The sequence below is a fragment of the Fluviicola taffensis DSM 16823 genome (genome assembly GCF_943372375.1).
Lineage (GTDB): Bacteria > Bacteroidota > Bacteroidia > Flavobacteriales_D > Crocinitomicaceae > Fluviicola > Fluviicola taffensis_A.
Map to the genome: position 1 here is coordinate 233,187 of NZ_CALRYJ010000003.1, position 115,343 is coordinate 348,529.

Consider the following 115,343-nt stretch of genomic DNA (forward strand, 5'->3'; position numbering starts at 1 on the left):
GACGGAATGCACTTCAAATTCAGGTTGATGTATGTTTTGGAATGATGTTGCTGCACTTGCGTTTAATTGATTACACGTTGCTAGGACATTCTTGTGCCCTTTCAATTCAAAATTCGCGCGAACAATTAAATTTGATTTCTCACTGCTTTCTGAAGACGCTTCGACCATAAGTCCCGCAACATCCTTTTTATCACTAAAACTGGACAAAAAAGAACGTATACAAGAAAGACTCTGAACAATGTCCTTTCCAAGATTCTGATTAATGTACTTAGATTCACTCAGATTATAGACATTCCTGAAATTTAAGACGTCATTCACGGCAGTGTTACTTGATGCCGCCACGACCACCACAGTCACCCACACCCATGATTCTTTTGCATAAAGGACGTTGTTGTTTCCTGAACGAAGAATTTGTTTACACGAAACAGTCACAATATTGGGTGCAGGCTGACTGATGACGTCGATGACAATACCTAATTGTGATATCGCATTACCATTATGTGTTTTAAAATAGAAACCATTTATCCCAATAAAGTGCTCTCTAATAATGGGAACTATACCATTTGTTGTCTCAAATATAAAATCTTGCACATCCAAACCATCGGATTGCATCATTTTCTGGGTTTTCCATTTAATTTCCATGTCTATTATCTTGTTTTTTTTTACACTTAATCGCGATCTAAGCGATGCGGAGAGCAACTTAAATCCATCATTTCCATTTGCACTTCATTTGTTGCAGGAATTGGAAACGTGACACCACTGTTTTGCATTTTTCGTGGAGTATTTAGATCCAACGCTCCTGCCACAGCTCCGTCAATAACACCTTGAGCGACTTCAGAACCGAAATCTGTCCAATCCCACTTGTGATCCGGTGAAATTGCCCATCCAGCAATATACGATGCAGCACTTTTACCTACTCCTTTACAAATATCTGTAGCTACCAGTTTAGTTGCACCTTCAATCCCATAACCCAGGCTTTTTTGACTTTTAACGAGCATCTGAGATGATGTTTTTTTATGATTTCGGGACTCCCACGCCCCTGACGCTGCCCCTGATGCTGCCCCTTTCAATCCCGCTGAGCCGACACCAGAAAACGCGGATTTCCCACTCAGTCCATTTGATGCCATTTGACCTGCCATTGCACTAGCGCCACCACCAACGGCTGCTCCAGTTATCGTCACAGCAATTTTGCTCCCACCTTTCATAGCATTGCTCTCTATCACACTCGATGTAGCTGTCCCGATTCCCGCAGTTATGGCTCCAACAATTGCGCCCGTCACTTGATCTTTTCCAAAGTCGGACCAAGATTCAAGATGACCATGGATGTTTGCACTGACAATCCCCTGAGCACTCGTGGTTCCAGCGCCGATCAATGCACCACCTGCTGCTTCTGCCGCACCACCACTCGCAACGTCTATTGCAACTCCAGCGATAATTTCCCCTACCGCTATTTGAACCTGTACGATTTCAGTACAAATATCTCCCAAGGTACTCCAGAAAGACATTCCGGATGGATCCACAAAATTGATGGGGTTATTGCCACAGAATGCGTATGCACTGGAGTATTGATTCGCCGGGTCAGGAGAGTAGAAATGCTTGAATTGACTGTTGTAGAAGCGCGTTTTGAAGTTGTGGAGTCCGAGCTCCTCGTCCCATTCCTGTCCAGTGTATAAATAAGTCAAGAGGCCTTTCTCCTTTTCGTTTGATTCGATGCTACCAAAGGAGTCAAAAGCATAATTCGCCTGCACGTTGTTTGTCGCATCCAACACCATTCGATTTGAACTTTGATGATCTTGCAATACAAAATAGGTCTTCCCATTTTTTAGAAAAGCCACCAGTCCATTGGGTCCATATATGAAAGCAGTTGTAGATTCTACACTGATTTCTACTAGTGGAAGATCATGGTGACCATACACGTATATTTTTTGATTTTCAACCGTTTTACCATGGCGAGGTTGTTTTAACACGCGTTGACCGTCACCGGAATAAGCGAATAGAACCGAATCGTCCTGTTGAGAAAATGTGATCTGATCTACGATGCTTGTTCCTTTCCGGTAGGTGAAGTGAAGGGACTTATCACCTTGGTCTACATCAAGAACTTCCCCCGTTTTGTTATAACGAAGTCCAGTGATCACTGTATTCGCTGCGCGCACTTGATTAATTTGATCGGTGCCGGGATTATGCTCATAGACTAAATCCTGACCATCCGCACGGATTTTCAAAATGTTTCCGTTTGGATCAAAAGCCCCAATCACCATGTTTCTTTTTGGAAATGAGGTGTAGTCGGCCGTAACCATTTGGTTGAAGTCGTCATAGCCGAGTTGGCAGTGAAATTCTTCTTTCTGATCGATCGGTCCAAAGCGGTCTTTAAAGGACGTGATGTTACCTGAGGGAGAATACCCCTCAAAATCTTGACCGTATGTTTGACCATTATTAGCCGTTGCAGAATGATGAATCCATCCTCTTGACGTGTAGTCAAATGACGTTTTGATCGTTCCTTTATTCAGCAATTTCGTGTGGTGCTGACCATTTTCGTCGTAGACATAACGCGCGAATGAATCGGGTTCATCCGCTGATTTTCCAATCATTGTTACGCGGTCTTGATTATCGTAGGTATAAACGACCTGACTTAGTCCAGACTGATTTCCAACGGGGTAGAAGACAGTCTGCAATTTGCCGCTCTCTGAGTTTTGATAGACAATTTCCGATTCATTTAGCAAATTTCCGTTCTGCTCAATGCGTACTTTTCTGCTTGCGAGTGCGCCCAACGCGTCATAGCTAAACGATTCGTATGTTGTTGTGATATCGTCATTGTGGGTGAAATAAGTACACATGGTTTTTACCTGATCCATTCCTAAAAGCCCGTCTTTGTGGGTGAAATAAGTACATGTTTGTTGGATTTCCTGCTTTGCTTCGCTTGTAGGCCAGAATCTGTTGTCGGCGTGTGCTGACAAGGCAGCTTGGTCAAATTGGGCATGTAGAATTCCTTTTTCAACGGCTTTGCCCAGCTCATTGTATTTCACGTAGGAGAAGTAACCGGCGCTAGCACCCTCATCGTCTTGATAGAAACGGAGATGTGCATCTTGATCATACACAAATGCCTTTCTTCCTTTACCCGGATAACGATTTGCAATTAAATTTCCTTGCACATCATAGGTTTTGGTAATCACGAAGTCCTCATGTCCCTTTATGATCTCATCGAAGTAATTGGGTAAGTACAGTGTTTCAACTCTTCCCTTAGCACTATACTGCGTGTTCATTTTGGAAAGGTGCTCGCTGCTACTTTTGGGCTCGTTGAGTTGCTTTTGTCCTGTTTGGGTAGCTTTCAGCACGACCTCCCCATTCATATTTAATAGTCGATAAGACACCACTTGATTTTCATCGGTGATTTGCTGGAATCGGTATTTTTCTTGAGGAAAGTTCTTCGTTGATTGTCCGTTGGCGGAATAGGCGAACTTTACGGTATGTCTGGAATTGGCTTCCGTATGAAACGGGTTGATAATGGCGAACTCTTTTCCCGGTTTTCCAATTTCTTCCACCCGCTGCAGTGGATCGGCCGCAAAACGATAACGCGTGTATGGGTATTTTTGATCATTGGACGGATTGTTCACACCGTCGTAATAATTGGCAACTTCTCCTTTCATTTCACCTGTTGAATCGAGGTGACGCAAGAAGTCATCTACATCGATGAAATTGGGACGATAGACGAGGAGTGGGGTTTCTTTCCCAGATTTACCAAACCAAGCAGGTGCCGACTTTGTTGACACACTATTGTTCCCCATGTCATCATAAATTCGCCCGTTTACTAAGCAGTTGTCGTCTAGCAAGGTTTGATTTTGGATCGTATTTCCGATAGCATCCTCGAACGTGACGGCCAACTGTGGTTTGTTTGCAACCATTAAATTTCGGAAGCCAATTTTGTTTTTGCCTGTGAGTAAACTGAGGGTTAAACCTTCTGTGGCTTTAATTCCACCACTATAGATCAGTTGTCCGTTTACATAAAAGAACAGATTTTTTGCTCTTAACACGACGATCCACGTTTGAATTTCATCGTTTCCAGACGCCCGCGGAGTGATTTTTTGTTTGTCGATGGTGATGTCCCATCTGTTCTGAAACAGCTTGAACTGGGTGTCATTTCCAATTTGAATTCCGATCGCATCGCTCAACTTTAATTGCCGAGTTCCCTCAGCTGAACGAATTTCTCCTGAAAAAGCAAGACCGCTCGATGTAATTTTGTCGACCAATTCTAAGCTATCGCTTACCTGCTCATTTGTGTGTTTTAGGATTCCATTTTCGCGTTTCCAATTCGTGTTCAAATGGGTGACTTTCCACTTCTTTTGCCAGCTATCACCATCACTAAAGGATTGCCAGTGCCCCCCCTCAAGTGCTCTAACTTGGATCAGTTGATTTGGATCCGATTTTGAGAATTTTCCCTGATTCCCGTGACGCGAGAGGTATTTTTCAGTAAGTGTGGTTAGCATCTCGCGGTAAGGTCCGACGGAAGCGGTATGCGTTTTGAAATTGTCGTAGATTTTCCGAGCAATCCCGTCTCCTTTTGATAGCATGGCTATCTCAAGATCGAAGAGTTGATCGTATACGGTCGCCGTAAAATTTGCCTGATCTGGACAGAACCGGATGTTATCAATACAAATCGCTTGTTCTCCCGTATTACTGGCCCTTACAGAAAGCGTGACCGTGCCAGGGTCGCTTTTAAAATTCGCCAAAAGAAAATCGAATCTCCATTCGTTGTGCGTGTTTTCAAATGGTTTGAAGATCGGATCAGCACCGAGATTCGCCGTCCAACCATTGCTATCGTTTGCCTTGTAGTCATCACTTGTTTTATACCAATAGCCAAAAACATACAAACACTGCTGATTAATCGGTCTATAACTTTTTGAGAATTCTGCCCCTTTACCGAGTTGAAGACTTTTGAAACCTGTAAGAACAGGATCTTCAACACGCGTGCACTTCGAATTCAACATCCAACCATTTCCCGTTTCATAATCCTCAAAGCCATAATAGTCCACTTCGTGATTTTCCGAGCTCGCATTCTCAATATTGGCTAACGGATAATGTTCGTTTTTGTCATAAATCATACTGGATTTAACACCCGCACTGTTTTCAGATTCTACCGTTAATCCCTTTTCACTCAGTAAATTGATTTGCTTCGTTTTTAGCCATCCTTTTGGTGTACTTTGATCGATTGGGAAACTGAAATTACTGCTCATTTCTCCAAGCCAGCTAAAGTTTTGATAAATTGCCCAGCGGTTGTTTCCAAAATCTTTCAATGTAGTTGCCGTTGCTCCCACAGTAGTGGTTACGGGATTTCCTTCCACAGTTAAGGTCATAGTGTTTTGGACAATTGCTGTCAACGCGTTGAATGGAAGGATTTTACTGTATTTATCATACGCGTATGTTAGCTGCGTACAATAAGTTTCCAGCTTGCCGTTCCCGTTGTAGCTGGTGTTTTTGTTTAGGATAACTTGACCCGAGAACGGAGCTTGGAGGGATTCTGGGATGTACTGATTTTCTTCAGTGGTGGAAATTCCATCAAGGGTGGTTGTCGTTTTTTTAGGGACAACGAAATTCCCGTATAAATGCTCAAGTGTACTGTCACTTTTGTTTGGATGACTGCTTTTTTGGGTAAACACCTCCCATTCATATTCAACTTTCTTGATCTCTTGCTGATCGTTGTTATAGTCGATGGTGCTCAGTTGCAAGCCGTCAATTTGCGGGTAAGATAAATTCCCTTTTCTACTTTCTCCGTTTAAGTGATATTGGATTTCCTTTCGGTTATTAAATCCGTTCAAGTAGACATTTTCAGTATATCCAAAACCGGCTACTTCTTTATTTTTGGAACCGTGATAAATCACCGATTTGTAATATTTCACATGTGCTCCATTCGCATCGCATGCAGCAGAATCTGCGTCAAACGCGTAGGTTGCATGATAGCTTCGTCCGAATCCATCCTCGACGGAAATTTGCTCCACGGGATAATGGATTAGTTCACCTTGTAATGAATCCCCCACGAAGCGATAAAGTGTAAATTCCTTTGTGGATTCAAATTTGTTAACCGTGTCGCTCAACGGAAAAGACAACAACGTGTTTGATCCAAAAGCCTGCTGTGTAGTGTTTCCACTAGGATAAGCATGACCGAAAATAATTTCTTCGGATCCAACTTTACCATTCCTAATATTCAGTATTTTGAGTGTCGAATTTTTGATGACCAGTTCACGTTTTTGATAGGCAATAAACGAAGGCGCCATGTTGAGAATTGTTTGGGCATCAAAGGAGTCATTGATCGTGTAGATCCCACTCTCATCGACTATAGGCCAAGATGTGGATGCACCTCGATAAAACAGCGTTCTACCCACCATAAAGTAATCTTCACCACCTGATGAAATGGGATATTTTTCGTTCGCATCCTTTGCCTGTTCCAATTTTAGGTTAACCAAAGGTGAATTCCATCGATTGATCTGATTTAACTCATTAGCATTATAGGATATTGCTCCCACATTTGTTCCTAGGGAATACGATTCACTCAACAGCTTGTAGTCATGGTCTTGAACAAAAGACTGAGTGCTGTCATTCTTCGTATATACTGGTTTTAGGTTGTCATTAATTAGCCAATTTCGTCCATTGTAGCGCAAGCAATAATATCCTGCTGAGATGGTACAGTTGTTTTGAATTGTAGCTATGACTGTACTCTTCGGAGGATAATTGTTCTTCTTGTTTTGAGTGAAAGATTGATGGAAAGTTTGGCCTTCTTTATCGATTAAATTAGGCAATGAAAATTGGTAATCTCCATCCCATAACAACGGTGTGACGGAAAAATTCGTTGTAGCGTTGTCATCAAATTTAATCACCGTCATGACTGCCATCGACTCACTTGAGCGAAGATAGATGTCATGATGATCGGATTTCGGGTTTACATTAAGTGATAGTTTCCCACCACTACTTTGCAACCACTTTTGATTGCCATTTTCATCTCGTCCTAAGGCATTTAACTCAAGTAGCACGGTTTTCTCCTGCTGCGAGTTGTATTGAAGCGTAATATAATATTCACCACCTCCCGTTATTTTCAGGGGTAATTTAGACTTTTGAATGGTTGAAAAAGTCGTCCATTTAAGTGTACGCCAATCCCAAGTAGTCCGCACGAGGTTGAATTCCGCTTCCCCTTTGACAGTTGTGTATTTGTATTGCACCACCACAAAGGCATGACCTACCGTTAAATGGATGTCATCTCCGGTCGCGTTCACCTCAATAAAATTGGTTTTCACATTGGACGATGTGTTTTCATAGGAAATCCATTCACCAGCTTTATTCTGATCCTTGGTATAACCGTAGATTCTGGTCGAATTGCCCACCTCAAAATGCAAGGCGAAACTTTTCTCACTCAAAATAACGTTAAAGTTTGCGAAGTCAATCAGTGAATTATCCGTTGTGTGAAGCACTTTTGAGATGCTCGTTTGTTCCTTCCAATATCCTAACCAATTATAAATGGTCATCCATGCGATCGAACCGCCGTTCACAGTGAAACCGTGCCAAACAACCACTGCATAATCGGAACCGAACCACACATACGGTTTGGTTCTTTTATACCCCGCTACTTCTGCAGGGAGCTTACAGATCAAATCGCGTTTACAATTTGTGAGTTTTTGTTCCTTATATGTATAAGTCGTTGTGCTTCCTTCAGGGTAGACGATCGTTCTGAGTGCTCCTGAATTGGCAATAGATTGATCATTTGCCCGGTCCCAATAATAGTCAAAAACAATATTGGGTGATACCATCATCTCGTGATTAACCTTTGTCACCGACTTTAGGAAACGCTTGAAGGTTTGACTTGCCAGCATTGGATCTTTTGCTGCGCTAGTGTCTGTTAGATTAATGAGGTCGTGATACTCAAAGTTTAATTGTGACGCGATGCTTTTATCGGTACGAACAATTTTTATATTTTCAAGGTATTTGGTTTCATAGAAATCTTGGTAGCCGTTCAGCTGTTCAGCGCCAGAGGTATTTTGGTCATGCGCTCGCTGATATTCTTTTTTCGACGAATCATACACTTTGTCTGAGTACGTGAATGTCAATTGACGTCCAAAAACATCTGTAATCGAAGTCAGATAGCTCGCCTTTGTATAGGGTAGCCCATTTGCATCGCCGACAAATTGCTCAACATCTTTCAAAAGCCCCTGTTCCGTTCGTTTAAACTCGTTGTAGCCATAACGTACTGAGTCACCCCAATTGTCTTTAATTTCAACAAGGTGCCATGATTTCGCATATTGCTGCTGCGCAGTGTTTTTTTTATCAGTTAGGCTGCTGTTTCCAATCCAATTGTCATATTTTACTCCCCAAGTAATGCTGTTGCCTTTACTCTCTTTGTAGCCTTTGTCTGTTTCGGTAACCTGACCACCAAAGGTCCAACGCACCCCATTTTCTTTGGTGATTTCCCATTCTTCCTTCTCTGGATCGTAAATAATCACCCAAAACTTATAGTTTTCAGTTTGGTAATATTCTTTCTTCCCTTGGGTTTTTGTTAGTACCAAGAGACCTCCACCGTCACTTGCATTCAATGTATAACTTCTGTCCCATTTTGAAAGGTGTTTGGTGTTGTTGAGAACAATGCTCTGAGATGGCATGGACCAACCTGTACCCAAAATTCCCGTAGGATGATGAGTGTTGGTTCGTGTTACCATATCTATTGTATTACTTTGATAGGAAATCGAAAGATTAACGTCCAAATAATTGCGTCCTATTCTGCCCGGTAACCGAATTAAATCAAGTGAAATTTGGACATCGCCTTTGAACAAATTCACGTTCTTTTCTAGATTCCCAATTGTGGTCTGATCAAACTGAAATACTCGAGCCGATGGAATAGTGGATTGAGAGGCACTCATATATGTAGATTTAATAGTTAAAGTACTTATTTGGAAGGTTCACGCAAGTATCGCCTAAAGCCTGTTAAATAGGTGGACATAAATGACTGAATAGCAATCAAACGAAAAATTGATATTCTTGCCAATCCAAATTCTAAAAGAAACTAAACTACTACATTTTATTATATCTAGGGTGTTAAAAATTGAAATTCAACGAAAATCAGGTAATAACACGGGTGAAATAACACTTTCATGTAAACTATTTGTAAATAAATTGATCGTACACTTGCTGAATGGCAGGCTTCACCAAGTGTCAAAATGAATTAATCGAAAACCCTTCGAGATATTCAGGTTTGGATTCGACTTTTTGGATGCATCTGAACTGTTAGAATATTCATTAGAATCGTTGTTTCACTATAAATAAGCTAAAAGCGTTAAGTCAAGAAATGGAAAAATCAATGTCATGATGGATAATCTGACTTGTATTGAACCTGTGGAGATTATCAAACCCCGCTGTGACGGATCGAGCCTTGGATCGATAACAATCTCTCCTCCTGTGGCATTATCCGGATCTCCTTTCACATACAGTTGGAGTACCGGACTTGTCACTTCCAGCAACACCATTACAGGTCTTTCAGCGGGAACTTACACGGTAATTATCTCCGATACAGGTGGAAAAACGATTAGTTACACACTTGTATTAAAATGCGACTAATTTTTATTGTCAATTCAAACAATTGTAACACCCTCATCTTCAATGAAAATTAGTTACAAAATCGATTTACTTGCGGAAAACCACATTTTCACTTTCAGTATTTATACTCTTGTGAGAACCCTTTCAACTAATTACTTTTGTCTTAACACTATTCGCAAGGAGTCAGAAATGAAGCTAAGCAGGCAAACCGTTTGTCAAGGAAACAGGTAAACTGTCTGACAGGTATCAGATGACTTAACAAAACTGAATACGGCTGGGGAATTAATTTCTCAGTCGATTCAACAAAACGAATGAAACGTTAAAAAGATATAGAGCAACATGTGATTGGTTCAAATCAAGATAGCATGTCTCAAAGACACTCTTACGCAAGAGTTAGTTAGGTTAAGTTGTAGTAGAAAAGCCCTTTGAATGTGTGTTCAAGGGGCTTTTTCCTTATCTAATTTTCCATGTCTTCAAATGGGAGTTATTCGTTGTCACTCGAAAAACTTATTCCAAAAATCGGGTAACGGCTCTTCCAATTCAATGAGTTGATTTGTAACTGGTTGTTTGAACTTCAAACTGTGCGCGTGTAAAAACAACTCCTCAATTCCCAATTCATTCTGAAAATAATGATTGTGGTGCCGATTTCCGTATTTCGGATCATTGATGATGGGATGAGCTATTTTATTCGCATGAATCCGCAACTGATGCATTCTCCCGGTAATCGGAGTCATTTCAACCAAGCTATATCGCTGTTTTTCATAGGGAGGAATGTGATAATCCCGCTCAAATTGCTTCAAACATCTGAAAATGGTCTTTGCTTCCTTGTAATTTCCCCGGTCATTCTTCACAGGAGAATCAATGACACCTTCCTCCTCAAGATGACCACGCAAGAGCGCCAAATACCTTTTTTCAATGGTTCCGCTTTCAAATAACTGTTGAAAATCTGCAACCCATTCAGCCTTCTTGGCAAACAGGATCAGACCCGATGTTTTCCGATCCAGGCGATGAACCGGACAGGCCTCTTCCCAACCCTGTTCACGGATCAAATCAGTTAATGAGGCCTCTTCAATGTTGCGGGCATAGTAAGAATGATGTACAATGAGATTGTTCGGTTTGGAAACCACCAAACAATGTTCGTCTTCAAAAACCACTTTCACTTGCATCCGACAAAAGTATTGGAAAATATTCTCTTAACTTTGCACTTAAATAAAGAAGTCATGATTATCAAGGAAGCCAAGTTCATCATCAGTAACACAGACATCAACCTTTGTCCAACAGACGGAAAGCCGGAATATGCTTTTATCGGTCGGTCGAACGTTGGTAAATCTTCCTTGATCAATATGTTGGTGGACAAGAAGGACATGGCAAAAACTTCCGGAAGACCCGGGAAAACACAATTAATCAATCACTTTTTGATCAATGATGAGTGGTATCTGGTCGATTTACCCGGATATGGATATGCCAAAGCCTCCAAATCAAGCAGACATCAGTGGGAAAAATTCATTTCCCAGTTCCTTACAAAAAGAGAAACATTGATCAATACCTTTGTCCTGATTGATTCCCGCCTGGAACCGCAGAAAATTGATCTGGAGTTTATGACCTGGTGTGCAGAAGAGCAACTTCCGTTCTCGATGGTATTCACCAAAATCGACAAGCTTTCCAGCTCTGCCTTACAGAAAAATCTGGCTGCTTACAAAAAGGAAATGTTGAAATTTTGGGAAGCACTGCCACCTGTTTTCACCACTTCCAGTGAATCTCATTTCGGTCGTGAAAAAATCCTGAATTATATTGACCAGATCAATGTGGATTATATTCAGAGCAAGAAGGGATAATTGAAAAGGCACTTCGACTGCGCTCAGTGACCTTTATCGAATCTTAGAATCCATTCTCCCTTTGATTGTAATATCAATGGTATCTTCCAATTGGGTGAATTCAAAATCCGGAAAGTCTCTTAGCAATTTTTCATTGGAGAACTTGGATTCACTTTGCGAGCTACGGGCACTTTCCTTGGTGATAGTCGGTCTCTTATTTTGAAGTCGACCTAAAATCCCCGACAAACGCCATGCAAAGTTGGTCAAAACCGGTCCTGCCAATTTCGTAGGAGCCTTCACATTCATCTGTTTGCAGATTTGATCAAATAACTCCTTGAAACTTAGATTTGAACCGGTCACCAGGTAGCGCTCCCCTGTTTTCTGAGTTTCGATCAGTTTCAAAATCAATTTGGTAACGTCTCTCACATCCACAAATGCGTTCGAACCTTTGGTATAGAATTTCAACCCTTTGTGAAGTGTTCTGAAAATCTTTAAAGAGCTTTCATCCCAGGAACCCGGACCGAACATGAGACTTGGATTGACAATTGAAACATTCAATCCTTCTTCATTAGCTCTCCAAACCTCTTTTTCTGCACTGAATTTGGAAAGCGAGTAACCACTCACCTCATCATTGGGATTCCACAAGTTGGATTCGCGCTTCAGACCATCCGTGAACTGGGAATCACTCCCTATCGCTGCCGTGGAAGAAACATGAATAAATTGATCCACCTCCGAATCCAATGCGAAATTGACAAAGTTGGCGGTTCCTCTTCGATTGACCTTGAAAAGCCGATTGAAATCTCTTCGATGAAATGAGACAAGTGCTGCACAATGAACCACTTTTGAAACCCCTTTCAAGGAATCTTCCACATCCGCTAAATCCAGCACATCCCCCTTGAACCAACTTAATTTTTTCAATAAAAAATCTTGTTCTTCAGGATAATAAAATGTTAATAAACGATGAACCGTTTTTTTTCGTGATTCGTCCCGATACATGGCTCTTACCTCATAACCTTTATGAAGTAATTCAACCACCACGTGCGATCCGAGAAGTCCAGTCGAGCCTGTTACCAAAATCATATACACAAATGTAATCAGTAATCTCAAGCGGAAAATAGAATGACCGGATTATTAATTTGAATATTCTAACCCAGAAAATGAATATTTAACGATTCTGGAAAAACAACCAATTTTTTTAATACAACTATTTGTTTGTACCTTTGTTTTATGAAATGGAAAAATCTACTACAAGTCCTTTCTATTCTTGCGTTATTGAGTTCATGTCAATCAGAATATGAGCGACAGGTTGAGTATTCAAAAAAATTAGTTGAGAAGGAAAGAAGTTTATTAAATCAAATGGAAGAAATGGAAACCGTTTCTTACAGTTATACAACTTTGGAAGCAATTCAAAAAGAACTTTCTTTCCGGGCGCATCTCTCCGGTAATGAAGAGCTATTCAATGCTCAGATTGCGAACTACAGAACAAATTGTGAAATCAAGTCAACTAAAGACCAGCAATTGATCTCCAAATTCCCTTAATTAATCGATTTGTAATTCGACCATCGGATCCCAAAACACTTCCTTCCAGTTTACAATTTTGTCGTCCTTCACTTCAATTCCATCCAATTGGAGTAATTCCTCCATTTTGGTTGGAGTTTCAAAATGCATTTTCCCGGTCAGCATTCCATTTCGATTAACAACCCGCTGCGCTGGAATATCTTTGAGGTTATGAGCAGCATTCATAGCCCATCCGACCATCCGACTCCCGCTTTTCGCTCCCAGGTAGTTTGCTATCGATCCATAAGAAGTAGCTCTTCCCTTCGGGATTAACTGAACCACCTGATACACGCGATCAAAAAAATCGGCATTTGCTTCAGAAAGTTTAATTGGCTTTACCATTCTTTAAAAGTAGAAAAATGTTCAACGAGTTTAAAAGGTTCAAAAAACTTAATCCAAAATACTTTTGAACGAAACAACTAATTATTACAGATGAAGTTGTAACGTTTCCAAAATAGGAAGGTTATAGAAGCAAATCCAAAAAGCCATGAAAACCGCAATTTTATTAGGTGGGCTACTCCTTATTTCCAGCTCATTATTAGCACAAAGTGCAGACCCTCCGGAAGAAACTAATTTACCTAGTTGGGAATTGAAAGTTTATCCAAATCCAACAAGTGACCTGTTAATGATCTCTTCTTCCCTGGAAATCAAAGATGTGACATTGATTGACCTGAATGGTCAGGTATTGAAAAACCACGCCATGCCAAACTGGTGCTATTCCCTGCATGACTTACCGGCAGGATGGATCTTTGTTTACATCGAAAGTGTGGATGGACGAGTCGAAAAGAAAAACGTTTATAAGAATTAAATATATTCAGTAGGGACGCGATGTATCGCGTCCCTACTTTTTTAATCGGAATTCATAAGCATGTTTTTACATTTGTAAAAACATATTCATGAGAATTCTTGGCACCATTGCATTATTGATCGTTTCCAATTCATTTATGACTTATGCTTGGTATGGGCATTTGAAAGAGCATACGGAAGACCGAAAAACTGGAGTCTGGGTTTTCGCCAGTACCATTCTGATCAGTTGGGGAATTGCCTTTTTTGAATACATCTTCATGGTTCCGGCAAATAAAATCGGTTATCAGGGGAACGGTGGTCCATTCTCATTGATTCAATTAAAGATCATCCAGGAAGTGACCTCCATTGTTGTTTTCATGATATTCTCATTGATCTTCTTCAAGGGAGAAGTGTTCAAATGGAATCACGCTGTTGCATTCTTGTTGATCCTGATTGCAGTGTATCTTGTTTTTAAGAAATGACAAAATGCAATCCTGATAGCTATCGGGAGCAAAATGCAAAACTTAAAAAATCAATTGGTCTTCCAACTTTTTGAATTCTGATTTTTGAATTTTGAATTATTTAACCATTTTCAAAAAGGTCAGCCACATGATTTTGATATCCTGTCCCAAGGTTGGATTAGCGATATACTTCTTGTTCAATTCGATCTTTGCAGGCATGATTTCGTGAATGTAGGTTTCCCTCGGATTTTCAGATTGACCCAACAGTTCGTTTTCCTTGAAATACTCCAACGAAGCATAATCTGTGATTCCGGGTTTTACTGAAAGAACTACCCGCTGTTCGGGTGTGTACAGATCAACATACTCCTGCACTTCCGGTCGTGGACCAACAACGCTCATTTCGCCGACAAACACATTGATAAACTGCGGAAATTCATCCAATTTCGATTTCCGGATAAAATACCCGACGCGCGTAATCCTCGGATCTCTCATTCCCACGGTAAGCTTTCCAAACTTATCTGCGTCGACACGCATGGTACGGAATTTCCACAATCGAAAAGGGTTTTCATTTTTTCCAACGCGCACCTGTCTGTAGAACACTCCGCCTCTGCTTTCGCAAAGGATAGCGATTGAAATGAGTATCCCGAATGGTAGAAACAGAACCAGAACAAGGAACGAAACAAGTATGTCAAAAAGACGTTTCATTATCCCAGGATTTGCTTCACGGCTGTTTTAACAGCATGAATGACTATTTTAACCTGTTCGTCTGTCAAATCAAAATAAACAGGCAGAGTGATCTCATTGGAATACTTATCCCAGGCCTCCGGATAATCTTCCATCTTGTAACCTCTCTTTTTGTAGGCTGTAAGTATCGGAAGTGGTTGAAAATGCACATTCACGGAAACATCCTGGTCAAAAATGGCCTGCATGATCGCATCACGCTGCGCTTCTGTGGCACCTGCTATTCTCAATTGATATAAATGATAACAAGTTTCCCGTTTTTCGTCCTTCATTTTAGGAAGAAGTGCCCACGGTTCATTTTTCAATCCTTCATTATACGCCAGGCAGATCGCTTTTCTCCGATCCAGATTTTCCTGAAAACGCTCCAGCTCCACCAATCCGATTGCAGCTAAAACATCTGTCATATTGCATTTGAAACCAGGTTCTTCTACATCATAACGCCAATTTCCTTTCTGGGCTTTCGCCATTGCATCTTTGCTTTGACCGTGAAGAATTTTCACACACAATTCCTTGTAGATTGCATCATGATCAAATGAATCGGGTAAGTTGATTGACATCGTCCCTCCTTCAGCGGTCGTCAAATTTTTCACCGCATGGAATGAGAAGCAACTCACATCAGCAATTGCTCCTGAACGTTTCCCCCCATAAGTGGCGCCAAAAGAATGTGCTGCATCTGAAGCGACCAGAATTCTCCCCAATTTTTTCTGGTAATCTGAATTTGCCTGAAAGAGGTTTTTTATTGCGGGATCATTAACTAGTTCAAAGATCCCATCATAATCACATGGAAAACCTGCTATATCCACCGGCATGATCACTTTCGTTCGCGGTGTAATTGCTTTCCGGATTGCCTCAACAGAAATATTAAAATCATCCGGATTAATATCGACCATCACCGGTTTTGCGCCTGTATGAATCACCACATTTGCCGAAGCGCAATACGTTATCGCAGGAATAATTACCTCATCTCCCGGACCAACTCCCCACCAACGCAATAGAACTTCCATCCCTGCTGTCCAGGAAGAAACTGCTACCGTACATTTGTTCCCACAGTATTCAGTCAACTGCTTTTCAAACAACTTGGTTCGCGGACCTGTTGTAATCCAACCGGAAGTTAATGCTTTGGTAACTTCATCAATTACTCGTTGATCAATACGTGGAGGTGAAAATGGAATCATTTTGGAAATTTATAACCAAAGGTAAAAAATATACTGTAAGGCCGTGTTCATAGTGTCAACGAATTCAGTTCGGAGTAAATTAAAAAACAAAGGGACACTTTACAGCATCCCTTTGTTTTTTAATTTTGATTTTTCTATTCGTAACCGGCTGAGATAAACGCCAAACGAGCAGCAGGATTTGGTTCTGCCCAGGAAGCTCCCCCATCCGTTGTATGAAACACTCGATTAGAACTAATTCCCCAAGCATCAAAGTAATCGTAAGAACTTACCATAGCAAGTCCTGCAGCGCTATTGGGCTGAAAAAAAGAAATACTTCCTCCTCCTTTGTATATACTTCCGGAACCAGTTACGTTAGTGATATACCAACAGACATCAGTACTAAATGTTTGATCTACCCATTTAGGCACCGTTGGAGTAGAAACAGTTGTCCACGTATTTGTCACAAGATCATATTTTACGAGTCTCTGGCTTACACTTCCGCTACTTGGAGAATATTGCTGTATTCCCCATGCAAAGGTATTATTGGGATCACCGGCATTCAACCGATTCAGAGAACTCATTGTTCCAAGATAATACCAAGAAAGTCCGCCATCAAGGGTAATAAACGGAATACCACTTCCTCCGATACCAATAGCAGTACTGCCGGAGATTGCAGAAATTGAGTATAAACCAGCAGCAGGATTAGGCTCAGACCAAGAAGTCCCGTTCCATTTGTAGATGTGTGTATTACTAATTCCCCAAACACCACCACCTTGAGTAGAAACATCTATCCAATCCAATCCGGCTGCAGAATTTGGCATAAACCAAGAACTTCCATTCCACTTCCAAACCTGTCTGTTAGATGTAATTCCCCAAACAGCGGCAGCTTTATTATGACCGTTTGTTTCTCCGTTCAAATGTTTTTTCACTTCCTCAGGATCGGCCTGTGGTCGGGAACTCATGTAATCGATTGCAGCCTGACTCATTTTCTGCTTAAAGGCTCTGTCCAAAAACTGTTCTGTTGTTAAATCTGATTGCGGAACATCTGATTTTTTGTTCAACGCACGGTCTTCTACTTTATGGCAGGAAGCCATCAAAAGGAGGAGAAGACAAAATTCAATTTTTCTTTTCATAATCCAAATAAATAGTGTTTAAATGCAGATGAAAATAATTATTCCGTTCATCCTTTCCTATTAAAAGAATAAGAAATAACAAAAAAAAAGAAATACGTTATTTTGAAAATAAAAGCCAACTGATATTCTACTATCGGGACATTTTTTTGTACCTGTCGCCCGGTTTCCGGTTCGCAACTAAAAAGGTCATTATTCCCTTTAAATATCCCCAACCATAACTGATATGTAATATTGGAAAGATGATGAAAATCCGATTGAATTCAGTGATACTTTCTGCAATTTTGCCCGTCACCAAAAGCCCCAATAAAATGTAAATTCCCAAGAAAGACAAGCCAATGAATCCAATCAAGGAGTTTATCAAAAACAAGAATGGGATCAGCATCAAAAACAACACGAATAATGGCGGAACCAATTGCCGAAGTGTCGTAACAGCTTTGTGTTTCTTATTCACGTACACTTTCCAATACCCGTATTGCATGAATTGTTTCCACAATTGTGAAATGCTTCCTCTCACATAATATTTCAAAGCGATGTCATTGTTGTAGAGAATCTTTCCACCTGCTTTGATAACGCGGAAATTGAAATCATCGTCCTGATTACGGATCAGCTCTTCATCGAAATAACCGATCTTTTCAAAGACCCAAGCAGGATACATTGGAGTTCCAACCGTATCGACGAACCCGGATTCATGGAGTGTCCTGAAATTACCCAGACCCATACCAAATGAAGTACCCATTGCCTGAGCAATCATTTTGCTTTCCTTGTTCAGGTAAACATTCGTCACTTTTCCACCGACACACCAGATATTGCTGTCGTTCTGAAGACTTTCAATGGCTTTTTTCAGGTAATTTGGACTCACAATTTGTCGGGCTCCGATAATCTGGTAAAAATCCGCGTCCTTTGTAGCGTAAATTCCCAAATTAAAGGCATAAGGCGTCAGTTGCTTTTCATTCCGAATAATCTGTAATTCCGAATATTTTTTCTGAAGCGATTCAAGCAGTTCAAGTGTACCATCATTGCTTATTCCATCCACTACATTGACGATCAATCTGCTGTCAACCGGTAAATCCGATGCGTAGATTGCGTCTATGCACTCCTCAATATTCCGGATTTCATTTCTACAGGGAATAACAACTGCGATTTTCATTTTTTCTCAAACGGTTTAGCCGGATTCCCTGCAACAACGCTATTGGCGCTTACATTCTTAACAACCACACTTCCCAGTCCAACCAAGGCGTTATCTTCAATACTTAATTTCTGTCTTATTGAAGCGGATGGGGAAATCCATACATTCTCTCCTATCTCCACACTTCCTGCTATCATTGCATTGGCAATAATCAGACTATTCTTACCAATTTTCACTCCATGAGCGATATGAACCAGGTTGTCCACTTTCACATTCTCTTCCAACAAGGTAGAACCCATCACTGCGCGATCAATGCATACATTGTTTCCAATCTCCACATGATCCTTTAAAACCACATTTCCAATATGCGGCATTAATTCGTATTCATTCTCATCATTCAGTTCATATCCAAAACCCACTCCGCCAATTGTGTTATTGGATCCGATCTGGCAATTATCCCCGATGATGGTCCCGGATTTTATAACCGTATTTGCACCTATCGAAACCTGATTTCCCAATACACACGATTTTTCAATCACCACATTCGCCGCAATATTCACTGAATTTTGATGAAAGCTGACAGAAGGATCAATAATTGCGGATGGATGAATGAAGCCATACGGTGGTTTTTCCGCGAAGAATTCACGCAACACTTTTAGGAATGCACTTCTTGGTTTTTCAACCGGAATCAGGTTGATCTGATTCAGCTGACTCTGAAATTCATTGTAAACAGCACTACTTACAATAACAGCACCTCCAGGCAAGGTCGCCAATAATTCAGCATTCTTGTCCGAGCACCAACCCAGCGATTTCTCATCAAAATCTGCATCCGTAATCGAACGGACATGTGCAATTTCCTGATTTGGATCTGAACTGGATCCGGAGCTATTCAGCAACTCGATCACCTGACTTAGAACTATCATATTCAATCAATTATCCAACGAACAATATTGAATGCTTCTGCATATTTTGTTCCGATTTGAACGCCTCTTGTACGAGCTACGGATCTTAAAAAATCTTCATCCGAATACGGTCTGTGCGCCTGAGATTGATATTCATTCAACGCATTTACTTTTGTTTGAACATGACCTTCTGTCAAATGAACAAAACTTGAAGTGGTAAAGGACAAATTATTCCAAGGCAACTCATACGACAAAATAGACGAGAATTTAAAAGCCCGCAATCCTTCCGTTGCAATCGTAGCGTGATCCTGGTGCACGTCTTGTAAATCGGGCATAAAGATCAATTCGGGCTTCACATCTTGTCTGATCTTGATCAAGTCGTCCAAAATATCTTGTCTTCTATAACCGAATGTGCGAACGTCGTAATCAAACAACAGCAAATTCTCCGGTTTGATACCCAATACTTTTGTTGCAGCTTTCACCTCCGTAATTAATATATCAGACGGGAACTGTGGAAGAACAGACTGCTGACATGCAGAAAAAGCTGCATAGGTTACCTCATGTCCTTCCTCAATAAATTTTGCGATTGTTCCTCCGCATCCAAATTCACCATCATCCGTATGAGGCGCCAATACTAAAACTCTCTTTTTATTCTTCATGCTATTCTGTCTTCCTGATCTAGTTAATCTATTATGAAGTTACTCTAATAATTTCAATTGTTTTCTTTTGAAAAGACTTAATGACCTGAACCATTTGTTCAACAGATGTTCCGTTTCCAAAATAATCGATTCGATTTTCAGTCGGATTAAAATTCAAGACAGCCTCCTGAATCTTCGCTGAATCTGCTCCAACTAATCTATTCCAGCCATTTTCAATCGTTTCCACCCATTCTGTTTCATCCCGCAAGGTAATGCATGGAATCCCCAAAAAGAATGCTTCTTTTTGAACTCCTCCACTGTCTGTCAGAATCTTTTTCGCGGAAGCTTCCAAACGCACCATATCCAGGTAACCAATCGGTTCAATGATGGATATATTCTCAGAAACTTCAATTCCATACTCCTTCACATATTTCAGTGTCCGCGGATGTAACGGAAGGACTATTTTCTGTCCGGAATCATTCAATCCGGCAAAAATTGCTTTCAACCGTTGGATATCATTCGTGTTTTCTGCACGGTGGATGGTACATAACATGAATTGTTTTTCCTCCAGGTTCAAATCCCTTAAAATGGTACTTTTCTCCTGTGCAATCTTAGCGAAATGAAGGATTCCATCATACATCACGTCGCCAACTAAATGAACTCCTTTTGTAATTCCTTCGTTTTTCAGGTTATCAACGGCAGTTTGGGTGGGAACGAACAATAATTCAGAAACATGATCCGTCAAGATCCGATTTTGTTCTTCCGGCATCACTTTGTTAAAGCTTCTCAATCCTGCTTCCACGTGAATGACGGGAATCAATAGTTTGGATGCCGCCAAGGCCCCAGCCAGTGTGGAATTCGTATCACCATATACCAGTACAAAATCAGGTTTTTCCTCCACCAAAATTGCTTCAATGGCAGTCAACATGGCACCCGTCATGGCACCATGAGATCCGGAACCTACGTTCAAATGGTATTTCGGTTTCGGAATATCCAATTCTTCAAAGAACACTTCCGACATATTCGAATCATAATGCTGTCCGGTATGAACTAAAATTTCATTCACGGAATTTTTGAAAACAGCAGAAACGGCTGCAGCTTTAATAAACTGAGGACGGGCACCTAGAATGGTAATTATTTTCTGCTTTTTATCCTGCACTATTTCTTCTCTTTGAAATCACGCTTGTTTAATGAATCGTTAAAGATAACCATTATTAAAAGTGGAATCCAAAATGAATAAAATACAACTCCCGATTGACGCTGAAGCATGGATTCGAATAACATGTTAAAAGCAAGACCTGAAATCAAAAGAAGCAACAAGAAATTGCGGTATTTTATTGCGATATAAATACATGAAATGATTAAAGCCAACAAAACAAGCAATCCAAAAACTCCAATTTCAAGAGTGGTTTGCAAATACTGATTATGGGGATTCAAATCATCCTTCACCAGTTGGTAAAACCCGTATTTCTCCAAACGAGCGTAGAGATACTCATCTACATTTCCGGTACCTACTCCAAAAGGATGCTCCAATATCAATTCCGAAGTCACGGTCCACATTACCAATCGTTTTTGATTCCCGGGGATTGCCTCGTCTGCTACCCGTTTATTCAAAAATGCCTGCGGACTTGAAAGATATTCTGAAAGACCCTTTTTTGTCACGGCTACATCGTCTTTAATTCCAGGGAGTTTACTGAGTACTAAAAACAGTAACACAGGGCCAAGAACAGTAATGGAAAGCGCAATCCATTTACCCCATTTCTTGTAAATGTAGTAAACGACCAAGACTATTAAAACCATCCCCAAAAACAACATTCCGGCTAAACTCAAGCACAGGAAATAAAAGAAGGATGTTATTACGGAGTAACCAACTACCGCATAAATAGAAAATCCTTTCCACGATTTGCGATAACCAACCCAGGCTGCTGCTGTTGCAAAGAGTAAAAACCCGGAAAAATAACTGGGATGGTGAACAGGTGATATATAACTGGATGAAAAACAATAGAGCAACCAGGCATGTTTACCATAACAATTGCAAGAACTAACGATTCCAATTCCAATAACCACAAGTGTTCCGAGAATAAGTCCCATTACCGGCCACTGCAGTTTGATAGCAAATTTCGTTTTTATCGATAATAGCAAGGGAAGAACCAACAAAGCTAATTTGTACTCCGCATACTTTAATCCATTGGATAGCTCATGAGCAAAAAAGATTCCGATAAGATAAATGAGATAAAGGCTTATCAGAAGGATTCCTGGTGTGTTGAATTTCCAGCTTACTTCTTTTTTTACGTAGGCTGTAATAACCAGTACCAACAGCAAAAGAACCATGATGGTTGTCATTTTCGGAAACGCTACCGTTACGAATGAAAACAATCCCAAGTAAATAGAGAAAATTTGTCCGAAGTTAATCTGCTTCATGTTACGAATTTAGGAAATAAAAAGTTGTTGACTTAGACGATAACCAATTGTGCAGAATAAAATAACACCACTCAAAATACGTTTCTTATTCTCACGATAGTTTTATCTTTGTACCAATCAATCTCTGACAAAACAAATATATGTACCGAATCATACTTATCTTTTTCCTTTTTCAAAACATAAGTGGATATAGCCAGCGAATTTTCTCAGCAAGCGGAGTAGCTATTTCATTTCTTGACCACAATATGTTGTCACCATCGTATGGCGGTATAATTGTGCGACCTTCCATAAATCTGGGATTTGAAACAAAACAATGGAAACGCCTTTCCCTAACAACTGTAGCATCAAACTTCACAAGCGGTGGTAAAGGATCGAACAAAGAAGTTAGTCCTTATTATGGCTATAATAAAATGTTGTTCGATAACTACTCAATTGGTGTAACGGGAAACTATTACATGGTTAACAAAAAGACCCAGTTCTACTTCGGGATTGGTCCACGATTAGACTATGTTCGTTTAGAGGGGGGAAGTTATTTCGGATCGTCTGGAAATTCTTATGATCCTCAGTTTTTGCGTAAATACATATTTGGTGTTTCCGGAAGTATCGGGGTAAACTTTCAACTGGAAAATTTTATTCTGGGTATCAAATCCAATTATTATTACCGTCCATACTTGTATAAGAAAGGCTCTGAAGATTATTCTGGCAAAGCATTTCATTACATCCGTGACAATGTTTTCGATCTGCAACTTGTTTTCGGGTATACACTCGGTAAAAAGAAAGCCGATTGAGCGATTTTCAATGACCAAAAACTTTCAGAACTTATTCTCACTAAAAAAAACTCAGATGTACCGACTTTTAATCCTTCTATTCCTTTTTCATGTATCCACGGCCAAGAGCCAACGTATCTTCTCCGCAACCGGAATTTTGGGTTCATTTCTAGATATGAAAGCAACCGCCCCCGACGGTGGTTCATCATCCCTTTTTCCGGGAGGAATTTTCAAGCCATCCATCAGCCTTGGATTTGAAACAAACCAATGGAAACGGCTTTCCATAACTGCGGTAGTATCCAATTTTAGCAGTGGTGGTAAAGGAACTAATCAAACATATCTTGGCTTCTCAGAAATATTATTTAACAACACATCCCTTGGCCTAATTGGAAATTATTATATCGTGAATAAAAAGACCCAGTTTTACATCGGATTGGGACCAAGATTAGACTATATCCGATCAGAGCGTGACGTTTATAAGGAACTAAATGGAGACTCCTATTACCATCAATCATTATCTGTGTTAAAAGTTGGGATCACCGGATCCATCGGGGTAAACTTTCAGATTGACAATTTAATCTTAGGTATCAAATCCAATTATTATTATCGTTCGGCTCTGCTAAACAAAGATTTCAATACTGGAACTAATTTTAGTGGTCTTTCCAATCCTTATAAAAACATTACTATACGGGATTGCATTTTTGACCTGCAATTTGTAATCGGATACCGATTTGGTAAAAAGGATAAAGAGAGCAAATAAATCTTCTATTTCTAAAAAAGGGCTTGTTTCATTTTATTTCCTGTTTCTTGAAAAAAGCTGTTTTAACTCGATCTGACCAGGATAACTAATCAGCACTGCGCGGTGTTTTCCATGAAATACGAACATACTACCAGCCGCCACAGCAGAAGCCCCGGCCTGATTAATAGCCTTATCAAAATCATCAATGGTTGCTGCTCCTCCACATGCAATTACCGGAACCTGAACGGCAGCACATATTTTCGTGATCAAATCCAGATCATACCCTTTCATGGTTCCATCGCGGTCAATGGAATGGATCATGATTTCGCCAATACCAATCTTCTCCAGCTCTTTTGCAAATTCAACCGGGTCTTTCCTGGTGTTTGTCTTTCCACCTTCCGAAAATAACTCGTATTTCCCCCAGAAGTTCTTTTTCACATCCAAAGAAACGGCAATGGTTGAACTTCCGAATTGGTTCACCGCTTCTCTTACAAAATCCAGGTCTTTATATAGCTGAGAATTGATGATTACTTTCTCAATTCCGATCTTCAAAATAGCACGGATATCTTCCAATGTTTTAATTCCACCACCGTAAGCCAAAGGCATAAAACATTCTTCCGCTACTTCTTTCAGGAATTCAAGTGGAATGGGTCTAAGCTCCGGTGTTGCCAGGATATCCAGGAAAATCAACTCATCAACTTCCTTTTCATTGAAGATTCTAACTGCATTTAAAGGATCGCCGATGTATTTTGGATCGTTGAATTGAACGGTTTTAACCAAACCTGCATTTTTCAGCAGTAAAACGGGGATAACTCTTGGGATTGCCATTAGAAATTGGTCATAAAATTGGTCAATAGCTTCATGCCGTATTTGTGGCTTTTCTCCGGATGAAATTGAACACCCAGAATATTTCCTTTCTGAAAACCCGAATCGAATTCGTGGATGTAATTACTGGTTAAAATTACGTCTTCTTGATTGTTGCATCGAACATAATAGGAATGTACGAAGTAAAATTTGGGTTCCTCGTACATCTCTTTCAATACCGGAGAATTTCCTTTCTCAGAAACATATTCCCAACCCATATGTGGAATAGGAAATCTTTTTTCTGTTTTAGTACTGTCGAACTTAATGACTTCTGCATCTACCCAGGAAAGCCCTTTCAATGTTCCTTCTTCGCTCTTATTGGTAAACAAATGCATTCCCAAACAGATTCCCAAAATCGGTGTTTTCTCTTCAAGCACCTTCCTATTCAGCAATGGGATCAAACCCCTTTCTTCCAGGTTTTTCATTCCCTGGTCGAATGCTCCCACTCCGGGAAGAATCAATTTGGTTGCCGATTGAATGAGTTGCTGATCAGAGGTAATGACTGAATCGAATCCAATATGCTTCAGCATATTCTTAACGGAGCCCAAATTTCCCAAACCATAATCAACAATAACGATCATTCCATTCATTTAAGTCAGGTGAAAATTACCAAATCATTTTGGCACATTTACCGTATCGGGTCACAAAGTCTTTTCATCCACATGCTTAATCATCTGAATTGCCACACCAATAACAAAAATATAAAACAGGAATCTGGCTATACTAAATCCCCACAGCGCCGATTCCATGTCGTCGGAAAAAGCACGACCAATGAAAAAACCAGCCAAAATGATCAGTAAATGCAATAGGTCGTAATACAACAAGACTTTCTGCTTTTGTAAACGAATAAAAATAAAAGATAAAGATGACGACACGAACCATGCTGCCAACCAAAACACCATAATACGTGCAATGGGCATTAGTTCCAGCCATTTTTCACCCAATAAATTTGCAACAAATGAACTCGGTATGAGATAAACAATGACAACCGGAACCAAAGCGAGCAAAGCCAGATTCTTCGCAAATCGTTTATACATGTGCAGCAATTCTTCCTTTTTCCTTGTTTCGGCCAATTTAGAATAAAACACTTGTGAAAAAGAAATGGCAACGACCCCGAATCCAGCTGATAAATAAGTCATTGAAACTCCAATTACACCAACCATTTGCTCGCCAAAATAGACCAAAAATAACTGGAGATAAACGACGTTGATCAAATTCCCCAGAAATACACTTGGAGTACTGAAAAGAATGAATTTTTTATTTTCGCGCACGGTCTCCCGACTTATTGTATTGTCCAATAATTTCAGTGCTCTGCTATCCCGTTTCAGAAAAGTACGAACATAGAAAAATACAGCTCCTATAAATCCGGACAGCCTACCGATAATCAAACCGAAGACTCCTAAATTCATTACTCCAGCCAGCAATTTTACAGATTCAGAGGTACCGGTTTGAACGAGTTTTGCCCATGAAATAGTTGCAAATCTCCTCTTCCGGTTATTCCAATAAGAGAACAAGTCTGTCATGGAAAAGAAAATGATATAAACAGGAACTAAAAAGAGGTAATTGCTCATGCGTGGTTCTTCCAGGTAATCTGCAATCGAATTTCTAAATATCAGGACCAAAACACAGCTGATCAATGTAACAATCAGAACTATTTTCAAAGCTCCGAAAAACAAGTTGATGGCATTTCGTTCCCGCGATTGAAGAACAATCCCGTATTCCAGTTTACCGGAGGCAACAGATGAGAAAAGTTCGGAAAACGAAACGAAAATAGCTAAAAACCCAAAATCTGCCGGCGAATAATAGTAGCGTTGTAAGATTGGAAGAACAAAAAAAGGAATTAACTGGGAAAGCAGTGAACCGCTAAAAAGCACCAGGATGTTCCTTATGAAGTCTGACTCTCTAATTCGCTGAATCATGTTCCCTTTTCTTGCATAGATTATCCTGCGAAGTTAGGATAAAATGAATAGGAGATCGCATAAATAAGCAGTGCTCTCATCTTACTAATTTTCAGAGCTCAGCATATAAATTGAAAAGCTTCTTTTTTTCGATTCCCCAATTGTATTTTTCAAGGATTGCCATTCTTCCATTCTTACCCATCTCTTTGGCTGCTTCCGGATTACTCAGTAAATTTTGGATGGACGATGCCATTGCCTCGGGATTTGTCGGATCCACACAGACACCGCATTTATTGGAACTCACTATTTCTTCCCACAAAGGAAAATTCGAGCAAATTACCGGAATTCCTGCACTCATGTATTCAAACATCTTGATTGGCAGTGATTCCATGTGATTCGGTGTTGGCAACAAGGTTACCATTCCAATTTTAGACCGTTGGAATATCGATAAGAGTTCTTTTCTTCCCACATAACCATAAAATTCAACACGATTCCATGCTTGTTTCGATTTAATCTGTTCTTCCAATTCCGTATTCGAAAAATTGCCTGCCAGATTTAATCTAAGATTAGAAAGCAAAAGCAAAGTATCCATTAATTCCTGGATTCCGCGCACAACGGAAATTCCGCCCACATAGCAAATCTCCTCCTGTTTGTCATCCCAACTGGTTGGCTCCATTAATTCATTCATCAACGGATAATTACAGACATCGATCGTTCCAGGATGGATCTGTATAAAACGTTCGCGAATATGTGGTGTGGAAACGACAACTGCACTTAATCTACGAGCTACATAATTCTCGTATTTTTCAAAACACACGGAAATGAGTTTTCTGAATACTTTTGGAATCCAAAATTTTGCCATGATCTGACGAGGAACATCTTCATGTGCATCGTAGATTACTTTTTTCCCCTGGCGCTTCAGTTTTAATCCGAATCGAAGTAATTCAGGGTCGTGAAAATGATATATCTCTGCGTCTATCGATTTCGCCTTTTTATAGACCTCTCTCGTTGTAAATAACATCCGACCAATTCTACCTCTGGATTTAGATCCTGTATGCACTACTTTTACCGGTCCGTTTAATGATTCAGCAGGATAAGCAGAAACTAAAAAAACATCATACCCCTCTTCTGCAAGTGAATTACACTCTTTGTGGTATATTCGGATATCATCGGGTTTATGTGCCGAAGTAAAATGACAGACTTTTGGTTTATTCATCTAGTTCTTTTAAAGCAAGTTTCTTATTAATCCATTTGAACGTTATACGCAGATTCCCATTTCGCCAGATTGTATATTCTCCATCGCATCCGTTTATCCAGTTGGCTCAAATCCAGTTGGCTCAAATCTGCAATGGCATTCAGAATCACTGATTCCCGAATAACCTTTTCCATTTCTACAGCGTGTTTCTCTAACCACAGATTCTCGGGTGCATTGAAGCCCAATTTATTCTTTCGCCAAACCACTTCTTTCGGCAATAACCCTGACATGCCTTTTCGCAAGACATATTTTGTCCAGCCATCGTGAATTTTAGCTTCCGTTTCCATATTCAACGCAAATTCTACCACACGGTAGTCGATAAAGGGCAATCGCGCTTCCACCGAATGTTTCATGGAGTTTTTATCTTCATAGCGCAACAAATGGGGCAACTGGCTTCTTGTCAACTCCATTTTTTGCATTTTGCGAATATCCGAATAGCTTTCGGATACTTTTTTCAACGCTTCAGACTTATAATTTTCCAAATAAACCGGGCGAATGAATTTTGCTCGACGCTTCACTCTATTTAAACGGCTTTTGTAATTCCCAAAATAGAGCATGTATTTAATCGCTTCCAACATACTCAAACGCGAATTCTTTTTCGAGTTCAACAAAGCCTTGGGCCGTTCAATCCAGGGCAAACTGCGAATCAATGCCGGGTAATAGCGCTCATAACCAAGTAAAGTCTCATCACCTCCCTGACCGTCAAGCATCACAATACAATTATTTTTCCGCGCTTCTTTAAAAACGAAATACTGCATAAAAACAGATGGACTTCCGAAAGGTTCTTCCTGAGTATAGACCACTTCGTTCATATTGCTCTCAAAATCCTGATATCCGGGAACAACAGTTTTTAAATTCAAGTTCAAATGATCCGACACCAAAGTAGCATAAGCACTTTCATCTGTTGCTGCCTCTTCAGACTTGGCATGAATGGCATAAAATTGCTCCTGATAGTTGTAGTTTTTGCTAGCCAATGCCGCAACTGTACTTGAATCAAGTCCTCCACTCAGACAAGTTCCTACGCGAACATCCGAGCGCATTCGCAACTGAACGCTCTGCTCCAAAAGAGAGATGTAGTTTCCGATCGAATCCGTCTCTTTTACTTCCCCGTTTTGATCAGGCAGGTTATAAAATGACTCAATTTGGTAAGTGTTTTCAGTTAGATCGAATAGTAAGTTATGACCCGGAGTAAGCTTCACAACTCCTTTAAAGAAGGTCTCATCCGTTGCTTCCTCGATACCGGAAATAATGAAATCCAATGCAACCGGAAGATTGATAACCGGTGCCTCTTCTACCAATTGTTTGATCTCTGAACCAAAGCGGAATTCCTCCTCTGAAAGCGTATAATAAAATGGTTTTATTCCAAAGCGGTCGCGACTGCAAAACAGCAGATTCTTTTTCTTATCCAATAAAGCAAAAGACCACATTCCATTGAAACGTGTGACACATTCTTTTCCCCAAAAATCATACGCCGCCAAAATCACTTCCGTATCAGACTCTGATTGAAAAACATATCCTTCCTTCAGTAATACTTCACGTATTTCAATATAATTATAGACCTCACCATTAAAAACAATGGTATATAGTTCTTTCCAATGCATCGGTTGTGCACCCAATTCGGAAAGATCTAAAATAGCAAGTCTCCGATGTCCGAGCGCTACATTCTGATGACAAAAAATTCCTTCACCATCCGGACCACGATGCTCAATTGCATCATTCATCTTTCGAATGTCCTGTTCGGAGCTAATCGTTGTTTTTCTACATACAATTCCACTTATTCCACACATCTTGAATCACACATTATATTTAGAAATGACTGATTGATACACCTGCATCAATTGATTGATTACGGTATCATTTGAAAACTGATCAATTACGTGTTTACGGATCAGTGCACTGTCATAATTTGATCGTTCCTGAATCATTTGCTCCATAGCAAAAGCCAGATCAGCCGCGTTTTGATTACAAAGAATCCCGATTTCCGGTGATGTAATAATTGATTCCGGACCAAAGCAATACGTAGATACTGCCGGTTTACCACAACTCAATGCTTCAATCAGAACCACTCCAAATGTTTCCACTTTGCTGGAAAGTACAAAAGCATCCATTTGTTGCATTTCTTTAACGATTTCCTTCCTTGGCAATAAGCCTAAAAAATCAACCTTCTGCTCTATCCGAAGTTCTTTCGCATACTGCTGCATATCAAGTTCCGCATACCCTTTCCCGGCCAGTCTTAATCGGGTATTCGGATAATTCTTTAAAACCATTGAAAAGGCTTCAAGAAGCATCGGATGATTTTTTTCGACCACAAATGCTGCCGCATTGAAAAAAGTAAACTCCGCGTTCTTTTGCACAGTTGGATTCAGTTCAAAAACATCTGTATCTACTACATTGGGAATGTACTGAAAAGTGCGTCCGTAGCGTTTAGTCATAATCTCGGCAAACGGCAAACTCACGGCAATGGCAGCGTCCGAATGCTCGAAAGTTGATTTAGCATACGATTCCAGATCCGGAGAAACGATATCATCAATAAACTGAGTCGAATGCTCCGTGATCACATAAGGTATTCCATACTTTTTTTTTGCTGCCTGAGCAAACAGACCGCCTTGGAATCCGTGCAAGTGAATAATATCCGGTTTTCCAAATTGCTGAATATACTCCTTGAGTAATTTCATTCCTCGCTTTCGACCCTTTAACACCCGGTATTTATGTACTTTGGGAATATTCAAAAAAGTATATACAAAGGTTCTGACATGATTACTCATGGTTGTTTTCAATCCGAACGACCAACGCATTTTATCCATCACCGCTTTTCCGGATATCGGAACAACTGCTATTACAGCAACTTGGTTTTCCCTGTCACGAGCCAAAGATTCTGCCTGATCACGAAAAAAAATTCCTTGATTTAAAGAGTATTCGGTGGGATAACCAGATGCAAGTATAAGGATGTGCATTTAAGCTTGTTTTGATTTTTTTATAAAATAAATAGCAATAAATATGGCAAATAAATAATATACCGACTGGCTAATTGAAAAGCCCCAAAGAGCACTATTTAACGAATGATTTATCAACCTTGCCGAGAAAAAACCTATTACTATCAATAACAAATGTAAGCAATCAAATAACAACATTTCCTTTTGACGCCCCAGGCGAATATAAATAAATGATAAGGATGAAGATACAAACCACACACTCAACCAAACAGCCATAATTCGTGCTACAGACAACAATTGATTCCATTCTTCGCCCAATAAATAGACTACCAGTTTTGTTGGAATCAGATAAATGACTCCTAATGGTATCAGAGCCATGATTGCCAATTGTTTGGCAAATCTTTTATACACCTGAAGCAGGTGATGTGAATCTTCAATTTCAGATACCTTGGAGAAAAACACTTGAGAAAAGGAAATCGAAATCACGCCAAAACCGGCAGATAAATAGGTCATTGAAACACCCAATAATCCAGCAATATCTTTTCCATAGTAGCTAATAAACATGTTCAAATAAATGAGATTAATCAAGCTGTTCACAAACACTCCGGGGGTAGTAAAAAACAAGTACTTTTTATTTTCCCTAACCAATTGGTTACTTTCGCTATGCCTAATTAATTTGAGTGCTCTTGTATCTTCCTTGAAAAAACGCCAGATCAAATAGCATCCTGAAAATAAGAATCCGAGTAATCTTCCGAGCAATAGCCCTAAATAATTAAACCCTAAATAACCAAGGATCAGTTTTATGGTTTCGGCAAATGATGTTTGAACTACTTTGGAGGATGAGATTGTCTTAAATTTTTTCTTGCGGTTAAACCAATAGGATAACACATCATTCGTGCCAACTAAAAAAACGTAAATCGGTAATAAAAATAAGTAATTGGCAAGTTTGGGCTCATTGTAATACTCGCTTAATTGATTCTTAAACAAAACAACGATCAGTAAGGAAAAAAGAGTCATAAAACCCACTATTTTAATTGCTGCAAACGCTGTGTTTATGGCATTTCTAATAGTTCTTTGTACAACAATTGCAAATTCCATTTTCAGGCAGGCAATACTGGAAAAAATTTCGCACATGGAAATAAACACCGTGAGAATCCCAAAATCAGCGGGTTTGTAAAAATACTTTTGGAGTATTGGAAGCATCAAAAAAGGTAGGACTTGCGAAATTAATGATCCAGTTAATAAAATGAATACATTTTGCGCAAAGGGTGACTTCTTAAAGCTTATTCTCTTCATTACTAACCTTTTTCGGTTCCTTTAAGTCATTTGCAAATATCAGTAGAACTACCATCAAGAACCAATTGATTGGAAGCGATAAAAACGTGGAATTTGAATTCCCCATAAAGATAAGAGTAATAAAAAGCCATAAAACTAAAAAATGCTTTTCGCTCCATCGTTTCGTTCTCACTGCCCGGATGAATTCCAATCCAATCCAACTAAATATAGACAGAAGTAATAAAAAGACAATGATTCCGTACTGAGATAAAATTTCAATCACAAAATTATGCGCACCACCTACACCATCATCCGGATACTTATTCATTTTTTTCATATTGCAGACCTGAAAACCGCCTGCTCCCAATCCCATGTAATGAGAAGATTTCAAGTATTCCAATCCATTCAGCGCTAAATTCTTTCGAATAGTGTTACTACTGAGTTTTTCGTAAATAAAACTTCTTTCTTGTGGCAGATTTCTGTCGGAATAAAGAAAGGTTTCTGTTTCTCTCCCTTTCTCCAATAAGTTTCCTGTTAATGCAACTACAGATATAATACCAACACGATCTGAGGAGATTTGAAGTACATCAAAGCCAGGCTCTGTCAAAACAAGCTTCTTATAATGATCCGATGGGTACTTAAATGGATGCCATGGAACTAATGCAATCATAAATAATGCTATACAAGACAGTATCATCACGACATCTGTTTTTTTGAATTGAAAGGCTGCGAAATAGCATGTTGCCAATCCGATGAACAAAACCACAAACAATCCAATCAGTACTTTGTTTTTCCCTATAAATATGGATTGCTGCAAATTAGAATCAATCTCTTTGAGTTTTAGTCTGACTCTTTCTCCATCCAACAACTTGATGTAAGCACTTTCTTCAATAGCAAACATTCTATCCGGATTTGGCATGGCTTTGACTGCTTTCTCATTCGCATCACTCAACAACAAAATACGTCCATCTTCCAGTATCCGTTTATCTGATTTTTTGCGTATCATCAAACACTCTTCCGTATCCGTTTTTGAACCCAAAGATTGAAATTCTGTATTTGATTCCAATAACCTTAACTCATAATGAACGACCAAAAAATTCAAACCAATCAATACCGCAATCACAAATCCCTGTTTCTTATCAAATGATAAAGGCATTTGGGTTCGAACAGACTTGAAGAATAAAAGAACTAAACTTGCAACAACAATTGCACCGATACACATGATTCCCAAACGGGATTCGGTAAGAAGTAAGAAATCGATTGCGAAAAGAATAATGACGCTGTTCAGCAATTTATTCCTGTTCCGGATAAAATAGTAAACCGCCAACACGATTGAAATACACAAATAAATAGCCAGGACATTCTGATTAACAAAGGTAAATATGGGAATGAAATTCACTTTATGAAAGGCTCCCAATTCAGCCAATTTCTGAAGATATTCTCCTTCCAAATGGCGTTGTGTGAAGCATTCAAACAGCAAGAAACTGACCACAACGATGAAACTGACCGTCCAAATTTTCTCCAAAGCCAATTCAAAATTCTTCTCTGAGTTCAAGAAGGAAAAGAACACAATATAGGTTGTAAATCCAATCCACAAGTAGAATAATTCTTTCATTGCATACAACAGGGAAGGAGCCCAAATTAAAGAAGCTATTCCGTAAGCAAACCAAAACAAAAAGACGAAAAACACATACTTCGAAAATGAATTAGTGTAGCATTTCAATTGTCTGGTTATCAAAAGGTAAATCGCTGAAATTATCAGTCCAAAGCGATAAGCTGTAAACTCTACTCCACCGATATAACACACAACCATATAACTACCACCGATCAATGTGATAATCAATAGAAAGATCAATGCTATATTTAATTTAGGAGTAAAATGAGCCATTTTAATACCAGAAATCTGAATTAATTGAACTTATGCTTGTTGCAATACATGGCGAAGGTATTCATCGATTCCTTCTTCAAAGGTATATACAGGTTTATAATCCAAATAGTGCTCCATCTTGGCAGTAGATGCCAATGAATCTTTGATATCCCCCTTTCTTGGAGGACCGTATGTAATGGTATTTTTTGGAGTTGTTCCCAATGTTTTTAAGCCTTCTTCTAAACTATTGATGACATTATTCAATGTCAGACTTCGACCGCAAGCCACATTGTACACTTCTCCAAATGCCTGGTCATTTTCTGAAATCAATGAAAGCAAATTTGCGTGGATTGCATTTTTCACATAAGTAAAATCGCGGGATTGTTCCCCATCACCATTCACGACAATTTCACCTCCATCCAGCATTTTACCCAAGAATTTCGGGATAGCGGCTGCATACACCCCATCGGGATTCTGGAAAGGACCAAACACATTGAAATAACGCAATCCGATGGTTTCCATTCCGTGCAATTGATGATACACTTGTCCGTATTCTTCATTCAGCTGCTTCGTTGCGGCGTAAGGGGAAAGTACTTTTCCTTCTTGCCCTTCGTGTTTTGGTGACGCTATCGAATCGCCATAAACAGATGAAGAACTGGCAAACACAAAACGTTTCACATTGGCTTGTTTCGCTTCGTGCAAGATGGTAAGGAAACCGGTTGTATTTACCCGATGCGTATTCAATGGAAATTCAATGGACCTTGGAACTGAACCCAAAGCCGCCTGATTGGAAATGGCATCCACTTCCTTTAACAATTCCCGATAATCATCCGGATTGCAAATATCTCCTTTTACGAAGCGGTAATTCTCATAGTGAGCTAAGCGGTCAATGTTCGATTGAAGACCTGTTTCCAGGTTGTCCAAAACAATAACAGAGGCTCCTATTTTTAATAGGGCCTCTGTCAAATTGGAACCAATGAAACCAGCACCGCCAGTTACCAAAATGGTTTTATTTTTTAATCGATCAGTTATTTTATCAACTTCCGTCATATTACTTGGCGTAATTCACAGAGCGTTTTTCACGAATCACAGTAACTTTAACCTGACCCGGATAAGTCATTTCCGTTTGAATTTTTTGAGAAATTGCAAACGAAAGTTCGTCAGCACGTAAATCTGTCACTTTCTCACTTTCAACCAATACACGTAGTTCTCTACCTGCTTGAATTGCATAAGCGGAATTAACCCCATCGTAAGACAATGCCAGGTTCTCCAGATCCTTGATACGTTTGATATATGATTCAACCACCTCACGACGAGCACCTGGGCGCGCACCTGAGATCGAGTCACAAATCTGAACGATCGGTGAGATCAGGGTTGTCATTTCAATCTCGTCGTGGTGAGCTCCGATTGCATTCAGTACATCCGGTTTTTCACCGAATTTCTCTGCAATTTTCATCCCCAGGATAGCATGTGGCAATTCCGGTTCTTCATCCGGAACCTTACCGATATCGTGTAATAATCCTGCACGTTTTGCAACTTTCACATTCAATCCTAATTCAGCTGCCATGATCGCACACAAATTGGCTACCTCGCGGCTATGCTGCAATAAGTTTTGTCCGTAAGAAGAACGGTATTTCATACGTCCTACCATACGGATCAATTCCGGATGCAAGCCATGGATTCCCAAATCGATACAAGTTCTGCGTCCTGTCTCAGCAATTTCCTCTTCCAAAGACTTCTTCGTTTTTGCAACCACCTCTTCAATACGAGCCGGGTGAATACGACCATCGGAAACCAGTTGATGCAAAGCCAAACGGGCAATCTCTCTTCTTACCGGATCGAAACACGATAAGATAATTGCCTCCGGAGTATCGTCAACGATAATTTCAACTCCTGTTGCAGCTTCCAAAGCACGAATATTTCGACCTTCACGACCAATGATCCGACCTTTTACTTCATCTGAATCGATGTTGAATACGGAGACTGCATTTTCAACTGCTTGTTCGGAAGCAACACGCTGAATTGTTTGGATAACAATTCGTTTTGCCTCGCGGTTTGCATTCAATTTTGCTTCTTCTGTAATTTCCTTGATGTGAACCATTGCAGCTGTTCTCGCTTCGTCTTTTAACGATTCCATCAACAGGTTCTTCGCTTCATCAATCGACATTCCTGTGATTTTTGTCAGCTCAGCAACACGTTTTTGGTGCATTTTATCTAATTCCTGATGACGGATTTCATTCGCTTCAACTTTCGTTGCTAATTCTGATTGCAAACGCTCTGTTTCTTTTTCCTTTCTGGAAACTTCTTCGATTTTTTGAGTCAGTGATTTTTCCTTGCTTTTCACTCGGTCTTCATTCGACTGCATGCGTCTTTCGCGGTCCTTCACGTTTTCCTCATGCTCTTCTTTCAATTTCAAGAAGCGTTCCTTTGCTTGAAGAATCTTATCCTTTTTCATAGCTTCCCCTTCCAGATCCGCTTCCTTCAAGATTTGCTCTTTTCTTTTCTTGAGCATTGTCTGTTGGATAATGAAAGTAGCTACACCACCTCCTATCAATCCAATCAATGCTCCAATAATTACATTTACCATAGTTTCTTAAATAAAAAAATCCCACTGCTTACGGAGATCGTTACGTAAACAAGTGAGAAAAAGACCTGCGTATCCCGATAGCTATCGGAACAATTAATTCAATGCATCCAAATCATCAGAAAGTGCTTTCAATGCAGCAGTTGCTTCAGAGAAATCAGCTTGGGGAGCAGTACCTGTTGCAGGCGCCTTCCCTCCTCTAGTAGACAATTGTAAGGCGGTCATCGCCAATAAGTCTTGCATATCGCGAACGGCAAAATTATCTTGTAGTTGTTTGATTGCCTTGTTAATATCATCAGCAGCACGCTGTACCTTTTCAACTTCCGATTCTTGGACAGTTAAAGGATACGTGCGACCAGCAACCACTACTTTCAAAGATACCTTACTCATTCGCTATTTTTAATTGTTGAATGCAGAAATCAATCTCTTTCACAAGTACATCAATTTCAACTCCATTGGTTGAAACAGGCTGTACCTGAACTTGTTCACGCGCTTGGTTCAATTCTGACTGCAAGCTTTGGAGTTCTTCCTCCATGGCTTTTTTCTGGTTTTGATACTCAGAAATATCAGCATTAAGACGATTAATTTCATCCGTCATCGAACGGACACGTTCTCTCTCAGTCACCAAAGATTGGTGTAACTGACGCGATTTAGTGCCAATTTGTTCAATTAAAGATTTCAACTCAGACGTCATCCAATAAGCGTTTGTACAAAAATAGCAGGTAAAACCAATTCTACAACAATTTTATTGTAAGTTGTGAACAGTTTTTACCTGAAAAGAATTATCAAGGCTCAAAAAGTTCAAGGGTTAAAAGGGTTTAAATGTCTAATCACGTTTTGAACTCTTCAACTTTGAACTTTTCAATTTTTCGACCTTTTGAACTGTTTTTAAGCCTGATTCGTTGTTCCTCCAAAATTCATCGGTGGGAATGGCGGAGTATCCGTATCATTGATAACACCATTCACTTGCTCGTACTTTTGAACATTTTCCGCTAAAGCACGCATCAGACGTTTTGCATTTTGCGGCGACATGATCACTCGAGAACGCACTTTTGCTTTGGGCATTCCAGGCATCATCTGAACAAAATCGGCTACAAACTCCGCTTGAGAATGGGTGATGATTGCCAGATTGGAATAGACTCCTTCCGCCAATTCCTCGTTCAGTTCAATATTTATTTGATTGTCATTATTTTCCATAGAGCGAAAATACAAAAGCTTTCTCAAATTTCAGGTAAACATCTTTTGATAATGAGTAATTTTGCGGCATGAACGAAAAACAGTCTTCTCAATCCACACTGACAATTCTCATGATTCTCAGTATGATCACTTGGGGAGTCAGTTGGCCGGCGAATAAGGTTCTGACATCATTCGGGACACCGGTCGTTTTGGGATTTTTCCGTTACGGTTTTGTGGTCATCAGTTTGTTAATTCTACTCGTCTTAATCAGGACAAAACTGCTTGTTTCTAAAAAAGGGATTCCATTTATATTGATTTCGGGAGCTTTGATGGCAACCTATAATTACACCTTCCTGGCTGGACTTCAAAATGGAAGTCCGGGTGCGGGTGGAATTTTAGTCACCACCTTAAACCCGGTCATGGCTTATGGTCTTGGAATGTTGATCGATTGGAAAAGACCAACTAAAAATGAATCCATCGGTTTATTGATCGGTGTCATTGCGGGATTGACACTCTTGAAAATTTGGGGAAATGAAGCTGTTTTTGCCAAACCCGGAAACTTGTATTTTCTCCTAAGTGCTTTCATTTGGTCAGTTATGAGCAAATTTACATCGAAATCTGCGAAATACGGCTCTCCTTTTGCATTTACCTGGTGGATGTATCTCGTGACTCTCATCTGTATCATTCCATTCTGCAACGTGACTGCAATTGGTAAATTGATCCAATCGACGGACATCCATTTTTGGGGGAATATTCTTTTTTCAAGTATTATCGCAGTTACATTGGCAACTACCACTTACTTTTTTGCGACCTCCAAAATTGGTGCTGAAAAGGCCAGCAGTTTTATTTTCATTGTACCATTCAGTGCTGCTATCTTCTCATTCGCCATTCTTGGTGAGAATCTGGAAATCCATACTATAATCGGAGGACTTTTGGGGATTGCTGCTGTTTATATGATAAACAAAAAGTAACGTTCTTGTTTATAAACCGTTAGAAGTTTATATATCCTCCATATTTCCATACTTTAGCATTCGAAAACTTTAAAACATGAAAAAACTAACGTTTCTGTTCATCCTGCTTGCTGCAATTTCAGTAGGATGTAAGAAAAAAGGTTGTACCGACTCTACTGCGACCAACTACAACGACAAAGCAACTTCAGATGACGGAAGCTGTACTTACACTTCTGAAACGGAGACAGGTCCTTATCTGGTTGTTAAACTTCATTTCGATTCATTAGCTCCACGTTTGGATAATTTTGGAAACCCGGCTGTGATTCCTTCCGATCACTCAGCACAATCTCCCATTTTCCATGGCATGAGTGCTCATTATATTGAATTTGCTCAAAGCATGTATACACAATTGGGAGCTGGTGAAATTCTATATCATGGAGCTGAAACAACTGCCGGAGGTTCCAATGCTGTCAACTTCAACAAAGCAATTATTAAAGGGGATAACGAAGTATTTGTCAAAATTCCATTGAAGAACATTTCACCTGATACTTACAACTGGGTTCGTATGTCTTTGACCTACCAGAACTACGATTTGGATTATCGGTATAATGGTGCGGATTACACTGGTCGATTGGCTTCTTTTGTAGGATTCAATACCTACATTTCCACTTACAAAATCTGGAATCAAACACTCACTATCAATGCCAATAAATTGCAAGGTTACTGGGGATTTGAAAACCTGGGAATCGTAGTTGAAGGTCAAGCGCCTGGCACAACAGTCCCAAACCCATTATCTGCAACATCACCAGTTCCAGCCGGATCATGTGTTGTAACAGGAAGTTTTGACACCCCATTCACTATTACAGGGAACGAGACTCAGGATATCAATTGTACGATGAATCTTTCTACGAATAAAAGTTTTGAGTGGTATGATGCGAACCAAGACGGTAAGTACGAACCAGGAGCTGGAGATTATCCAACGGATATGGGATTACGTGGTTTGAAACCGGTTATCGTACCATAAATTAACGAGATTCTTAAAAAAATTGAAGGAGAGAACATGATTCTCTCTTTTTTTTTCATTTTCACAGCAGATTTCAGAAAATGTGGCTTGAATTTTGCTTAAAAGCCGAAGTCTATAAAACGCACTATTTATGAAAAAAACAATCTTACTTGCAACACTTATTACATCAGCGATTGCCTTCGGGCAAAAAGGATCGTGGTACCTCGGAGGAAGTACCGGAATCTCTTCCATTGTAACTCATCCCCGATCTATCATTTCAAAATCAGCTTCCTGGTCGTTCTCACCGGAGGTCGGTACTTTTGTAAGTGACCGGGTACAAATCGGCATGGGACTCACATTAAACGGTTACAGAAATTCATTCGTCCCTGCAAACATCCTTGACAACATGCAATTCGGAGGTAGAATATACGGTCGTTATATTTTCGGAGAAGCTCGATTTAAGCCATTTGCAGGAATCAGCACCAACTATTTGGGCAGGACATCCCCTATAAATTCCGGATTTGGAAGTAACGGCAGATTGAATACTTTTAATGTGAGTTTGAATGCAGGCTTTGCTTATTCTGTTTCTCCAAGATTTAGTATTTTCGGGTCTGTAGGCGTTTTGGGGTTCACACATTCAAGAGCAGGTTCTATCAAAAAACCAGATCAAATCTCCAGCAGCTTTGGCTTTAATGCAAATGCACCTGCCAATCGATTGACAATCGGGTTCTATTATACTTTTTGCACGGGAAAAGGAGTTGAGTAATTCCGATTTTTAAGACATTAAAAATCCCCGAACTACATACTAATTCGGGGATTCATTCTAATTTCATTCTTGTTTAATCAATCGCAATATCTTTGAATTTCCATTTAAAGCAAGCAAGTAAACACCGTTTTCCAATGCTTCCAGGGAGATTCTTGTATTTATTTCAGATTGAGGAATGTACTTTACCATTTTCCCATTTAAATCATAAATGGTCAACTCCTTTATCAAGGGAAGATCACTTCCTGACAATTCAATCGAATTTGTTGAGGGATTTGGATTTACAGTAACTTCCAGTGAAGGGATTTCTTGAATTCCCAGGTCACAAATTGTAATTGCGGGATTTATACCACCCGTGGAATCCAATTCACGATAACAAAATTGATTAACATGATACTCCAAACGGTCTACATTCAGTAATCCACGATAAGTATTATAAGTAAAAAAAGCAATTGGTTGATTTGGTTTTTCAAAATAATACGTGCTACTGTAAGTACCGTTGACTTCCAATATGCTATCGACCTGACCTACTACTAAGGTATCAAATGAATAACTATCCAAGGTTCCATCATCAAAATAGGTACGAAAAGCATTCAGGAAAACCGAGCTATCCGTTAAGATATCTCCTACTTGTAAGAAATGGCTGATCGTAATATTCTTTTCGATGTTGTTCAGATCCAAATAATAGCGCTGCTGATTCGCAACATCTTCACGAATCCCACCGGCATATTGTCCTCCGGATCGATAAATCCGGATATAGTTTTCACCACCAATCAGGGTATCACGACCCCAAACAGTTTTCGTACTGGAAGTGATAACCTCCATCCCATTCCAGGCCTGGGTTTGGTATCCATAATTGGTGTAATTTCCATGTAATGGTTGATAGGCAATTGTTTGAGCCTTTGCATAAACCCCAAAAAAGAGGCTTATAACTAAAAATGTAAAAAATTTCATACTAAATCGATTTAATGGTTTCTATACAAGTGATGTTTGAAAGTACAAAAGGTTGGAATAAAAAATCCCCGAACTACCAAGTAATTCGGGGACTTCTATTTATAGAATATTAATTCTTAGGAAATCGCATCCAATTCTTCCTTGTTTGCAACAAGTACTTTTTGGAAACGACGCACACCCGTACCAGCTGGAATCAAGTGACCAACAATTACGTTTTCTTTCAAACCTAATAAATGATCTTCTTTTCCAGAGATTGCAGCTTCATTCAATACTTTCGTTGTTTCCTGGAAGGAAGCAGCTGAGATGAATGATTGTGTCTGCAATGAAGCACGTGTAATACCTTGCAATAATGGCGTTGAAGTTGCAGGAACTGCATCACGGGATTCAACCGGTTGTTTGTCTGCACGTTTCAATTGTGAATTCTCATCACGTAATTTACGAGCAGAAACGATTTGACCAGCTTTCAATGTACTTGATTCACCAGCATCAACAACCACTTTCATACCGTAAATTCCATCGTTCTCTTCCATGAAATCTGCTTTGTGAACAGATTGTCCTTCCAAGAAACGTGTATCTCCAGCATCCACGATCTCCACTTTCAACATCATCTGACGAACGATTACTTCGAAATGCTTGTCGTTGATTTTTACCCCTTGTAGACGGTAAACCTCTTGGATTTCATTTACGATGTACTCTTGTACTTTCGTCGGACCTTGAATATTCAAGATATCATTCGGTGTAATTGCACCATCAGACAACGGTTGTCCCGCACGAGTGAAATCGTTCTCTTGTACCAAGATATGTTTAGAAAGTGGAACCAAATATTTGCGAACATCACCAACTTTAGAAGTTACCTGAATTTCACGGTTACCACGTTTAATTTTTCCAAATTCAACGATACCATCAATTTCAGAAACCACTGCAGGGTTTGAAGGGTTACGTGCTTCAAATAACTCTGTTACACGTGGAAGACCTCCTGTGATATCCCCTGTTTTACCAGCGATACGTGGAATCTTAACCAAAATCACACCTTCTTCTACCTTGTCGCCTTCACCTACGGAAATATGGGAATCAACTGGGATGTTGTACTCACGCAATACTTCTTTCGTTTTAGCGTCAATGATATGAATTGCAGGGTTTTTCTTCTTATCGCGGGATTCGATGATTACTTTTTCAGTAAATCCTGTTTGCTCATCGACTTCTTCACGGTAAGTAACACCATCAATAATGTTTTCAAATAACACCTTACCTGAAACCTCTGAAATGATTACCGCATTGTACGGGTCCCATTTACAGATGATGTCACCTTTCTTCACAGTAATGTTGTTTTCAAGCAACATTTCAGCACCGTAAGGAATATTTGATGTCATCAAGGCAACTCCAGTTTTAGGATCTGTAATTTTCAATTCAGCTGAACGACCTACAACAATCGTCTTATCAGTTCCATCCGGACCTTTACGAGTAATTGTACGCAATTCGTCAATCTCCAATCTACCGGAAGATTTCGCTTTCAAATCTGATTCGTTTGTACTGTTCGATGCTGTACCCCCAACGTGGAATGTACGAAGTGTCAACTGTGTTCCCGGCTCACCAATTGATTGAGCAGCAACCACACCAACAGCATCTCCATCTTGAGCAGGACGGTGAGTTGCCAAGTTACGACCGTAACATTTGGAACAAACTCCACGACGCATCTCACAAGTCAATACCGAACGGATCTCCACTTCTTCAATACCTGATTTTTCGATTTCATCAGCAACTGTTTCAGTAATCAACTCTCCAGCCTCAACGATTAATTGTTCAGTTTCCGGGTTGTAGATATCATGAACAGATGTTCTACCCAGGATACGATCGATCAATGGCTCAACGATCTCATCATTCTTCTTCAAAGATGTTGCAACCAAACCTCTCAAAGTTCCACAGTCCATTGCATTAATAACAACGTCTTGTGCAACGTCCACCAAACGACGAGTCAAGTAACCCGCATCCGCCGTTTTCAATGCTGTATCGGCCAAACCTTTACGCGCACCGTGAGTAGAGATAAAGTACTCCAAGATCGAAAGACCTTCTTTAAAGTTGGAAAGAATCGGATTCTCAATAATCTCCTGAGCAGAAGCTCCGGATTTTTGAGGTTTCGCCATCAAACCACGCATACCTGACAACTGACGAATCTGTTCTTTCGAACCACGAGCTCCGGAGTCAAACATCATATAGATGGAGTTGAAACCTTGATCGTCATTCTTCAATTGCTCCATCAACGTGTTTGTCAATCGAGAATTCGTATGCGTCCAAATATCAATAATTTGGTTGTAACGTTCGTTATTCGTGATAAGACCCATGTTGTAATTGGCCATTACCTCTTTCACTTCCGTTTCTGCTTTCGCAACCAAAATTTCTTTTTCTTTCGGGATAATGATATGATCCAAGTTGAACGAAAGTCCACCACGGAATGCCATTCCATAACCCAATTCTTTGATATCATCCAAGAACTTCGCTGTTTTAGCCGTTCCACATACTTTCAATACGTGTCCGATAATATCACGAAGTGCTTTTTTCGTCAATACATCATTGATGAAACCAACTTCTCTTGGAACAACTTCATTAAACAATACGCGACCACAAGTGGTATCGATCATCATTAAAGTTGGAACACCTTCAGCATTCAAGTCATAAGACTTCACTTTGATAGGTGCATGCATATCCAATTTACCTTCGTTATTCGCGATGATAACTTCTTCCGGAGAATAGAAAATACCGTTTTCACCATTCACTTTGTGTTCCGGGGTACTTGTACGCAACTTCGTAATATAGTAAAGACCCAAGACCATATCCTGAGAAGGTACCGCAATCGGTGCTCCATTCGCAGGATTCAGAATGTTGTGTGAAGCAAGCATCAACAATTGTGCTTCCAAGATTGCAGCGTTACCTAATGGTAAGTGAACCGCCATCTGGTCACCATCGAAATCGGCGTTGAATGCTGTTGTTACCAACGGGTGCAAACGAATCGCTTTTCCTTCGATCAATTTCGGTTGGAATGCCTGAATACCCAAACGGTGAAGCGTAGGAGCACGGTTTAATAAAACCGGATGTCCTTTCAATACGTTTTCTAAGATATCCCAAACAACTGGCTCTTTGCGATCAACGATTTTCTTTGCAGATTTAACCGTTTTCACAATACCACGTTCAATCATCTTGCGAATGATAAACGGTTTGTAAAGCTCTGCAGCCATGTCTTTTGGTAAACCACACTCGTGTAATTTCAAATCCGGACCAACGACAATTACTGAACGTGCAGAGTAGTCAACACGTTTACCTAATAAGTTTTGACGGAAACGTCCTTGTTTACCTTTCAATGAATCGGAAAGGGATTTCAACGGACGATTTGATTCTGTTTTAACAGCAGAAGCTTTACGCGAGTTATCGAATAATGAATCGACAGCCTCTTGTAACATACGCTTCTCATTACGCAAAATTACCTCCGGAGCTTTGATCTCAATCAAACGCTTCAAACGGTTGTTACGGATAATTACACGACGGTAAAGGTCGTTCAAATCCGATGTTGCGAAACGTCCACCATCCAATGGAACTAACGGACGCAATTCCGGTGGAATAACCGGAACCACTTTCACAATCATCCATTCCGGACGGTTGTCAATACGTTTTTGAGAATCACGCATTGCTTCAACAACCTGAAGTCTTTTCAGAGCTTCGTGTTTACGTTGAACTGAAGTTTCTGTATTCGCCTGGTGACGCAATCTGTAAGATAAATCTTCCAAATTCAATTTGCGCAACAAGTCGTACAAAGCCTCAGCACCCATCTTAGCGATGAATTTATTCGGATCTGTATCTTCCAAGTATTGGTTTTCTCTTGGTAAAGTATCCAAGATATCCAAGTACTCTTCTTCTGTCAAGAAATCCTTTTCAGTAAGGGAAGTTCCATCCAAATTATTCGCGATACCAGCTTGAATAACTACGTAACGTTCGTAATAGATAATTTGATCTAATTTTTTTGTCGGCAATCCCAATAAATAACCGATTTTATTCGGCAATGAACGGAAATACCAGATGTGTGCTACCGGAACTACCAAAGAGATATGTCCCATACGCTCACGACGCACTTTTTTCTCAGTAACCTCAACACCACAACGATCACAAACGATTCCTTTGTAACGGATACGTTTGTACTTACCACAATGACATTCGTAATCTTTTACTGGTCCGAAGATGCGTTCACAGAACAATCCATCTCTTTCCGGCTTGTATGTACGATAGTTAATTGTCTCAGGCTTGAGCACTTCTCCGCTTGACTGATCACGGATCACCTCAGGAGAAGCCAACGAGATCGTAATCTTGTTAAAGCTACTTTGTTTTTTCGGTGTTTCTTTTCTGTAAGCCATGTTATAACTTTCTTTAATTCAATTTGACAATTTGTTTCCTAATAACGTCTTGATCTTAGTCCATTGATATATTCAATCCAAGACCTCTCAATTCATGCAACAATACGTTGAATGATTCAGGAATACCTGGTTCTGGAATATTATCACCTTTAACGATTGCTTCGTATGCTTTCGCACGACCCATTACGTCATCGGATTTAACTGTCAAGATTTCTTGTAGGATATTTGCAGCTCCAAATGCTTCCAATGCCCAAACCTCCATCTCACCAAAACGCTGACCTCCGAATTGAGCTTTACCACCCAATGGTTGTTGCGTAATCAACGAGTATGGTCCGATTGAACGTGCATGCATTTTGTCGTCCACCATGTGAGATAATTTCAACATGTAAATAACCCCTACTGTTGCCGGCTGATGGAAACGGTCTCCTGTTCCACCATCAAACAAGTAAGTTTTACCTGAACGTGGCACTCCTGCTTTATCTGTCCATTCATTAATTTCTTCTGGTTTTGCACCGTCGAAGATTGGAGTTGCGAATTTCACACCCAATTTTTCTCCAGCCCAACCAAGAACTGTTTCATAGATCTGACCTAAGTTCATACGAGAAGGTACCCCTAGTGGATTCAATACGATATCTACCGGTGTTCCATCTTCTAAGAACGGCATGTCTTCAGCACGAACGATATTTGCAACGATACCTTTGTTACCATGACGACCTGCCATTTTATCCCCCACTTTCAACTTACGTTTTTGAGCAACATAGACTTTCGCCATTTTAACGATACCTGCAGGTAGTTCATCCCCAACTGAAATATGGAATTTCTTACGTTTGTAGATTCCCAATAAATCATTTGCCTTAATCGTAAAGTTGTGTAACAAACGACTAATCAAAGCATTCACATGAGCATCAGTTGTCCAATTTGTCGGGTTCACGATTGTGTAATCGATTACCAATAAATTTTTGTGTGTGAACTTCGTTCCTTTCTTAATGATTTCTTCTTTGAAATTGTTGAATACACCAGCTGATTTGTTCTCACCTAAAACGGTCATTAATTTATCAGCCAATTTTTCTTTCAACTCCACGTAATCTCTGTCGTATTCCGTATCCAAGACTTCCAAAACCGGTTTGTCCTGAGCTTTCGATTTACGATCTTTAATTGCGCGAGAGAACAATTTCTTCTCGATAACAACTCCGCGAAGAGATGGACCTGCTTTCAATGAAGCATCTTTCACATCACCTGCTTTATCTCCAAAGATTGCACGTAATAACTTCTCTTCCGGAGAAGGATCTGTTTCACCTTTAGGAGTAATTTTACCGATAAGGATATCACCTTCTTTGATCTCCGCACCAATGCGAATCAAACCGTTTTCATCCAAATCTTTTGTTGCTTCTTCAGAAACGTTTGGAATATCCGAAGTTAATTCCTCCATTCCACGTTTCGTATCACGAACCTCCAAAGAGTATTCGTCAATATGAATCGAAGTAAAGATATCGTCACGAACAACACGCTCAGAAATTACAATCGCATCCTCGAAGTTATACCCTTTCCAAGGCATGAAGGCAACTTTCAAGTTTTGACCCAATGCCAACTCTCCACCTTGTGTAGCATATCCTTCGCAAAGAACCTGTCCTTTCTCAATTCGGTCCCCTTTACGAACAATCGGCTTCAAGTTGATTGTTGTACTTTGGTTTGTTTTCTGGAATTTTGTTAATGAGTAACGAGTCACTTCACTATCAAAGCTTACTAATTTGTCATCAGCAGACCAATCGTAACGAATCACGATTTCGTTTGCATCAACATATTCTACTGTTCCCGGTCCTTCCGAATTAATCAACACGCGAGAATCACGTGCAACCAATTGTTCAATTCCAGTACCAACGATAGGCGAATTTGGCTTCAAAAGAGGCACCGCCTGACGTTGCATGTTGGATCCCATCAATGCGCGGTTGGCATCATCATGCTCCAAGAAAGGAATTGATGATGCAGCGATTGATGCAATTTGGTTCGCACCTACGTCCATCAAATGCAAATCTTTCGGTTGAACAACCGGGAAGTCACCTTCAAAACGAGCTTTCACCACATTCGAAAGGAAATTTCCTTTTTCATCCACCAAGGCATTTGCCTGAGCAATAATTTTACCATCTTCCTCTTCAGCCGACAAGTAAATTGGTTCAGTAGTATTATCTACTTTACCATTCACTACCGAACGATACGGAGTTTCGATGAAACCAAGTTTATTCACTTTCGCGAATACACAAAGTGATGAAATCAAACCAATATTTGGTCCCTCCGGAGTTTCGATTGTACACAAACGACCGTAGTGCGTATAGTGAACGTCACGAACCTCGAACCCTGCTCTTTCACGAGAAAGACCACCTGGTCCTAGTGCAGACAAACGACGCTTATTCGTAATTTCCGAAAGCGGGTTGGTCTGATCCATGAATTGAGACAACTGGTTGGTTCCAAAGAACGAGTTAATAACGGAAGACAAAGTCTTCGCGTTAATCAAGTCAATTGGAGTAAAGACTTCGTTATCACGAACGTTCATACGTTCACGAATAGTACGAGCCATACGAGCCAAACCAACACCGAATTGAGCATATAATTGCTCCCCTACTGTACGAACACGACGATTTGACAAGTGGTCAATATCATCCACATCCGCTTTCGAGTTGATCAATTCGATCAAATATTTGATAATCGATAGAATATCATTTTTAGTCAAAACACGCGATTCCTCCGAACGGTCGATATTCAACTTCTTATTCATTCTATAACGACCTACTTCACCTAAGTCATAACGTGCATCCGAGAAGAATAATTTCTCAAAAACACCTTTTGCTGTTTCATAATCAGGTGGTTCAGCGTTACGTAACTGACGGTAGATATGTTCAACAGCTTCTTTTTCAGAGTTTGAAGTATCTTTTTGAAGCGTGTTATAGATAATCGTATAATCAGCTGTATTCGCATCCTCTTTGTGGAAAATAACTGTTTTCACTCCAGCGTCGATTACTAAATCTACGTGGTGATCCTCCAATACTGTTTCACGGTCAAGGATAACTTCATTACGTTCGATAGATACTACTTCTCCTGTATCTTCATCTCCAAAGTCCTCAATCCAAGACTTCAATACACGAGCCGCTAGTCTTCTACCAACACATTTTTTCAAATTAGCTTTGTTAGCTTTCACTTCATCAGCTAATCCGAATATTTCTAGAATATCTTTATCTGTTTCATATCCGATCGCACGGAAAAGAGTTGTAACAGGCAATTTTTTCTTACGATCGATGTAAGCATACATTACGCTGTTGATATCCGTTGCGAATTCGATCCAAGATCCTTTGAAAGGAATCACACGAGCAGAGTACAATTTTGTACCATTCGCATGACGACTTTGACCGAAGAATACCCCTGGTGAACGGTGTAACTGAGAAACAATAACACGTTCAGCACCATTGATTATAAAAGAACCTTTTGGTGTCATGTACGGGATAGTTCCCAAGTATACATCCTGCACGATCGTTTCGAAATCCTCGTGTTCAGGGTCTGTACAATATAATTTTAGTTTAGCTTTTAGTGGAACACTATAAGTTAAACCTCTTTCGATACACTCATCAATAGTGTATCTAGGTGGGTCGATGAAATAATCAAGGAACTCCAACACGAATTGATTTCGTGTGTCAGTAATTGGGAAATTTTCCGCAAATACCTTGAACAATCCTTCGCTTTCACGATTTTCAGGTGTTGTTTCCAATTGGAAAAACTCCTGGAAGGATTTAAGCTGAATATCCAAAAAGTCTGGATAAGCGAACTGATTTTTGCTAGAAGCAAAATTAATTCTCGTTGATGTATTGCTTGTTGTTGCCAAGGCGAAATAAATTTAATTGAGAAAAGGACTTTAAAATTGGCTAAACGCCGAAAAACAGGTTAAGGCATCCGTCAAATGACGGACACCTTTCCTGCAAACTTTTGTAACTAGTTACTTAACCTCTACTTCAGCACCAGCCTCTTCAAGAGCTGCTTTCAAAGCGTTAGCTTCGTCTTTGGATACAGCTTCTTTCAAAGTTGTAGGAGCTCCATCAACTAAGTCTTTAGATTCTTTCAATCCATTACCAGTTAATTCTTTAACCAACTTAACTACAGCAAGTTTGTTAGCACCACCTGATTTCAAGATTACATCGAATTCAGTTTTTTCAGCAGCAGCTTCACCAGCTCCAGCACCACCACCAGCTACCATTACTGCAGCAGCAGCAGCAGGCTCGATACCGTACTCGTCTTTTAAGATTGTTGCTAACTCGTTAACTTCTTTTACTGTAAGGTTAACCAATGTTTCTGCGATTTGTTTTAAATCAGCCATTTTTATAAATTTTAAAAAAGGTTCTTAAATATTTTTTTTTACTTATGCTCTTTCTTCGAGCGTTTTAAGGATTCCAGCAATTTTGGAACCACCACTTGTAAGACCAGAGATAACATTTTTCGCTGGGCTTTGTAGTAATCCGATGATATCACCGATCAATTCTTCACGAGACTTGATTGCTTCTAGCGTATCCAATTGGTTATCACCAATGAAGATTGCTTCTTCAATATAAGCTCCTTTAAGAACAGGCTTATCATTTTTCTTACGGAAATCTTTAATCAATTTTGCAGGAGCGTTTCCTACTTCAGAGAACATGATAGAAGTCGGTCCACTTAACACGGATGCCAAGTTATCGTAATTTCTACCTTCAACGTTAGCCATTGCTTTAGCCAACAACGTATTCTTAACTACACGTAGTTCGATACCTTGTTGAAAACAACGACGGCGTAATTGGTTGATTGTTTCTACTGTAAGAGCCGATGTGTCTGCAAGATAGAAGATATTTGCTTTCGATAAATCTTGAGCAAGATCTTCAATGTACTGTGCTTTTTGATCTTTATTCATACTACAAGATTTTAAGCTACAACAGATTTAGCATCAATTTGGATACTTGGAGACATTGTAGAGCTGATGTAGATACTTTTAATGTAAGTACCTTTTGCAGCGGATGGTTTCAATTTGACTAATTGTTGGATCAATTCGAATGCATTCTCGCGAATTTTAACTCCTTCGAAGCTAGCTTTCCCTACAGACGAGTGAATATTACCAAATTTGTCAACTTTGAAATCAATCTTACCTGCTTTCACTTCTTCAACAGCTTTACCAACTTCCATTGTTACAGTACCCGTTTTTGGGTTTGGCATTAAGCCACGAGGTCCAAGGATACGTCCTAAAGCACCTACCTTACCCATCACTGAAGGCATTGTAATAATTACGTCGATGTCTGTCCAACCACCTTTGATTTTCTCAATGAATTCATCCAATCCAACGAATTCAGCACCTGCTGCTTTTGCTTCAGCTTCCTTGTCCGGAGTACAAAGTACTAATACTCGTACATCCTTACCAGTTCCGTGAGGCAATGCAACTGTACCACGAACCATTTGATTCGCTTTACGTGGATCTACTCCTAAACGCACAGAGATGTCAACAGAAGAATCAAACTTCGTTGTTGTAATGTTCTTAACCAAATCACAAGCTTCAGTCAATGTGTAGACTTTAGTTAAATCATATTTAGCTAAAACCTCTTTTCTTTTCTTTGAAATTCTACCCATGACGCTTGTTATTTAGTTGCCGGAGCTTCACCTCCTTTAACAGTTACACCCATACTACGCGCTGTTCCAGCGATCATTGACATTGCAGAATCAACTGTAAAACAGTTCATGTCCGGCATTTTGTCTTCAGCAATTACACGGATTTGATCCCATGACATTGATCCGACTTTGCTTTTATTAGGCTCAGAAGAACCTTTTTTAAGCTTAACGCTGTCAATAATTTGCACTGCTGCTGGAGGAGTTTTGATGACGAAATCAAATGATTTGTCACTGTACACAGTAATCACACATGGCAATACCTTTCCTGGCTTATCTTGCGTACGAGCATTATACTGCTTGCAAAATTCCATGATGTTAACCCCTTTTGCACCAAGTGCGGGACCAACTGGAGGAGCTGGATTGGCTTGACCACCTTTGATCTGTAATTTGATCAATGCTGCTACTTCTTTAGCCATTGTTTATTTAAATTATGCAGTCATAACGTGAGAATTAAAGGGAAGCTTTAATCAATAAACTCACTGCTGCGGTTAATACATGTTTACCCTTCTTTTTCCACTTGCATGTAGCTAAGCTCAAGAAGGTTCTTACGTCCGAAGATCTTAACCATTACTTTCAATTTCTTCTTGTCCTCATTGATTTCGTCAATAACTCCGGAGAAATTGTTGAATGGTCCGTCGATCACCTTAACTGACTCACCGATAACAAATGGGATTTTCAATTCCTCTTCTGTTTCGGATAATTCGTCAACTTTACCTAAAATTCGATTTACTTCGGATAAACGCATTGGTTGTGGGTCTCCCCCTTTTTCAGCTCCAAGAAATCCGATTACATTCGGAATCCCTTTGATCACGTGAGGAACCTCACCAACCAAAGCTGCTTCAATCAATACATATCCTGGTAAATATGCTTTTTCCTTTGAGATTTTCTTACCGTTGCGGATTTGAAAAACTTTCTCAGTCGGAATCAATACTTGTGACACGTAATCATCCAGTTTCAAACGTGAAATTTCAAGATCCAGGTATTCTTTCACCTTTTTCTCTTTTCCACTAACTGCGCGTACGACGTACCAACGTTTTTTAATATCTCCCATTTTTCTAATTAAAAGAAAGAATAGATAAATCCGACAACTCCCTTCCAGGTAGAAGTAGGAGTTCCAGTAATTCCAAAGACATTGTCCATTGCGAATACCAACAATGCAAAAATCACAGATGCAACTACCACAATAAGTGCGTTACTCTGCAATTCCTTCCACGTCGGCCACGTAACATTCTGAGTCATCTCAGTAATGGTTTCGCTAAAATAATTTCTAAACTTTGACATGGTCAATTTATTTTGTTTTGCACGGGCGGTAGGATTCGAACCCACGACCAATGGTTTTGGAGACCACTACTCTACCAGCTGAGCTACGCCCGTGTAAAAAGGGGAGTATAAGCTCCCCTTTCATTTTGATATGTTTATCGCGAATTAAGCGATGATTTCAGTAACCTGACCAGCACCTACTGTACGACCACCCTCACGGATAGCGAAACGTAGACCTTTGTCCATTGCTACAGGAACGATTAACTTAACAGTAATTGTTACGTTATCACCTGGCATAACCATCTCACGTCCGTCTGTCAAGAAAATCTCTCCAGTTACGTCAGTTGTACGGAAGTAGAACTGAGGACGGTATTTGTTATGGAATGGAGTGTGACGACCACCTTCTTCTTTTTTCAATACGTAGATTTCAGCTTTGAAATCAGCATGTGGTTTAACAGAACCTGGTTTACAGATTACCATTCCACGTTTGATTTGAGATTTCTCAATACCACGTAATAAAAGACCAACGTTGTCACCAGCTTCACCTCTATCCAAGATTTTGCGGAACATCTCAACCCCAGTTACAGTAGAAGTTAATTTCTCTTCACCCATTCCTAAGATCTCAACTGGCTCACCAGAGTTGATAACTCCTGTTTCGATACGACCTGTTGCAACTGTACCACGACCTGTAATCGTAAATACATCTTCAACCGGCATCAAGAAAGGCTTATCAACATCACGTGGAGGCAATTCGATATATGTATCTACTGCGTCCATCAATTCGTCGATTTTAGCAACCCACTCAGCTTCTCCGTTCAATGCACCAAGTGCAGAACCTTGAATAACTGGAGCATTGTCACCATCGTAATCGTAGAAAGACAACAATTCACGAACTTCCATTTCAACTAATTCCAACAACTCAGCGTCATCAACCATATCCACTTTATTCATGAATACAACTAAACGAGGAACACCAACTTGTTTTCCTAATAGGATATGCTCACGAGTTTGAGGCATTGGACCATCAGTCGCAGCAACAACCAAGATTGCACCGTCCATCTGAGCAGCACCTGTAACCATGTTCTTTACGTAATCCGCGTGACCTGGACAGTCAACGTGAGCGTAGTGACGATTCAAAGTTTCGTACTCGATGTGTGAAGTGTTAATAGTAATACCACGCTCTTTTTCTTCAGGAGCGTTGTCAATAGAAGAGAAATCACGAACCGCAGCCAATCCCTTAGAAGCTAACACACTTGAGATTGCAGCTGTTAACGTAGTCTTACCATGGTCAACGTGCCCGATAGTCCCGATGTTAACGTGCGGTTTGGAACGATTAAAATTTTCCTTAGCCATTTGTTTTTATTTGTTACGTAGTTAATAAACCTTTTTCTTACTAATACAAAATTTCACCCATAAATCTAATGAGTGAATCCCTGCAGAGCCAATGACGAGAATTGAACTCGTGACCTCTTCCTTACCAAGGAAGCGCTCTACCCCTGAGCTACACCGGCCTATCCTTTTTATATCGTAATTGAGCGGGAGACGAGATTCGAACTCGCGACCCTCAGCTTGGAAGGCTGACGCTCTACCAACTGAGCTACTCCCGCTTATTATATTATTTTACTTGTCGTGGGAGTGACTGGACTCGAACCAGTGATACCTTTCGGTGATAGATTTACAGTCTACTGCAATAGCCACTATGCGACACTCCCATCCTTTAATGCGAGCCGGTGGAGGGACTCGAACCCCCGACCTGCTGATTACAAATCAGCTGCTCTAGCCAGCTGAGCTACACCGGCATTAAAGTTTGGTAATAAATACGATTTAAAAGAACGATTCTTTAAAGTGTTTTTCCCATTTGGGTTTGCAAATGTACTAAAGAAATAAATACCTGCAAGCGTTTCGATGAAAAAAAATCAAAAAAAAATGGATGACCTAAGAAGCCATCCATCTAAATAATTCATTTCCAATTACTAATTCGCTAATTTACCTTTGTATTTTTTTACTTGTGTACGCAAGGCATCGACACACAAATCTGCCGCTTCTTCAAAAGATTTGCATTGTTTCTTTGCAAATAACTCTTTTCCGGGCATCAATATTTTCACTTCAGCTATCTTATTTTCCTTGTCCGAATTCTTATCCAATCTTAAAAAAACCTCTCCAACAATGATGTGATCAAAAAAAACTTGCAGCTTTTCAACTTTGTCATTAATAAAATCAACCAGCTTTTGATCCGCTTTAAAATGGATAGAATGCACTTTAACGTCCATGACTTTTACTTTTTGCGCCCACGTGGATGGGCATGTGAATAAATCGAATTTATTTGGGCGAACGAATTGTGTGTGTAAACTTGTGTGGCAGATAAATTAGCATGCCCCAAAAGTTCCTTTAAAGTTTCCAGCCCTGCACCATTATTCAACATGTGAGTTGCAAACGTATGACGCAAGACATGCGGGCTCTTTTTTTGCACATTCGTTACACTTCCAAGGTATGTATTTATTTTCCTATATACAAACTTTGAACTCATTTTTCTACCATCTTTTTTTACAAATAACAAAATTTGGCTATCGGGTCCGGCAGGCTTCAGTTTTTCATAAGACTGAATGATACCATAGAGATCCTGACCGATCGGAATGATCCGCTCCTTGTTTCGTTTCCCTAAAACTTTGATGCTGTTAGTGGTTACGTCCTTGTTTTTTAGTTCAATTAATTCACTTAAACGGATTCCTGTTTGATAAAACAATTCGAACATCAACCGGTCCCGAATTCCTTCAAAATCAGAAGCAAATAGCTGTTCAATCCGCGCTCCGTCAATTTCGGATTGTTTCACGAACTGTGGCAAACGCTTTTCAACTTTCGGTCCGCGGATCCGCAACATAGGATTTTGTTCCACCTTGCCGTTTGCAAGCAGCCACTTGAAAAAGGAACGCAAGCAAGATATTTTGCGAGACACCGTGCGATTACTTTGTCCACCCTCCAGCAAATCAACAACCCATGCGCGCACCAATTGATGATTCACCTCATTCCACTCTGCCGATTTTGATAGTTCTGAAAAAACGATGAATTGATTCAAATCCTCTTCGTAAGCCAATATGGTATGTTTCGAGTAACGTTTCTCGACCTGCAGATAATGGATAAAGGAATCTTTATAGGACATAACAGAACTACAAGATACAAAAAAGAGAACAGGACATCCTATACTTAGGCTGCAATTATTGAATTCAGCTTACTTTTTGATTTTTTCCTTTACCCATTCCTCCAATTCACCTTTTGTATCCAAATCAACCAATTCCTGCATGGCATCATCTGATTTCAACTTGCCCGTCTTGTAAATATGGATCATACTTCGAAGTCCGGCCAAATTGCCCTTTAACTCGTCTTTGGAATACTCATTCTCTAAGGCATACTTACCCCATCCTCCCATAAAAAAAGACAGCAATTCCTTGTTCACTTTTGTGTAATCAAGAAGGTAGCCATTTAAGGTAATTGTGATCGTAGGAGAATCACTCATCCAACCAACAATCATGGCATATTGATGCCTATGCATTTCAGGTTCTTCATCAAAGGGTGTGTTTTCAATCCAATTGACCGAAGCAATAAAATTCGGTTCACTGGCTTTGAATTCTTTCTTCTTAGGGAGCTTCATTAAGGGTTCGGCATTCTGAGCTGCCAGCTGTAATCCGGAAGCAAAAAACAGCATGAAAAGTAAAGTCTTTAGGTGATTCATTATTTTTTAGATTTTAATGTGGCTAAATTTAAACAAAAAAAGCCCTGACACAATGCCAGAGCTTTCAATTTCATTAATGCGAAGCAAGTCCGGATTAAATCTCTTGAGATTTCATTTTTTGAGCATAAGCTGCACGAATGTTTGCTTGACGATCAATAACAGATGGTTTCACGAATTCTTTACGACGACGTAATTCTTTCATGACATTTGTTTTGTCATATTTCTTCTTGTACTTCTTAAGCGCTCTTTCGATGTTCTCGCCTTCTTTAACTGGAATGATTAACATATCTATTTAATTCTATTGTTAGCTATTTAATACCTATACGCTTATAGGGAGCGCAAAGATAATTCTTTTTTCTTTTCAACAAAGCGTATTTCAAAAAATAATTTATCTCTGATCGCTTTTTTATCAACTTTACCAGTTCAAAGGGTTTAATAGGTTCAAAAAGTTTAAAGAAAAACACTTTTGATCTATTGAACTATTTAAGGATTTCTCTCGAAATTACCAATTTTTGAATCTCTGAAGTTCCTTCACCGATGGTCATCAACTTCGCATCTCTTAGGAATTTCTCAGCAGGATACTCCTTTGTAAATCCGTAACCACCCATGATCTGAACAGCTTCATTTCCACATCTTACAGAAACTTCGGAAGCGAAATATTTTGCAAATGCTCCCTGAGTTGTCATTTTCTGATTTCGGTTTTTGTAATCTGCTGCCTGGAAAGTCAACAATTCTGCTGCCTCCACTTCTGTAGCCATATCAGCCAATTTGAATCCGATTGCCTGGAACTTACCGATCGGTTGTCCGAATTGCTCACGCTCTTTCGCATACTTCACGGATGCTTCATAAGCTCCACGTGCAATTCCGCAAGAAAGTGCTGCAATTGAGATACGACCTCCATCCAGAATGTGCATTGCTTGTTTGAACCCTTGTCCTACTTCACCAATCACTTGTGACTCGTGCAGACGTACATTGTCAAAAATCAATTCTGCTGTTTCAGAAGCGCGAACCCCCAATTTGTCTTTGATTTTAACTGCCGAAAATCCAGGAGTTCCTTTTTCCACGATAAATGCCGTTATTCCATTTGAATCCAACAATTCACCTGTACGAACCAAAACAACAGCAACATCTCCGGATAAACCGTGAGTAATCCAGTTTTTCGCTCCGTTAATCACCCAATATTCTCCATCTTTAACAGCCGTAGTTTTCATACGCATGGCATCAGAACCTGTATTTGGTTCAGTCAAGCCCCATGCTCCGATAAATTCCCCTGAAGTTAATTTCGGTAAATATTTTTTCTTTTGTTCTTCGTTTCCGTGGTAATAGATGTGTCCGGTACACAACGAGTTATGCGCTGCAACACTTAGACCAATTCCTCCACACACTTTTCCTAACTCCATCAATGCTGTTGCATATTCCAGGTATGAAAAACCGCTTCCTCCGTATTGTTCCGGGATATAGATTCCTAGTAAACCCAGTTCTCCCATTTGTTTCATGACATCTACGGGAAAATACTCATCTGCATCCCATTGGTTCATGTTCGGACGGATTTCTCTTTCCGCAAAATCACGCACCATTTGCGTGATCATTTTTTGATTTTCGTTTAGTTCAAAATTCATGATTAACAGTTTGTTTGGGGTATCCGTTAATTTATTTTTCGATTAATAATTTCTAATATGCCACTAAATTAGTAATATTATTAGAGTAGTTTTTCAATTTTTCTTTACCATTTAGAAAATTTAACCCTACCAGGAAATTAAATCCTGCCACTTCACCTCCACATTTCTGAATGAGCTCCGCAGCGGCTGAAGCTGACCCACCGGTAGCCAATAAATCATCGTGTATCAATACACGCTCCCCTTCTTGAACGGCATCCACATGCATTTCAATGGTCGCAGAACCATACTCCAAATCGTATGAATGGTCTATTTTATGGTATGGTAATTTCCCTGATTTGCGGATCAGTACAAAAGGAAGACCCAATTCCATTGCCAAAGGATAACCGAATAAAAAACCACGGCTTTCAATTCCGGCAATCTTGTCCAATTTTTGGTCTTTGTAAATCGATACCAAATGATTGACGATTTCTTTGGATAATTGGGGATCCAACATGATCGGAGTGATGTCCTTGAAGACGATTCCCGGTTTAGGAAAGTCGATTACATCTCTAATTACGCCTTTAATTTTTTCTTCTATCATGATTCTACTATAAGGTCATCCATTTTGAGAGCGCAATTTTACGGGAGAATTTGACAAATTCCAAGAAATCATCCAAACTTACTTGGTTTATTACAACAACGCATTTTGTTTCGACTTAGTATCCTGTCGGGATAGAATCATTCCACTATCAGGTAATACTTCAGTTTTTCATACAGTTCATCTGTCATCAGAACCGATTTCTTTATTTCCCGGAGTTCTTTATAGAATCCGTTTTGGGACCGCAACTTCACCAGAGAATTTGCCAGATTCCATGAAATGTATGGATGAAGTGACAATTCCTTCGCACTTGCCGTGTTGATATTCATCGTTCGGATATTCTCCGGATCAATCCGAATGTATTTTTCCCACACCGCAATTTTCTCCGGAGTTGCCTGCCAAACCTCACTCAGTTGACTCAACGAATAGAATCCGCCGAAATTGTCCCTGGTCCGGATGATTTGTTTTGCATCGAATGCAGTTATTTCAGCAGCCTGAAGCACCTCATCCAGACTTGCCCGATTGATATCCACCTTGATCAATTTCTGTTCGAGCTTATATTCCGTGTATTTATCCAGATTCTTCGTTCTTTCAGGATAGTACGTTGAATCCTTTATGAGTTGGAACAGTTCATCGGAGATGACAAAGATCCGCTTCAACTCTTCATTGGAATAGATTTTCCGGGAGGTGAATTTGAGTACGATCGCACTTTGCTTTTCAGAAAGCCCCAAAGCCATCCATTCTTCCAATGAATACTGGTTCGGATCAAATTTGGATAAAGGTCTTGAAAAGCGTTTTTTCTTCCAGCCTTTGTGGTAATTAAACCCGGATTGACTTCTTAGTTTCTCTGTAACCTCCTTCTCAGGAGTCGACCATTGTTCCATCCTGATTTCCGGTTTCGGCCTGAAATATTGAATGAGGTCAGGTGCCACAAAAATGGCGAGTAGCAGTAGCGTGAACACAACGATTCCTCGTTTGGTAGATTTTGAATAGTGGGTCATTTTGTTTGTTCTTAGCGGTAGTGAATGAGTTCTTTTTGAAGCAGTGGGATGGTTTCTTGTATATCCATCGGATGATAATCCAATAATTTTTCAGCTTTTGAAAGGTCGAAACCCGTTCTTGGCGGTCTCTTAGCGGCTTGATTCAAAGTCGTGGAGGAGATTGTTTCAATTTTCAAATCCGTTAATTGAAGTGCTTTTCCCACTTCCTCCACAATCTGATTGATTGCTCTTGGCTTAGGACCCGAAAGATGGAAAATTCCGGTTTGATTCCGTTTAACAATTTCCACACAACCATAAGCCAGGTCATCTGCCCACGTCGGAGCGCGAAACTGATCATCCACCAGCTTCATCAATTCTCCTTTTGGAAGCGCTTCCATAGCCCAAAGAATCATATTGGAACGGGACAATCCGAAGCCTGTCCCATAAACGATGATTGTTCTGGCAATCGACCAGTTTTTATAATTTTCCGGATCGGTTAGGAGGAGATGTTCCGCATCCACTTTTGAGTGTGCGTAGACACTCAGCGGATTTACGGTATCTTCTTCTTTATAAGGACCATTTTCTCCATCAAAGACAAAATCGGTGGATACTAATTCAAAATGAGCTTGAATACTTTTCGCAGCTTCGTAAAGCACCTTGGTTGAAATGACATTCACCTGATGACATTCTTCCGGATGATCTTCGCAGTAATCCACATTGGTTAATGCAGCAGTATGGATAATCGCTGTCGGTTTTTGGTCAAGCACCAACTGATGCACCTCATCTGTCTGGAGCAAATCCAAGCTGATATAGTGGTCGTTTGGACATTCCGGATTCCGGTTTGCCCCTTTGGAAGTAGCAACGAACGGGATAGCATGCTTTAGGCAACGCTTGACAATTTTTTGCCCCAATAAACCATTTGAGCCAGTGATAAGGATTTTCATGAAAGTCAGCTATTATAATTCCCAAATAGATGCCCGTTTGGACCGTCTAAAACCAAAATAGTGTTTGTGCTCCAGAATCCAAGCCATAATCAAATAAGGAATCAATGGAGAACCTAAACCAATACACGTTGCATAGATAAAGCCCAAGCGCACTTTGTTGGTTTGAATCCCCAATTTGGTTGCCCACCATGAGCACACCCCGAAGGAGCGCATCTCAAAGAAAAAAGCTATTTTTTGTAAGGTCCGTTTCATAAATCGGTCACTTCTTGTTAAACAAAGACTTCTCCAGAGCCAAAAATGCTTCTTTATTTTTCGAAGCTTGAATTTGATCCCGTAAATTTTGAGTTGACTTAACGGCATCTACACCTCCGTCAAGTAATGAGATATCGCCAATTGAAAGTTGTTTATTCCCCTTCATTTCAAACTGATACAAATAGTATTTATTTTCTCCCTCCGGTTTTAAATACATCACATTCAATCCATCAATTTTAGTTTGATACATGATTAGATGATTCGTTTCCAATGCATACATTTCACCTTGTTCCAATACCTCAACAGCATAACTGTATTTATCTATTTTAGTGAATTTCACTTTTCTAACCTCGTGATCATCATGACTTTCATCAAGAACCCATGTTCCAGATAAATTATCATTTACCACCTCTGTTCCAGTTGCTCCGGGAGAATAATCCAAACCAACCGGGCATGCTGTTAAGAGAAACAACAAGGGAAGGGCGAAAAGTATTTTTTTCATCGAATGAAATTTGTTCTCACGAAGATAAGCATAATCTATTATTTAGGATTGACTTAAATTCAACAACTCTTTCCCAATCAAACATTTCAAACATTTCTTAGGGGCGCACCATTGATTATTGAGTTCCAAAACAGCTTGTCCAAAACGCGCATTGCTTGGGTATGAAACCAGGCTTTTCCATCGTTCCAACACCTTGTTTTTTTCTTGAGGAAGCAGTTCTAACAATTCGATTGCTTTATTCAGCAAAACAATATTCCCCTGTTTTTGTCCGTACCAAAAAAGAAAAGGGGCAACTGCATTTATAACAATCGTTAAGGACGCCTCTTTCGCCAGTTTACCGGAAGATGGTTTTTGCTTGGGCCTTCCTAAATGATAATGATTCTCCCAATAGCTAGTTGGTTCCTTCGTCAAAGCGTCCATAAAAATCTTCACAATCTCAGTGGGTTCAAGCGACCAGAAATCGCACGACCAATCAAAATGATTTGAGAATGCCGCAAATTGTACTAAACGCAAAGCTGGAAAACTAGCCGGGCGAGCCCCTTTGAATTTAAAGGACGATGAATCAACATTTGACAATTGCAAACGATGTTTTTGAAACGTCCAGTTACTTTTGAGTTCTTTTTCATACTGATGGTCAAAATCGTGGTCAAGAAATCCTGCCAATCCAAGTAATATAGCCTCTCGAACTTGCATTGAAGAACGAAGAAAACGATAAACCGGAATTTGATTTGCAAGTTCCAGAAAAGGCAATCCATTCAGTTTACCTCCAAAGGTTTTCAATAGAAAGCGAAATAAGAGTTCATGAATGCTCCACCTTAAATTTTCGGAAAGGTGTTCTATCTCATTGGCTTTTCGTTGCAATCTGTCATGTGTGTTTCGCTTCAACTGATCTGAAACAATCTTTGTTGGAACATCTTTTAATTGTTGATCGCAGGGAATTCGACTTTGAAATTCCAGTTTTTGTTTTGATTCATTGAAATGCTTCCAGTCGATTAAATATTTCAATTCCAAAGTTGGCAGGACGGAACCATTCACTACTATTTCCATATCGTGATTGTATACTACATGCAAAATCACATTGCTATAAGCCAAATCAAACTGATGTCCGTGTTTCATCCAATCTGAAGAATTAACATGCATCTCTATGTTTCCATAAAGTAGTAATCCTCCCAACAGAATGGAGCCGTTAAAAAAATCAGGACCAGAATCAAAATTGTAATCTCCAAAATTTTTAATCCTCACTGATTCACCTGTTGTAGTGGTCAACTCGGCACTCAATAAACGCTTGGATTTCCAGATAAAATGAAGGTATTTCTCGTTCATAATTCATTGTTTTCCTATTTAATTTAAGAAAAAAGTTGATTTCATAAAAGGGAAATCTCATCAGATTAATCAAAAATTCATACACTTCAGATTATTCTCATTCCCATCCTTCATTTATTGAATAACTTGCCCCAAATAACATTCCCGGTTAAATCTCTACTCTATGAAAAAAGGATTACTCTTTCTGGTGACAGTCATCTCTTTAACGTTCAACTCAAACGCCCAGTTCAAACGTACTTTTTTGAACAATTATAACGATCTGAACATCCTGAAATTAAAAATACTCGATTCGGATGTTGGAAATATGAAGCTCTTAAGTCTTCATCCGGATGGAAGCGCCACCACCTTTAAGCTCAAAGTTTCCGAGATCAACACCATTGGAGACTTGGTTTCCGCAACTGATTTTTCACTCAACATTCCTTCGGCAAGTGGAAAAATCGTTTACATTTCCAATGGATTCGAAACAGCTACGGACTATATTTTCAGTCTTTTGATCAAATCAACATCCAATCAGACCCTATCTTTTTTCAAGGTTAGTAAAACCACCGGTCAAGTAATTCAAAGTTTTGAAACTCCGGACACCTTTCTTCTTGGGTTTGTCGAAACACAGCGCATAAACAATGAATTGGTCACTTATATGGTAAAGACCGGCGGAGGTTTATATCGGACATCCATCTCCTTTTCAAATCTGAATACCTACTATACCGAACTGGTCGATGCTTCCGTCTCGATTTCCGTGGGAAATTCTTCTTTCGTCAACTGCAAACGATCTACCGAATTGGAGCTGATAGGCGGAAAGGAATTAAGCATCATGAGCTATCAGGGTGATTTTAAAATTTATGTGCGAAACAGCCTGAATAATTACACTCCTAATTTCATTGCAGGATCGAATGGTTCAGGAGTTCATATTCTTCCGCTTTCAAATGATACGCTGCTTGCTTGTGACGCTGTGAGCTGGTACAAAGTGAATTCCTCTGCTCAGGTATTGGCTTCCGGATCCTTCTCTACCGGATCCAATTTCGTTCAGCACCTGATTGTCAAAAAACCGAACGGATTCTATCGATTGGGAAAAACAGGTTCCATTCGATTTGAAAATCTGGATGATAATTTCAACGTATTGAGCAGCGATATCCATTCCGGAGTCAGTTTTATGAACGAATTTGTTTCACGGCAAGACCAACAGATCTTTTTAGGTACTTCTGCATTCCTTTTAGCTGATTATGATCTTTATGGAAACGATAAAGAAGCATATCAGGTCTTTCTCCAGTTAATCAAAAATGATTCTTTTGATTTCAACCGAACTCAGGAATACCAGACACAATTCAAGAAGGATAATATGGAAATGCGCTTCAGCGAGAATTCAAGAGTTGTCAATAATGGTGGGTCAGCCGCCGGGCAAGGAGTCTCATTCAATAAGAACAAACGACTTGCTTACGCCTTTTCACAAGTTTATACCGGTATCACTCAAACCGGAGATACCATTGGAAAGGCAAATGGGGGATTGTCTTCTTTTTCTCGGGTTGGTCCCTATACTCCAAACAATCTCTTCAATGATGTCATTGAAAGTAAATACAACCGTGGTTTCTATGTTACAAAAGCCATGATTGAAGCGCATATTGACTCCCTACAGTCCAATTCAACAACGTATGTTCCAGTTCACGGGATTCGTGAATGGCCCGGAAATGGCGATATCTCTTTAGGACAAAGCGATCAGATCGCATCTTACTTCGATTTGAACTCGAACGGAATTTACGAACCGATGCAGGGAGATTATCCCATCATTTACGGCGATGCCTGTTTCCTTCAAATCTGGCATGACCATCCGAATCTGGAACTACCTGGGGGAATCGAAACACACAACTATGCTTATACCTTAGATTGCGATACTTCTGACATCTACACCAACACGGTTTTCTTCAAAACGAAATACATTTCCCGTGTGAATGATTTCAACCGATTCAGCATCGGTAGTTTTCTGGACCTCGACAATGGATATCCATACGATGATTACGTCGGTACACATGTTGAATTGGGTATGGCATATTGTTACAACGGGGATTTATTTGATGAGCCATTCGGTTCGGAAGCAGGTTTTGCAGATACACTGCCTGCTCAGGGTTTCATGGTCTTAAAAGGAAATAAAAAAGATGCGGACGGACTGGATAATCCGGAAGATGCTTCCCCGATCGGGTGCACCAATGGAGTGGGTTTCAACGATGGAACGATTGATAACGAGTATTTCACTCTGGAACGGACATTGGCATCTTCAGCCTTCGGTGGTGTAACGATCCCCGACCCTCAAACATCAAATGAATGGGAACGAATTACAGAAGGCTACTGGCCCGATGGAACTCCCTTATTTTATGGTGGAAACGGCAATGTTTTTTCCAATACAACCACCTTTACAAAAGCCCGATTCATATTTCCCGGTGGAAGCGACACCTTGTTTTATGGAACAGACGGTATCAATCCGGGATTCGACTGGACACCGATTCAGACAGCCGCATCGTCCGGACCTGTTCTTCCTCCTACCGATTACCGCATTTACGCTTCTCATGGCTCACGTGCTTTCACTCTAACGGATACCATCGAGTTCGATTATGTGTACCTGGTATATTATGACTCTACACATGCATCAACAAGTTTTACAGAGCCACTGGCAGGATTATTTGCCAAAGCGGAGAAAATAAAACAGGCTTACAATCAGAATGCCGGACCTTGTGGAACGAATTTTAATCCGATTGAAGAGGACCTTTCCGTTAAGGAAGCTGATTTACTTCAGATCGGTGTTTATCCCAATCCGACAACCGGAATAATCCATTTCAGTGGAATCAATCAAGCGGCAACTGACGTAGTTGTCTATGACGGCAGCGGAAGAATCTTGAAAACAGCAACAATCAAATCCGAAACGGACTTCATTGACTTATCGGATTTACAGGGGAACTTGTTCTTTGTGAAAATTCAGCAAGGACAGAAAGTACTCACACAAAAAATTATCAAATACTAACATTTAGTATTTTCTATGTGTTCTATGTGTATTCTAAGGTGGTTAAATAATAAAACCACATAGTAACATAGGACACATAGTTTTCTTATATATACTCTGGAAATAATCCCAGCAAGCCAACTTCACTAGCTTCACAAACTCCACGTTCGGTAATCAATGCCGAAACCAAACGTGCCGGCGTCACATCAAAACCGTAATTGCTTGCTCCTGTTGTCTCCGGACAAATCAGGACCTCATCCAATTGACCAGAGGCTTTACTTTTTCCAACGATATAGCGCACTTCATTTTGGTCCCGCTGTTCGATTGGAATTTCTTTCAACCCGTCACGGATGGTCATATCCAAGGTAGTTGATGGAAGTGCCACATAAAACGGAATTTGATTATCGTGAGCTGCTAAAGCTTTCAGGTAAGTTCCTATCTTATTGGCAACATCACCTTGTCTTGTCGTACGATCCGTTCCTACGATACACATGTCCACCATTCCATGCTGCATCAAGTGTCCACCCTGATTATCAACGATTAATGTATGCGGAACATCGTGTCTTGTTAATTCGTAGCACGTCAGATTTGCACCTTGCAAGCGCGGACGAGTCTCATCCACCCAAACATGTACTTTGATTCCTTTCTGAAGTGCCTGATAAATCGGAGACGTAATTGTTCCCCATTCGATACAGCCCAACATCCCGGCATTACAATGCGTCAGAATATGAACCGTTTCTCCATTCTTCTTCTTTGAAATAGCTTCAATCAGGGGCAAACCGTGAACGCCAATCATCCGACAAGTTTCCACATCATCTTCCACAATTCGACCAGCTTCTTCCCAAGCAGTCTGAACCAAATCGGATGCATTCTCCAATTTTGCCTTCATGCGATCCAAAGCCCAGAATAAATTGACCGCTGTAGGTCGTGAAAGACGCAAATCAGCAAAAGCTTCATTCAGGTCCGCTCCTTCCCGCGCTGCCAGATAAATTCCATAAGCAGCAGTTGCGCCAATGAGTGGAGCACCGCGAACCACCATATCCTTGATTGCTCGTTCGGCATCTTTGTAAGAGATTAATTTTTCAACTACCCATTCGTGTGGTAATTTGCGTTGATCAATAACTTCCACATACTTGTCTTCCGTTGTCCAAATGGTTCTAAATGCACTCATAATCTGATTTTCTGCTGCAAAATTAATCTATTTGGCAGAAATCAAATGAACTCTCTGTTATTCTCTTATTCATTTCATATTGTATCTTTAAATCCAATCAATTGAATGGTTATGAAAAACGCACAAAGATTACCTGTGAAGATGGCATTGATTCTTTCTTTCATCTTTTCTGTCAATGGAAGTTGGTCCCAAACTGTAAAAGGCTTCTATGTTGACGGGTTTCATACCATTTTGGGGAATCCCGCTAAAGAAGACAGTTTATTGACTTTCGCCCAAAACAACGGATTCAATTACCTGACACTGTATAATTTGCATAATGTCAATCAGCAGCATTCCATGATCAACACTTCCAGTTCAGCACTTTTGGCAAATTTCATTTACAAGGCAAAAACGCAATTCGATATATTGGAGATTGGGGGTGGATCGGAAAACTTTGAATTCTTCCGGGATATCATTCATGTTTACAACACACAACATACCAATCCATTGGAAAAAATAGATGTTTACAATCTGGAATTTGAATGGTGGAATGCTCTTTCAGTGGATACCGGTGGATATTATTGCCAATATTACCTGGCCCCAAATGGCGATACTTGCAGCATTGATGGGGCATTCCAATATGCTTCAAATCTACTTTACAGCATTGACTCATTAGCAAATAGTGTAGGCTTGACATCCGAAGTCTATTTGGGATGGTTTAATGATCAACAAGCAGTTGGCTTGGTAGGAACAGGTGTCGACCGCATTTTTCTGCACATCTACATTCCATCCGTGACTTTCAACCAGACGCATCAATACAATTATGTTAACGATCGTCTTCGCTCTCTGGGCTTAACAAACCAACCGGTGAAAGTGTTTCCGCTTTATAGCAGTGAACCCGCCTTCATGCAAAGCTGGGTAACTGCAAATGACTATTACCTGCCTTTTGATTTACTTGAAACCAGCCTCCAAAATGAGACTGGTTCCTGGAAATCCACTATCCAACTGGAAGGGATCCAATGGTTCACGTATTCTTATATGCCCCGTAAAAACATGGATCTTTCAGTAGAAGAAAACACCATACAGTTTACCGTATTGCAAGACAGGTCGGCGAATTCCATCATCATTCAAAACACAACAGACTCTCCAATCAATTACCACTATCAGTTAGTTGATTTATCAGGTAATTTATTGTTAAGTGGTACTCAAAATGAATCCATTCTTAAACTAGACCCATTCGCAGCCGGAACTTACATTCTTCGAATCCGATCTGCCAATACCACTTCCAATTTTCGGTTTGTAAAATAGTCGGCTTATTCATGAGCTAACAAAAACTTCTTGACCGATGGACTCTTGATTTTCAACCGGTCTCACTTCCGAATAAGCAATCGGAGTACTGGAAAAGTGGAATTACTGACCTTTCCTCCCGATTCAACATCATTTTAATGGGATATAACCATTCGTTGGACAAAATTCCCTTTTGAATTGGAAATAGCGATCAGGTAAATACCGTTCCCCCAATTGGAACAATCAATTTCCCCTAATAAGTTTCGAGCAAATTCAACTTCATTTCCATTGAGGTCTGCAATTGAGATGGTAGCATCTTCAGCGCCCACAATTGAAAAATGATTATTCGCAGGATTAGGACTTAATTGAATTCCATCCAATTTGTTCGTCCCAACGGATAAATCCGCTTCATCAATAAAGGTGATTGAAACACAATGCTTGTTGTTCGTCAGTACAGGATCTGAAATTGGGTTCGCTGAATTCTTCGGTTTTCCATAAACACATACATCAGTGGTTATACCATTGAAACTGGCAGAGAATCCGATTGTATGGATCGTTTCAAAAGCTTGCCCCTGACCATAAGGAATACCGGTATAGATTTGCGCATTTCCAGCTGCAAATGACAAAGGGATGCTGTCATCATAAATGAGGATGTAATAATAAATGGAGTCCGAAGCTTCCAAGGTTGTTTGCCCGACATTTAAAATTTCCGCCTTGAAATCAATCGGTACTTCAGTCGCCATATAATCACCATCCTGGTGAGAGGTAATCATCAGGTTTAAATCGATTTCGCGCTGGGCATTGGAAAAAAAGCAAACGGAAAGGATGCTCAATGAAAGTAGTGTTCTCTTCATAGTTCTGTAGTTTAAATTCTATCCATCTGAATACCAAATGAACGAGACCAAACTACGGAAAATGAGATTTCCCCTTCTTAGAAAAATGTAAGCTGTGTTAAGAATTGATTCTTCTGTTATTATTCGAAAGTGATCTCATCAAACGAAGTGACAAAATGCTTCCAGGAAGGAGTCATTCCTTCTCTAGCCAATTGAATCGTTTGAAACCCGTTCGAATCTGCTGCCTCCAATTCTTCTACGATATCACTTAGAAAAAGAATTTCGGAAGCCTCTAATTGAAGGATTTCAGCAATTCTCGAATACGTTTCTGCGTCTCTCTTTCCGCCTGTATTGGTATCGAAGTAATTGGAGAAGTAAGGAGTCAGATCTCCTGAAATGCTATATCCGAAAATTAATTTTTGTGCAGGAACCGAGCCCGACGAAAAAACGCCCAAACCAATTCCTTTCTCTTTCCATTTTTTTAGATTCGAAGCCACTTCCGGGTAAACATGACCTTTCAGCTCTCCATCGCGATAACCTTTATCCCAAAGAACTCCTTGCAGGGTTTTCAATGGCGTAATTTTACGGTCTTCCACACTCCATTCATACAATTTATCGATGATCTCCTGTTCGGTGGAAATGGTTTCTCCGTCTTCCGATTTTGCCAGTTGAATCGTTTGTTCGAATGCTTCTTTCACAACCGGATTGTCCGTCATTTCTCCCAAATCCAGGATGTTATTTCGGAAATAAGGAAACAGTTTTTCAGCAACAAAGGAAATGGAAGAAGTGGTTCCTTCAATGTCGGTGAGAATGAATGAAATTTTACTTAAAATCATAGTACAAAATTAAGATTCTCCTGCAGTTCTGTATTCCTCTTGTGTCTTTTCTTTTGGAGGATGAAACGTATCGATATAGGCCCAAAGAAAATTGCAAAGAAACATCCATGCGAGTGAAATATAACCAAAATGGGTTTCATCATTTAGAATCCCATCGATGCAACCAATAATTATCGAACCTAACATGTAACTGACCAACTTGTATTTGGAATTTTTGCTAAAAGGTAAAAATGCACTCCAATCGGTTATTTTATAAGGGTTAAACTTTATAAATTGCCGCCGAAATCCAACATATTCAACTGCCAGCAATGATAATGAAATGCTAATGACAGTGGTCCATTCTCCATCCCATTTCATTAAAAACCCATCGAAATCCTTTACCTGAAGTACCTTATAAAAATAAACCGCTATCAATCCTCCTGCAATCATACAAACTACTCCAAGGGCAAAAGTGAAAAGAAACTGATTGAGAATGAAACTTATCCATTTTCCGATTACAACGAGCGATCTGGCCATATCCGGATTATCATGCTTACCAGCCAGAGCAGCAACAACACTATCCTTGTAAGAAAGTTCTGAAATGGTAAGGTAGTAATTGAAGAACAAGCTAAAGAAACCAATGTTGATGAAAACAGTTGTTTGACCGACATCCCACGACCAACAGAAATAACCTATAATGGAAAGGATTGCCCAAACAAAACTAAGAACAAGAGAAAACCACCGCTGCATCCGAATGATTACTTCTGAACTACAAAATCAGAAAACCGCTTTTCCAATTCTGATCCTGTATACTCCGGAACCCATCCGCTCATATCGATAAAAATGCGGATTGCTTTCACAAACGGATTGGTTTCACCGGCATCAAACCAGTGTTTTGTACCTGCCGGAACGGAAATCAAATCTCCCTGCTCGCAAAGCAAATTGAAAACCGGTTCCTTTTCCAAATTGAACCAGAACAAGCCTTCTCCATCCACAAAAAAGCGAATCTCATCTTCGGAATGTGTGTGCTCTGCTAAGAACTTGGCACGAATTGCTTCGTAATTTTCCGTCAGTTTATTGATCGTGATCACATCTGCAGTTTGATAACCTCCTGCATTCATAAACGGAGTCAGGCTCGATTCATATGCTTTCAGGATTTCTTCCTGGTTTGCAGTGTCCTCAAACACCACGTCTGCCTGCCACTGATCAAAAAAGATTCCGCGGGCATTCATGAATTCACGAATTTTCTTCGGATTACGCTCCGTAACATTCAAATCTGGAATAGATAATACTGCCATGAAACAAATTTAGCTAATTCCGAATTACGAATGCCAAATTGCCAATTGAAATCACATGGTTCAAATTCACAATTAACCCTAAACTCTCCTAAAAAACAATAATTATTCCCTGCTACTTTTCCGAATTCCCTATTTTGATTCTCAATTTAAAATACAAAGAGTTATGAAAGTGTTTAACAAATCTATTTTGATGGGCGTATTCGCCGTTGGAATGCTGGCAGTGTCCTCTTGTAAACCCATTTACACATGTGGTGACCCTGTTCCGGAGAAAAAGAAAGGTGGAAAACGACTCCAGGCAGTTGTGGCAGAGCGGGATTCGCTATGTACCTCCCTCGCTGACCAAAAATCGGTAAACGAGCGACTTACAGCCGACAACAAAAGTCTTCAAAACAGGCTTTCCGGACAAGTGAACATCAATGAAAATCAGTCGGCGGAGCTTAGCCAAAAGGAGCGCGATCTTCAAAACAAAGACAAGGATCTTGAGAACAAAGAACGCATGCTTCGCGAAATGCAGGCAATTATTGCCCGTCAGGATGAACTAACGAAAAAACTGAATCAGACTTTGCGTGACGCATTGGTAGGATTTAACTCAGATGAATTGACCATGGAAATCCGAGATGGCAAGGTGTATGTTTCCATGTCCGATAAACTGCTGTTCAAATCCGGATCTACAGCCGTGGAACCAAAAGGAGTCGATGCATTGAAAGTACTCGCTGACGTACTGAACAAAAATCCGGATATCCAGATTTTGGTGGAAGGTCACACGGATAACGTTCCGATTAAAACTGCGGTCTTCAAAGACAATTGGGATTTGAGTGTTGGTCGCGCAACCATGATCACACGCATGTTGAATGAGAAATATGGTGTTGCTGCAACGCGTATGACCGCTTCAGGTCGCGGAGAATATTATCCGAAAGCATCCAATGAAACTCCGGAAGGAAAAGCAAAAAACCGTCGAACAGAGATCATTCTTTCACCGAAATTGGATGAGATTATGAATTTGTTGAATAGTTCTGGGAAATAGACTTAGAAGAGGCAAGACTAATAGAGTCAAGACTAAAGAGCACTAATAACTTTTGTCTTGACTCTTTTGTTTTTTAGTCTTGTCTCCATCTGAAAATGCTACTTTTAAACCGAAATCCCCATCTTGAAATTCAGTATGAAAAACGTATTCCTGATCTTCACCCTCCTGCTCGGTTTTAATGGCTATTCCACCCTTTCTGCAGATTCTTTAAAACTGAGTGTTTTGAAACAATTGGGAATCAAGGAAACGGAATTAAAGGAAGAATTATGGGCAGAAAAGGTTCTTCCCTATGCAAAAACGCAAACAGTGATGGTCGTTCCTCATCTCATAGACGAAAATGAAATCGAAGGTATGTTCACACTTGATGCCGTAATCGTGGTGGTCAATAACCAAACCGGTAAGATTATTCAGCAATACAAGGAGGAGAATCTGATTTTTTCAGATGCTGTTTTTATTTCGGAATTTATTATTGATACAGCACCTTATATGTTGACAAAGCAGATCCGTGCATTTGGGATCCGCGCGCAATTTTACGGAAGCAGCCATGCTAATCCCTACTCAGAAGTGCAGCTTTCGCTCTTTGTCCAGGAAGGTAATTCTTTGCGACAAGTCCTGAAAGAAGAGGTTATTGAACAGTCTTCCGGTGAATGGAATACCGATTGCAATGGCAGATTCCACGATATGAAATCCATCATTTTATTTGAAACAGAAACAAGTAAGTCCTATTTCAACCTGGTCATTAAAAAACGAAGCTCTATCAAATTGAATGAAAAGATCAAAGGCGAATGCGAAGAAAGAATCACCGATAAACAAGAAAAAAAGAAAGTCTTGCATTACGATGGGAAATCTTATAAATAAACTGAATAGAGGCAAGATCAGAAGAGGAATTTCAGTTTTGTCCCTTTTATCTTTGGTCTGATTCCTCCATTGAATTCCCGTGAGTATTTCAAACTATTTTCGCCGATTAAGTTTGAATTTAATATCTTTGATATTATCTATCGCTAAATCAAACAACCTATGAAAAACTTTCTGTTTTCAATAAGCGCCGCACTTCTTCATTTATCTTCATTTGCACAATGGACAGAACAAACCAGTAATACCAACTTCAATCTGAATGATGTTTTTTTCACATCCGATAGTGTTGGTATGGCAGTTGGTGATAATGGAAGGTTGGTTAAAACAGTAGATGGAGGAACCAATTGGGTTGAATCAAATCCATTCTCCGGATGTAATTCATACGCTATACATTTCGCCACAGCGGATTCAGGATGGGTTGCCGGCACATGTGGTATTTACTTTACAAGTAATGGTGGTCTTAATTGGACACTTCAAACCTCAGGAAATGGAAAAGTTCTCAATGATATCTTCTTCTATAACTCACTAGAAGGTTGGGTCGTTGGAAATGAGATGACCATCTTATCAACCATTGACGGAGGAACTAATTGGTCCATTGATACCCTGACATCTAGTGTACCAGGTAATCCACTTCTTGCGGTATACTTCCGCGACGAACATAATGGCTGGATCGGTGGCGGTGAAAAACTCCATTTTACAACAGACGGTGGACTGAACTGGATTCCGGGAAGCAGTCTTTTAATTGATTGGATTTATTCAATGGATTTCGGGGACAATTACGCTGGAGTTGCAGCTGGAATGGCCGGATCCTCTACATACACATTTGACTGGGGTTCTAATTGGAATTTTGATGGGTCAATAACAGCTAACTATAAACCCATTTATGGTGTAGATTTTTCTTCTCCGGATTCCGTTTATTCAGTCGGGAAAGATGGGCTGATTTATTTTTCCAACAACTCAGGCACAAGTTGGACACCTCAGACTAGTGGGGTAACAACTAATCTCAATGCCGTTAATTTTCCGTCTTCCAATGTAGGATATGCTGTTGGTGATGCCGGAACGATCATTAAACGCGGAGGCAGTTATTCCGGATTATCGGAAGATTATACAGTATATCCGAATCCGGCAACTGACTTAGTAAATATACCGCTCCATACAATCGGGGAAGACGTAGGAATTGCTTTGCAGAATTCAATGGGAACACACATTCCAATGGATATCAAATCCAATGGCGATAACCTGGAAATTAATATAGAAACACTTCCAACAGGTGTTTATATCCTAAAAATAACAACTGATCAGGGCACCAAAATTAGCAGACGTTTGTTGAAATTATAGTAGCGAAGAAACCGTTTGAGATAACAAACACTTAACCGGTCTTGTTGTCTCTAATTAAATCTCTTTCAGCTCTTCCCTTCCATCTGCATGCAATGCAAAACGCGATTTCTCTCTGGCGTGCACCTGATCGTAACGTTCCCATGGCCAACCTCCGAATTGTGTTTCATGATAGTCATCAAAAGCCTGCTTGATCTCTTCTTTCGTATTCATCACAAACGGACCGTATTGCATCACTTGCTCATCGATTGGTTTTCCTTGCAAGAGGAACAAACTTGCCGGTTTATCGTGTGATGTCAGTTTTGTTTCCATCGACGGATCCAGGAAAAACCCGGAATACGATTCGAATGATTGCTCATTGATCGTCAAGGCATCTCCTTCATAGAAAAACAAGCTTCTATTCACCCCGACAGATGATTTCGGTAATGATATGGTTGAATGCGGTTCCATTTTGATGTTGACCACCAAGACTTCATTTTCTTTTGGAAAAGCCCAGGAATCCGGTGGTGGAAGGACAGCTTGTTGTTCGCCCCAACTTCCTGCTATCAATTCAACCAACACCTTGTCGTTATCAAATTTCAGATTCGGAATATCTTCACGCCACAACATTTTGAAATGCGGCTCCACCATTTTATCCTTTTTCGGAAGGTTCAGCCAAACCTGGAACAATTCCAACGGATTTTCTTCGGATTGCGACATCAAAGGGAACATTTCCGAATGCTGTACTCCTTTTCCGGCAGTCATCCATTGCACATCGCCATTTCCGTAGCGACCGGCTGCACCCAAGGAATCCGCATGATCCACCAATCCGTGACGCACCACTGTAATTGTTTCAAAACCTCGATGCGGATGCCCCGGAAAACCAGGAACTTTCTTTCCGTGATACATACGAAACCCATCCTTGATGATGAAATCATCTCCCATGTGCCGACCCTTGAAGTATTCCGCATCCGGTCCCATTTGTTCATTCCCTTTTGGAAATTGGTCTTCGTGATGCACACAAAACAAGAACGGATCTTGTGTTTCCCATTGAAAACCCAATGGAAAAAAACGTTTAACTGGATTCATATTTTTCTCTATTTCCGGTTCAGATTCTCCTTTTCCACTTGCCAACCAAGGCAAAGCAAAAATTCCTGCAGATGCTGCAGAAAGGCGCTGAACAAAATTTCTACGTGTGACTTCTTTACTCATGGATGAATTATTTACCCGGGTACTAATTTAAAGAAAAGCAACCTGAAAAAACAAATTTTGTTTGGTAAAAAGGGTTAAATGAAATTCGATGACTTTGTTTTTTCGCATCTTTATCACAAAAAAATAGCATAACCTAAATGAAACAAATTCTAATCTCAATCCTGCTGATTTTTGGTCACTCCTTATTATATGCTGGTTCAGCTAATCATTTGAAACATTTATTCACCCATAATTCCGCAGTAGGAACTGACAGTTTAATTCTGAAACTTGCCGAAATGAAAACTGACACATTGGATTGTTCGGCTGATACCTATTGGCAAATCATTGCAAAGGGTAAAGAATACATTCCGAAACTAATCGCTGCTTTAACGGATACAACACCAACAAGCATTTATAACATTTGTAAAGGTGGAAATCTCAATATCGGCGATTTGTGTTACTTTGCTTTAGAAGAAATTGGTGACTTTCCAGCATATATGGTCACCAGAATTCAATTTGACGTGATAGAGGTAAAAGATAATTGGAGTTGTTGGAGTTTTTATGAATACTTATTTGATAATCGGAATAAATTGGAGTATCAAGAAAAAGCAAAAACATTCTATGAAAAATCAACATTCAAATTTGTAAAATTCCCAAATTCAAAAATGACCGACTGCATGAAAATGTATAACATCACGGGGAGATATAAGTTTATAGAATATAAGGCATTAGATAGATGAACTACCACAATAAAAAATTCCGACCAGTCAGCAATACCGAGAACGGGGAAACTTCCGAAGAAACGCTTTTTCATTATCAGCAAGAAGGAAACATCCTGACTTGTTCTTATTCCGGCGGACAGATTGTTAGCGGACAACTCATTGGTTTGGTAGATTCCATTGGAAACATCGATATGCGCTATCATCAAGTCAACAGCAAAGGACAACTGATGACAGGAATTTGCAAATCGACCCCGGAAATTTTGAGCGACGGCAGAATCCGTTTGCACGAAATGTGGCAATGGACTTCGGGAGATCAATCAAAGGGAAATTCAGTGTTAGAGGAAATCAATTAACTTCATAGTATCAAATGATACTATCAACCAAATTTCAATGAAAAAAATATCCCCCCCTTTCTTATTATTCATTTCAACTTGTTTCTTTTCGTTTGTCATTTCTGCTTCTGCACAAGAACTCTCTTCTTCCGAGAAAAACACTTGGAAAACCGCTTTAAAAACCATGGAGAGATCAGATCAGTTGTATCGTGGAAAAATGATTAAGCAACCCGAATTGAATACTGATTCGATTTGGAAACTTCAATCTGCCATTGATTCTTCAAACAAACAACAGTTTGTGGACTTGACCAAACAATTAGGTTATCCTTCATTGAAAAGGGTCGGTAACGAAACATCTATGGGATTGATTCTGCATTTTACGTTGGAAAACGATTTCGCTGAATTGAAAGACTTGTTCAAAGTTGAATTGGATAAAGGAAACATGCCTCCAAAACACTACGCTTGGTGGTTTGACCGTTGTCAGAGAAACATGAATAAACCTATTTACTTCGGACAATACACTAACGAGAAATTTTGCGGGGAGCAACTGAAAACGTTCAATCAAAGAAGAAAGGAAATCGGTTTGGAAGCTTTGGAAGCGAATCCGGATTGTAAGTAGGTCACCTTTTTATCCTGTAATATTTCAGGATCAGGAGTATTAAAAGGATGATGCTCAGTAGGAAAAGAGTAAACGAAACCCCTGCTCCTCTTTCATAAATCAGAATCTGATTTTCCGGAACCATTCCTTCCTCCAGCGGGAATTCATACAAAAATCCAATCACAGCAGCCCAAAGAATACTGCACATGGAAACCAAATAAAACAGATTTGCCCCTCTTTTCACCTTGAAATAAAAGGTGAGGATGCTCAATAACATCAAGAGAAAACTGGTACTTAAAAGGAGAAGATCATACTTCATCGTATTACTCCTTCACCAACTTCCGCATGGCAGTCAACGAACCGGATTTAATCTCCGCGAAATAAACCCCTTTTGTACAAGCGCTTAGATCAATCGTGTTTCCATTCTCGATGGATGCAATTCGTTCCCCATTGACGGAAAACACTTCGATGGAGAATTTGGTGTTCAATTCAGAAGAAACTGTGAAAACTCCATTACTCGGGTTCGGACTGATCTGAATACTCCAATCATCAATAGATTCTTCTATTCCTGCGGTATTGGTAGCCAAACGCAAGATTGTTCCGTCCAATCCACAAGTATATCCTAATCCATTGGCAGGAAAACAGGTTCCCAATTGGCGCGATGAGGTAGTTGGCACGAGTACCCAACCAGCCCCCTGAGAAGTTGTTTTGTAGATCGTACTTGTATTTCCTGCGATGCTTCCTCCAACTGCAAAACCAGTGCTGTTATCCGGGAAAAAGCCCAATGAGTTCAAAGTCGTGCCTGAATAATCATCGGTTGTCCAAACCGATCCTCCATTGGTTGTCCGAAAGATAATCGATTCATCCGAACCACCGATTGAACCGGTGATCACGCCCGTATTCGCATCCGTAAAATAAACATCGGTCAAGGAAGGCGTATTCATGCCACTGGATTGAAAATTCCAGACTTGTCCGCCATTCACTGTTTTCAAAATAGTTGCTCCGTCTCCTACAGCGTAGCCCACAAATTCCGAAACAAAGAAGATTTTATTCAATTTGAATGAAATTCCGGTGTTGGTCGCCGTCCAGGCATTCCCGGAATTGGTTGAAATCAAAATCGTACCGTTACTTCCGGTTACATACACATTCACCCCATAAACAAAAATTCCAGTCAGATCGTTGGTTGTTCCCGAATTTACGGTTGACCAGCTTGTTCCCGCGTTAGTCGTTTTAATGATTTTACCTGTTTTTCCAACAGCGATATAAATGGAAGAACTCAAAAAAGCTACAGCTGTTAAATCAACCGAAGTACCGGAATTGGAAGCCGTCCAGGTTAAGCCTGCATCGGATGTTTTGCGGATTACTCCTGAATTACCGACAACCATTCCTTTGGAAGGTGTCGCAAAACTGATTCCATTCAATTGACTGGTAACACCGCTGTTTTGAGGTGAAAAGGTTTGTGCTATTGAAAACAATCCAATAAAAAAAGTAGCTATTGTAAGAGTAAATTTCATGCGTGTTATTTGGTTAAATGCCTTTTCCCCGGCAGATTTTAATTGATGTTATCAATTAACAACGAAGTGGAAATTGGAATGGTTGGTATTTCGTGAAAAAAAATCAATTGGAAAACTTCCAATCCACTTCGAATAAATATTCTGCTGTTTCCAAATGGCGTTTTGCTTCGAACAGGTTTCTCCCCCAGGCATAGGTTCCATGTTGACGCATGATAAATGCCGGAACCGTCAAACGTGCTTTTCCTTGTTCCAAAACCGCTGCAAATGCCGGCATGTCCTGTGTATTGTCGAAAATAGGAAGGTGAACAGTGGTTTCGTGCGTTTTGATTCCTTCAAAGCCTTTCAAAACTTCATAACCGCTTAATTCCACTGCCTCTTGTTTCTTCATGGATTGCAGCACCGAATACACGGAATGACTGTGAACGATGCACATCATTTCAGGAAACAATTGGTACAACTTGCAATGGATCAACGTTTCTGCAGAAGGTCGAATTCCTTCAAATGCCGGAAGTACTTGTCCCAGCATATTCACTTCCATAAAATCAGCGGCTGAAAAAACCGATTTGTCGATCCCTGATTTCGAAACCACAATCACATTCGGATTGGCAGCCGAACGGAACGAATAGTTGGTGGAAGTAGCAGGTGACCAACCTTTCTGATGATATGCACGGATTACCTCTGCTAATTGATCCTTTAAATCTTCCATTCTAATCGTTTTGGGCTTGTTTGAGTTGATTGCGCAATTCCTTGGATGTCATCGTACTTCCATCGTGGCTCCATCCGGGAGGTTTGGTGATGTACAACCATTTATTTTTCAATCCTTTTGTCTTGCGGACGTCTTTGTAGATAGCTACCCATTCATGGAAAACCACATTCGCAGGGTTTTGAGTGATCTGCTTCTCGTAGAGACCGAATTGAATCGGAAGGTCGTCGATTTCAGCCTGAAAAGTACCAAACAGGTGATCCCAGACAATGAGGATCATTCCCATATTCTTATCCAGGTATTCCACATTGGATGCATGGTGAACCCGGTGATGGGAAGGTGTTACTAAAAAATATTCCAGGATTCCCATTTTTTTGATAGCCTTGGTATGAACCAGGATTCCATAGGTCTGGGTGATTGAATACATGATAAAAATATCAAACGGCTCGAAACCAAGAAATACCAGAGGAATGAACCAAATAAAGCGATAGACCGGTTGGAATACGGAAGAACGGAAACCCGTTGTCAAATTGAATCGTTCGGAAGAATGGTGTGTCACATGGATCGCCCAAAAGAAACGCACCATGTGATCAATTCGATGGATCCAATAGAAAATGAAATCCTCCGCAAAAAACAGCAACAACCAATAATACCATGAATGAGTGTCCCAGGTAATGAAACGAAGATCAAAGAAGGAAAGAAGAACAAATAGGGTGATTCCGCGCATCAGAACGTCGATCCCCATATTTGCAATCATCAGATACAGGTTTTGGATCGTATCTCCAACTGAATACAACTTTCTATTGTGCCAATTACTTAGTATAATTTCACCTAAGATCAAAAACACATAAATCGGTGTGCAAATAAAAATGATGAGTTTTTCTACGTAATCAACCATGGAAATTTCGTTTTAGAAATTCTTCGCTGTCAAAATTTGAGCCATTTCTTCCTGCAACTTCAAAGCTTCTTTTCTAGCCTCGTTTGCAAAATCAGCTGTATTCGCTGCGTAAATAATCGATCGGGAAGCGTTTACCAATAAACCACAGTCATCATTCCAACCATATTTGGCAACATCTTCCAAACTTCCTCCCTGCGCTCCAACTCCAGGAACCAGGAAAAAATGATTCGGAACAATTTTACGAACTTCAGCTATCCCTTCAGCTCGAGTTGCTCCGACAACATACATCAGGTTATTTTCAGAACCCCATTTGGAGCTCTTTTTCAATACTTTCTTATACAATTCTTCTCCCGAGCTATCCGTTGTAAATTGAAAATCCAATGCCCCCTTATTGGAGGTCAAGGCCAATAAAATCACCCACTTATCCTTAAACTCCTGAAACGGTGTCACCGAATCTTCTCCCATGTAAGGAGCAACGGTCACCGCATCACAATTCAGATATTCAAAGAAGGTTTTTGCATAATAGGTCGAAGTGTTTCCGATATCCCCACGTTTGGCATCAGCAATGGTCATACAATGGGAAGGAATGTAATCAATTGTTTTTTTCAGGGATTCCCATCCTTTCGGTCCCAAAGCTTCGTAAAACGCCACGTTTGGTTTATATGCAACGCATAAATCCTTCGTTGCATCAATAATTGCCTTATTGAATTCAAAGATCGGATCTTCTGTCTGCAACAAATGAGCAGGAATTTTATCCAGGTCGGTATCTAAACCCACACATAAAAATGATTTCTTCTCGCGAATTTGCTGAATCAACTCCTGTCTTGTCATCAAACTAATTTAAGAGTGTAAAGATACAAAGTATCCCTAAATAATTAGATGAAGAATTTCTTTAAAAATTTCTGATTCATCAGCATCCGGTGGACCAACTTAGCCTTTACTGAACTTATGCGGATATCCCGGATTCAAACAATCGATTTTTAATTGATCACAGCTGTTCCTGTATCAAAAGTTCTGGCAGAAAAATACCCCAAACAACCTCCGGTTAAATTTGAAACCGGATTTGCAGGTGTCGCACTGCTGGATGAATTCACGCTCAATTGATTGAAATAGGAGTGAACCGGCTTGTCAATACAAAAGAAATCTACCCGTACCGAATCACCTACCACTAAATCCTGAATAAACAAGGGTTGAATGGTCAGATTTCCATCCGTGAATTGGTCGTCCTGAATGAAAATCGCTTTGTCCCGAATACCGTTTCTATAAACATGAAATTGATAGTAATTTGCGATTCCCTGCTGATCGAAATGCGCCGGAACTACTGCAATCAAGGTATCTGTACCAAAAGGATAAAAGTCAACAAGCAACTCTGCTAGCGGCTGATAGAAAGGCATGGTACTGCTCCCGGAATAAGTCGTTCCCTCCACAACAGCAGTCAAGGTATAGGTTCTTCCTTCGACACCCGGATAAGAAGTCAATTCATACCATCCGTTACCGACAGAAGTGAAAGTTGCTGCATTACCCAGGTTGTCAACCACCGTGACTACTGCATTATCAACCGTTGGAGGATTTGTGCTTTCATCAAAGTTCTGGGTTTTCGTGATCCGGACACGTTGTAAAGTGTCACCTCTCAAGATAGTGCCTTCTATCACGACTTTTTGTTCGGTGTCATTCAAATCGATATCAATTACTTTCTCACAACTTGAAATACCGAGAAGGACACTAAGCGAAACAAGAGTTATTAGTATGAATTTCATCTTTGTTGTATTTAATTTGTTCAATCCACAGAAGTGAATTCTTTCTATGCTTTAATTTTCTCAATCCACTTCCGTGGATCATTTATCGTCCGCCGCGGCGGACTCTTATTTGAATTTAAAATTGTACGTAATTGCCGGAACTATTTTAAACAAGGTGGTTTGAACCGCCTCAGTTTTGGACGGATCATCCTCATTTTCCCGGAAGGTAATGGAATATGCATTTTCATGTGCATAGGCATTGTAGATGGAGAAATTCCAACTGCTTTCAAATTTCTTCGTGTTTTTGCGAAGCCAGGTGACTCCCAAATCCAATCGGTGATAATTTGGCATTCGGTAACCATTACGCTGAGTATAGATAAAATAGGTTTGTCCATCAACCTGGTACTTCCCAGAAGGGAAAGTCACTGCATTTCCGGTATAGAATACAAATAATGCGGAAATTGACCATTTTGGTGTAATGTCGTAGATCCCAACAATGGATAAATCGTGTGTTCTATCCTGTTTCGCCAAGTACCATTTCCCATCGTTGATTCCTTCGATTTTGCGCTCTGTGCGAGAAAGCGTATAACCGATCCAACCGGTGAACTTACCCGATTTTTTCTTCAACATGATTTCCAAACCATAAGCGCGACCGATTCCGGAAAGCAATTCTCCTTCCAGACGCTCGTTTGCCTGCTCATTCGCTCCGTTTTTATAGTCCAGTTGGTTTTGAAGCCATTTATAATAAAGCTCCGTGCTCAATTCTAATTTGTTATCGAAAAAGTTCTTGAACCAACCTAAAGCCACCTGATCTGAAATTTCCGGTTTGATATTCAAACTGGAAGAAAGCCATACATCTGTCGGTGAACCTGAAGTGGAATTAGATACCTGATGGATGTTCTGGGTATTTCTTGCATAAGCCGCCTTAATGGATTGCCCTTTCAAATACTGCCAACTGAAGGAAAGTCTCGGTTCAACGAAAAAATACGATTTCAACAACTTGTTCTTCGCATAGTCATTGGTTGTCGCAACTGTTCCATCCGGATTATACGTGTACATTTCATCACCACTGGCAAGTGCCATCAGATTGGATCCGCGCAAGCCATAGCTCATCGTGAAGTTTTCCGTGATGGTGTAATCATTCGTGATATAGACTGCATTTTCAACTGAGTTTGTCGGTTTCAATCTTTTTGCATTAATCCCGGAACCTTCATTCGAATCGATCTGACCCGGAGTAATTCCGTGATTGATTACGTTCAATCCGATTTTAACCTTGTTCCGGTTATTCGGGAACCATTGAAACTCTTGCTTTAAATTGAAATCCTGAATCTGAGATGTAATATCAAATTTCACATCCCCTCCTGAAATGGAAATCTTGTAATCGTATTTACTGTAGATGAATGAGGTATTTGAAAACCACTTTTCGTTGATGATGTGATTCCAACGAAGGGTTCCGGTTGTATTCCCCCAATTGATTCCGAAAACATCTCCCAACCCCAGTTTATCTCTTCCGAAATACCCCGACAAAAACAAGCGGTCTTTTTTACCAACCCGGTAATTCACTTTCGCATTCAAGTCGTAGAAAAACAGCTTGTTGTCTTTGAACCTATCAGATAGTTTCAAGAACAAATCCGCATAGGTTCTTCTTCCTGAAACTAAAAAGGAGGCTTTGTCTTTTGCAATCGGACCTTCCACAATCAATTTGGAAGAAATCAGACCGATTCCTCCTCCAACATTGAAGCGCTTTTGGTTTCCATCATTCATTTTGATATCCAGAACGGAAGAAAGTCTGCCTCCATAGTTTGAAGGTTGATTTCCTTTGTAAAGCATGGCATCCTTGATCGCATCGGAATTGAATGTGGAAAAGAACCCCAGCAAGTGACTTGCATTATAAACCGGCGCTTCATCCAATAGTATCAGGTTCTGGTCTGCTCCACCACCACGGACATAAAATCCGGAACTTCCTTCTCCGGCATTTTTCACACCCGGAAGTAATTGCATGGTCTTGATCAAATCCTTTTCACCAAAAATTACGGGTATTTTGGAAATTTCCTTCGGATCGATCTTTTCAACTCCCATCAACGGATCACGGACATTTCCATCCGGTCTGTCGGAAGTGATCACGACTTCTTCCAATTCCTTTTCGTCCTGGTCCGTTTTCAATTGAAAATCGATCGCTTGCGAAACGGACAGGTCCACTTCCTTTTCAATCCGGAGATAGCCACCCGCCGAGATCTGGATGGTATACTTTCCTACAGGCAATGTCAGCGAGTAAAACCCGTATTCGTTCGTAACAGCACCTAATTTCTGGTCCTTTACACGAACAACGGCTCCGATAATTTCTTCTCCTTTTGAATAATCTTTAACTGTTCCACTTATTGTCGCATTCTCTTGTCCGAAAGAAATTGCAGTGATCAGAACAACTAAAATGGATAATCCTAATTTCATATTGTTGAGTTGAGGTGTAAAATTCGCATTTATCTCTTCATTTCGAACAAAAAAATGGTGAATGGTTGTCATTATTCGGTTAATGGTGTGTTAAAAAACAAAAAAGGTGATTTCGACTCCGCTTAACCACCCTTCTTTTCTTTATTTTTTTAATTATCAATTTTTTAATTCAGTTCACCCTTCATTTTTTCTGCGTTTTCTGCCATCTTCAGAGCATCGATCATTTCCTGAATGTCTCCGTTCATAAAAGCACTCAAATTGTAGATCGTCTTATTGATCCGGTGATCCGTTATACGTCCTTGCGGATAATTGTATGTCCTGATCTTTGCAGAACGGTCACCGGTAGAAACCAACGTTTTGCGGTGAGCCGCACGTTCCTGGTGAACACGGTCCAATTCTGCCTGGTATAAACGGGAACGCAAGACAGAAATTGCCTGCGCCAGATTTTTATGTTGAGAGCGGCCATCCTGACATTCCACCACTACTCCTGTAGGAATATGCGTCAGACGAATAGCCGATTCTGTTTTGTTAATATGCTGTCCACCCGCTCCGGATGCTCTAAAGGTGTCTTTACGGACATCATTCATGTCCAGTTCAAAATCCACCTCTTCCGCTTCAGGAAGTACCGCTACGGTAATCGCAGAGGTATGTACGCGACCTTGAGATTCTGTTTCGGGAACGCGTTGCACGCGGTGCACACCTGATTCGAACTTCAACATTCCATAAATTCCTGCACCGGAAATACTCATGGAAACCTCTTTGTATCCTTTTGCGGAACCTTCGGAAGAATTCACAATTTCGTAAACCCAACCCATTTCCTTGAAATACATGGTATACATCCGGTAAATGTCTTCCACGAAAATACATGCCTCATCTCCACCAGTTCCTGCACGTAACTCGATAATGGCATTCTTATCATCTTCCGGATCCTTGGGAATCAACAAGACTTTGATCTCTTCTTCAATGACCGGTCTTTGCTGTTCCAGCTCGTTGATTTCCATCTTGGCCATCTCGCGCATTTCAGGATCTGTTTCAACATCCAGTAATTCTTTGGAGCTCTTCAGGTTGTCCAAAACATTCTTATAAGCTTTATAAGCGTTATCAACTTCCTCCAGATCTCTGTATTCTTTATTCAACTTCACATACCGATCCATATCTGAAATGATCTCCGGGTCAGTAATCATCTTACCCACCTCTACAAATCGAAAATGAATTGCTTCCAGTTTACTTAATAAATCTTGCATCTATTTTTTAATCTTTTAATTCTTATTCTCATTCAAAACAGAGAATTATAAGCTTTGCGCTCTCCGCTTCTTAGCGGTAAGAATAAAACGAGTTGTTTTAAACCGCAAAGAATCAAAGGACGCGAAGTCTAAAGTTCTCTCTGAAGTTTATAGCTAACCGTTGTAGACGAACTCTCCTACTTCTGAACGAACGGTTACTTGTTTGCCCGACATTTTCTCCACGCGACCAATGATTTGTGCATCAATTCCAAACGACTTGCTGATATCAATAATTTGCTGTGCTTCGCTCTCCGGTAAGTAAACTTCCATTCGGTGTCCCATGTTGAATACCTTGTACATTTCTTTCCAGTCAGTACCTGATTCTTCCTGAATCATTTTGAAGAGTGGTGGAATCGGGAACAGATTGTCTTTGATCACATGCACGTCATCCACAAAATGAAGCACTTTTGTCTGCGCTCCACCTGAACAATGAACCATTCCGTGAATGGACGAACGGCAACTGTCTAAAATTGCTTTGATAACAGGTGCGTATGTTCTGGTAGGAGAAAGAACCAACTTCCCGGCATCTATGGAAACTCCGTCAATCTTATCTGTCAAATTTTTCGAACCCGAATAAACCAGATCCGCAGGAACTGCTGCGTCAAAGCTTTCCGGGTATTTTGCTGCCAATGTTTTATTGAATACGTCATGTCTTGCGGAAGTGAGTCCGTTGGAACCCATTCCTCCATTGTATTCGTTTTCGTAAGTTGCTTGTCCGTAAGATGCCAATCCGACAATCACATCACCACCTTGAATGGTGTGGTTTGAAATAACTTCTGATCGCTTCATTCTACAAACAACCGTGGAATCCACAATGATTGTCCGAACCAGGTCACCGACATCTGCCGTTTCACCACCAGTCGAATAAATTCCGATTCCCTGTCCGCGAAGCGTTTCCAATAGTTCTTCCGTTCCATTGATAATTGCTGCAATCACTTCTCCGGTAATCAGGTTCTTATTTCTTCCGATTGTGGAAGAAAGCAGGATATTTTCAGTTGCCCCGACGCATAGCAAATCATCGATATTCATGATCAATGCATCCTGAGCGATCCCTTTCCAAACAGAAACGTCTCCGGTTTCTTTCCAGTACATGTATGCCAGAGAAGATTTTGTTCCGGCACCATCCGCATGCATGACGATACAATACTCCTCGTCTCCTGTCAAATAATCAGGCACTATTTTACAAAATGCTTTTGGAAACAAGCCTTTGTCGACTTTTTTGATCGCATTGTGAACTTCTTCTTTTCCTGCGGAAACACCTCGTAAGTTGTATCGGATATCTGACATACTAAAAATTGAAAGGGCAAAGTTACAAAATTCCTTTGAGAGGAAGGAGCACAAAAAAAGCCCCGACATTTATCGTCGGGGCTTTTTAGTTCTTATTTCTTCAGCTAAGCTTGAATTACTTCGCTTTTGGCAATGCTTTGTAAATTAAGTAATCTGGACTTGCAGGAGGATATGTGTTTGGATCGAATTCCAAAGTAACCACTTTTCCTTCCGTACGTCTGTTATACTGTTGTAACTGTTCGAACAATTTCTTGTTTGTTTTCTTGAAGGTATTCATATATGCCTCTCTCAAAACAATCACCTGAGTTCCAGGGATCGGATCACCATTCACGTCTCTCGGCTCTGACTCGAAGTACTTACCGGCAGACAAGTAAACCGTTCTTGGCTCACGCTCTCCTTTTCCAACAGGAATAATTCTTCTTGGGTCTACTCCTTTTTCCTCCACTAAGAACTTGTAACAAGCTTTAGCACGGTTTTCAGAAAGAACCTGGTTGTATACGTCATTACCACGTGGATCCGTATGTGAACTCAACTCTAATACCAATCCCGGGTTATCAACCAATAGGTCGTAAACGAATAACAAGGAATCTTTTGAGTTAATCGTAGAATCAACTAACAAATCCCATTTTGCCAATGGATAACGTACCTCCGGAAGACGAATTGGTTTCTTGATTGGGAATAATCCCATATCCAATACGAAATCCTGGTTGTAGATCAGATTTTTAGTAGAAACTGCTGCTCCGGCTTTATTCTCATAATATCCTTCTTTGGAAATCATGATCTTGTAATCAGATTCTTCAGCGATGTAACGATCTCCGTTTGGTTTTTTATCCCAGAATACAGAACCGTCTTTTGCAGTCAAACCTTCCCATTTCTCATTTGCATTTGATCCGGTAACAACCACTTTCACACCTTCGATTTTTGTTTGACGTGTTTTATCAGTCAAGTCAAATACATTCACTTTCAAACTGAAGATGTTCGGAGGTAATTCATACATCCATAAATCCGGGCTGAATTGCTCACCTACATTTCCTTTACGCTCTGAAGTGAAATATCCCTTACGGTCATCAACCTGAACCATCGCATAGTCGTTGAACTCAGAGTTGATCGGAGAACCAAAATTCGTTGGTTTTTCCCATTGGTTTTTATCTCCTATCTTTTCAGCACGGAACATATCCAATGCTCCCATTCCAGGAAGACCGTCAGAAGCATAAATCAAATCTCCGTTCTTAGCGAAACTTGGGAACAATTCGTTTCCTGCAGTATTGATTTCAGGCCCCATGTTTACAGGCATTGTCCATGAATCACCTTTTTTATCGTAAGTCGTGTACCACAAATCGTGTCCACCTTGACCACCAGGCATATCTGAAGCAAAAATCAAGAATTTCGCATCATCCGTAACACATGGGTGACCAACAGACAAGGTATCGTTTGGTTTCAAAGAAAGTTTTTTCGGACGTTCCCATCCTTTTCCTCCTAATTCAGACATATAGATGTCACAACCTAAATTTTTCTTTTTAGTACTTGGACAACGCGTAAAGAACATCGTTTTACCACGTGCATCGATACACAATGTACCTTCGCTGTCTTCTGTATTGATACTATCACCAACAATTGGCTTTGGCTCTAACCAGTTTCCTTTTTTATCCAATTCAGAAACGAAGATGTCCATGTATTTTTGACAAGTCAAAGGATCTTTTGCTTTTCCTTCCAAACCTTCACGCTCACTGGATGTTCCGAAAGCAATTTTAGTTTCTTTCTTATCAACAAACATCGGCGCCATTTCGAAACCTTCTTTATTCAAGGCTTTTACGTTAGAAACCGTATGACGCGTTCTGTTTTCTTTAAATTCTTCGAACATCTTGCATGAAGCGATACCTACATCGGCTCTCGGATCGTCCGGAACTAAAGCTTTATACGCTGTATAATTCTCCTGAGCTTTCTTCAATTCACTCATTTGGCGAAGCATTTCCGCATTATACAACAAAACAAGCGGTTCTTTCTTTTGGAACTTTAATAGAATAGCTTTTTCATACCACTCGTTAGCTCTTTTGAAATTATCTGTCAATCTGTAGCATTCAGCCGTTTTGAAGGCCATATCCCCCTTCATGGCAAGACCTGACTTAGACTTACGTTTGATTTTAGAATAAGCTAGCTCACATTTAGATGCTGCTTCGCAGTAATTCCCACTTCTATACTGAGTATTTGCATCTTTAATTTGTTTCACTTGTCCAAAAGACACGCTGGAAACAACTAAAAGTCCAGATAAAATAAGCGTTTTAACATTCATAGCAAGGTGCAATCTTTATTATAGTAAACACAGTGAAAATCGACGAACTATGGATTAAAGTTATAGTTGTTGAATAATCATGATTGCCGAAATTAAATTAAAATTTTGAATACGCGCTATTTATGATAGAAAAAAAAACGTCTAAAGTGCTTTTTGTGATTATTTATTCAGCGACGTATCTATCCCATTTTTGCAGTAAAACCTGAAATCCTTCCGGTAAATCGGACTCGAACTGCATCCATTTTCCTGTTTTCGGATGTTGGAATCCTAAAGATTTTGCGTGCAATGCCTGTCCCGGGAGTAAATCAAAACAATTAGAGATAAATTGTCTGTATTTATCGTGTGTGGTGCCTTTTACGATTCGATCACCACCATATTCCAGATCATGAAATAACGGGTGTCCTTTCCATTTTAAATGGGTTCTGATCTGATGGGTTCTTCCCGTCTCCAGTTTACATTCAACCAATGTGACCAATCCGTAGCGCTTCAAAACAGTCACATGCGTCACCGCGTGTTTTCCATAATCTCCATCCGGAAAGACTGTCATCACTTTGCGATTGTTCAGCGAACGACCCAGATTTCCTTCTATCCGCATATCTTCTTCCACGTCGCCCCAAACCAAAGCCTGATATCTTCTTTCGGTCGTCCGATCGTAAAATTGCTTCGCCAGATTCGTTAACGCATCTTCCGTTTTTGCAACGATCATGATCCCTGTCGTGTGCTTATCCAAACGATGCACCAAACCGGGTCTTCCAAAGTAATCAGATTTTCGTTCAGGCAGATTATCGAAATGATAAACCAAAGCATTCACCATCGTTCCGGTATAATTACCATATCCGGGATGAACAACCATATCGGCGGGTTTATTCACTACAATGACATCATCGTCTTCATAAACAATGTCCAAAGGAATATCTTGCGGAATTAATTCCAATTCACGAACAGGATAAGGCAATACAATCGCCACTTCATCCTTCGGTTTTATCTTGTAGTTCGACTTAACAGATTTCCCGTTAACAACTACACTTCCATTTTTCGCTGCCGATTGAATCTTATTCCGGGAGGTATTTGGAAGCCTGTCTAATAAGTATTTGTCTATTCGTACAGATTCCTGACCCGGGTCTGCAGTAAAACGGTAATGTTCAAAAAGGTCTTCTTCTTCTTGTTCAACATCCTGAACATCTTCATTCATCTCTTATCTAATAATTTTTTTAACTACCTGGGAGTTGTTCAATCTCAAAAAGTAAATTCCACTTGGAGAATCACTTAAATCAAAGCGCAAATCTTCAGTATCAACATTCAAAAGGATTCTTCCTTGTGAATCAACCAATACAGCACCGGGGAAAGTCGTTTCCGATCTCCAATCGATGTTCACTATTCCTGTTGTCGGATTCGGGTAAACAGTCCATTCTATTTCTTCTCTGGATAGTTCACCGACTGCCAGGTTGATATTGTCACCCGTCTGAATGATCGGCCTGATCATCGGAACTCCTGACTGTGAAGAAGCATTCCAGGTAATCCCGGCATTCAACGAGTAATACAATTTATTTGTCTGCGGTGTATTTTTATCAAAGCCAACATTCAACGGATCTGCATCAATTTGTCTCATCCCGACATAAAATGCACCGGCACTCGACGGAAGCGGAAGTCTTGTATCTTTTAATATGTAATCTGTAAAGATGCCTCTTCCCTCTTCATAAATTGGGGTTCTCGGATAGAAGAATTGATCTTCATAAAGAACTGCCCCGGGGACACCACCTGCATCTGCCCAAACAGTCAGTAGGAATAACTTATTGGATAAATCCTTTACCGTCGGAACAAAACAGATCCGAACTCCAAGCAAGGTGTCTGACTGATAAGGTTGGAATTTAAGTGCCACTCTTCCCTGTACCTGAGAAATTCCGTAAGCTACTTCCGCAGAACCATCGTCATAGGCGTAAACATTTTCAAATACCTGCTTGGTATACGATGAATCGTTCATTGCCAAATTTGGAAAAGGGGCTCCGGCACTTCCGATCACATCAAATGTTTTGGTAGTGACAGACGGTGTAGTGGAGAAAGTATATGCTCCCGTGAAATCATGCACACTTGAATAAGTTGTTCTAGGAGCATAGTTGATGTTCCCTCCGGACAATGTCTGTCCGATCAAGGTAAAATTCCCTTCAGTCGTTCCTGCGAAATCAACTTTCACACTTCCGTTCATGTTATTCTCAGAGATATTCGATCCATTTCTTACCGTCACTTTTACATTCGGATTCATGTGAGTCGGTTGATTCACCCAATGCTCCCAGGGAACTTCCGTATAGGTATCAACGAGCGACCCAATCGGGTAAACGAATGCAAAATCTTTAAAAAGTGTATCCTGATAACCACTTCCGCTTCTTAAGTGAACATAATCCAGATGGAATTCATCCAGCATTCCGGAAAGTCCACCGTAGTTTTTAAATCGGAACTTGAACCCGTTTGTCAAATAGGCCGCATCCACGATTCTCAAATGCCCCAACTTAAACCCGTTCTCAGAACCTCCATTGATAGCCCAAACGCGTTTCCACTCGTCTGCTCCCTGATCAAAAAACTCCAGCACCAATGAATCTTGCAATTCAGGAGCATCACCGAATCCCTGGCGTTGAACCAGGAAACTGAGATAAATGGAATCATTCGGAGCATACGAGGATAAATCAACGGTTTTGGAAGTCAGATAATCTGCATAGTCAGTTAAAGTGGTTCCAATTGCATACGGATAACCCGTTTCATCCAGACCGTCGAACGTTACGACTCCCAATGTCCACGGATTTACTGCATGTGTATAATTGTGGTATGCGGACAGATCTGTCCAATATTTATTCGGATTTGATTCATGAGCAAAAAAGACAATAACCGAATCTTGTTTTGTGTCCGGATTTGACAAGGCAATGGTATCCGAGGCGTTTACAAAATCAGTCGTATCGAAGATATTGTAAGGCGGATAAAGCTGAATCTGCGAATAAACAACGGGATAATTCTGAAAATCAGCCATCTTAATCGTGATTAAAGGCAACTCCGTTTGCGTCGTTATTCCAGCAGTAGTACTGTAGCGTTTGGTTGGTGTCGTAGAGAACTTCTTATCAACCGTCAAAGGCACATCAGCCAAGTCTGTCAAATAGAAAAATTCCTGTTCCGTCACACCTGCATCCCCTGGCTGTGCATCCAAATCTGAGAATTTGGAATGGGAAAACTCATCCAAAAGAGGTAAGGACAGCGTGTCAAAAGAATAAACAAATGTGCTATCGATATTGGTTGTGCTTTTCAAGTTAAGAGCATGGGATCTTTTGGCTGAAACCCCTCTTTTCATTGCACCGATCGGACTAAGAACCTCTTGTCCGAAGGAAATACAACCAATTACAAATACGAAAACGGATACTAAACTAAATTTCATCTAATCAAAATTATCTACCTCTTTTCAGCTGAAATCATAATGGTTGTACCTGAAGGAACTGTAACCCCTTCAACAAATTCGGGGCTTTGAGAATAAATAACAGCATTTGCTGAGTCCGCGGCGTTTGTACATCCATCGCATGAACCAACTGAAATTAGTAGCGATATTCCACTTAAACGCGCTTTGGCATCAGATATTGTCAATCCATTCAAATCAATCACCGTCACAGGTTGCGCATTGTCATTCTGACCAACAACCAAAGTAATCGTACTTCCGACCGGAATTTTTGTTCCTTCCTTGATCTCTCTTCCGTTATAAAGTTGTCTCAAGACAGCTCCATTCGACTCACTAGTAGGGACGTATGTTTTGCGGCATTTCAACCCTCTGTTTTTCAGGATGCTTTCTGAGATCCGTTCGGATTTGTCAATCAGGCTTGGCATTTCAACCAAACGTGATTTCTTGGAAACCTGAACACGGATAATTCGCCCGGGCTTCACACACACCAAGGATTTTGACGTAGGAAGCGGATCTTGTGAAACAATTGTTCCCGAAGGTAATTCAGGTCTGTAAATGGAATCCAATACTTCTATTTTCAATTCCAATTCTTCCAACTTGGATTGCGCGCTGCTTGTTTTCAACCCAACCACATTTGGGACATCGATTTTCACACCATGATTCGTTGTTGAATCCAAATAGAATACAACGATGGTGATCACTAAAAAATAGGTAAGCAAAATGAAGATTGAATGCTTCAAAAAATGCTTGCTCCAAACAAATGCCTTAAGCTTCTGAAAAAACTTCATAAATCGATTGTAAGTTGCACAAATATAGAAAGAATGTTTCTGCAAGGATGCACTGCCAAGACGAAGCTTTTAACAATCTATTCTGAAAACTTTTCTCCCTTAAGAAAATCACGGTTCAAATATCCGCTAATTTTGTAAAAAAATGAAGGTATGAAACTAGTTGGTTTGTTTTGTGGCGGTTATTCTTCGGAATTTGAAATCTCTTTGAAAAGCGCTCAAACCATCATGGATAATTTTCCAAATGGGTATGAAGTGGTTCCAATTCATGTGGTTGAAACCGGTTGGTTTGTTCCACAAGGTCCTGAAAAGCTTCCATTCTCGATTGAGACGATGAGCTACTCAACCAATGGTGCGGTGCGTAAAATCGATATCGGATTGATCTATATTCATGGAAACCCGGGTGAGAATGGAAAAATTCAAGCTTTGTTGGACATGAAAGGAGTTCCTTATGTGAATTCCAATGCGCTTGCTTCCGAATTGAGTTTTGACAAGTGGTACTGCAATCAGTTCCTATCTCGTTTCGGCATTCCTGTTGCAAAATCCCTTTTCATGAAATCACGGAATGCTTATACGGCAGACCATATACTGAATGAGTTGGGATTACCTTGTTTTGTAAAACCTTCCGATTCAGGTTCCAGTTTTGGTATCAGTAAGGTTTCCAAGGCCGAGGATTTACAAAATGCATTGGACAAGGCTTTTGAAGAAGGAGATACGGTCGTGATCGAATCTTTCCTGAAGGGAACGGAAGTCACTTGCGGAATCTATCGTTCGCCAAACGGTTTGGTAACGCTTCCCTTAACCGAAATAGTTACTGAAAATGATTTCTTTGATTACGAAGCGAAATATCTGGGGCAATCGCAGGAAATAACCCCTGCGCGGATTCCGGATTCGATTCGAAATAAAGTTTGGGAAGTTTCCAAAGAAGTTTACTCCTTGCTTCAACTCAAATCCATTGCCCGAATTGATTTCATGTTGGTGGATGATATTCCACATGTGATTGAAGTGAATACTACTCCTGGTTTCTCGGGAGCAAGTCTGGTTCCTCAAATGTTAGGAGTTCACGGAAAATCAATCCGCGACTTTTGGACAGAGATTTTCGAAGTGGAGCTAGCTTCAAACAGAAGATAATTTAGTTATTTATTTACCGCAAAGAGTGAAAGGGCGCAAAGATTGGGAAATTCACTTTGCGTTCTTTGCATCTTAGCGGTTAAATTAAGAAAGAAGGATTGCTTTACGACAAGTAAAACCTTATAAAATGAAAAAGGGTACAATCCAAATAGTACCCTTTTCCAAACCTAAAACCCAATTTACCAAACCAATCAGAGAGATTTCTGATATATACTTGACACCCTTATGATGCAGGTATTTTTAAATGGTTGGAAAAAAAAATATTTTTTTTCAAATTCCCTCAATTAACGATTCTAGCTTCGTCTTTTTGCTTTCGCTGTCCCTTGGCTTTTTTGTCTTGTGAGACAGTGCCTCGGTCTTTCCGCCGCGGTGGACTTTCGCGGACTCTTACTCCACACAATGACATGGTGGATCGAAATACCACTTCACCTGCGGCATCGATTCCTCCCATTTTTGTTGGAAATGTGGCCCCAACATGATGGATCTCATATCAACCGCTTCCAGTTTTTTCAACTTGAGAATCTCTTCCGGCAATGTATTTATAGGGTTATCCCAAATATCCAGGACTTTCAAATCTGTCAAATAACCAATGCATGCGGGCAAAGAAGAGATTCTGTTTCGCGCCAGATGCAATTTTTGAAGTTTTGGCAGTTGACAAATCACAATGGGTGCACTATCCAAATCATTCTTGGTCACATCCAATGTTTTAAGTGATTTAAAAACACCCATTTCCAGTGGAAGCTCTTTCAACTTATTCTTTGAAAGATTTAAGTATTTGAGATTCTTGAAGGAATATAATTTTTCAGGGATTTTTTCCCATTTCAACTTAGAAGCATCAATTCCTAAAATGGTGTCAGGGTTTGCCTTTTGAATTGCTTCCCACTTATAAATCCTCAAGGTATCTTGAGCAAAGAGTAAGCTACTTGTGTATAGAAAAGTAATTGCGAGCAGTAATTTCATCTAGTTGAATTTGATTTTTTAAATCGGCTATATTTTCAAAACGTTTTTCATCACGGATATGTTGCATGACCTCTACTTTAATCGGACGGTCATAAATTTCCTCATTGAAGTCGAACAAATAGATTTCAATCGTCACCTGTCCATTGTTTGCCACGGTGGGTCTGGTTCCGATATTCATGACCCCAAAGACTAATTTGTCTTCCAGGTAAGCCTTGGCAGCATACACTCCGTTTTTAGGAAAGATCTTCTCCGTGTTTTCAAGGTCGATGTTGGCAGTTGGAAAACCGATTGTCCGACCGATCTGCTGTCCTTTCACTACATTTCCTTGCAGGACAAATGGACTTCCCATTAATTTCGCAGCATATTCCACATTTCCTTCGAGGATCGCATTTCGAATCTTGGTGGAGCTAATCGCCACATCCCCCAAGGAGATTGCCGGCAATTGAAACACCTCAAAATGATAGATTTCACCCAACTCCTGTAATTCCTGAAAGGAGCCTTCCCGATTCTTTCCAAAATGATGATCATGTCCGATATGCATTTCGCTTACCCCAATCTGGTTAACGAGTACATCCCGCACAAATTCCATTGCTGACAAACGCGAAAATTCTTTGGTAAAAGGAAAAAGTATCACGGTATCCAAGCCCAATTTTTCCAATTTCGCCAGCTTCTCATCAACTGTATCTATCAATTTGACAGAATAACTTTCCGGATAAAGTACTTTTCTCGGATGTGGTTCGAAAGTGAACAGGACAGATTCCTTGTTTTCTCTTTTAGCCTTTTCTACCAGCGACACAATAATTTCCTGATGTCCTAAATGAACTCCATCATAGGTCCCCAAAGTAAGGATTGGATTATTAAACTTCGTATCTGAATTCAACTGCCGAACTACACGCATGGTACAAATGTAGTTAAACAAAAAAAGTAGTGGTGAAAAATTTTCATCACTACTTTTTAAAATTTCGTAGCTTATCTTATGAGTTGAACATTCCCATGACCACTAAGAATCGTTCCATTAAGACCTTCAACCTGATAATTGAAGAAATAAACGCCGTCAGAAGCCAAATTTCCATTTACCGTTCCATCCCAATAGCCTTGCACATCATCATAATCGACCATTTTGTCTCCCCAACGGTTCACAATCTGTACTTTAACCGATTTCGCGTAACTGACCTCCAGGAAAAACTGATCATTGTTGTGATCTCCATTCGGAGTGAAAATATTAGGGATCACTACAATCGGATCCGGAACCGGAATAACTGTAATCAATAATGTATCCGTATCCACACAAGCGCCATTTGCAGCAGTTAAAACAACCACATATTCACCCGGAATCGTGTATCCATACTGCTGACTGGCCGAAGTAGATGCATTTGTCTGGAAGCCATCTCCAAAACTCCAATGATAAGTTGATGCATTCGTCGAATTATTATCAAAATTGACAGTCAAAGTAGGACTTCCGTTAGTTACATCTGCAGAAACACTGGCGTTTGGAATCAGCACAATTGTAACTGTAATCTGATCCGTATCTGTACATCCATTCGCATCGGTTCCGGTAACGGTATAAGTTTGAGTAGATCCCGGAGTAAATGAAACGCCATCTGTAACACCGTTGTTCCAGATATAATTTTGTGCACCCGACCCGGAAAGCGTCAATTCACTTCCAATACAAATCGATTGATCAGCTCCCGCATTCACAATGGGAAGTGCATTCACGGTTACCGTAACCTGATCTGTAGATTGACAACCATTCACACTTACGGTAACAGTGTAGGTTTGAGTGGATCCGGGTGTAAACGCAATTCCATTCGTGACTCCGTTGTTCCACACATAATTGGAAGCTCCAGAAGCCGAAAGCGTAACGCTTGTTCCGGCACAAACCACTTGATCATTGCCCGCATTGACAGTTGGACTTGGATTGACTGTCACGATTACCTGATCCGTATTCTGACAACCATTGGCATCGGTTCCTGTACAGGTATAAGTCAATGTTGCATTCGGAGTAAAAGGTACATTATCTATACCACCATTATTCCAAGTATAGCTTTGTGCTCCCGAACCTGATAAAGTAACGCTTGTTCCCTGGCAAACCGCTTGAGGTAAACCTGCTTCAACTAATGGAAGCGGATTGACTGTCACGACTACCTGACCCGTATTTTGACAACCGTTGGCGTCCGTACCAGTAACGGTATACGTTTGAGTTGATCCCGGTGTAAAAGAAATGCCATTTGTTACGCTGTTATTCCATGTGTAGCTTTGAGCACCAGCACCTGATAAGATTACAGAAGCTCCCTGGCAAACTGCCTGAGGCGCACCTGCGCTAACTGTAGGCAATGGATTAACCACCAAATCTACCTGATCGGTATTCTGACATCCATTGGCATCCGTACCCGTAACAGTATAGGTTTGATTCACAGTCGGATTAAACGCAACTCCATCTGTAGCACCATTATTCCAAGTATAACTTTGAGCTCCCGAACCTGATAAAGTCACAGAACCTCCAATACATATTGAACTATTCGTTCCTGCATTAACTGCCGGTAAAGCATTGACAGTAACCGTTGTTGTCGAAGAACACAAAGAACCGTTGTCATTCACATCAACAGTGAAGTTATAGGTTCCAGGTGCACTTGGAATCGGAACTCCAGTGGGGTTTTGGGCACTTGAAACAAATCCATTGGGACCTGTCCAGGAATAAGTTGCCCCTACAATGGTTGTAGCAAACAAATTAATCGTACTCGTTCCGGAACAAACCGGTCCGCTATTCGTTGCATTTACAGTACATCCGCATGGATTTACCACGATGGTTGCTGTCGCAGTTGTAGAAGATGGACATAACGGATTACCTGTTGCGGAATTCACTGTATAGGTATAAGTTCCGGGAGTTGTTGGAGGAGTTGCTGTAACAGTTGAACCTGTTGTTCCACTAAGATTTGGTGAAGCAACCCACGTAAAAGTACCATTTCCCCCGCTTGCAGTCAAAGCAACTGTTTCTCCAACACAGATTGAAGAATTTGCAGGTGAAACGTCTACCGGAATAGCAATTCCGGTATTTGCAGCAAATGTATAATCACAAATATCTCCGGCAAACCCATCGATCATGATATAATAAGTATTTCCGGGTGTTAATCCGCTAGCAGATACACTTTGAGACGATGCCGACGGACTTAAAGCATCACAATAGTATGAGTTAACGGTACCTGAACAATTGTTCGCCGAAAAAATCATGATTTGGATTCCATCACCGTAGGTTGAATTGTAAACCCATACATCAAATGAAATGGAAGACGAAGACGCAACAAATGTCAAAAATGAATTATTCTCAATCGAACCACAAAATTCACCATTCAGACCACAATCGCTGAGCCCTAAAAATCCACATGACTGACTCCAGGAGTTAGCCGTATAAGATGCTGAAGTGTTTCCACAATATCCATTCAACTCACAAATCGGAGTTGCAGTTGCGCAAGTATTTCCTGCTGCAGGGTTACTTCCACAAGGTGGTTGCGAAAACCCATTTAATGTCAGGAATAGTAGTAGTGTTAGAAGTAAGTGTTTCATTTAAGTTGATTTTTTTTGTTTTTAATGTAAGCCAGAATGGCTTTGTTCCGATCAGTAGGCTCAGTTCTCGCTTTGTAAACAAAGTGCTCATGCAGTTTGCTAAACTCAGAAGCGGAACATCGATCGATCAGATCATAAATCACTTCAAGTGTTTCAGTTTTTGATTGTTCTGAAATAGATTGGTATGTGATGTTTTGAGGAGGTGTTTGTGTTCCTGAGCTTTCTTGAGAAAACGCGGAACTAGTGCCAATAAACAGGCACAACTGTAGAAAAACAATTTTTTTCATATTAGTAGTAGTAAGTAAAATCAGGCAATTATTTAAATTACCCTTATGTATTAGCAATCAAATTTATGAATTTATATTTCAAGAAAAAAAACATAACATTCAATAAATCAACACTTTTAACGCAAATAAGTGTGTTAGTTTGAATATTAACAACTAACACACCTGTTCCTATTTAATTTCTAATCAGCTGGATATTACCTTGACCAGTAAGTACCTTCCCATTAATCCCTTCTATTTCATATGTAAAGAAATAAACTCCGTCTGAAGCTATATTTCCGTTAACTGTTCCGTCCCAGTAAGCTTGAACACCATCGTAGATACACATTTTGTCTCCCCAACGGTTTACGATGGTTACCTTAACAGACTTCACATAACTGACAGTAAGAAAGAATGTGTCATTATTATTATCACCGTTTGGAGTAAAGATATTTGGAATCACTACGATTGGGTCCGGAAGCGGATTCACAACAATCAACAAGCTATCCGTATCTGCACAAGAACCATTCGAAGCGGTCAAAACCACCAGATACTCCCCCGGACTGGTATACACGTATTGCTGTCCGGATGTATTATTTGAATTCACCTGTGCCCCATTTCCAAAGTACCAATTATAGCTAGTAGCATTCAATGAATTATTATCGAAATTCACTGTCAGATCCGGGAAGCCCTCCGTTACATCAGCAGAAACAACTGCCACTGGTATCGGAACAATGGTCACCGTAATTTGATCTGTATTCACACAACCATTTGCATCAGTTCCGGTAACCGTATAGGTTTGAGTAGATCCCGGAGTAAATGCAATTCCGTTTGTAACTCCATTATTCCAAACGTATGTCTGAGCTCCGGAACCCGAAAGCGTCACCGAACTTCCAATACAAATGGATTGGTCTGTACCTGCACTCACATTTGGAAGCGGATTTATTGTTACAATTACCTGGTCTGTACTCTGACAACCAAAGGCGTCCGTACCGGTCACAGTATACGTTTGCGTAGAGCCCGGTATAAATGAAACACCATTGGTAACTCCATTGTTCCAGCTATATGATTGTACACCCGAACCGCTTAGTACCACTGATCCACCCTGACAAACGGACTGATCAATTCCTGCATTAACCGGAACCGGCTGATTGACCGTTATAGTTACCTGATCCGTATTGGTACATCCATTCGCATTAGTACCCGTCACCGTATAGGTTTGTGTGGAACTTGGGATAAACGAAACACCATTTGTAACCCCATTATTCCATGTATAAGAAACTGCACCTGAACCATTCAATATTACAGAAGTTCCCTGGCAAACAGTTTGCACCGCCCCCGCATCAACTGTCGGTAGCGGATTTACCGTAACGACCACTTGATCTGATCCCTGACAACCGTTAGCATCTATTCCTGTAACCGTATAGGTTTGTGTCGAAGCCGGTGTAAATGCGACACCGTTTGAAACACCATTGTTCCAGTTATATGATTGTACACCCGAACCGCTTAGTACCACTGGATTTCCTATGCAGACTGCTTGATCGATTCCTGCATTAATCGGTGGATTCGGATTTACAGTTACTTGAATGGTTGAATTTGCCACACATCCATTTGCGTCTGTTGCAGTAACGGTATAATTGGTTGTCGCTGCCGGACTGACTGTATTGCTTGATCCGTTTGGCAACGAATTGCTCCAGGTGAAAACGTAAGACCCATTCCCTCCTGTTGCTTGAGCATTCATGATTACACTACCACCGATACACATCGATAATGGAGTATTCGTAGTCACACTAACAGGAGTGGGTTGCGCAATTGTAACTGAAATTGTATCGTGACAATTATTCCCGTCCGTTACGACGTAATTATATGTTCCTACTGCTAAACTTGTAAATGTATTCGATCCCTGAGAAGAACCTCCCACAAGAGAATAGGTATATGGCATCGGAGTTCCTACTCCTCCGAGTTGCACACTTCCGTCACTCAATCCATTACAAGACACATCCTGATCATCTATTAAAAGAGCCGTTAGATTGTTGACAATACCAACTGTTGCAGGCACAGATGCAGGGCATCCATTATCATCGACAACTTGAATCGTATAGGTTCCACCTGCAACATTGCTAAATACCGGACTTGTTTGAGATGCTCCTCCATTCGAAGAATAATGCAATGTCCCGGTCCCTCCGGCTCCTGATACTGTCAAACTTCCATCACTCCCGGAGCAACTTGCATCTGTTGCAGATACAAAAGAAATCGTTACAACTGTTGGTTGTGTTATGGTCACAGGTTGGGTATCCGTGCATCCATTCGCATCCGTCACTTCAATAGTATAAGTTCCGGCAGCTAAATTCGAATAGGTTCCCGTTGATTGGGTCGAACTTCCATTTAAAGTATAGGAAAAAGGCGCTAACCCACCTGAAACAGAAGTAACAGCAGAACCATTTGAACCACCATTGCAAGAAACATTGGTACTGCTTGCAAGTGTCAAGTCAATCGTACTTGGCTGACCAACTGTAGCGGCAATACTTCCTTGACAGCCATTCATATCCTGAACCAGAACAGTATAGTTACCCCCAGCCAGGTTTGTAAATACACCGCTTGTTTGCCAGGTCACTCCATTATCAATTGAATATTGATAACCACCTGCCCCACCTGTTCCCTGAACTTCAAAACTACCGGTTGATCCTGTACAAGAAGATGGCGCTGAAGCAATTTCATTTCCGGAAGGAGTCGATGGATCCGGGGAAACAATCATATCGTCTGTCTTGACGATAACCGTTCCGTCACAAGCAGTATAAGTTACTTGAGCAGTATAGGTTGTCGTTGCTGTAGGGCAAACGTTTACGGTGTTCCCAGTACCAATACTCGTTCCACCCTGAAACCATTCCGTAGTATAAATCGGAGCTCCATCTGGAGTAAAACGCCAGCCTTCAGGTGTTGAAACGGTCCAATTTGGTGAAGTATTTCTGTTAGGAGCTGCAATTCCGGCAGTCCCCGCGGGATTTTGAATACCAATGATTGCTGCACCACCATTCCAGCTTGAACAAAGACCTTTATTGTTGACATAAACGTCAATCACATTCGTTGTTTCATACAATACCATCATAAAGGTGGAGAAAACACTCCCGTTACAAGAGGATGAATAGTGAGGCAAACCGTTATAAGACACAACAAATATTCTACATGGTGCCGATCCAACAACATACCACTTCACAGTACCTCCATAAGAGGGATCAATGTCATGATAAATTCCAAAAATATCACCTGCCGTTGTCAGACTGGTTGAAGGGCATGAAGCACTAAAAGACCAAGGCTGACTTGTTGGAGCATATGTTCCGAACTTAATCGATCCGTTTGATCCAATCTTACACGAGGTGTACGATTGTCCGTAATAACAAAAGGTAAATGGCAATGTAATTTGTGGACTCCAGACATCATCAGTACCAACGGAGACCCCTGTTCCTCCGGCCTGATTATAGGCAATTGGTGGGGTATGTGGAATAGAACCTACGGTATAAGTTGTGGTTGCTCCGGCATGAAATGGTGTTGCATTTAATGTTGCGCATGGCTGATTGCATGTAAGTGTTTGATCTGATCCGGCATTAATGCTAGGGCATCCGGGAAACTGAGCCCATGCCATTGAAAATGCTGACAGGATTCCCATCAGAGTAGTAATAAGTTTCATATTTAGTAGCAATAAGTAACGTAGTGTAAACGAAGATATACAAAAAAGGTTGCATTTCAAAAAAAGGTGTGCAAATCATTGAATATCAATATCTGCACACCTTTTAGACTTTTATTCGTTTATCCGTTTAGTCTCTTATCAACTGCACATTTCCTTGTCCGGTTTGAGTGGTACCATCCAATCCGGTTGCTGTATAGTTATAGAAATAAACTCCTTCATCTGATAAGTTGCCATTAACTCTTCCGTCCCAGGAAGCATTTAATCCGGAGAATGTAACCATTTTATTACCCCATCTGTTTACGATCGTAACTTCTATTGAGACCACATTCTCCAATCGAATGAAAAACACATCGTTATTTCCATCTCCGTTCGGTGTGAAAATATTCGGTGACACAATATTCATCAGAGGGTAAGGAATAACGATTACTTCCAATTGAGATGTGTCCTGACAAACCCCGTTACTTGCCGTTAAGACAACGGTGTAAGTACCTGGCGACTGATACGTACCGCTTGGCGTTGCCGAGACATTTGTTGTACTATAGGAAGCACCATTCCCAAAAGTGAAATTATAGGAATTTGCATTCAAACTGGCATTTGTAAATTCGACTACCAATCCCGGATACCCGGAAAGTGTTGAATTGCTTCCCAAAACAGCTGTCGGAACCAAAATTACTGTGACCACAACCTGATCCGTTCCCTGGCAGCCATTTGTATCAGTTCCGGTGACAGAATACGTCATTGTAGATGACGGATTAAAAGCAACTCCATTCGTTACTCCGTTATTCCAAACATACGTTTGTGCTCCTGAACCGGAAAGTGTTACAGGCTGACCTAGACAAACTGTCTGATCTGGTCCTGCACTTACCGGAATTGTAGTATTAACAGTTACGAGTACATCATCCGTATCCGTGCAACCGTTTGCAGCTGTTCCTGTTACAGTATATGTTGCAGTGGCACCCGGTACAAATGGAACACCATTCGTTACTCCGTTATCCCATGCATAAGTTTGCGCTCCCGAACCGGAAAGTGTTACGGATTGGTTCATACAAACTGTCTGATCCGGTCCTGCATCAACGACAGGATAAATGACATTCACACTTGTGGAAGCAGGTAACGATTGACAGGTTGTACTCTCATAAGATGTTGTAGCTACCAGAGTAAAAGTTGAAGTTCCCGGAGGCAAACCAACTGCAGATGTATTGGCAGAAGTAGGATTTAAAACTCCCGGACCGATCCAAAGTAAAGTCGTATTTGCTGTAATGGTAATCGGGGTAGTTAAAATCGGTGATACGGGAACCTGGAAAATCGATGCTGAAGCTGCCGTACATGAGTTATCATTAATTACAGAACTAATTGCTCCCGAACCATATCCGATAGAAGTCGGAGAACCACAAATGGACGTTAAATTGGAGAAGGTAATTTCGGCATTTGTCAGAGCACCGACGTCAGCGCCAATACAATCGTAAATCTGAACAGCCCATCCTCCGGCAGCAGCATTACAACCAATCAAACTGGACCAATTGATCGGAGTGTTGGAAGGACCGTATGTACTGTAAGTTCCTCCTAAAGAAGAAGGGCTAGGGTTACATACATCTATATTTCCACTCGGAACGGTTGTAAAACAAAGGTTATTGATGTTATCACCACTGTTACACGTCGATCCCTGACCAATTACTCCGGGATTAGGAAGTAATAAGATCGTTGGGGAACCGCAGGCCGGTGGACCAACCAAATAGAATGCTAAATCCGACACGAATGTATGATCGGCAGTAAAACAAACCTGGATTTCCGTATTTACGTTAATCAAAGATTTTGGTGGCGGTGGATTGTAATAAGAGAATGATCCTGTCGTATTTACAGTAGAAGACAAAGCTGCATTATTACAGTTTGACAAGGAACTGGAAGCTGTCACTTCGGTATTCAGATTCCAGACCCATGCTGTAAAACAATCTGTAATGGTGTTCGCGGCATCCCGAATTTCAACTCGGTAACCGTCACTCGCAAGGTTTGATATGGTCGAACTGCTGTCACCCACTTCTACCGATAAATTCTGCCAGGAAAAAGTTGCCTGATCGTGATAAAACCAGTTGAAGGTATATGGTCCCACTCCACTTGTCGGAGTAGCCGTTAAACTTCCTTGCTGCGCACCGATTGTAGTTCCACACCAGATATAGATCGGATCATTTGGAGCACCATTGGTATAAGATGTAATCGAAGATCCGGAATTCCCGTTGGGTACCAATTGGGCGTGACTGTACATTGAACTTGCTAATGCAAGTAGGACAAGTAACTTTTTCATAACTAATTGGATGATTTAAGTTCGTTTATTCTTTTCTGAATCAGAGCTTTCTCATTCAGGTAATACTCGCGATCGGTTAATGCAGTCTCATTTAACTTCATCTCTACGTGAGCCAATGCATCGATACATTCCGGAAGATTCCAGTCCTGTATCGTTCGAACTTTTACAGGTTCAGTTTTAGTCTGTTCAACCACTCCTTCTACTCCTTGTGCCTGGTGTACAATTACCCCATTGGAAAGTTGAGTGGTGTTTGATTGCGAATGGCCTAGTGCATGCATAGTGCAGACAGATAAACCAACAAGAATTAATTTCTTCATTTTAGTAGAGGTATAACAATATTAAACGGTGCTTAAGCATATCGGTAACAAAACGAAGCGCATTTTTGAAAAGTTGCACCCTTTCAACGTTTTTTTTCGTTGATATATCAAGCTGAAAAGCCCTTATTTCAGTGGGTTTCCAAAAAAATAGAAACCGTTTTACAACTCAAAAACGAAGCTATGAAAGTTGATTCTGTTTGATTGACGAATACATCTAAAAAACCTTGATAAATCAAGCATTCCGGTCATTTTGAACGTTTAAAAAATAATTTTTAAGTTCCACTATTTTAGGAGTATGGATTTATTTTGAACGATTTAGTATAAAATAACAGCGACAATCAATAATCTTTGTCTTTTTATTGCACCTATACCATAAATGTGGTATTTTTGTCAACGAAATACAGCTTTATTTAAAATTAATCTAAATAAAGAATCAACATACTTGTCATGATTACAGTAACAGAACAAGCAAAGAAACAAGCGATTCGCTTGATGGAAGACGAAGGCAAAGCAGGCTATTTCATTCGGGTTGGCGTAGAAGGAGGAGGTTGCTCCGGATTGATGTACCAACTTACATTTGACAATCAGGAACACGCAGACGACAAGACTTTTGAAGACAACGGGATTAAGGTTGTTGTTGACAAAAAGAGCTTTTTATACCTTATCGGAACCACCTTGGATTTCTCAGGTGGTTTGAATGGAAAAGGATTTATTTTTTCAAACCCAAATGCAGGAAGAACTTGCGGTTGCGGGGAATCTTTCTCATTATAATAATAGTACAGAATTTAGATGGGTTACACTGAAAACGATTTAGCGAAGGATTTAGAAAATTCGGAATACAAATTCGGGTTTACGACTGATATCGAATCGGATAGAGCTCCGCTTGGATTGAACGAAGATATTATTCGGTTCATTTCTGCAAAGAAAGAAGAGCCAGAGTGGTTATTGGAATACCGATTGAACTGTTATAAGATCTGGTCAGAAATGACTGAACCTTCTTGGGCACATATTTCGTATCCCAAACCAAATTTTCAAGGAATTTCTTATTATGCGGCACCAAAGCAAACCAAAAAGTATGAAAGTTGGGATGATGTAGATCCTGAGATGAAAGAAACCATGGCAAAATTGGGGATTTCATTGGAGGAACAACAACGTTTAACCGGAGTTGCTGTGGATTTTGTAATGGATTCGGTTTCCGTGGCAACTAGCTTCAAATCCAAATTGAAAGAATTGGGAATCATTTTCTGCTCTTTCTCCGACGCGGTTCAGGAACATCCCGAATTGGTAAAACAATATATGGGATCGGTGGTTCCGGCAACCGATAACTTTTATGCAGCTCTGAATTCAGCAGTATTTACAGATGGTTCTTTCTGTTACATTCCAAAAGGAGTAAGATGTCCGATGGAATTGTCCACCTACTTCCGAATCAACGAAGCAAATACCGGTCAGTTTGAACGTACTTTGGTCATTGCCGATGAGGGTTCGTATGTTTCTTATTTGGAAGGATGTACTGCTCCTCAGCGTGATGAAAACCAATTACACGCCGCTGTTGTAGAATTAATAGCATTGAAAGATGCTGAAATTAAATACTCTACTGTTCAAAACTGGTATCCCGGCGATAAGAACGGACAAGGAGGAGTTTTCAATTTCGTAACGAAACGCGGAATTTGCGAAACAAACGCGAAAATTTCCTGGACACAAGTTGAAACAGGTTCAGCTGTGACTTGGAAATATCCATCTTGTATCCTAAAAGGAGATAATTCAATCGGAGAGTTCTACTCTGTTGCCGTAACGAACAATCATCAGCAGGCGGATACAGGAACAAAGATGATTCACTTGGGTAAAAACACCAAAAGCACCATCATTTCCAAAGGAATTTCTGCCGGAAAATCGCACAACTCTTACCGTGGGTTGGTACAAATACATAAGAATGCTCATAACGCACGCAATTTCTCTCAATGTGATTCATTATTGATGACCGATGAGTGTGGTGCCCATACTTTTCCATATATTGAATGTAAAAATCCAAGTGCCAAAATTGAACATGAGGCAACTACTTCAAAAATCGGAGAAGATCAAATTTTCTATTGTTTACAAAGAGGAATCTCTGAAGAAAAAGCAATCAGTTTGATTGTAAACGGATATTGCAAGGAAGTTTTGAACCAACTACCTATGGAATTCGCTGTTGAAGCACAGAAATTATTGACAATTAGTTTAGAAGGTTCGGTAGGATAAATTATTAATCGGGGAAAATCCTCCCCCTTTATCCCCCTCCAAAGGGGGATCTGAATCACCTCCTCCCTTGAGGGAGGATTGAGGAGGGTGGCAAAACGAAAATAAGATGTTAAAGATCACAAATTTACACGCGTCTATTGACGGAAAAGAAATCCTGAAAGGGTTGAACCTGGAAGTGAAAGCTGGAGAAGTACACGCAATCATGGGACCAAACGGTGCCGGAAAAAGTACTTTGGCAAGTGTTTTGGCCGGAAGAGAAGAATACGAAATTACAGCCGGTTCAGTTGAGTTTGATGGTGCTGACTTACTTGAAATGGCAACGGAGGACCGCGCAAGAGAAGGTTTGTTTTTAGCATTCCAATATCCTGTTGAAATCCCGGGAGTTTCGAATGTCAATTTTTTACGCACCGCATTGAATGAAATTCGTGAGTACCGAGGTGAACCTCAAATCTCTGCGAAAGATTTCATGGCATTGGTAAAAGAAAAATCTGCTATCGTGGAATTGGATGCAAAATTGGCGTCCCGTTCCGTAAACGAAGGTTTTTCCGGTGGTGAGAAAAAACGAAATGAAATTTTCCAAATGGCCATGTTGGATCCCAAATTAGCCATCTTGGATGAAACCGATTCCGGATTGGATATCGATGCACTTCGGATTGTTGCGAACGGTGTAAATACTTTGAAATCAGATAAAAACGCAACGGTCGTGATTACCCACTATCAGCGTTTATTGGATTATATCGTGCCCGATTTCGTTCACGTTCTTTACAATGGTCAAATTGTAAAATCAGGTCCGAAGGAATTGGCTCTTGAATTGGAAGAAAAAGGATACGACTGGATTAAAGCAGAATTTGCTCATTAATTAAATCATGCAGATGCAAACCATTGAAAAAGAATCGGCAGCAAGTGTGAATTGGCAATTGAATGGGACTTTTTTGTTAAACCCGGCACTCCGTCAAAAAGCACTTGAAGTTTTAGACAACACTCCTTTTCCAACTACAAAAACGGAAGCTTGGAAGTATACACGTGTTGCTAAAATCAAAAACAGTAATTTATCGATTCAGGAAAATCCAATTTCATTAACCGGAAATTTCGGATTGTCGGATAATTCGATCCAATACGTTTTCATAAACGGGCATTTTTCGGAGGAGCTTTCTTCCAAATCTTACCCAGAGGGACTGAAAATTCTTCCACTTTCTAAAATGGATGAAGCTGAAGTTCGCGTTTTGGGAGGAAGTGTGTTGTTGGATGGAGAAGTTTTCTCCTCTATCAATACTGCTTATGCAACAGACGGGATTTATGTCCATGTTTCAGCTAAAATGCAAATCGAACCCGTTATCGAGATCATTCAGATCAATACAGAAAACGCTATTCTATCGAATTTGCGTCATGTATTGGTAGCGGAAGCATTTTCGGAAGCCAAGTTCATTCAACGATCTATTTCCGTAGGCGGTTCGGATAACTTCACCAATGTGATTTCTGAAATTCACGTTGGAAAGAATGCGAAAATGACGATTGATAAATTACAGGAGGAACATGAATCTTGTTTTCAGGTTTCAACCGAATTGGTTAATCAACACTCCGATTCAACCTTCACAATCAATACAGCCACTTTAAATGGTCTATTGGTTCGCAATAACCTGACAATTGAAGTGGACGGACAAAATTGTGAGACACATCTGAACGGTGCCTATATCCTGAATGGAAATCAACATGTGGACAATCATACAATTGTAGACCATAAGGTGGCAAATTGCAATTCCAATGAATTGTACAAAGGTGTGATCGACGGAAAAGCGACTGCTGTATTCAACGGAAAGGTTTACGTTCGTAAGGATGCTCAAAAGATCAATGCATTCCAATCCAATGGAAACGTATTGTTGAGTGATGATGCAACAATCAATAGCAAACCCGAATTGGAGATCTATGCGGATGATGTGAAATGTTCACACGGTTCGACAACCGGTCAATTAGATGAAGAAGCAGTTTTCTACCTTCGGGCAAGAGGTTTGAGCGAAGCAAGTGCGAGACAATTGATGGTCGGTGCTTTCATCGAAGATGTGATTCAAAAGATCGAGAACGAAGCGGTAACAAACCGCATTCATAACATATTGAAAGAACGGTTCAATTGGGTGATTGAATAACAAAGTTTTTCTACAAATACAAAATCCCGCCTTTTGAGCGGGATTTTTAGTTTAAATCAATTATCACATTTTTATTTCTTAGGAAGTTCACTTCAGATTCAACATTCGGAATTAGGATCCAGATAGCTATTGGGACGTAATTATTTACATTAACTTTGCATCATGGAAGAACGTTTAGACAAACTATTAGTCGATCGAGGTTTGGTGACCTCCCGGACACGTGGTGAAGAACTCATAAAAAACGGCGATGTCTTGGTAAACGGTATTTCTGTCGAAAAGCCAGGAAAAAAAATTCATGTTGACGCTAAGATCCTGCTTCTAAATGAAGAATTGACCTGGGTTTCAAGAGGTGCTCTGAAATTACTCAAGGCTATCGATCATTTCCAAATCCCGATTGCAGATAAGACTTTTATTGATCTGGGAGCTTCCACCGGCGGTTTCACCGAAGTATTGCTAAGCAAAGACGCGAAACATGTTTTTTGCGTAGACGTCGGTCACGGACAATTGCATGAACGCATTCGCACCAATCCGGCGATTACAAACCTGGAGAAAATACATATTCGTGAATTGACGAATACACATGTCCCTGAGCCGGTTGATGGAATGGTGATCGATGTTTCATTCATTTCGCTGGAAAAAGTACTTCCATTCACCGGTTCTTTTGTAAAAGAAGGCGGAACCTTGGTTGCTTTGATCAAACCACAATTCGAATTGGAGAAGCGCCTTTTGAACAAGAGTGGAGTGGTGAAAAGTGCTGCAAATTATCCGGGAATTTTGCAACGGATAGAAAAAGCAGCAGTAGATTCTCATTTTGAAGTCAAAGGAATCATCGACTCTCCGATTATCGGTGGAGACGGGAATAAGGAATTCTTGTTGTTTGCTACGAAGAAATAGCTACTTATGCTCCCGCGGATAGCACGGATCACGCAGATTTAAATTTCGCAGGTATCTATCATGGAAATGAATAATTGGATCCCCACAAATAATTTGCTAGAGAACAGAATGACTTTGTTAAACAGACTTAAACCTGCGTTTTCAGCGAAATCTGCGGGTATTTTAAAAAATTAGGGGGATTGATACAATACATAAAAAAAGTCCGTCAAATGACGGACCTTTATTCAAGCCAGTTCTACCTTGCCTCGACTATTTCGTTACCGTTTGATTTGTAGTAATTTTTCAAACTCCATTGGAGAAGTTGATAACGAAATAAATATCTTTCTTACCCCTTAGATGCAACACATCTTAAAAGGTTGGAAATTAAAATGAATATTTTATTTGGAGCTTCACTCCTTGTATGTCATTGAATACGGTATTCTCACTTTTCAATCGGGAAACAAACTGATACTGCATTCCTAAACCAAGCGCTGTCTTATTTCTGAACGGTGTGAAGTGGTAATCAATTCCGGCTGTTGCACCTACTTGCAATTTCTTTGAATTGTACACATTCGTAATCGTTGTCCGGTTTTCTTCGTAGCCATTCAATAAGCGATTCACAGAAATTCCTCCGTAAAACGTTACTCCTTTAAAGGTATATCCGATAGCAGACATCAAATAAATCGTATTCAACTTTTGGTTTGAGTTCGTATAACGGCCATTTACGTAACTTCCGTTTGATTGTGCATATTGACTAAATCCTAAATCTTGTGTGAATCTAAATCGTCTGGAATATAAGTGATACTGAAAATCTGCAGCTATTCCCATGGAAGGGATTGAACTGGAGAATGCACTTCTGTCTTTCTCATTGATAAAGGCAAATTGGCCACCCACCAAGGCACTGAATCGCGGCTTGAATGGGGATTTGTAAGGCAAGAATTCAAAGTCTCCGATTACACCCGGTTGAACCGAAATCTCTTTTCGACCTAACTCATCCAAAGTTGCCAAGTCATTTAAATCCGTATTTGTTTCCTCTTTCGAAGTCAACGCAACGTTGTCTTTCGGTTCGTTTGTTTGAACTGTATTATTCTGAGTCCGGTTTTGATTCGCATTGATTGCATCGTTATCTATCCCTTTTTCATTGGTTTGTCTGTTGTTCGGATTCGTCAAAGCCAATTGTTTCTGAGCGTTTGTTTTTTGCTCCGCTATTCCGTTCACGACTTCATTGGCAGGAACCGGATTCGTTCCATCAACAGAAGAAGTATTTCCTTGCGCAATTTGACGATTACCTGAAGCTTCCGAATTCGTTCCGTTTTCAGCCGTATTAAATGCAAAAAGACTTTCTTGTTTCGTGTCTGCAACGCGGTAACGATCCGTATAGAATGCCAGGAACGTGAAAATAAGTGAAGCCGCAGCCATTTTCACCCAAGGAATGCTCGTTGTGATCGGGTAACTTAATGTCGTGTTCAAACGGGTCCAAACGCGTTCCCTTGAAAGTTGCTCTTCCAGTTTGGACCAGCCATCCCCTGAGTTATTCGGTGACCAATTTTCATAAGCTTCAGTCAATACTTTATCTGCAGAACTTCCATTCGCTTCCAACGTTTCATCCAAACGATCCCAAACAGCAGAAACAGCCAAATCAGCCTCCAAATTCTCCCAGACATCAGAAGACGGCATACCCGTATCCCAATTCCCGAAGGATTTTTGAAGCGATTTAAACTCCCTGTTTGAATTATTTAGATTTTCTTCAGCCATTATATTTTAAGAGACCAATTTTTGTTTTAATACGGAACGTGCGTAATTCAATTGGGATTTGGAAGTCCCCACCGAGATTTCCAGTTCCTCTGCAATCTCAGAATGCGACCATCCTTCCAAAGCATATAATTTCAGCACCAATCCGGCTTTTGTAGGCAATAAGTTGATTTCCTCCAACACTTTTGCAAAAGGAATTCCTGTTTCCAATTCGGTTTCTTCCTGATCGATGTAAGGAATATCGCCCAATTGAGTGAAATTTTTCCGTTTCCGTAAGGTTTGAAGACAGCAGTTCACCGTCACTCTCCGCATCCAACCTTCGAATGAACCTGTAAACGTATAGGATCCGATGTTCTTATAGATATGCATGTACGCATCATGCAGCATGTCTTCTGCATCCTGCGTGTCCGAGCCATACAGCTTGCAAACCTTGAACAGGTCTTTGGAGAAAAGACGATATAACCGTTCCTGTGCAGCTCGTTCCCAATTTGCACATCCTTCGATGATATCTTTGTACTCTGCTGACATTTATTCAACGGTTAGTAACAGAGCATTTGGTAATTGTTCATTGATTTGATTAAAAAGAATCGGGGTATCAACGCTATTTATTTTTTTTGTAGGAACTCCATTTTCATTATAAGTGGGACTCGATGACAAGACATTAGTGGAGACATTTAAAAACAATTTGGCAACATCAAACCCAATGAAGATTTTGTAATTTTTCTTTTTTTTCAATGAAAACGGATTCAAAACTTTAAAATTTAACACATCTGTATCTGCCCATTCAATTACTAAAGGAAAGACTTCGGTACCTTTTGTATAAGTTCCTTCTAACCTTATAGATGGATTATTCGATTTATCAATAATCGTATTTAACGAAAACTCAATATAATCTCCCATTGGAACATCCAGAGAAATTCCCAAATCATCCTGAATAGAAAACTGTACTTTCTGAACAGGTAAACTTTTTGTTATTTCGACTGCCGAACCTTTCTGGCGTGTGCCGGAAACAGTAAATTCCTTAGAGTAAAAGAATCCTTTATCAATGGTCACATTCCCCATACTATTGCATGTCGAATGGAATCTCCAGTTCAACCCTAGGTAAGCCGGTTGTTTCAAGTTGTATTTTTCACAACCTGTTCCAACAACCACCAAAATAAGTAATAGGTATAAGACCTTCATTTTTAATCAATTTAAAGCTAAGATACAGCTAAAATAAAAAGGTTGGAAATTAATCTTATTTAGAACCTATACAAATAGCATTTAACTATCTTTGTACTATGGAAAATGCAGCAACAAGAAAAATGAGTGTGCGTGAGATTCGCCAAGATTTCCCAGCGCTACGTCAACAGGTATATGGAAAAAACCTGATCTATTTTGACAACGGTGCCACTTCTCAAAAGCCACAAATGGTGTTGGATGCGATTAACCAATATTACAGCATGGACAATGCGAACATTCATCGTGGAGTCCATCATTTGAGTCAAAAGGCAACTTCAGAATACGAGGATGCGCGTGAAACGATTCGCCGGTTCATTAACGCGGAAAAAAAAGAGGAAATCATTTTCACAAAAGGAACGACAGACGGGATTAACCTCGTAGCTTCTTCTTTTGGTGAATTGCTTAGCGCAGGAGATGAAATCATTATTTCTTCCATGGAGCACCATTCCAATATTGTTCCTTGGCAAATGCTTGCTGAACGCAAAAAATTGGTCTTAAAAGTCATTCCTATCAACAAACGCGGTGAATTACTTTTGGAAGACTATCAAAACTTGCTTTCCTCAAAAACCAAATTGGTTGCGATCACGCATATTTCGAATAGTTTGGGAACCATCAATCCGGTGGAAAAAATCATTGAACTAGCACATGCTGTCGGCGCGAAAGTGTTGATCGATGGAGCCCAAAGTATCCAACATACCAAAGTAGACATGCGCGCAATGAATTGCGATTTCTTTGTTTTTTCGGGACATAAGGTTTTCGGACCAACGGGAATCGGGGTTCTTTACGGAAAAGAAGCGCTTCTGGATGAAATGCCTCCTTATCAAGGTGGCGGTGATATGATTTCAAAAGTGACTTTCGAACGTACGACTTATAACGAATTGCCTTTCAAATTTGAAGCCGGCACTCCACATATTGCCGGAGGAATCTGTTTGGGAACAGCTTTGAATTACCTGAACCAATTCAATTCAAAAGAATTGGAGGAATACGAGCGTGATCTGACAGAATACGCGCAGGAAATGCTGGAAACCTTTGAAAATCTTACCTTGATCGGAACAGCAAAAAACAAAACTTCAGTTGTTTCTTTTCATGTACAGGGAATTCACCCCTTCGATATCGGAACGCTTTTGGACAAACAAGGAATTGCAGTCAGAACAGGACATCATTGTACACAACCTTTGATGGATTTTTATCAGATTCCGGGAACTGTCAGAGCATCCTTTGCATTTTACAATACACGAGAAGAAATAGACCAATTTATAGCTGCAGTGGAAAAGAGTATTTCCATGCTAGGTTAAGAGGACACCATGAATATTCAAGAAAAACAACAAGAAATCATTGACGACTTTGCCATCTACGATGACTGGATGGAGAAATACGAATACATCATTGAACTTGGAAAAGAGTTGCCATTAATTGATCCGGACAAAAAAACGCAAGACCGACTGATAGAAGGTTGTCAAAGCCGTGTCTGGTTAGATGCAACGATCGATCAGGACAACAAAATCCGGTTGACAGCAGATTCCGATGCGATTATTACGAAAGGAATCATC

Annotated in this window: 102 protein-coding genes and 5 tRNA genes (2 of these 107 cut by a window edge); 26 read left to right on the forward strand and 81 right to left on the reverse strand. The window is 40.3% G+C overall.

The window, feature by feature from the left end; translation table 11 throughout:
- Window positions 1-642, reverse strand: the 5' portion of a protein-coding gene (locus AAG807_RS06790; protein WP_341901838.1) for a hypothetical protein. It extends 378 nt beyond the left edge of the window; only the first 642 of its 1,020 coding nucleotides appear in the window; its start codon is at window positions 640-642; its stop codon lies beyond the left edge, outside the window.
- Window positions 643-668: 26 nt separating this feature from the next.
- Window positions 669-8,693: an RHS repeat-associated core domain-containing protein gene (locus tag AAG807_RS06795; RefSeq protein ID WP_341901840.1), complete on the reverse strand. Its 8,025-nt coding sequence runs from the start codon at window positions 8,691-8,693 to the stop codon at window positions 669-671.
- Window positions 8,694-9,336: 643 nt separating this feature from the next.
- On the opposite strand from AAG807_RS06795, the gene AAG807_RS06800 reads away from it, so the two are divergent.
- Window positions 9,337-9,588, forward strand: coding sequence for a hypothetical protein (locus AAG807_RS06800; RefSeq protein WP_341901842.1), 252 nt, complete (start codon window positions 9,337-9,339; stop codon window positions 9,586-9,588).
- Between the two features lie 473 nt (window positions 9,589-10,061).
- Here the strand turns inward: AAG807_RS06800 and AAG807_RS06805 are convergent, their stop codons facing one another.
- Window positions 10,062-10,733: an RluA family pseudouridine synthase gene (locus AAG807_RS06805; RefSeq protein WP_341901844.1), complete on the reverse strand. Its 672-nt coding sequence runs from the start codon at window positions 10,731-10,733 to the stop codon at window positions 10,062-10,064.
- Window positions 10,734-10,787: 54 nt separating this feature from the next.
- Between AAG807_RS06805 and yihA the strand changes: the two genes are divergently transcribed.
- A complete protein-coding gene (yihA, locus tag AAG807_RS06810) occupies window positions 10,788-11,402 on the forward strand; it encodes a ribosome biogenesis GTP-binding protein YihA/YsxC (protein ID WP_341901845.1) in 615 nt (204 codons plus the stop codon).
- Between the two features lie 33 nt (window positions 11,403-11,435).
- Here yihA and AAG807_RS06815 read toward each other — a convergent pair whose 3' ends face one another.
- Window positions 11,436-12,461, reverse strand: a complete 1,026-nt coding sequence (locus AAG807_RS06815) for an NAD-dependent epimerase/dehydratase family protein (protein WP_341901846.1) — start codon at window positions 12,459-12,461, stop codon at window positions 11,436-11,438.
- Between the two features lie 147 nt (window positions 12,462-12,608).
- Here AAG807_RS06815 and AAG807_RS06820 point away from each other — a divergent pair, with 147 nt between their 5' ends.
- Entirely contained in the window at window positions 12,609-12,920 is a 312-nt protein-coding gene (locus AAG807_RS06820) for a hypothetical protein (RefSeq protein WP_341901848.1), read from the forward strand.
- Here AAG807_RS06820 and AAG807_RS06825 read toward each other — a convergent pair whose 3' ends face one another.
- Complete coding sequence (locus tag AAG807_RS06825) at window positions 12,921-13,280, reverse strand: MGMT family protein (protein ID WP_341901850.1); 360 nt, start codon at window positions 13,278-13,280, stop codon at window positions 12,921-12,923.
- A 145-nt stretch (window positions 13,281-13,425) separates the two neighbouring features.
- On the opposite strand from AAG807_RS06825, the gene AAG807_RS06830 reads away from it, so the two are divergent.
- Both AAG807_RS06830 and AAG807_RS06835 read left to right on the forward strand, forming a co-directional pair.
- On the forward strand, window positions 13,426-13,746 hold the full coding sequence (locus AAG807_RS06830; protein WP_341901852.1) for a T9SS type A sorting domain-containing protein: 321 nt from the start codon (window positions 13,426-13,428) through the stop codon (window positions 13,744-13,746).
- Between the two features lie 88 nt (window positions 13,747-13,834).
- Window positions 13,835-14,206, forward strand: a complete 372-nt coding sequence (locus AAG807_RS06835) for a DMT family protein (protein ID WP_341901853.1) — start codon at window positions 13,835-13,837, stop codon at window positions 14,204-14,206.
- Between the two features lie 96 nt (window positions 14,207-14,302).
- Here the strand turns inward: AAG807_RS06835 and AAG807_RS06840 are convergent, their stop codons facing one another.
- The 8 genes from AAG807_RS06840 to AAG807_RS06875 form a co-directional block, all read right to left on the reverse strand.
- Window positions 14,303-14,890 (reverse strand): sugar transferase, encoded by a 588-nt coding sequence (locus AAG807_RS06840; RefSeq protein WP_341901854.1) that lies wholly within the window; start codon window positions 14,888-14,890, stop codon window positions 14,303-14,305.
- A complete protein-coding gene (locus AAG807_RS06845; RefSeq protein WP_341901856.1) occupies window positions 14,890-16,101 on the reverse strand; it encodes a DegT/DnrJ/EryC1/StrS aminotransferase family protein in 1,212 nt (403 codons plus the stop codon). The genes AAG807_RS06840 and AAG807_RS06845 overlap by 1 nt, the downstream gene beginning before the upstream one ends.
- A gap of 134 nt (window positions 16,102-16,235) precedes the next feature.
- Window positions 16,236-17,213, reverse strand: coding sequence for a hypothetical protein (locus tag AAG807_RS06850; RefSeq protein ID WP_341901858.1), 978 nt, complete (start codon window positions 17,211-17,213; stop codon window positions 16,236-16,238).
- A gap of 130 nt (window positions 17,214-17,343) precedes the next feature.
- Window positions 17,344-18,360, reverse strand: a complete 1,017-nt coding sequence (locus AAG807_RS06855; RefSeq protein WP_341901860.1) for a glycosyltransferase family 2 protein — start codon at window positions 18,358-18,360, stop codon at window positions 17,344-17,346.
- Window positions 18,357-19,262 carry a DapH/DapD/GlmU-related protein gene (locus tag AAG807_RS06860; RefSeq protein WP_341901862.1) on the reverse strand — a complete coding sequence of 302 codons (906 nt, stop codon included), beginning with the start codon at window positions 19,260-19,262 and terminating at the stop codon, window positions 18,357-18,359. The genes AAG807_RS06855 and AAG807_RS06860 overlap by 4 nt, the downstream gene beginning before the upstream one ends.
- A 2-nt stretch (window positions 19,263-19,264) precedes the next feature.
- Window positions 19,265-19,900 (reverse strand): PIG-L deacetylase family protein, encoded by a 636-nt coding sequence (locus tag AAG807_RS06865; protein WP_341901863.1) that lies wholly within the window; start codon window positions 19,898-19,900, stop codon window positions 19,265-19,267.
- 31 nt (window positions 19,901-19,931) lie between these two features.
- Complete coding sequence (gene wecB / locus AAG807_RS06870) at window positions 19,932-21,038, reverse strand: UDP-N-acetylglucosamine 2-epimerase (non-hydrolyzing) (RefSeq protein WP_341901864.1); 1,107 nt, start codon at window positions 21,036-21,038, stop codon at window positions 19,932-19,934.
- Window positions 21,038-22,300, reverse strand: coding sequence for an O-antigen ligase family protein (locus AAG807_RS06875; protein WP_341901865.1), 1,263 nt, complete (start codon window positions 22,298-22,300; stop codon window positions 21,038-21,040). The genes wecB and AAG807_RS06875 overlap by 1 nt, the downstream gene beginning before the upstream one ends.
- Before the next feature lie 140 nt (window positions 22,301-22,440).
- Here AAG807_RS06875 and AAG807_RS06880 point away from each other — a divergent pair, with 140 nt between their 5' ends.
- Entirely contained in the window at window positions 22,441-23,088 is a 648-nt protein-coding gene (locus tag AAG807_RS06880; RefSeq protein ID WP_341901867.1) for a hypothetical protein, read from the forward strand.
- A gap of 55 nt (window positions 23,089-23,143) precedes the next feature.
- A complete protein-coding gene (locus AAG807_RS06885; RefSeq protein WP_341901868.1) occupies window positions 23,144-23,827 on the forward strand; it encodes a hypothetical protein in 684 nt (227 codons plus the stop codon).
- Window positions 23,828-23,860: 33 nt separating this feature from the next.
- Here the strand turns inward: AAG807_RS06885 and AAG807_RS06890 are convergent, their stop codons facing one another.
- The 13 genes from AAG807_RS06890 to AAG807_RS06950 form a co-directional block, all read right to left on the reverse strand.
- Window positions 23,861-24,634, reverse strand: a complete 774-nt coding sequence (locus AAG807_RS06890; RefSeq protein ID WP_341901870.1) for an AglZ/HisF2 family acetamidino modification protein — start codon at window positions 24,632-24,634, stop codon at window positions 23,861-23,863.
- Window positions 24,634-25,251 carry an imidazole glycerol phosphate synthase subunit HisH gene (gene hisH / locus AAG807_RS06895; protein WP_341901872.1) on the reverse strand — a complete coding sequence of 206 codons (618 nt, stop codon included), beginning with the start codon at window positions 25,249-25,251 and terminating at the stop codon, window positions 24,634-24,636. The genes AAG807_RS06890 and hisH overlap by 1 nt, the downstream gene beginning before the upstream one ends.
- 60 nt (window positions 25,252-25,311) lie before the next feature.
- Complete coding sequence (locus AAG807_RS06900) at window positions 25,312-26,589, reverse strand: oligosaccharide flippase family protein (protein ID WP_341901873.1); 1,278 nt, start codon at window positions 26,587-26,589, stop codon at window positions 25,312-25,314.
- A gap of 91 nt (window positions 26,590-26,680) precedes the next feature.
- Window positions 26,681-27,784 (reverse strand): glycosyltransferase family 4 protein, encoded by a 1,104-nt coding sequence (locus AAG807_RS06905; RefSeq protein WP_341901875.1) that lies wholly within the window; start codon window positions 27,782-27,784, stop codon window positions 26,681-26,683.
- Window positions 27,785-27,810: 26 nt separating this feature from the next.
- Window positions 27,811-29,610: an asparagine synthase (glutamine-hydrolyzing) gene (gene asnB / locus AAG807_RS06910; protein ID WP_341901876.1), complete on the reverse strand. Its 1,800-nt coding sequence runs from the start codon at window positions 29,608-29,610 to the stop codon at window positions 27,811-27,813.
- 6 nt (window positions 29,611-29,616) lie between these two features.
- On the reverse strand, window positions 29,617-30,777 hold the full coding sequence (locus AAG807_RS06915; protein ID WP_341901877.1) for a glycosyltransferase: 1,161 nt from the start codon (window positions 30,775-30,777) through the stop codon (window positions 29,617-29,619).
- The gene (locus tag AAG807_RS06920; RefSeq protein WP_341901878.1) at window positions 30,778-32,052 is read right to left on the reverse strand and encodes an oligosaccharide flippase family protein; all 1,275 of its coding nucleotides are present in this window, start codon (window positions 32,050-32,052) and stop codon (window positions 30,778-30,780) included.
- Window positions 32,033-33,919, reverse strand: coding sequence for an O-antigen ligase family protein (locus AAG807_RS06925; protein WP_341901880.1), 1,887 nt, complete (start codon window positions 33,917-33,919; stop codon window positions 32,033-32,035). Before AAG807_RS06925 ends, AAG807_RS06920 begins: the two co-directional genes overlap by 20 nt.
- 30 nt (window positions 33,920-33,949) lie before the next feature.
- A complete protein-coding gene (locus AAG807_RS06930; RefSeq protein ID WP_341901883.1) occupies window positions 33,950-34,948 on the reverse strand; it encodes an SDR family NAD(P)-dependent oxidoreductase in 999 nt (332 codons plus the stop codon).
- Between the two features lies 1 nt (window position 34,949).
- Window positions 34,950-36,485: a ribonuclease Y gene (rny, locus tag AAG807_RS06935; protein WP_341901885.1), complete on the reverse strand. Its 1,536-nt coding sequence runs from the start codon at window positions 36,483-36,485 to the stop codon at window positions 34,950-34,952.
- A gap of 93 nt (window positions 36,486-36,578) precedes the next feature.
- Window positions 36,579-36,872, reverse strand: a complete 294-nt coding sequence (locus AAG807_RS06940) for a cell division protein ZapA (RefSeq protein ID WP_341901886.1) — start codon at window positions 36,870-36,872, stop codon at window positions 36,579-36,581.
- Window positions 36,865-37,176 carry a hypothetical protein gene (locus AAG807_RS06945; protein WP_341901887.1) on the reverse strand — a complete coding sequence of 104 codons (312 nt, stop codon included), beginning with the start codon at window positions 37,174-37,176 and terminating at the stop codon, window positions 36,865-36,867. Before AAG807_RS06945 ends, AAG807_RS06940 begins: the two co-directional genes overlap by 8 nt.
- Window positions 37,177-37,370: 194 nt before the next feature.
- Window positions 37,371-37,679 (reverse strand): DUF3467 domain-containing protein, encoded by a 309-nt coding sequence (locus tag AAG807_RS06950; RefSeq protein ID WP_341901888.1) that lies wholly within the window; start codon window positions 37,677-37,679, stop codon window positions 37,371-37,373.
- Between the two features lie 68 nt (window positions 37,680-37,747).
- Here AAG807_RS06950 and AAG807_RS06955 point away from each other — a divergent pair, with 68 nt between their 5' ends.
- The 3 genes from AAG807_RS06955 to AAG807_RS06965 all read left to right on the forward strand — a co-directional run bounded on the left by AAG807_RS06955 (window position 37,748) and on the right by AAG807_RS06965 (window position 40,377).
- Entirely contained in the window at window positions 37,748-38,629 is an 882-nt protein-coding gene (locus AAG807_RS06955) for a DMT family transporter (RefSeq protein ID WP_341901890.1), read from the forward strand.
- 76 nt (window positions 38,630-38,705) lie between these two features.
- A complete protein-coding gene (locus AAG807_RS06960) occupies window positions 38,706-39,632 on the forward strand; it encodes a hypothetical protein (RefSeq protein WP_341901891.1) in 927 nt (308 codons plus the stop codon).
- 130 nt (window positions 39,633-39,762) lie between these two features.
- Window positions 39,763-40,377 (forward strand): outer membrane beta-barrel protein, encoded by a 615-nt coding sequence (locus AAG807_RS06965; protein ID WP_341901892.1) that lies wholly within the window; start codon window positions 39,763-39,765, stop codon window positions 40,375-40,377.
- A 63-nt stretch (window positions 40,378-40,440) separates the two neighbouring features.
- Here AAG807_RS06965 and AAG807_RS06970 read toward each other — a convergent pair whose 3' ends face one another.
- The 26 genes from AAG807_RS06970 to AAG807_RS07095 form a co-directional block, all read right to left on the reverse strand.
- Window positions 40,441-41,328 (reverse strand): T9SS type A sorting domain-containing protein, encoded by an 888-nt coding sequence (locus AAG807_RS06970; protein WP_341901893.1) that lies wholly within the window; start codon window positions 41,326-41,328, stop codon window positions 40,441-40,443.
- Window positions 41,329-41,444: 116 nt separating this feature from the next.
- Window positions 41,445-45,725, reverse strand: coding sequence for a DNA-directed RNA polymerase subunit beta' (gene rpoC, locus AAG807_RS06975; RefSeq protein ID WP_341901894.1), 4,281 nt, complete (start codon window positions 45,723-45,725; stop codon window positions 41,445-41,447).
- A 55-nt stretch (window positions 45,726-45,780) separates the two neighbouring features.
- Window positions 45,781-49,593 carry a DNA-directed RNA polymerase subunit beta gene (gene rpoB, locus AAG807_RS06980; RefSeq protein ID WP_341901895.1) on the reverse strand — a complete coding sequence of 1,271 codons (3,813 nt, stop codon included), beginning with the start codon at window positions 49,591-49,593 and terminating at the stop codon, window positions 45,781-45,783.
- A gap of 111 nt (window positions 49,594-49,704) precedes the next feature.
- The gene (rplL, locus tag AAG807_RS06985) at window positions 49,705-50,082 is read right to left on the reverse strand and encodes a 50S ribosomal protein L7/L12 (RefSeq protein WP_341901897.1); all 378 of its coding nucleotides are present in this window, start codon (window positions 50,080-50,082) and stop codon (window positions 49,705-49,707) included.
- Between the two features lie 42 nt (window positions 50,083-50,124).
- Window positions 50,125-50,646: a 50S ribosomal protein L10 gene (rplJ, locus tag AAG807_RS06990; protein ID WP_341901898.1), complete on the reverse strand. Its 522-nt coding sequence runs from the start codon at window positions 50,644-50,646 to the stop codon at window positions 50,125-50,127.
- An 11-nt stretch (window positions 50,647-50,657) separates the two neighbouring features.
- Complete coding sequence (gene rplA, locus AAG807_RS06995) at window positions 50,658-51,353, reverse strand: 50S ribosomal protein L1 (protein ID WP_341901899.1); 696 nt, start codon at window positions 51,351-51,353, stop codon at window positions 50,658-50,660.
- Between the two features lie 8 nt (window positions 51,354-51,361).
- Window positions 51,362-51,808: a 50S ribosomal protein L11 gene (rplK, locus tag AAG807_RS07000; protein ID WP_144332614.1), complete on the reverse strand. Its 447-nt coding sequence runs from the start codon at window positions 51,806-51,808 to the stop codon at window positions 51,362-51,364.
- 83 nt (window positions 51,809-51,891) lie between these two features.
- Window positions 51,892-52,443, reverse strand: coding sequence for a transcription termination/antitermination protein NusG (gene nusG, locus AAG807_RS07005; protein ID WP_294858202.1), 552 nt, complete (start codon window positions 52,441-52,443; stop codon window positions 51,892-51,894).
- Between the two features lie 8 nt (window positions 52,444-52,451).
- Window positions 52,452-52,673: a preprotein translocase subunit SecE gene (secE, locus tag AAG807_RS07010; RefSeq protein ID WP_294858201.1), complete on the reverse strand. Its 222-nt coding sequence runs from the start codon at window positions 52,671-52,673 to the stop codon at window positions 52,452-52,454.
- 20 nt (window positions 52,674-52,693) lie between these two features.
- Window positions 52,694-52,766: transfer RNA gene (locus tag AAG807_RS07015), tRNA-Trp, on the reverse strand.
- A gap of 51 nt (window positions 52,767-52,817) precedes the next feature.
- The gene (tuf, locus tag AAG807_RS07020; protein WP_341901902.1) at window positions 52,818-54,005 is read right to left on the reverse strand and encodes an elongation factor Tu; all 1,188 of its coding nucleotides are present in this window, start codon (window positions 54,003-54,005) and stop codon (window positions 52,818-52,820) included.
- Window positions 54,006-54,091: 86 nt separating this feature from the next.
- Window positions 54,092-54,163, reverse strand: a tRNA-Thr gene (locus AAG807_RS07025).
- Between the two features lie 23 nt (window positions 54,164-54,186).
- Window positions 54,187-54,259, reverse strand: a tRNA-Gly gene (locus tag AAG807_RS07030).
- Between the two features lie 23 nt (window positions 54,260-54,282).
- A tRNA-Tyr gene (locus AAG807_RS07035) sits at window positions 54,283-54,364 on the reverse strand.
- 13 nt (window positions 54,365-54,377) lie between these two features.
- A tRNA-Thr gene (locus tag AAG807_RS07040) sits at window positions 54,378-54,451 on the reverse strand.
- A gap of 174 nt (window positions 54,452-54,625) precedes the next feature.
- Window positions 54,626-54,922 carry a ribosome-associated translation inhibitor RaiA gene (gene raiA, locus AAG807_RS07045; protein ID WP_341901903.1) on the reverse strand — a complete coding sequence of 99 codons (297 nt, stop codon included), beginning with the start codon at window positions 54,920-54,922 and terminating at the stop codon, window positions 54,626-54,628.
- A 5-nt stretch (window positions 54,923-54,927) separates the two neighbouring features.
- A complete protein-coding gene (locus tag AAG807_RS07050; RefSeq protein WP_341901904.1) occupies window positions 54,928-55,809 on the reverse strand; it encodes a tyrosine-type recombinase/integrase in 882 nt (293 codons plus the stop codon).
- Between the two features lie 69 nt (window positions 55,810-55,878).
- Window positions 55,879-56,379 (reverse strand): hypothetical protein, encoded by a 501-nt coding sequence (locus tag AAG807_RS07055; RefSeq protein WP_341901906.1) that lies wholly within the window; start codon window positions 56,377-56,379, stop codon window positions 55,879-55,881.
- 94 nt (window positions 56,380-56,473) lie between these two features.
- Window positions 56,474-56,665 (reverse strand): 30S ribosomal protein S21, encoded by a 192-nt coding sequence (gene rpsU / locus AAG807_RS07060; RefSeq protein ID WP_013686906.1) that lies wholly within the window; start codon window positions 56,663-56,665, stop codon window positions 56,474-56,476.
- 193 nt (window positions 56,666-56,858) lie between these two features.
- Window positions 56,859-57,998 (reverse strand): acyl-CoA dehydrogenase family protein, encoded by a 1,140-nt coding sequence (locus AAG807_RS07065; RefSeq protein WP_341901907.1) that lies wholly within the window; start codon window positions 57,996-57,998, stop codon window positions 56,859-56,861.
- Between the two features lie 52 nt (window positions 57,999-58,050).
- Window positions 58,051-58,578: an adenine phosphoribosyltransferase gene (locus tag AAG807_RS07070; protein WP_341901908.1), complete on the reverse strand. Its 528-nt coding sequence runs from the start codon at window positions 58,576-58,578 to the stop codon at window positions 58,051-58,053.
- Window positions 58,579-58,715: 137 nt separating this feature from the next.
- Window positions 58,716-59,576 (reverse strand): helix-hairpin-helix domain-containing protein, encoded by an 861-nt coding sequence (locus tag AAG807_RS07075; protein ID WP_341901909.1) that lies wholly within the window; start codon window positions 59,574-59,576, stop codon window positions 58,716-58,718.
- 11 nt (window positions 59,577-59,587) lie between these two features.
- Window positions 59,588-60,499, reverse strand: a complete 912-nt coding sequence (locus AAG807_RS07080; protein WP_341901911.1) for an SDR family oxidoreductase — start codon at window positions 60,497-60,499, stop codon at window positions 59,588-59,590.
- Between the two features lie 12 nt (window positions 60,500-60,511).
- On the reverse strand, window positions 60,512-60,751 hold the full coding sequence (locus AAG807_RS07085) for a PspC domain-containing protein (protein WP_144332601.1): 240 nt from the start codon (window positions 60,749-60,751) through the stop codon (window positions 60,512-60,514).
- A gap of 7 nt (window positions 60,752-60,758) precedes the next feature.
- Window positions 60,759-61,253: a hypothetical protein gene (locus tag AAG807_RS07090; protein WP_341901913.1), complete on the reverse strand. Its 495-nt coding sequence runs from the start codon at window positions 61,251-61,253 to the stop codon at window positions 60,759-60,761.
- A 42-nt stretch (window positions 61,254-61,295) separates the two neighbouring features.
- On the reverse strand, window positions 61,296-62,576 hold the full coding sequence (locus AAG807_RS07095; protein WP_341901914.1) for a DUF2851 family protein: 1,281 nt from the start codon (window positions 62,574-62,576) through the stop codon (window positions 61,296-61,298).
- Between the two features lie 163 nt (window positions 62,577-62,739).
- Here AAG807_RS07095 and AAG807_RS07100 point away from each other — a divergent pair, with 163 nt between their 5' ends.
- Window positions 62,740-65,583, forward strand: a complete 2,844-nt coding sequence (locus AAG807_RS07100) for a T9SS type A sorting domain-containing protein (RefSeq protein WP_341901915.1) — start codon at window positions 62,740-62,742, stop codon at window positions 65,581-65,583.
- Window positions 65,584-65,668: 85 nt separating this feature from the next.
- On the opposite strand, the gene mtnA is transcribed toward AAG807_RS07100, so the two are convergent.
- Window positions 65,669-66,733, reverse strand: coding sequence for an S-methyl-5-thioribose-1-phosphate isomerase (gene mtnA / locus AAG807_RS07105; protein WP_341901917.1), 1,065 nt, complete (start codon window positions 66,731-66,733; stop codon window positions 65,669-65,671).
- Between the two features lie 111 nt (window positions 66,734-66,844).
- Here mtnA and AAG807_RS07110 point away from each other — a divergent pair, with 111 nt between their 5' ends.
- Entirely contained in the window at window positions 66,845-68,020 is a 1,176-nt protein-coding gene (locus tag AAG807_RS07110; RefSeq protein WP_341901918.1) for a T9SS type A sorting domain-containing protein, read from the forward strand.
- Between the two features lie 134 nt (window positions 68,021-68,154).
- Here the strand turns inward: AAG807_RS07110 and AAG807_RS07115 are convergent, their stop codons facing one another.
- From AAG807_RS07115 to AAG807_RS07130, 4 genes are all read right to left on the reverse strand, one after another.
- Window positions 68,155-68,853: a T9SS type A sorting domain-containing protein gene (locus AAG807_RS07115; RefSeq protein WP_341901920.1), complete on the reverse strand. Its 699-nt coding sequence runs from the start codon at window positions 68,851-68,853 to the stop codon at window positions 68,155-68,157.
- A 119-nt stretch (window positions 68,854-68,972) separates the two neighbouring features.
- The gene (gene mtnC, locus AAG807_RS07120) at window positions 68,973-69,668 is read right to left on the reverse strand and encodes an acireductone synthase (RefSeq protein WP_341901922.1); all 696 of its coding nucleotides are present in this window, start codon (window positions 69,666-69,668) and stop codon (window positions 68,973-68,975) included.
- 9 nt (window positions 69,669-69,677) lie between these two features.
- Complete coding sequence (locus AAG807_RS07125; protein ID WP_341901923.1) at window positions 69,678-70,397, reverse strand: hypothetical protein; 720 nt, start codon at window positions 70,395-70,397, stop codon at window positions 69,678-69,680.
- Between the two features lie 8 nt (window positions 70,398-70,405).
- Window positions 70,406-70,945, reverse strand: coding sequence for a cupin domain-containing protein (locus tag AAG807_RS07130; protein WP_341901924.1), 540 nt, complete (start codon window positions 70,943-70,945; stop codon window positions 70,406-70,408).
- Between the two features lie 163 nt (window positions 70,946-71,108).
- On the opposite strand from AAG807_RS07130, the gene AAG807_RS07135 reads away from it, so the two are divergent.
- From AAG807_RS07135 to AAG807_RS07145, 3 genes are all read left to right on the forward strand, one after another.
- Window positions 71,109-71,969: an OmpA family protein gene (locus tag AAG807_RS07135; RefSeq protein ID WP_341901925.1), complete on the forward strand. Its 861-nt coding sequence runs from the start codon at window positions 71,109-71,111 to the stop codon at window positions 71,967-71,969.
- A 135-nt stretch (window positions 71,970-72,104) separates the two neighbouring features.
- Window positions 72,105-72,827 carry a hypothetical protein gene (locus tag AAG807_RS07140; protein ID WP_341901927.1) on the forward strand — a complete coding sequence of 241 codons (723 nt, stop codon included), beginning with the start codon at window positions 72,105-72,107 and terminating at the stop codon, window positions 72,825-72,827.
- 159 nt (window positions 72,828-72,986) lie between these two features.
- Complete coding sequence (locus tag AAG807_RS07145; protein ID WP_341901928.1) at window positions 72,987-74,162, forward strand: YCF48-related protein; 1,176 nt, start codon at window positions 72,987-72,989, stop codon at window positions 74,160-74,162.
- Between the two features lie 54 nt (window positions 74,163-74,216).
- Here the strand turns inward: AAG807_RS07145 and AAG807_RS07150 are convergent, their stop codons facing one another.
- Window positions 74,217-75,350, reverse strand: coding sequence for a pirin family protein (locus AAG807_RS07150; protein WP_341901929.1), 1,134 nt, complete (start codon window positions 75,348-75,350; stop codon window positions 74,217-74,219).
- A gap of 137 nt (window positions 75,351-75,487) precedes the next feature.
- Between AAG807_RS07150 and AAG807_RS07155 the strand changes: the two genes are divergently transcribed.
- Genes AAG807_RS07155 through AAG807_RS07165 form a run of 3 tightly spaced genes read left to right on the forward strand, consistent with a single transcriptional unit; the run spans window position 75,488 to window position 77,002 of the window.
- A complete protein-coding gene (locus tag AAG807_RS07155) occupies window positions 75,488-76,069 on the forward strand; it encodes a hypothetical protein (RefSeq protein ID WP_341901931.1) in 582 nt (193 codons plus the stop codon).
- Window positions 76,066-76,404, forward strand: coding sequence for a n-acetylglutamate synthase (locus AAG807_RS07160; RefSeq protein ID WP_341901933.1), 339 nt, complete (start codon window positions 76,066-76,068; stop codon window positions 76,402-76,404). The genes AAG807_RS07155 and AAG807_RS07160 overlap by 4 nt, the downstream gene beginning before the upstream one ends.
- A gap of 37 nt (window positions 76,405-76,441) precedes the next feature.
- Complete coding sequence (locus AAG807_RS07165) at window positions 76,442-77,002, forward strand: hypothetical protein (protein WP_341901934.1); 561 nt, start codon at window positions 76,442-76,444, stop codon at window positions 77,000-77,002.
- Window position 77,003: 1 nt separating this feature from the next.
- Here the strand turns inward: AAG807_RS07165 and AAG807_RS07170 are convergent, their stop codons facing one another.
- The 13 genes from AAG807_RS07170 to AAG807_RS07230 all read right to left on the reverse strand — a co-directional run bounded on the left by AAG807_RS07170 (window position 77,004) and on the right by AAG807_RS07230 (window position 93,358).
- Window positions 77,004-77,300 carry a hypothetical protein gene (locus AAG807_RS07170; RefSeq protein ID WP_341901936.1) on the reverse strand — a complete coding sequence of 99 codons (297 nt, stop codon included), beginning with the start codon at window positions 77,298-77,300 and terminating at the stop codon, window positions 77,004-77,006.
- Between the two features lie 4 nt (window positions 77,301-77,304).
- Window positions 77,305-78,495: a YCF48-related protein gene (locus AAG807_RS07175; protein WP_341901938.1), complete on the reverse strand. Its 1,191-nt coding sequence runs from the start codon at window positions 78,493-78,495 to the stop codon at window positions 77,305-77,307.
- 103 nt (window positions 78,496-78,598) lie between these two features.
- Complete coding sequence (mtnB, locus tag AAG807_RS07180; protein WP_341901939.1) at window positions 78,599-79,201, reverse strand: methylthioribulose 1-phosphate dehydratase; 603 nt, start codon at window positions 79,199-79,201, stop codon at window positions 78,599-78,601.
- A 1-nt stretch (window position 79,202) separates the two neighbouring features.
- Window positions 79,203-80,096, reverse strand: a complete 894-nt coding sequence (locus AAG807_RS07185) for a sterol desaturase family protein (RefSeq protein ID WP_341901941.1) — start codon at window positions 80,094-80,096, stop codon at window positions 79,203-79,205.
- Between the two features lie 12 nt (window positions 80,097-80,108).
- The gene (gene pyrF / locus AAG807_RS07190; RefSeq protein ID WP_341901942.1) at window positions 80,109-80,927 is read right to left on the reverse strand and encodes an orotidine-5'-phosphate decarboxylase; all 819 of its coding nucleotides are present in this window, start codon (window positions 80,925-80,927) and stop codon (window positions 80,109-80,111) included.
- Between the two features lie 149 nt (window positions 80,928-81,076).
- Window positions 81,077-81,853 carry a DUF4249 family protein gene (locus AAG807_RS07195; protein WP_341901943.1) on the reverse strand — a complete coding sequence of 259 codons (777 nt, stop codon included), beginning with the start codon at window positions 81,851-81,853 and terminating at the stop codon, window positions 81,077-81,079.
- A gap of 105 nt (window positions 81,854-81,958) precedes the next feature.
- A complete protein-coding gene (locus tag AAG807_RS07200) occupies window positions 81,959-84,280 on the reverse strand; it encodes a TonB-dependent receptor (protein ID WP_341901945.1) in 2,322 nt (773 codons plus the stop codon).
- A gap of 164 nt (window positions 84,281-84,444) precedes the next feature.
- On the reverse strand, window positions 84,445-85,524 hold the full coding sequence (gene prfA / locus AAG807_RS07205) for a peptide chain release factor 1 (RefSeq protein WP_341901947.1): 1,080 nt from the start codon (window positions 85,522-85,524) through the stop codon (window positions 84,445-84,447).
- 153 nt (window positions 85,525-85,677) lie between these two features.
- The gene (locus tag AAG807_RS07210) at window positions 85,678-86,850 is read right to left on the reverse strand and encodes an AIR synthase related protein (RefSeq protein ID WP_341901949.1); all 1,173 of its coding nucleotides are present in this window, start codon (window positions 86,848-86,850) and stop codon (window positions 85,678-85,680) included.
- A gap of 115 nt (window positions 86,851-86,965) precedes the next feature.
- On the reverse strand, window positions 86,966-89,140 hold the full coding sequence (locus tag AAG807_RS07215; protein ID WP_341901950.1) for an OmpA family protein: 2,175 nt from the start codon (window positions 89,138-89,140) through the stop codon (window positions 86,966-86,968).
- Window positions 89,141-89,303: 163 nt separating this feature from the next.
- On the reverse strand, window positions 89,304-90,332 hold the full coding sequence (locus AAG807_RS07220; protein ID WP_341901952.1) for an RluA family pseudouridine synthase: 1,029 nt from the start codon (window positions 90,330-90,332) through the stop codon (window positions 89,304-89,306).
- 3 nt (window positions 90,333-90,335) lie between these two features.
- The gene (locus AAG807_RS07225) at window positions 90,336-92,555 is read right to left on the reverse strand and encodes a T9SS type A sorting domain-containing protein (RefSeq protein WP_341901954.1); all 2,220 of its coding nucleotides are present in this window, start codon (window positions 92,553-92,555) and stop codon (window positions 90,336-90,338) included.
- A gap of 14 nt (window positions 92,556-92,569) precedes the next feature.
- The gene (locus AAG807_RS07230) at window positions 92,570-93,358 is read right to left on the reverse strand and encodes a PASTA domain-containing protein (RefSeq protein WP_341901955.1); all 789 of its coding nucleotides are present in this window, start codon (window positions 93,356-93,358) and stop codon (window positions 92,570-92,572) included.
- 150 nt (window positions 93,359-93,508) lie between these two features.
- On the opposite strand from AAG807_RS07230, the gene AAG807_RS07235 reads away from it, so the two are divergent.
- Complete coding sequence (locus tag AAG807_RS07235) at window positions 93,509-94,486, forward strand: D-alanine--D-alanine ligase (protein WP_341901957.1); 978 nt, start codon at window positions 93,509-93,511, stop codon at window positions 94,484-94,486.
- Between the two features lie 387 nt (window positions 94,487-94,873).
- Here the strand turns inward: AAG807_RS07235 and AAG807_RS07240 are convergent, their stop codons facing one another.
- From AAG807_RS07240 to AAG807_RS07270, 7 genes are all read right to left on the reverse strand, one after another.
- Window positions 94,874-95,446 (reverse strand): leucine-rich repeat domain-containing protein, encoded by a 573-nt coding sequence (locus AAG807_RS07240; RefSeq protein WP_341901959.1) that lies wholly within the window; start codon window positions 95,444-95,446, stop codon window positions 94,874-94,876.
- A complete protein-coding gene (locus AAG807_RS07245; protein ID WP_341901961.1) occupies window positions 95,406-96,344 on the reverse strand; it encodes a bifunctional riboflavin kinase/FAD synthetase in 939 nt (312 codons plus the stop codon). The genes AAG807_RS07240 and AAG807_RS07245 overlap by 41 nt, the downstream gene beginning before the upstream one ends.
- Before the next feature lie 71 nt (window positions 96,345-96,415).
- On the reverse strand, window positions 96,416-99,007 hold the full coding sequence (locus AAG807_RS07250) for a gliding motility-associated C-terminal domain-containing protein (protein WP_341901962.1): 2,592 nt from the start codon (window positions 99,005-99,007) through the stop codon (window positions 96,416-96,418).
- Entirely contained in the window at window positions 99,004-99,294 is a 291-nt protein-coding gene (locus AAG807_RS07255) for a hypothetical protein (protein ID WP_341901963.1), read from the reverse strand. The genes AAG807_RS07250 and AAG807_RS07255 overlap by 4 nt, the downstream gene beginning before the upstream one ends.
- Before the next feature lie 172 nt (window positions 99,295-99,466).
- Window positions 99,467-102,955, reverse strand: coding sequence for a gliding motility-associated C-terminal domain-containing protein (locus AAG807_RS07260; RefSeq protein WP_341901964.1), 3,489 nt, complete (start codon window positions 102,953-102,955; stop codon window positions 99,467-99,469).
- A 127-nt stretch (window positions 102,956-103,082) separates the two neighbouring features.
- The gene (locus tag AAG807_RS07265; protein ID WP_341901965.1) at window positions 103,083-105,254 is read right to left on the reverse strand and encodes a gliding motility-associated C-terminal domain-containing protein; all 2,172 of its coding nucleotides are present in this window, start codon (window positions 105,252-105,254) and stop codon (window positions 103,083-103,085) included.
- A 2-nt stretch (window positions 105,255-105,256) separates the two neighbouring features.
- The gene (locus tag AAG807_RS07270) at window positions 105,257-105,571 is read right to left on the reverse strand and encodes a hypothetical protein (protein WP_341901967.1); all 315 of its coding nucleotides are present in this window, start codon (window positions 105,569-105,571) and stop codon (window positions 105,257-105,259) included.
- Between the two features lie 447 nt (window positions 105,572-106,018).
- Between AAG807_RS07270 and AAG807_RS07275 the strand changes: the two genes are divergently transcribed.
- The 5 genes from AAG807_RS07275 to AAG807_RS07295 all read left to right on the forward strand — a co-directional run bounded on the left by AAG807_RS07275 (window position 106,019) and on the right by AAG807_RS07295 (window position 110,841).
- Window positions 106,019-106,342, forward strand: coding sequence for an iron-sulfur cluster assembly accessory protein (locus AAG807_RS07275; protein ID WP_294858138.1), 324 nt, complete (start codon window positions 106,019-106,021; stop codon window positions 106,340-106,342).
- 18 nt (window positions 106,343-106,360) lie between these two features.
- The gene (gene sufB, locus AAG807_RS07280; protein WP_341901968.1) at window positions 106,361-107,806 is read left to right on the forward strand and encodes a Fe-S cluster assembly protein SufB; all 1,446 of its coding nucleotides are present in this window, start codon (window positions 106,361-106,363) and stop codon (window positions 107,804-107,806) included.
- 106 nt (window positions 107,807-107,912) lie between these two features.
- Window positions 107,913-108,665 (forward strand): Fe-S cluster assembly ATPase SufC, encoded by a 753-nt coding sequence (gene sufC, locus AAG807_RS07285; RefSeq protein WP_341901970.1) that lies wholly within the window; start codon window positions 107,913-107,915, stop codon window positions 108,663-108,665.
- A gap of 13 nt (window positions 108,666-108,678) precedes the next feature.
- Window positions 108,679-109,947 carry a Fe-S cluster assembly protein SufD gene (gene sufD / locus AAG807_RS07290; protein ID WP_341901971.1) on the forward strand — a complete coding sequence of 423 codons (1,269 nt, stop codon included), beginning with the start codon at window positions 108,679-108,681 and terminating at the stop codon, window positions 109,945-109,947.
- A 162-nt stretch (window positions 109,948-110,109) separates the two neighbouring features.
- Window positions 110,110-110,841, forward strand: a complete 732-nt coding sequence (locus AAG807_RS07295; RefSeq protein WP_341901973.1) for a TlyA family RNA methyltransferase — start codon at window positions 110,110-110,112, stop codon at window positions 110,839-110,841.
- Window positions 110,842-111,204: 363 nt separating this feature from the next.
- Here AAG807_RS07295 and AAG807_RS07300 read toward each other — a convergent pair whose 3' ends face one another.
- The 3 genes from AAG807_RS07300 to AAG807_RS07310 are packed head-to-tail and all read right to left on the reverse strand — an operon-like array spanning window position 111,205 to window position 113,754.
- Window positions 111,205-112,575 carry a hypothetical protein gene (locus tag AAG807_RS07300; RefSeq protein WP_341901975.1) on the reverse strand — a complete coding sequence of 457 codons (1,371 nt, stop codon included), beginning with the start codon at window positions 112,573-112,575 and terminating at the stop codon, window positions 111,205-111,207.
- A gap of 6 nt (window positions 112,576-112,581) precedes the next feature.
- Window positions 112,582-113,100 carry a sigma-70 family RNA polymerase sigma factor gene (locus AAG807_RS07305; protein ID WP_341901976.1) on the reverse strand — a complete coding sequence of 173 codons (519 nt, stop codon included), beginning with the start codon at window positions 113,098-113,100 and terminating at the stop codon, window positions 112,582-112,584.
- The gene (locus tag AAG807_RS07310; RefSeq protein ID WP_341901977.1) at window positions 113,101-113,754 is read right to left on the reverse strand and encodes a hypothetical protein; all 654 of its coding nucleotides are present in this window, start codon (window positions 113,752-113,754) and stop codon (window positions 113,101-113,103) included. It lies immediately after the preceding gene.
- Between the two features lie 98 nt (window positions 113,755-113,852).
- On the opposite strand from AAG807_RS07310, the gene AAG807_RS07315 reads away from it, so the two are divergent.
- Complete coding sequence (locus AAG807_RS07315) at window positions 113,853-115,088, forward strand: cysteine desulfurase (protein ID WP_341901978.1); 1,236 nt, start codon at window positions 113,853-113,855, stop codon at window positions 115,086-115,088.
- Window positions 115,089-115,097: 9 nt separating this feature from the next.
- Window positions 115,098-115,343, forward strand: the 5' portion of a protein-coding gene (locus AAG807_RS07320) for a SufE family protein (protein ID WP_341901979.1). It continues 174 nt past the right edge of the window; the window shows 246 of its 420 coding nt (coding positions 1-246); its start codon is at window positions 115,098-115,100; its stop codon lies beyond the right edge, outside the window.

What these genes read in the sequence shown, in the direction of transcription:
- AAG807_RS07240 (WP_341901959.1), bottom strand. Translation starts at nt 95,446, where the DNA reads ATGAAATTACTGCTCGCAATTACTTTTCTATACACAAGTAGCTTACTC.
- rplL (WP_341901897.1), bottom strand. Translation starts at nt 50,082, where the DNA reads ATGGCTGATTTAAAACAAATCGCAGAAACATTGGTTAACCTTACAGTA.
- AAG807_RS07275 (WP_294858138.1), top strand. Translation starts at nt 106,019, where the DNA reads ATGATTACAGTAACAGAACAAGCAAAGAAACAAGCGATTCGCTTGATG.
- hisH (WP_341901872.1), bottom strand. Translation starts at nt 25,251, where the DNA reads ATGATCGTTATTGTTGATTATGGTTTGGGAAATTTGGGCTCCGTTAAG.
- rny (WP_341901885.1), bottom strand. Translation starts at nt 36,485, where the DNA reads ATGGTAAATGTAATTATTGGAGCATTGATTGGATTGATAGGAGGTGGT.
- AAG807_RS07250 (WP_341901962.1), bottom strand. Translation starts at nt 99,007, where the DNA reads ATGAAACACTTACTTCTAACACTACTACTATTCCTGACATTAAATGGG.
- AAG807_RS07140 (WP_341901927.1), top strand. Translation starts at nt 72,105, where the DNA reads ATGAAAAACGTATTCCTGATCTTCACCCTCCTGCTCGGTTTTAATGGC.
- AAG807_RS07050 (WP_341901904.1), bottom strand. Translation starts at nt 55,809, where the DNA reads ATGTCCTATAAAGATTCCTTTATCCATTATCTGCAGGTCGAGAAACGT.
- raiA (WP_341901903.1), bottom strand. Translation starts at nt 54,922, where the DNA reads ATGGACGTTAAAGTGCATTCTATCCATTTTAAAGCGGATCAAAAGCTG.
- AAG807_RS07170 (WP_341901936.1), bottom strand. Translation starts at nt 77,300, where the DNA reads ATGAAGTATGATCTTCTCCTTTTAAGTACCAGTTTTCTCTTGATGTTA.
- AAG807_RS06890 (WP_341901870.1), bottom strand. Translation starts at nt 24,634, where the DNA reads ATGGCAATCCCAAGAGTTATCCCCGTTTTACTGCTGAAAAATGCAGGT.
- AAG807_RS07195 (WP_341901943.1), bottom strand. Translation starts at nt 81,853, where the DNA reads ATGAAATTCATACTAATAACTCTTGTTTCGCTTAGTGTCCTTCTCGGT.
- AAG807_RS07055 (WP_341901906.1), bottom strand. Translation starts at nt 56,379, where the DNA reads ATGAATCACCTAAAGACTTTACTTTTCATGCTGTTTTTTGCTTCCGGA.
- AAG807_RS06925 (WP_341901880.1), bottom strand. Translation starts at nt 33,919, where the DNA reads ATGGCTCATTTTACTCCTAAATTAAATATAGCATTGATCTTTCTATTG.
- rpsU (WP_013686906.1), bottom strand. Translation starts at nt 56,665, where the DNA reads ATGTTAATCATTCCAGTTAAAGAAGGCGAGAACATCGAAAGAGCGCTT.
- AAG807_RS07165 (WP_341901934.1), top strand. Translation starts at nt 76,442, where the DNA reads ATGAAAAAAATATCCCCCCCTTTCTTATTATTCATTTCAACTTGTTTC.
- AAG807_RS07080 (WP_341901911.1), bottom strand. Translation starts at nt 60,499, where the DNA reads ATGAAAATCCTTATCACTGGCTCAAATGGTTTATTGGGGCAAAAAATT.
- AAG807_RS07150 (WP_341901929.1), bottom strand. Translation starts at nt 75,350, where the DNA reads ATGAGTAAAGAAGTCACACGTAGAAATTTTGTTCAGCGCCTTTCTGCA.
- rplK (WP_144332614.1), bottom strand. Translation starts at nt 51,808, where the DNA reads ATGGCTAAAGAAGTAGCAGCATTGATCAAATTACAGATCAAAGGTGGT.
- AAG807_RS07210 (WP_341901949.1), bottom strand. Translation starts at nt 86,850, where the DNA reads ATGTCAGATATCCGATACAACTTACGAGGTGTTTCCGCAGGAAAAGAA.
- AAG807_RS06875 (WP_341901865.1), bottom strand. Translation starts at nt 22,300, where the DNA reads ATGAAGCAGATTAACTTCGGACAAATTTTCTCTATTTACTTGGGATTG.
- AAG807_RS06950 (WP_341901888.1), bottom strand. Translation starts at nt 37,679, where the DNA reads ATGGAAAATAATGACAATCAAATAAATATTGAACTGAACGAGGAATTG.
- AAG807_RS06880 (WP_341901867.1), top strand. Translation starts at nt 22,441, where the DNA reads ATGTACCGAATCATACTTATCTTTTTCCTTTTTCAAAACATAAGTGGA.
- mtnB (WP_341901939.1), bottom strand. Translation starts at nt 79,201, where the DNA reads ATGGAAGATTTAAAGGATCAATTAGCAGAGGTAATCCGTGCATATCAT.
- AAG807_RS07245 (WP_341901961.1), bottom strand. Translation starts at nt 96,344, where the DNA reads ATGCGTGTAGTTCGGCAGTTGAATTCAGATACGAAGTTTAATAATCCA.
- sufB (WP_341901968.1), top strand. Translation starts at nt 106,361, where the DNA reads ATGGGTTACACTGAAAACGATTTAGCGAAGGATTTAGAAAATTCGGAA.
- AAG807_RS07085 (WP_144332601.1), bottom strand. Translation starts at nt 60,751, where the DNA reads ATGAAACGGACCTTACAAAAAATAGCTTTTTTCTTTGAGATGCGCTCC.
- rplJ (WP_341901898.1), bottom strand. Translation starts at nt 50,646, where the DNA reads ATGAATAAAGATCAAAAAGCACAGTACATTGAAGATCTTGCTCAAGAT.
- AAG807_RS07095 (WP_341901914.1), bottom strand. Translation starts at nt 62,576, where the DNA reads ATGAACGAGAAATACCTTCATTTTATCTGGAAATCCAAGCGTTTATTG.
- AAG807_RS07100 (WP_341901915.1), top strand. Translation starts at nt 62,740, where the DNA reads ATGAAAAAAGGATTACTCTTTCTGGTGACAGTCATCTCTTTAACGTTC.
- AAG807_RS06795 (WP_341901840.1), bottom strand. Translation starts at nt 8,693, where the DNA reads ATGGTAACACGAACCAACACTCATCATCCTACGGGAATTTTGGGTACA.
- nusG (WP_294858202.1), bottom strand. Translation starts at nt 52,443, where the DNA reads ATGGGAGATATTAAAAAACGTTGGTACGTCGTACGCGCAGTTAGTGGA.
- AAG807_RS07070 (WP_341901908.1), bottom strand. Translation starts at nt 58,578, where the DNA reads ATGATAGAAGAAAAAATTAAAGGCGTAATTAGAGATGTAATCGACTTT.
- asnB (WP_341901876.1), bottom strand. Translation starts at nt 29,610, where the DNA reads ATGTGTGGAATAAGTGGAATTGTATGTAGAAAAACAACGATTAGCTCC.
- AAG807_RS06840 (WP_341901854.1), bottom strand. Translation starts at nt 14,890, where the DNA reads ATGAAACGTCTTTTTGACATACTTGTTTCGTTCCTTGTTCTGGTTCTG.
- AAG807_RS06855 (WP_341901860.1), bottom strand. Translation starts at nt 18,360, where the DNA reads ATGAAAATCGCAGTTGTTATTCCCTGTAGAAATGAAATCCGGAATATT.
- rplA (WP_341901899.1), bottom strand. Translation starts at nt 51,353, where the DNA reads ATGGGTAGAATTTCAAAGAAAAGAAAAGAGGTTTTAGCTAAATATGAT.
- AAG807_RS07300 (WP_341901975.1), bottom strand. Translation starts at nt 112,575, where the DNA reads ATGGCTGAAGAAAATCTAAATAATTCAAACAGGGAGTTTAAATCGCTT.
- AAG807_RS07135 (WP_341901925.1), top strand. Translation starts at nt 71,109, where the DNA reads ATGAAAGTGTTTAACAAATCTATTTTGATGGGCGTATTCGCCGTTGGA.
- AAG807_RS06805 (WP_341901844.1), bottom strand. Translation starts at nt 10,733, where the DNA reads ATGCAAGTGAAAGTGGTTTTTGAAGACGAACATTGTTTGGTGGTTTCC.
- AAG807_RS06940 (WP_341901886.1), bottom strand. Translation starts at nt 36,872, where the DNA reads ATGAGTAAGGTATCTTTGAAAGTAGTGGTTGCTGGTCGCACGTATCCT.
- AAG807_RS07155 (WP_341901931.1), top strand. Translation starts at nt 75,488, where the DNA reads ATGAAACAAATTCTAATCTCAATCCTGCTGATTTTTGGTCACTCCTTA.
- AAG807_RS07255 (WP_341901963.1), bottom strand. Translation starts at nt 99,294, where the DNA reads ATGAAAAAAATTGTTTTTCTACAGTTGTGCCTGTTTATTGGCACTAGT.
- AAG807_RS07090 (WP_341901913.1), bottom strand. Translation starts at nt 61,253, where the DNA reads ATGAAAAAAATACTTTTCGCCCTTCCCTTGTTGTTTCTCTTAACAGCA.
- AAG807_RS06920 (WP_341901878.1), bottom strand. Translation starts at nt 32,052, where the DNA reads ATGAAGAGAATAAGCTTTAAGAAGTCACCCTTTGCGCAAAATGTATTC.
- AAG807_RS07215 (WP_341901950.1), bottom strand. Translation starts at nt 89,140, where the DNA reads ATGAATGTTAAAACGCTTATTTTATCTGGACTTTTAGTTGTTTCCAGC.
- AAG807_RS06830 (WP_341901852.1), top strand. Translation starts at nt 13,426, where the DNA reads ATGAAAACCGCAATTTTATTAGGTGGGCTACTCCTTATTTCCAGCTCA.
- mtnA (WP_341901917.1), bottom strand. Translation starts at nt 66,733, where the DNA reads ATGAGTGCATTTAGAACCATTTGGACAACGGAAGACAAGTATGTGGAA.
- AAG807_RS07065 (WP_341901907.1), bottom strand. Translation starts at nt 57,998, where the DNA reads ATGAATTTTGAACTAAACGAAAATCAAAAAATGATCACGCAAATGGTG.
- AAG807_RS07145 (WP_341901928.1), top strand. Translation starts at nt 72,987, where the DNA reads ATGAAAAACTTTCTGTTTTCAATAAGCGCCGCACTTCTTCATTTATCT.
- rpoC (WP_341901894.1), bottom strand. Translation starts at nt 45,725, where the DNA reads ATGGCTTACAGAAAAGAAACACCGAAAAAACAAAGTAGCTTTAACAAG.
- AAG807_RS06885 (WP_341901868.1), top strand. Translation starts at nt 23,144, where the DNA reads ATGTACCGACTTTTAATCCTTCTATTCCTTTTTCATGTATCCACGGCC.
- AAG807_RS06865 (WP_341901863.1), bottom strand. Translation starts at nt 19,900, where the DNA reads ATGAAGAATAAAAAGAGAGTTTTAGTATTGGCGCCTCATACGGATGAT.
- sufC (WP_341901970.1), top strand. Translation starts at nt 107,913, where the DNA reads ATGTTAAAGATCACAAATTTACACGCGTCTATTGACGGAAAAGAAATC.
- AAG807_RS07115 (WP_341901920.1), bottom strand. Translation starts at nt 68,853, where the DNA reads ATGAAGAGAACACTACTTTCATTGAGCATCCTTTCCGTTTGCTTTTTT.
- AAG807_RS07270 (WP_341901967.1), bottom strand. Translation starts at nt 105,571, where the DNA reads ATGAAGAAATTAATTCTTGTTGGTTTATCTGTCTGCACTATGCATGCA.
- yihA (WP_341901845.1), top strand. Translation starts at nt 10,788, where the DNA reads ATGATTATCAAGGAAGCCAAGTTCATCATCAGTAACACAGACATCAAC.
- AAG807_RS06800 (WP_341901842.1), top strand. Translation starts at nt 9,337, where the DNA reads ATGATGGATAATCTGACTTGTATTGAACCTGTGGAGATTATCAAACCC.
- AAG807_RS06825 (WP_341901850.1), bottom strand. Translation starts at nt 13,280, where the DNA reads ATGGTAAAGCCAATTAAACTTTCTGAAGCAAATGCCGATTTTTTTGAT.
- pyrF (WP_341901942.1), bottom strand. Translation starts at nt 80,927, where the DNA reads ATGACAAGACAGGAGTTGATTCAGCAAATTCGCGAGAAGAAATCATTT.
- AAG807_RS06850 (WP_341901858.1), bottom strand. Translation starts at nt 17,213, where the DNA reads ATGAAAAGAAAAATTGAATTTTGTCTTCTCCTCCTTTTGATGGCTTCC.
- mtnC (WP_341901922.1), bottom strand. Translation starts at nt 69,668, where the DNA reads ATGATTTTAAGTAAAATTTCATTCATTCTCACCGACATTGAAGGAACC.
- AAG807_RS06930 (WP_341901883.1), bottom strand. Translation starts at nt 34,948, where the DNA reads ATGACGGAAGTTGATAAAATAACTGATCGATTAAAAAATAAAACCATT.
- AAG807_RS06905 (WP_341901875.1), bottom strand. Translation starts at nt 27,784, where the DNA reads ATGAATAAACCAAAAGTCTGTCATTTTACTTCGGCACATAAACCCGAT.
- AAG807_RS07230 (WP_341901955.1), bottom strand. Translation starts at nt 93,358, where the DNA reads ATGAAGTTTTTTCAGAAGCTTAAGGCATTTGTTTGGAGCAAGCATTTT.
- AAG807_RS07125 (WP_341901923.1), bottom strand. Translation starts at nt 70,397, where the DNA reads ATGCAGCGGTGGTTTTCTCTTGTTCTTAGTTTTGTTTGGGCAATCCTT.
- AAG807_RS07220 (WP_341901952.1), bottom strand. Translation starts at nt 90,332, where the DNA reads ATGAATGAAGATGTTCAGGATGTTGAACAAGAAGAAGAAGACCTTTTT.
- AAG807_RS07315 (WP_341901978.1), top strand. Translation starts at nt 113,853, where the DNA reads ATGGAAAATGCAGCAACAAGAAAAATGAGTGTGCGTGAGATTCGCCAA.
- AAG807_RS07310 (WP_341901977.1), bottom strand. Translation starts at nt 113,754, where the DNA reads ATGAAGGTCTTATACCTATTACTTATTTTGGTGGTTGTTGGAACAGGT.
- tuf (WP_341901902.1), bottom strand. Translation starts at nt 54,005, where the DNA reads ATGGCTAAGGAAAATTTTAATCGTTCCAAACCGCACGTTAACATCGGG.
- prfA (WP_341901947.1), bottom strand. Translation starts at nt 85,524, where the DNA reads ATGCAAGATTTATTAAGTAAACTGGAAGCAATTCATTTTCGATTTGTA.
- AAG807_RS06915 (WP_341901877.1), bottom strand. Translation starts at nt 30,777, where the DNA reads ATGCACATCCTTATACTTGCATCTGGTTATCCCACCGAATACTCTTTA.
- secE (WP_294858201.1), bottom strand. Translation starts at nt 52,673, where the DNA reads ATGTCAAAGTTTAGAAATTATTTTAGCGAAACCATTACTGAGATGACT.
- AAG807_RS06970 (WP_341901893.1), bottom strand. Translation starts at nt 41,328, where the DNA reads ATGAAATTTTTTACATTTTTAGTTATAAGCCTCTTTTTTGGGGTTTAT.
- AAG807_RS07200 (WP_341901945.1), bottom strand. Translation starts at nt 84,280, where the DNA reads ATGAAATTAGGATTATCCATTTTAGTTGTTCTGATCACTGCAATTTCT.
- AAG807_RS07110 (WP_341901918.1), top strand. Translation starts at nt 66,845, where the DNA reads ATGAAAAACGCACAAAGATTACCTGTGAAGATGGCATTGATTCTTTCT.
- AAG807_RS06965 (WP_341901892.1), top strand. Translation starts at nt 39,763, where the DNA reads ATGAAAAAAACAATCTTACTTGCAACACTTATTACATCAGCGATTGCC.
- AAG807_RS07160 (WP_341901933.1), top strand. Translation starts at nt 76,066, where the DNA reads ATGAACTACCACAATAAAAAATTCCGACCAGTCAGCAATACCGAGAAC.
- AAG807_RS06815 (WP_341901846.1), bottom strand. Translation starts at nt 12,461, where the DNA reads ATGATTTTGGTAACAGGCTCGACTGGACTTCTCGGATCGCACGTGGTG.
- AAG807_RS06945 (WP_341901887.1), bottom strand. Translation starts at nt 37,176, where the DNA reads ATGACGTCTGAGTTGAAATCTTTAATTGAACAAATTGGCACTAAATCG.
- AAG807_RS07175 (WP_341901938.1), bottom strand. Translation starts at nt 78,495, where the DNA reads ATGAAATTTACTCTTACAATAGCTACTTTTTTTATTGGATTGTTTTCA.
- AAG807_RS07235 (WP_341901957.1), top strand. Translation starts at nt 93,509, where the DNA reads ATGAAACTAGTTGGTTTGTTTTGTGGCGGTTATTCTTCGGAATTTGAA.
- AAG807_RS07260 (WP_341901964.1), bottom strand. Translation starts at nt 102,955, where the DNA reads ATGAAACTTATTACTACTCTGATGGGAATCCTGTCAGCATTTTCAATG.
- AAG807_RS06860 (WP_341901862.1), bottom strand. Translation starts at nt 19,262, where the DNA reads ATGATAGTTCTAAGTCAGGTGATCGAGTTGCTGAATAGCTCCGGATCC.
- AAG807_RS06960 (WP_341901891.1), top strand. Translation starts at nt 38,706, where the DNA reads ATGAAAAAACTAACGTTTCTGTTCATCCTGCTTGCTGCAATTTCAGTA.
- sufD (WP_341901971.1), top strand. Translation starts at nt 108,679, where the DNA reads ATGCAAACCATTGAAAAAGAATCGGCAGCAAGTGTGAATTGGCAATTG.
- AAG807_RS07295 (WP_341901973.1), top strand. Translation starts at nt 110,110, where the DNA reads ATGGAAGAACGTTTAGACAAACTATTAGTCGATCGAGGTTTGGTGACC.
- AAG807_RS06820 (WP_341901848.1), top strand. Translation starts at nt 12,609, where the DNA reads ATGAAATGGAAAAATCTACTACAAGTCCTTTCTATTCTTGCGTTATTG.
- AAG807_RS06955 (WP_341901890.1), top strand. Translation starts at nt 37,748, where the DNA reads ATGAACGAAAAACAGTCTTCTCAATCCACACTGACAATTCTCATGATT.
- AAG807_RS07265 (WP_341901965.1), bottom strand. Translation starts at nt 105,254, where the DNA reads ATGAAAAAGTTACTTGTCCTACTTGCATTAGCAAGTTCAATGTACAGT.
- AAG807_RS06845 (WP_341901856.1), bottom strand. Translation starts at nt 16,101, where the DNA reads ATGATTCCATTTTCACCTCCACGTATTGATCAACGAGTAATTGATGAA.
- AAG807_RS07130 (WP_341901924.1), bottom strand. Translation starts at nt 70,945, where the DNA reads ATGGCAGTATTATCTATTCCAGATTTGAATGTTACGGAGCGTAATCCG.
- AAG807_RS07225 (WP_341901954.1), bottom strand. Translation starts at nt 92,555, where the DNA reads ATGAAATTTAGTTTAGTATCCGTTTTCGTATTTGTAATTGGTTGTATT.
- AAG807_RS06900 (WP_341901873.1), bottom strand. Translation starts at nt 26,589, where the DNA reads ATGATTCAGCGAATTAGAGAGTCAGACTTCATAAGGAACATCCTGGTG.
- AAG807_RS07305 (WP_341901976.1), bottom strand. Translation starts at nt 113,100, where the DNA reads ATGTCAGCAGAGTACAAAGATATCATCGAAGGATGTGCAAATTGGGAA.
- AAG807_RS06835 (WP_341901853.1), top strand. Translation starts at nt 13,835, where the DNA reads ATGAGAATTCTTGGCACCATTGCATTATTGATCGTTTCCAATTCATTT.
- AAG807_RS07185 (WP_341901941.1), bottom strand. Translation starts at nt 80,096, where the DNA reads ATGGTTGATTACGTAGAAAAACTCATCATTTTTATTTGCACACCGATT.
- AAG807_RS07075 (WP_341901909.1), bottom strand. Translation starts at nt 59,576, where the DNA reads ATGACCCACTATTCAAAATCTACCAAACGAGGAATCGTTGTGTTCACG.